We start from the raw sequence: 115,343 nt of genomic DNA on the forward strand, positions 1-115,343 counted from the left end.
ATAAATGTCTCCTGATTGCATTTTATTATTTATGTTATAACATAACAAATTATTCGCAATCAAGAATTATTCCCATCAATGTCGTGTGTTATAGTTAGGCGATTAATCAATACTATGTTTGGTATGAGTCCTCATTCATCAGGAGATTTCGATGCAATCAGACATTGAAAACAAGTTTGACGCTTATCCAGCCGATGCCCGGCAGAGGCTGTATGAGATCCGGAGGCTGATTTTTGAGATGGCAGATGAGTTAAAACTTGGTGTCATTACAGAGGAATTGAAATGGGGAGAAGCCAGTTATTGCTCTAAAATTGGCAGCCCGATTCGATTGGACTGGAAGGAAAAACACCCAAATCAAGTGTCTCTGTTTGTTCATTGCCAAACCCAATTGATGGAAACGTACAAAGAATTGTATGCCGATCGTCTAGCCTTCGTGGGTAAGAGAGAGATTCAGTTGCCATTATCTGCCCCTATGCCTTTAACCGAATTGAGAAGCTGTATTGCTATGGCTCTACAATATCATCAGTTGAAACATCTTCCTTTATTAGGTGCTTAGCTGGTTTGGCAGAATTCATTATTGATTTTCTAATATCATAAAGACAATCACCATGACCAAGAGAAACGACATACTTTGCCAGAACATGACTGGGTTCCGTTGTAGAATAGGGCGTTGTGTTCGCTTTAAGAAAGCTTGATTTGGATGGTGCAGGTCGTAAATGAATTCGGACACTTCGTCATAACGTTTTAAAGGGTCAATGTGCAAGGCTTTTTGCAGAGCATCATCAATCCAAACTGGGACCTCTGATTGATCGGTAATCAGACTGCGATAGGTTAATTTTCGTTGAGCGGCTATGCTTCTGGCTTCGGTGATTTTACGGCTGTAAGGGAAGTGATTTGACGATAGCATCTGATAGGCAATGACCCCCAGAGCATAAATATCAGAGCGTTCAGTGCCTGAGTGCCCTAGAAAGTACTCGGGTGCGGAGTAGCGCAGTGTACCGCGGAGAACATCTGTGTCTAACAGATGACTGACACCGGCGACTTGAGTGGAACCAAAGTCGATGATTTTCACTCTATCGTGATCGTCAATCATGATATTAGCAGGGCGAATGTCTTGATGGATCATTGCTTTACGATGGAAGGCTTGTAACCCATTCGCAATTTGTCCAATAATGTGGCGGACTTGCTCCAATGAGGGGGTTGGATGGTCTCTCATCCATTGTTCGAGTGATCTGCCTTCAATGTATTCCATAAGCAGATAGAGATAGCTTCTAACGCTTGTTGTTTCTTTTATTTTCGCCACGTTGGGGTTATCAATGCGTTTGGCAATCCATTCTTCCAGCATGAAGGTTTCACGAAATGTCATGTCGTCTTGTAATTCGACAGAAGGCGTTTTCATCACCACTTTTTCATGATGCTCCAGATCGTAGGCTAAAAAGACATGACTGCGACTGCTGATTTGAATGGGACGAAAAATTTCATAGCCATCAAACAACATTCTTTCTCTTAATGGGGGAGGAAAGGGACGTTCTCGGATGCTGAGTTCGTTTTCGTCTGCCTGGTGGCTGGGAATTTGATCAATGCGAACTATCTGAATACTTAGATTATCCTGACTGCCATTTTTTAACGCGTGATGAATCAATTGTTTGGCGGCACGGTCCAAGTTGTCCGCCGACGTAATGATCTGATTGAACTGATCTGCTTCGATGTGTTCATAGACACCATCCGTCGCCAAAATAAAGACATCACCTATGGCGATAGGCTGAGCTTGATAATCCAGCTCTAAAATGGGGTTTATACCCAACGCACGAGAGAGATAGCTTTCCTTGGAAGACACCACATGACGGTGATCTTTCGTTAGTTGTTGAAGGTTGGCGCCTCTTAATTGGTAAATTCGGCTATCACCTAGATGAAAGAGGTGGGCACTATTAGAACGTAAAATAATGGCACTAAAGGTACACACATAGCCTTTGTCTTTATTAAAACGGTCTGGCCCACTTTGACTTTGTGAGTATAAATTAGCATTGATGGATTTGATCACGTTTTCGGCCGACATTTTCACCGACCAAGTGTCGGATGTTCGGTAATAATCTTCTAAGAATTGAGTGATCGCCGTTTCGCTGGCGATTTGACTTACTTGGCTGCTGCTAATGCCATCGGCAATGGCCAGAGTAACCCCTTTGCTTTGGAGTCTTGGGTTTTGCGGTATCCAATGATCAAGCGCATCTTGATTAGTGGCTTTCATGCCTGCGCAAGTCGCACTTCCTATACTTACTGCTAGTGGTTTCATACCTTTCTCCTTACATCCGTTTATAAACAGGTAAAGAAACCTGATACTCCAAAGACGTTGTGTCTTTGGAGTAGGTCGATTCCAGAAAGATTAAGCCAGTTTACGTGAGGCTGATGTCCTTACATGAGTAATATACAAAGGTAATCCGACTAATAAAAGACCACCAGCCAAATTCCCTAGTACAGTGGGAATTTCATTCCAAACTAGATAATCCATGAAGGTGAACTCACCACCCATGATCATTGAAAATGGGAAGAGAAACATGTTGACGATAGAGTGCTCGAAGCCCATGTAAAAAAACAGCATCACAGGCATCCACATGGCAGCCATTTTGGCACCGGCTGAGGTTGATATCATGGCACCCACAACGCCCATAGACACCATCCAGTTACATAACATGCCACGGATGAAAATCGTAAACCAACCGGATGCGCCGTGAGACTGATAACCTAGTGTACGAGATTCCCCTATGGTACTCACTTTGGCTGCAATGGCCCCACCGTCGGTTGCATAACCATAGGTTAAAATAAACGACATCATGAAGGCGGTGGTTAAGGCCCCAGCAAAGTTACCAATGAACACCAGTCCCCAATTTCGTAATACCGCAGCAGGTGTCACTCCAGGGCGTTTATCAAACATGGCTAAGGGAACCAGAGTAAACACCCCAGTCAACAAGTCGAACTTCATCAAGTACAACATGATAAAGCCAACTGGAAATAGCAAAGCCCCAAGCAATGGGTTGCCGGTTTTGGTGGCAACGGTAATAGCAAATACCGCGGCGAGTCCTAAAATGGCCCCAGCCATAAAAGCACGAACTAAAGTATCTTTGGTCGACATGTAGGCTTTTTGTTCGCCTGCATCAACCATCTTGGTTACAAATTCACTTGGTTCTATATACGCCATGATTAGCCTCTCTTTTTTAGGAATTTCTGTTGTAATGCTTTGAATCAACCCTATGTGTTTGATCTGGTGTTACTCACCAAGACGCATAAGGTAAGAATTTTCCGTTTAATGTCAGAATCACACGATCCCCTTTCGGATTTTCTTCTTTTTCGACTTTCATCGAGAAATCAATCGCGCTCATAATGCCATCGCCAAATTTTTCCTGAATGACTTCTTTTAATGTCGGGCCATACACGCCGACAATTTCGTAAAGACGGTAAATAAGGGGGTCTTGGGGAATGGTTTCTTGCCAAGTTTTCGTCGGGTATTCCATTAATACCGATTTAGCGCCTTCAGGTAGATTCAAAAAACTCACCAACTTCTCGGCGACGTCTTCTGGGCAACTGTTCATGCCTAAACAAGCGGATGTGGTCCAGACATCGCTCATGCCGACCGCATCGGCAATGGCTTCCCAGGTTAAGCCTTGGGCGTGTTTGCTAGCGAAAATCGCTTCTGTGACATCAATTTTTTTCATCTGCTTTCCTTTTCTCTGTTTTTCAGCCTCTTACTAAAGAGGGCATGATTGAGGCTAAAGTCAGCCTGATTCGTTTATAGAATATGCCTCTGCTTGCTGTGCACAGGTCAGCTGAACTGACCGTCGCGCGACACAAAGCCGCCCCATAAAATCAGGGTTTGAAGAAGAAATTGATAAGGAAGAAGGCACGCCAACCCTTAACAGATTTCTTATAAAAAGAACCTGATTGGGTGCTACCGATCGAACAGTAGCAGGCGACGTTGCCATTAGAGGTGTTAACCGTCGTTGGTCAACAATAGAGCAGGTACAGAGTATTCTGTAACCTAGTGATACTAAATCTGCAAAAGGAGTGCCAAATAAAAATAAAGAGACAGGTTTTGAAAAATGATTTAGCCGTTCAATAATATAGACGTATGTTTAATAAAGGGTTTTAAAATTAAATAATGTCAAAACCCTTTGTCAGGAATTCAATATGTGGGAGTGTATTGCTGATGTTTTATATTGATGTTTCACAATAGATGCACCAATGCATGACATGGATTGGTGTTATCTGAGCTAAAGTGTTTAAAACGAATCCAGTCTTCCAAACATAATAATGAGAAAATGCACTTTCCCATTATTATTGATCCCATGATAGTGTCATACCTGTCGTTATATTGAATGCATCAATAGCCTTGTTCAGAATTGATTTTATTCATCAGTGGGAAATTTTGTTCAAATCGCTTTGCATTGTCTGAGGTTTGCTCGACGATGGAGGAAAGAGAGGCCTCTGAGGCCATGTGAGGCGTAATAAGTATGCCTTTTGTGTGCCAAAGTGGGTTTGATGCACTGAGAGGCTCTTCCTCAAACACATCTAATAATGCGCCTCGTAAATGACCTTGAGTGACCGCTTGGATTAACTCCGCTTCGTTGACGTGCCCACCTCGGCCACAATTAATGATGTACGCGTTGTGAGGTAAGCTATCAAATAGCTTTTTGTTCAAAATATGAGTGGTTGCAGGGCTTAAGGGCAATAGATTTACCAATATATCCGTATCTTTCAGCATGCTGGGTAACGATGCATTCCCCGCGAAACAAGTAACATTGTCTATGTCTTTTAGCGACCTTGACCAACCTGAGACGGAATACCCCATTTCAGCCAAAGACTGAGCGACGTACTTTCCCAACACCCCCAATCCTAAAATGCTCACCCGTATTGCTGGCGCGGCTTGTTGTGGGTAGCGTTGCCAATGGCACTCGGCGTGATTCATGTGGGCGCGATCAAAGTGTCGATGTGCATTGAGTACGCCCCAGAGAACGAATTCAAACATCCCTCTTTGTTGTTCTTCGTTCACAATACGGCAAATGGGTAAGCCGGATGTTAATAGGGCACTGCCTAAGTGATCCACGCCGGCAGAAACGGCTAATAGGCATTTTAAATTCGGAAATTGAGAGAGCGTGTTGTTATCTGGAAACCAACAAGCCGCCACCTCGGCGGAGGCGGCTTGTTGGTCATTGGGTAAAATCCACTCAGTATCTTGCCTATGCTGCTGGGCATAGTGGATAAGACCTTGATTGAATTCGTCATCGTTTGAAATAAGTAGAATAAGTGTTTTCACACATTAGTCCTTATAAGACGAATCGATGCGATCCAGTTTACGTAACCAAGCTTGCCAGACAGCATGACGCTCATGTTCAACCTTTTTGAATTGCTCTGACACGTAAGACGCAAGGTGATCAGGAATCGTGTCTACAGGCGATAAGCTTGCCATCTGTGCTGCGGCCAACTGAATTTCACATGCGCGGTTTAAGTAATACATCACTTGGAAGGCATCCGCGACACTGGTTCCGACACTGAGCAAACCATGGTTACGCAGTATTAACGCGATGTTTTGACCTAACGAAGCTTGAATTCGTTCGCGTTCTTCCAAGTTAAAAGCGACACCTTCGTATTCGTGGTACCCCAATCGTTGATGAAATTCCGCGCTGATTTGATTTAAATTCAACAAGCCTTTATTGCAAGCTGCCACGGCCATGCCAGCTAGAGTATGGGTGTGAATAACGCAATGAGCGTCTTCACGGGCCATGTGGACTGCGCTGTGTATCGTAAATCCCGCCGGATTATAGTCAGCATTGCCGTCGATAATATGACCGTGCATGTCCACAATAATCAGATCGCTTGCGCAGATTTCATCGAACATAAAACCAAAAGGATTAATGAGAAATTTTGGTTCACCGTCGCCGGGAAGACGCACTGAGAAATGCGTGTAAATGGTATCCTCCCACCCGAGCATTGAGGCCAAACGATAAGCTGCGGCAAGATCTTGACGTAACTGAGCCTCTGTTTTAGACATGTTTGCTTTCCTCATTTTCCATTCCCATAAAACGTTTCATACGCAATAATTCTGGGGTACTCTCATCCGCATGCTCTATATCACTTGGACTGGTATCGACTTGAATTACGCCATGTTCCATCATCACAATACGGTCAGAAACAGACAGAGCGAAGTCCATTTCATGAGTCACAATGATGAGAGTCATGCCTTCTTTAGCAAGATCTTGAATAACTTTTAACACTTCTCCAACCATTTCTGGGTCGAGGGCTGACGTAGGTTCATCAAATAAAATGATGTCTGGTGAAAGAGCCAGTGTTCTTGCAATGGCAACCCTTTGTTGTTGACCTCCAGAAAGTTGATGAGGGTACTTGTTTGCATGCGCTAATAAGCCCACACGATTTAATAAGAACAGAGCTTGTTTACGACAGACCTCTTTCTCTTTGGTTGTACCATGATAGCGAGCAGCCATCATGATATTTTCCAGCGCTGTTTTGTGTGGAAAAAGATTAAAGCTTTGAAATACCATGCCAATACGCTGCATTCCGCTACGTACCTTTTTCATATTGGGTTTTTCATGACCTTGAATAAAGTCCTCACCAAACAGAACCACTTCACCATCATTTAGCTTTTCCAGCATATTAATGGTACGAATTAAGGTGGTTTTGCCTGAACCGGATGGCCCAATAATACTGATTACTTCACCGATGGCGACCTTCATATCAATTTGTTTCAGAACGACATGGTCGCCAAATCGTTTCACCAGTTTTTTAAGCTGCAAGGCTGGTGGAAGGCCTGTTAGGCTGGTGGTTTTTCTGATTGGCATCGCCACGGCTTGTTGGCGAAGTGCATCACATTCTGCGTCAGATAAGGTAGCAGGTTTACGGGAAGGCACATCCATTTTTCGTTCAATGAATTGAAGAATCGAACCAAAGATGGTGACAATGGCGACGTAGTAAACGGCCACGGCTAACAGGGTTTCCATCACAAGAAAGTTTTGCGAGTACAGACGCTGTCCTGTTTGTAGTAACTCTGGTAATGAAATCGCGGAGACTAAAGAGCTTAATTTGATTGCAGTAACGTATTCATTGGTCAAGGCTGGCATGGAAATACGCAGTGCTTGGGGAATAACGATTAAGCGCTGAATGCCTAGAAAACTAATGTTTAAAGCATGCCCTGCTTCGTGCTGGCCTTTATTAACAGACAGCAAACCACTGCGATGAATTTCGGCAATATAAGCGGCTTCTGTGATGACCAAACTGACCAAACCGGCAATAAAAGGTACACCTAAAAAAGGACCGGTTGAGGGAAAAAGTTGTGGCATATTGTAGACAAATACCAATACGACTAAGAGCGGCACACTGCGGAAAAACCATATAAAGACACCTGCAGGAAGGTTTAACCAGCGGGAGGACGACATTTTTGCACAGGCTACGACAAAGCCTAAAACCAGACCTAAAAACCAACCAAGCGTACTCAGTATGATGACCGTGACGCAGGCACTGTAAAACGCCGACATCGTAAACAGTGAGAAAAAGTATTCCCAATCTAGACTCATGAGATCTCCAATGGATTAATTTGGCCTATAGGAGGCAGCTGTTCTGCCCCTTGCCCCATATAGGCCGTTTATGTATTACCGTTTTCAATGTGGTAATTGAGTTAAATGATTAAGGAAGGTGCGAATAAGTCTTCTGAAAGACCCGGAGGGCGTGTGCTAAGCTCTCTTTATTCTTTGTTAAGCTTGTTGCCAATATACTGATATTGGACGGCGAAACTTGCCTCGAATAAAAGAGCGTTATTCCCACGCTGACCCTAGTGAACTTGTTCGTACCTTCCTTAAATTAAGTTGTCGCAACTTCTGACTAAGAGGTCTTGATACTTATTTCACTGGAGAAAGTTCGTACTTTTCAAGTAGCTTGGCATAAGAACCGTCTGCTTTAATTTCAGCCATGGCTTTTTCAAAAGCGGCTTTTAACTTGTGGTTGCCTTTTTTGACGTAAATTCCCAAAGTACTTGGGTAAATCAAATCATCAGAGCTAATTTGAATACGACCTTTTGTGCGTTTCACAAACATATTTGCAGCACCAGCGATTTCGACTTGTGCATCAATGTTGCGAGACAGCATGGCTTGAGTTGCTTCTGGTGCTGATGGGAATTCTTGTACGAATACTGGCTTCATACCATTCGGAACACAGTATGTATCCGATAATTCTTTAAAGGCTTTTACCCAAGAGGTACCTTGTTGAAGGCCAACTTTGACGCCACATAAGTCTTTATCCGTTCTAGGTTGAATGGCGCTGCCTTTTGGCACCATGATCGCGGCACCTGTTCGTGCGTAAGGCACAGCATCGGCTTTTTTCAAACGCTCCTCTTTGACATACATGCCAGAAATAACCGCGTCGAATTTATTCGCACTTAGGCCCAAAATCAATCCAGTGAATTTATTATCACTAAAGCTTGGCGTAACATTCATTTTTTTAGACAGCAGGGCGGTTAATTCAGGGTCAAAGCCTACGACTTTGTCACCGTCATAAGATTCAAACGGTGGGTATGTAATTTCCATACCAATGACCAACTCACCTTCTGTTAGCGTGGTCGCGGCAAAGGCTGTTTGGCTCAGCACACCCGCGGTTAATAGGCAGACAGTGCTCATCAGTTTGCTTGTGATTTTTTTCATAAGTCAGTTCCTCTAGGATAGTTCGTTCACTTTTGTGTTTTCAGTCAATTTTGTAATGACACTTTTTCGATTTTTATGGTTAGTTATTGTTATTTTTGAGGTGACCAAAGGTGGCCACTCCGGTTGCTCGCTCAGGTAATGACAGCTCGCCTTTGGCAACTTTTTCGCGTAAATAGTGATAAGTCTGTAGGGCTTGGCTGTACATATGCTCGCCAATGCTCAGTTCTTTGTATTCTTGTGAACCATTATCAAACTGTGGCAAAGGACGGATTAATGTGTGGTAATCACAGGCGAAAAACAGCGGGAAAGAATAACGCTCTTGTTCCACTTTACGAACACGGTGAGACGTTGCGACAAATTGGCCTGCTGTTAGAACTTCAAGCATATCACCGATATTAATGATCAGGGCTTCTTCATCACCGTCTTTTAATGGGGGAGCGTCTATCCATACACCATCTTCATTCATGACTTCCAAACCAGGTTGATCTGAGAGCAGCATAGTAAAGCACTCATAATCTGTGTGCGCGCCGATACCTGGACGATCTTCCGCTTGAGCATCATATGGGTAATGAATAAGACGTAACTTGGCTGGTGGACAGCTGACCATGGCATCGAAATAGTTCTCTTCCAGGGACAGTGCCAGTGCAAATCCAGAAAAGAGAGTTCGACCCAGTGCAAATACCGTTTCGTAATAATCTAATGCGGGATCTTTGAAACCCTCTAACGTTGGCCAATCGTTCTCACCAATAAGAGGAGTTTTATTAACCACATAGGGGTGATCTTCAGGGGCTGGAAAGCCAATGTCAAACGCTTCTTTTTTGTCAGGTTTACCTGTGCCGTATATTTCTTCGCCTTCTGGTACAAAGCCTTTATGGGTGGCAGAAGAGCCAATGTAGTAGGCCATTTTTTCTTCTTTAGATTGAGCAAAGAATGCCTTTGCCGCTTGGCGCAGTCCCTTGATTTTCTGAGCCGGAATACCATGCCCTGTGACGTATAAAAAGCCGACTTCGCGAGCGGCTTTGCCCATTTCGTCAGCAACCGCTTGACGGTCAGCTAGAGATTCGCTGAATAACCCAGCAACATTCACTACAGGAATGCGGGTAAATGCTTGTTGTTTCGCCTTCATGGTTTTCTCTCCGCTTTCAATACCAGACCTATTTGCCCATAGGTCATTATTTGGATGTTGTAATAAACTCGTTAAAATGTTTCTGTTCTTCGATGGCAATCCAATCATTTAAAGACCACAAATCTGCAACAGGAACATTGGTAAAAGGCAAATGGTGAAGATAACCATCGGGCCCAAATTCTGTCGTCATGGTGGTCGTAGTACGACCTTCTTTCAAGTGGTGTTGCCATACGGATTGCCACATTGATTGATGGAAACGAAGTGCCGTTTGATACTCTGGCGCTTCAGGATGGGGCACTTGAGCGCCTTGGTCATACCCCACTCGGGCTTGAATGTGGAATACCCGCTTAAGAAACTCTGATAAGTCATCTTCAGGTTGATTCAACAAACGTTCGCACACGAGTACCCAATGGCTGATGTCCATGGTGAATTTCAGATCGGGTAACTGGCGAATCAAATCCAGCGTCAGCCATGGGCTGTAAAGCGAGGTTCCTCTGTGTGTTTCAAAACTACAGACTATGCCTGCTTTATCCGATAAGGCTTGCGCCTGACCAAAGAAATCCACTTTTTCCGACAAGGACCAACGATCATTTCCGGGTAATACGTTGATGAATTTGGCATCCAATTCAATGGCAAACTCGATCTGCGTTGCCATTCGAGCCAAATGTTGTTCTGGTGTTTCTGACTGATCTGGTATGACATCACCACCGGTAAACAAAATAGCGATGTAATCTAGCTCGTTCTGCGTTAGACCTTGTTTGAATTGTGTTCTTGCTTCCTGCGTCAATGGAATGCGAGCCTCGACACCTTGAAAGCCAACGTCTTTCAACTTAGGGGCGATCTGATCCAATGGTTGAGTGACACCCCAAAGAGTACGAAAAAGCGCTAATTGCATGTTATGACTCTCTTTTGATCCGTAGTATTAAGTAAAAAATTCAGCCTGAATTCAACTGCTATCGGTAGTTTACCTTAGGTAAAATACACAGCATTTCATACAGGTAATTGGCAGCTAATTGCGATGTGTTGCCACTTACATCATAAGGCGGTGACACTTCTACGAGATCACCACCAATCACATTTAAACCTCGACAGCCTCGTATAATTTCTAATCCTTGAGATGAGGTCAAACCACCGACTTCTGGTGTGCCCGTACCAGGGGCCCAAGCAGGATCAATGCCATCTATGTCAAATGATATGTAAACGGGCTTATCACCCATCTTATGACGGATTTCTGCCATAAGAGATTCCAAAGATTTGTACCAACATTGCTCTGCTGTAATCAGCTGAAAGCCTTGGTCTTCGCCCCATTTAAAGTCTTCAGAGGAATAGCCTTGAGCACGTTGGCCTATTTGCACAACACGCTCACAGTCTAACAAGCCTTCTTCGACAGCACGGCGAAAAGTTGTGCCGTGTGCGATTTTTTCGCCAAACATGTGATCATTTGTATCAGTGTGAGCATCAACATGGATCAAACCAACGGGACCATGTTTTTTTGCGATGGCACGCAAGATAGGTAAGGTTAGAGTGTGATCGCCACCCAGCGTCAGTGGAATAAGAGGGTAAGCATTCAGCTTGTCGTAATATTTCTCAATAATATCGACTGATTTTAATAGGTTGTAAGTATTAATGGGCACGTCACCAATGTCTGCCACAGATAGTGAATCAAATGGTGCAGCGCCTGTGGCCATATTATAAGGTCGAATCATCACGGATTCAGCGCGAATCTGGCGAGGGCCATAGCGTGTCCCAGCTCTTTGGGAAGTGCCTACGTCCAAAGGGATACCAACGAACGCCACATCCAATTCCTCTAGGTTTTCAACAAAAGGCAATCTCATCATAGTGGCTCGTCCACCAAAGCGTGGCATGTCGTTTCCACTCTGTGGTTGATGTAATGGTTTTTCTGTAGACATATATCCTCATTCTTTATTGCTAAGTGATTGGAGTCATTGGTAGGACTTGATCCGATACTAGAAAACAAAGCTTGACCAATAAATAGGAAATGCCAAATACTTACTTCACTGATTACTGAAGTATCATTTAACGGTTTAGGAAGGAAAAATGTTGAAATCAGATAAACGCATAAACATTCGTTTACTCGAAGTCTTTGTATCGGTCGTTAAATGCCAAGGGTATTCTGGCGCACAGCAGGCGCTCAATCTTTCCACCTCGGCCATTAGTAACTACATGAGTGAGTTGGAAAGTTATGTGGGCTTTACCTTGTGTCAAAGAGGGCGGTCTGGGTTTAAACTGACCGAAAAAGGTCAACAGTTTCTCCATCAAGCGATAAAATTATTAAGTGAAATAAATGAATTAGAGCGTCATGCAGAGACATTGAAAGGGGATTTGGGAGGCACGTTTCGTATCGCGGTATTGGATGCCACAGTGTTAGACGATACCTTGTCAATGCCAAACATCATTCGTCTATTTAATGAGCGTTTTCCTGCGGTTCATATCAATCTGCAAATTCGCAGCCCTTATGAACAAGTACAAGGCATTTTAAACAATGACCTAGACTTGGCGATTGGTAATTTTCCATCGAGTGTGAGTAATCTAGTCGAAGAGAAACTCTATCGAGAACAGCATTGGCTATATTGCAGTCACTTGAACCCGTTGTTTGAAAACAAACAGATTACCCAAGAGCAAGTGACTCAATGTGGGTTGGTGACACGAAGCTATTGGACCAATGCTGATTTGCGTCAAAAAGGGTTTGGGCACAGTACCGCGACAGTAGAAAGTATGGAAGCGCAGTTGACGCTGATTCTTTCTGGAAAATTTGTTGGTTATTTGCCCGAGCATTACGCTCAGAACTTGATGTTGTCGAATCAGTTAAGACCCCTGTTGCCGAGTGAATTTGGCTATCAAGCCCCTTTCTCTATGATTTGCAAAAGAGGGCGAAGTAAAGAGCTGTTTATTCGAACAATGAGAGAGCTCCTTATTGAACAAACAGCAGGAAAAGCCAAGTAAGTTGCGTTTCTCTTACCTTTATATCCGCTTTCTTCTTATCAATTCGTTGAGCCAGATTGTCACATGAACACGCCATCAAATTGTGTCCGATTATCTGGCTAATGGCTTATCAATAATTTAATTCCCAGTCCCATTAATAACACCCCGGCCACTCGCTCGATCCAGTCTTTTAAAAAAGTACTTTTTTGTTGGATCTTGGGGGTGGTTAGCAATGTCGACACGATTGCAAACCAGATGAAATGAATGAGAGCAATATAAACACCGTAACTCAGTTCCATGAATAAAGAAGTCTTACTGGAAATTACTTGGCTAAATAAAGAGACGATAAACAACATGGTTTTTGGGTTGAGGGCATTACAAGCAAATCCAGACCAAAAAGCAGAATGCGAATTTGATATGGCCTCTGCTTTTGAAGAATGTGATGGCAGCGAGCGATGTTTGAAAAGACGACTTTTTATGTCTGGCCACAGAGCAGACACGCCTAGCCAGATAAGGTACGCCGCGCCGAAATATCGTAATGCATTTAGCACCCAAACATTCTGAGCAAAGATAATGCCTAGTCCTAGTAAGGTGTAAGCGAGATGCACACTGATGGCAGCACTAATGCCAAATGCGCACAAAATACCGGCTTGGCGTCCTTTTAAGAGTGAAATTTTAGACACCATGGCAAAGTCCGGCCCTGGGCTAATAACGGCCAACAAGCTAATGATGGCGACAGAATACAGTTCGAAATGGTCTAAATGAGGCATGAAGTCTTTCCTTTATCTGTGAATAATGGAATTATTAAATTATTTAAACCTTAATAAAATCGATAATTTTTGGTGATTATTGTGAGTAAAATTCACAGAAATAAAAATCTTCCTCCCTTGAATGCTCTTGCCGCATTTGAAGCCGCAGCCAAACATCAGAGCTTTACCAAAGCCGCGGAAGAGTTGCACCTGACACATGGCGCGATCAGCCGAGCGGTTGCTCAGGTTGAGGAGCGAATAGGCGTGGATTTATTTCTACGCCGCCATCGTCGAGTTTACTTAACGGCCGCGGGGCAGCGGCTATTAAAAACAACCAGTCAAAGCCTGGATGCTTTGAGTCGAACCGTAGAAGAAATTCATCGGCACGACTTGAGCTCCCCGTTTCTTGTGGTGTCGTGTGAGCCGAGTTTGGCAATGCGATGGCTGATGCCGAGGTTGGGAGAATTCAAGGCATTATGCCCAGATCTGCACATTGACCTACGCATGGCGGGTGGACCAATTGATCTATTGGCGGAGGGCTGTGATGTGGCCATTCGTCGCATGGATTTTACGGTCAAATCTGATTATCAAGTGACAAGGCTATGTGCTGAATTCGCTGGGCCTGTTTGCAGTCATGGTTACTGGACGCAGTTAGAGAATCAGAATCTTAATAACGCGAATTGGCTACACAGCCGAACTCGTCCACAGGCTTGGTATGATTGGTTGTCTACTGAGAAAGACCAAACCATGTCACCGAATACAGAACAGCATTTCGACCACTTTTTCTATGCCTTACAGGCTGCACAAGACCACCTTGGTGTTGTCATTGGCTCAGTGCCGTTAGTATCAGATGACTTACAAAAGCAGCGCTTAATCGCACCGCTAGGGTTAAAGCCAACGGGGGTTGACTACGCACTTCTCACGCTCGATGGGGTTGAGCAAGACCCACGAATAGCTCAATTCTCGAATTGGTTATTAGGTGTGATCTCAGACACTTAATCATTTGCCCTGTGTAGACGAATTTGACTGCGCATTCTGCCTTTGTCGTAATTTGTCATTCCGCGGACGCTCCCGAGCATTAGACCCCATATCTTTGACTTTATTATCAGGTCGAACGCTTGATCTATGGTCAATCACACCCTTGATAGACCAATCATTTTGTACCACCCATGACAGTGTTTTGCTGTCTTTGTAAGGAGCTGATTTGATGCAGCATTATTCAGGCTTTGGGTTGTTAAAGCACAGTTTGACTCATCATGAGAACTGGCAGCGGGTATGGCGTAATCCAACCCCGAAAAAGAAATACGATGTCATCATCGTGGGTGGAGGCGGTCACGGCCTGGCAACAGCGTATTACCTAGCGAAAGAATTTGGTGTAACCAATGTGGCGGTGATTGAAAAAGGCTTCTTAGGTGGCGGTAATACGGCACGTAATACCACCATAGTACGCTCAAATTACTTATGGGATGAAGCCGCACATTTGTATGAACATGCGATGCAATTGTGGGAAGGCTTGTCGCAAGAGCTCAATTACAACGTGATGTTTTCTCAGCGTGGGTGTATGAATTTAGGTCATACCTTGCAAGACATGCGTGACATCGAGCGACGTGTCAACGCTAACCGTCTGAATGGCATTGATGGTGAAGTATTAGATGCCAAACAGGTGCAAGAAATCGTGCCTGTGCTGGATTGTTCTGACTCTGCCCGTTATCCCGTGATGGGAGCTTCTTGGCAGCCAAGAGCAGGTGTTGCTCGTCATGATGCTGTGGCTTGGGGCTATGCCCGAGGCGCCGATGCCCATGGTGTGGATTTGATCCAACAAACCGAAGTGGAAGACTTGATCATTGAAGATGGCACTGTCGTTGGTGTGCGCACCGATCGTTATGGTGAGATTCGTGCGGATCGTGTCGGTTGTGTGGTGGCTGGTAATTCTGGTGTGATGGCGAAAAAAGCGGGTTTCAAGTTGCCCCTAGAGTCTCACCCATTACAGGCCCTAGTGTCGGAACCCATTAAACCTGTGTTGGATACCGTGGTGATGTCGAACCATGTACATGGCTATGCCAGCCAATCCGATAAAGGGGATTTGGTCATTGGTGCCGGCATTGATGGATACAACGGCTATGGTCAACGAGGGTCTTACACCACCATCGAACACACCATCCAAGCGATTGTGGAAATGTTTCCTGTGTTTAGCCGTGTGCGCATGAATCGTCAGTGGGGCGGCATTGTTGATACTTGTCCCGATGCGTGTCCAATCATCAGTGAAACGCCTGTTAAGAATCTCTTTTTCAACTGTGGTTGGGGAACGGGTGGCTTTAAAGCAACACCAGGTTCCGGTCATGTGTTTGCCGCGTCTTTGGCAAAAGGGGAAATGCATGAGCTGGCGAAGCCATTTTCTATGTTTCGTTTTCATAATGGTGCGTTGGTGGATGAACACGGCGCGGCGGGTGTTGCACACTAATTGGGCTCACACCGAGTACGGAGAGAAAGATCATGTTTCATATTTATTGCCCACATTGCGGTGAATATCGTGAAGAAGAAGAGTTTCATGCAAGAGGCGAAGCGCACATTGCTCGCCCATTAGACCCAGATGCTTGTAGTGACGAAGAGTGGGGCGATTTTTTGTATTTTCGTAAAAACCCTCGCGGCATACATCATGAGCTATGGATTCATGCAGCCGGTTGTCGCAAGTTTTTTAATGTGACGAGAAACACGCAAACATACGAAATCAAAGAAGTTTACAAAATTGGTGAAATGCCATCTGTTGTGGCTGAGTAAAGGAGCCTGGTGATGTCTCAGAAAAATCGTCTTCAAGAAGGTGGCCGAATTGATCGTGGTCAGCCATTAACCTTTACTTTCAATGGTGAGTCTTATCAAGGCTACGCAGGCGACACGCTGGCTTCGGCGTTAATCGCAAATGGTGTGGATGTGATCGGTCGGAGTTTTAAATACAGCCGACCTAGAGGTCTGGTTGCTGCCGGTGCAGAAGAGCCAAATGGTGTGGTGCAACTGGGGGCCACAGAAGCCACTCAAATACCAAACGTACGTGCAACACAACAGTCTCTCTATCAAGGTTTAGTGGCCGCTTCAACCAATGGTTGGCCAAATGTGGAAACCGACTTGATGGGATTGGTAGGGAAAATCGGTGGCAAGATGATGCCTCCGGGGTTCTATTATAAAACCTTCATGTTCCCGCAATCCATGTGGCCGACTTATGAGTCTTATATCCGTAAAGCCGCCGGTCTAGGCCGAGCCTCAAAAGAAAAAGACGTCGACATTTACGACAAGATGAATCAGCACACAGATTTGTTGGTCGTGGGAGCAGGCCCCGCTGGCTTAATGGCGGCTTTAGTGGCTGCACGGGCTGGCATACGGGTCATCATTGCCGATGAGCAAAATGAGTTTGGTGGCAGTTTATTGAGTAGTAACGAACGCATTGACGGTAAACCTGCCGCTGAGTGGGTAGCGGAAGTCGTTAATGAACTGGCTCAATTTGACGATGTTTTAATGCTTGCGAATTCTCAAGTGAACGGTTATCACGATCATAACTTCTTAACCATCCAACAGCATTGTACCGATCAATTTGCTGACCGTGCTCCTAATGGTGCTGTGGCTCAGCGTTTGCATCGTGTGCGAGCCAAGTGGGTGGTATTGGCAACGGGAGCCCATGAGCGTCCATTGGTGTTTGGTAATAATGATTTGCCAGGCTCAATGCAAGCCAGTGCGGTGTCGACCTATATTAATCGCTTTGGTGTGGTGCCGGGGAAAGAGCTGGTATTGATGACTTCAAATGACAATGCTTACCGCGCCGCCATTGATTGGCACGATGCTGGTCGTCGTGTGGTGGCCATTGTGGATTCACGTACAACCCCACAAGGGGCGTGGATTGAGGCCGCTCGTGAACGTGGAATCAGCATCATTGTTGGCTCAGGTGTGATTGAAGCCCATGGCAGTAAGCGTGTGACTGGCGTGTCGATTGCGCCTTTAAATGAATCTGGTGATAAAGTCACTGGCTCTATTGTCAAAATGAAAGCAGATACCATCGCCACTTCGGGTGGTTGGAGTCCTGTAATTCACTTGTCTTGTCATACCGGTTCTCGTCCTGTTTGGAGTGATGAGGTGATTGGGTTCTTGCCCGGACCAAGTTTGCAAAAGCAACTTACTGCAGGGGCAATTAACGGCGCATTCACAACGGCTGAAGCCTTATCTCAGGGGCGTGAAGCGGCTTATGATGCGTTAGTGCATCTTGGTTTAGACAAGCCTGAAGTGAGTGTTCCAAGTACAGAAGATGTGGTAGAAGGCACACCAATGGCGCTGTTCCATATTCCACACATTAAACCGACGTCAAAAGCGCCTAAGCAATTTGTCGATTATCAAAATGACGTCACCGCAGCAGGCATTGAATTAGCCTGTCGTGAAGGGTTTGAATCCATTGAACATGTGAAGCGTTATACCGCCATGGGCTTTGGTACGGATCAAGGCAAGCTTGGCAACATCAATGGTATGGCGATTGCGGCAAAAGCCTTGCAGCAAAGCATTCCTGAAACGGGTACCACGATTTTCCGTCCTAACTACACTCCCGTCACTTTTGGTGCCATTGCTGGCCGTGATTGCGGTGAACTATTTGATCCAAAACGCTTTACTGCCATGCATGCTTGGCATGTAGAGCGCGGCGCCAAATTTGAAGATGTGGGTCAATGGAAACGTCCTTGGTACTTCCCGAAAGGCAATGAAAGTATGCAAGAAGCCCTCAATCGAGAGTGTTTGGCCACTCGTGAGTCCGTTGGTATTTTGGACGCATCGACGCTAGGTAAAATTGACATCCAAGGGAAAGATGCTCGTGAATTTTTAGGGCGAGTTTATTCAAATGCTTGGGCGAAGTTGGCCGTGGGCAAATGTCGCTATGGTCTGATGTGTGGTGAAGACGGCATGGTGTTCGACGATGGCGTGACCTCTTGCCTAGGGGAAAATCACTTCTTGATGACCACTACGACGGGGGGAGCGGCGCATGTGTTGGAATGGTTGGAACTCTACCATCAGACGGAATGGCCTGAAATGGAAGTGTACTTTACTTCGGTGACAGATCATTGGTCGACAATGACCATTTCTGGTCCCAACAGTCGCAAGTTGCTGGAAAAACTCACTGACGATGACGTGTCAAAAGACAGCTTTGCCTACATGGATTGGAAACACATCACTGTGGCTGGCGTACCTGCACGGGTGTTCCGTATCTCGTTTACTGGGGAATTGTCTTATGAGATTAATGTGCAAGCCAACTATGGAATGCAGGTTTGGAAAGCCCTGTTTGAGCATGAGGAAACCTTTAATCTGACGCCATACGGTACTGAGACCATGCACATTTTGCGTGCTGAGAAGGGCTTTATTATTGCCGGTCAAGACACCGATGGTTCGGTGCACCCATTTGACTTAGGCATGCCTTGGGCGGTTGCTATGAAGAAGCCGTTTAGCTTTATAGGGAAGCGAGGTATGCAACGAGAAGATTGTGTTCGTGCAGACCGTAAGCAGCTTGTCGGATTAAAAACCATTGATCCTAATGTGGTCTTGCCAGAAGGCGCACAAGGGGTATTTGATCCGCAAGCGCCGATTCCGATGCCAATGGTTGGTCACGTATCGTCGAGCTACTGGAGTGCGTGCTTAGGTCGATCCGTGGCCATGGGCTTTGTAAAAGGCGGCCATGACAAAATGGGAGAAAAAGTGTTTTACCCACTGGTCGATGGTCGTGTGGTGGAAGCTGAGATATGCAGTCCAATTTTCTTAGATCCTAAAGGGGAGCGCCAACATGTCTGAGTTAAATCAAGGCACCAATGAAGCAACGCCAATGAAGTTGGTGATGGATCAATTGCCTGCGGTTGATGTGCCATATGAAAGTCCATTGAATCATGCGGATTTGGATCAGATTGCAGAGCAAGGGTTACAAGGCGGTGGTGTGGTGTTTCGGGAGCTGTCGCTGGGTTTACTGACCTTGCGTTGCTCACCGAGCGAAGAGCAAAAGCAATGCCTTGAGTCGATTCTTGGACTGGCATTACCGACCTCTCCTTTAACCTCAATCACACAAGGTCAAGGTGATGAGCGTGTTTCTGTGCGCTGGATGTCACCCGATGAATGGACGATTTACCTTCCCCAAGGTCAAGCCTTTGAGTTGGAGAAGCGTATTTTCGCCGAGCTGGATGGTCATTACTCTTTGGTCAATGTGAGTGGTGGCTATACGGTATTCGAATTGTCTGGCGAGAAGGTCGTGGAAGTGTTGAAAAAATCCACGCCGATTGATTTCTATGACAGCGAATTCCCTGTTGGAAAGGTGGTCTCGACTATTTTTGCCAAAACTGGCGCGACCATTTGTCGGACCGAAGAACAGACTTACGAACTCTTGGTTAGACGCAGCTTTGCCGACTACCTCTGGCTCTGGTTACAAGATGCCAGTCAAGAGTATGGCTTGACAGTCAAAGTCTAATAACCATGTTAACCCCTCAAAACACCTAAAGGTGTTCCGGTCGGCTACTCGGACTGCCCTCTGAGTAGCCAATCGTTTTTGATATTCCCATAAAGAGATATTGGTATGAAAACAAAAGTCGCACCTTGGATTTTTACGGCCAGTTGTCCGAGCATTTTAGGGACAGTTGATGTCGTGACACGCTATATGGCTCAAGCCGGTAATTACATTGATGAAATACATTCCTTTGATGATAGGGAATCGGGTCGATTTTTTATTCGCATTGAATTTTTGCCTAAGACGGAGGACGCTTTCAGTGAACAAGCGTTTGCCGATGAATTTTCGACACGTGCAGAGGAATTTCAGATGGAATGGGCGTTAACGGCTCCCAACCATAAAACCAACGTGGCGATTATGGTCTCCAAGTATGACCACTGTTTGAATGACTTATTGTATCGATTCCGGACCGGACAACTGAACATTGATGTGAAGGTGATTATTTCCAATCACCCTGATCTAGAAGACTTGGCGAAATGGCATGGCATTCCTTATTATCATTTACCGATCAGTCATGAAACCAAATTAGAGCAAGAAGCCAAAGTACGAGAATTAGTGGAAGCATACGATACCGAGCTGGTGGTATTAGCACGTTACATGCAAGTGTTATCGCCCAGTATGTGTGAATATTTGGATGGTCGAGCGATCAACATTCACCACTCATTATTGCCGGGCTTTAAAGGCGCTCGACCTTATCATCAAGCATGGGAAAAGGGCGTGAAAATGGTCGGGGCGACCGCCCATTATGTGAATAATGACTTGGACGAAGGGCCAATCATTTCTCAAGGCATTCAAACGGTTAACCATGCGCACTATCCAGAAGATTTGATTGCCAAAGGGCAAGACATAGAAAGGGTGACGCTGTTTCATGCGGTCAAATACCACGTTGAGAAGCGGGTGTTTTTAAATGACAAGCGCACTGTTGTCTTGGGAGGCTGATGTCTCTAGTGGCGTCACTTAAAATGTGAGCAAACTAAGCAGCCAAAAAAATGGCAAGTCTCCCACTGAGACTTGTCATTTTGCTTTTATAAAGACAATTACAGCTTGGTATGCAATCCACACTCACGACCCGCTTCTGCTTTGGTTGGGTCGAAGTAATGATCTGGTGTGGGCAAGGTGTTAGCGGCTAAATATTCCAACATATCCGCCTCTTTCCAATGCAGTACGGGTGCCACCTTGATGACGCCATTGGGTCCCATTTCCACCACTTTCATGTCTTTACGGAACTCGGTTTGCTCGCTACGAACGGCGGTTAGCCAGATATCCGGCGCTTGCTCTGCCATCGCGCGACGGAATGGCTCCAGCTTGAATTGCTCAGTAAACTCAACATGAGCCTCATCATCGACACCTGGAATGCCTCCCAAAGCCGCGTCACGGCGCGCCGCACTGACTTTTGGCGTGTACACTTCTAGGTTCAAATTCAGTGCGCTGATGATGTCTTCCGCGACCTTGTAGGTATCACGAACATTGTAACCTGAGTCGATCCAGATCACCGGAAGGTCAGCTTTTACTTGGGTTGCCATGTGTAGAATCACCGCTTCATGAGGGCCAAAGTTGGTCGTCACAATAGGCTTTTTGGCGTGTTTGATGGCCCATTCGATGATGGCTTGTGGGCTTGCGCCGTCTAGTTCGGCATTGGCTTTGTCTAAATCAATCACAACTATGCTCCATAATGAATGCCAGCATACTAAAAGTTTGTTTTGGTAAATACAAACCGTAGTGGCTGGATTTGCGTGAAAACCCAAGACGGATTTCGCATAAGAAAATTCGAATAACGTTTAAGGCCGAAAATCCTCTAAAACCTTGCCCAATAGAGTGGAAACGACACAATCTAAATGTGCCCTGTCAATAAATCCCTTGCTTGATGTTTTTCACTTGGGTTGAGTCGAGTATACTAGCTCACCTCTTTCAACTCGTTGCGAAGTACTTGACATGACAGAATCGAATTTTAGTGTAGATTTGGCTACTGAATTAAAGGCCATAGTAGGAAGTCAACATACCCTAACGGATGACGATAAAAAGCAACCCTATTGTCAGGGTTTTCGTCTTGGTAGTGGCAAAGCTTACGCTGTGGTTCGACCTGCTAGTTTGGTGGAAATTTGGAAAGTACTTCAAGCCTGTGTGAAAGCCGATGTGATTGTCATCATGCAAGCGGCTAACACGGGATTAACGGGTGGTTCAACGCCCAATGGGACAGAATATGATCGTCCTATCGTGATCATTAGTACCATGCGCATTGACGATATACATCTTATTGATCAAGGTAAACAAATCATCGGCTTTGCCGGCAGTACCTTGTTTGGTTTGGAAGACACCTTAAAACCTTACGGTCGAGAACCTCATTCTGTGATTGGTTCCTCCTGTATTGGCGCGTCTATTGTGGGTGGCATTTGTAATAACTCAGGCGGTGCTTTGGTCCAGCGTGGCCCAGCCTACACCGAACTGTCGTTATTCGCTCAAGTGACTGACGAAGGTGAATTACAGCTGGTAAACAATCTAGGGATTGAGTTAGGTTCTGACCCAGAAGAGATTTTGTCGAACCTTGAGAACAAGACGTACCAAGAAACAGACGTGCAGTTCCCTGATAAACGTGCTTCGGACAATGAATACCATGAGCGTATCCGTGACGTGGACGCAGAAACCCCATCTCGTTTCAATGCCGATAAGCGTCGCTTGTATGAGTCGTCAGGGTGTGCCGGAAAATTGGCGGTGTTTGCGGTGCGTATTGATACCTTCCCGATTCCTGAAAAACACCGTGTGTTCTACATTGGTACCAATGATCCAGCCGTGATGGAACAAATGCGCCGTGACATGTTGTCGACTTTTACCAATCTGCCCGTATCAGGTGAATACCTGCACAGCAGCAGTTACGACATCAGTAAGAAATACGGCAAAGACAGCTACTTAGTGATCGACAAGCTAGGCACCAAGTACATCCCAAAAATGTTTGCGATGAAACGCACAGTGGATCGTTGGGCTGGTAAATTTAAGTTCCTACCGAACAAATTTTCTGATCGCATCATGCAATACCTGAGTCAGCTTTGGCCTAACCATTTGCCGAAGCGCATGGAAGATTTCCGTGAACAGTATGAGCATCACTGGATTGTTGAAACCGCCAATGACGGTGTTGACGAAGCTCAAGCCTACCTTTCTGAGTTCTTCAAACACAATGAAGGCGATTACTTCGAATGTACTGAACGAGAAGCGGATCAAGCGATTTTGCATCGTTTCGTGACGGGGGGCGCCTTGACTCGTTACCACGTTATGAATGGTAAAGACCTAGGTTCCATCATGACCATTGACGTGGCTTTTCCGCGTAATGAACAGGATTGGTTTGAAGTCTTACCACCAGAGATCGACGATAAAATCGCCGTGAAAATGTACTACGGCCATTTCTTCTGTCACGTCATGCACCAAAACTACATCATGAAAAAAGGCGTCGATGGCAAAGCGGTGAAGCAACAGATCTTGTCCAGCTACGATGCGCGTGGTGCGGAATACCCAGCCGAGCATAACGTGGGCCACGAATACATTGCCAAGCAATCCTTGCGCGATTTCTACAAACAGAATGACCCAACCAACAGCTTCAATCCAGGCATTGGCGGCACCAGTAAACTAAAATACTGGCAAGACGCGAGTGGCGAACACTCAGGGTGTGGCTGCAATCATAAAGACTAGTCACCCGTAATTGCCAGAAAGTGTGGCCAAAAAGAACATGTCATGACAAAGCAAACCAAGGCAGAGTAATACTGGCCTTGGTTTTTTTGTTTATGGGGTTTCTAGCGACGCTATTCAGGCCATTATGTCATTTTCTTTGGTTCTGCTTACCGCTTAAATGCTGGGCTTAAGGCTTTTTGCAAACTTGCGGATTGCTTTCGCCATTTTGAATTTCTCATTGGTGATGTGTTTTCTATTTCCGCTCTGTATTAAGATGAGTGAAAAGGTCAAACAACAGGAATTGAAAGTATTATGTCTCACTACGACAAGCTCATGGCGCATTATCAAAGCATTCATCACTTTAACCATGCACAAGCCATGTTGGGCTGGGACGCGGCGGCCAATATGCCCGTAGGTGGCAATGACGCACGATCCAATGCCATGGCGGAACTGTCGGTGCACGTACATCGTTTGTCGACTCAGCCGCAATTAGCGGACTGGTTTGAATCAGCACAACAAGAGACCTTGACGGACGCACAGAGTGCCAGTCTGAGAGAAATGAAACGCCAATGGCAAGACGCCACCTTATTACCAGAAGACTTAGTACAAGCTCAGTCCAAAGCGGGGTCCAAGTGCGAACACGCATGGCGAACCCAACGACAAGAAAACGACTGGCAAGGCTTCGCGAAAAACTGGCAAGAGGTGGTGGCTTTATCAAAAGAAGAGGCCAGTATCCGTGCATCGGCATTGGGTACCACACCTTACGACGCCATGTTGGATAAATTCGAACCCGGTACCAGCAGCGCGCAATTGGATGGGCTGTTTGACGAAGTGAAAACCTGGTTGCCTGAACTGATCGAAAAGGCCCTAGCCAAACAAGCTTCCGAGCCAATTCTTCTGCCGCAAGGAAGTTATCCGGCCGACACACAAAAAGCCCTTGGTTTGGAGGTCATGAAACTCTTGCAGTTCGACTTTGATCATGGCCGCTTGGACCAAAGCGTGCACCCTTTTTGTGGTGGTGTGCCGAGCGATGTGCGCATTACCACCCGCTACGATGAGCAGGACTTCGTGCAAGCCTTAATGGGCATAGTGCATGAAACTGGCCACGCTCGTTACGAACAAGGTTTGCCAAAAGCCTTTGCGGGCTTGCCTGTGGGGGAAGCTCGCTCCATGGGCATTCATGAATCTCAGTCTCTCTTCTTTGAAATGCAAGTAGGGCGCAGCCAAGCCTTTATCGAGCACTTGTCTCGACTGTCCCAACAGGCGTTTCAAGCACAACAGGACCCTGTTTTCGCGGAAGACAACCTCTACAAACTCTATACCCGAGTACAGAAAGGCTTTATCCGCGTGGACGCAGACGAACTGACTTACCCAGCCCACGTTATACTGCGCTACGAAATCGAGCGAGACCTGATCAACGGCGTGATCCACTACCAAGATGTGCCCGAACTGTGGGATGCCAAGATGCAAGCCTCATTAGGGTTGACCACCAAAGACAACTTCAAAGATGGCTGTATGCAAGATATTCACTGGACCGACGGGGCCTTTGGTTACTTCCCAAGTTACACACTTGGCGCCATGTACGCGGCGCAATATAAAACCAAAATGACACAGACTGTCGACATAGACGCTGCTATTCGCAGCGGTGACCTAAGCCCGATTTTTCAATGGCTCAGCGACCATATTTGGTCACAAGCGTCGCTGTATTCAACGGATGAATTGGTCACACGAGCAACGGGTGAAGTGCTGAATGCAGCGCATTTCAGGAAGCACTTGGAAGGGCGGTATTTGTAACATTTTTTAGGCTCCTCTTATTCGATACGGTAGGGGGAGCTTTATTCCGCCCTGCTAGGCGGGTAACTTTTGTCTAGCGCCACAAAAGTAACCAAAAGGTCGCTTTTGTCATATTCCCGATATTACTCTTTGTCGCGCATTCAGGAACGCGTCGAGGGTTTTCACCAGTGGCTCATTATCTCTTTTTACAGTAATACATTATTTGAATTACAAGTTGTTCTGATAAACGCAGTGTAATCAGACACGGGTTTGGTGTCTAAGTTTTACAAAACGGTAATTTGAAATACAACTTTTATTGTAAGTTGAAGTTGTATTTTTGTGTTTGTAGTAAAGCTAAGTGATTAAGGTTATTCGCCAAATTGGTTATGAGAGGGGGTGATGAGCTGGAAGCGCATTAATGTCAAAAAATGGACTGGAAGACATCACACACTCTTTGTGGATAATTGTTAACAATCTGTATAAATATACAGTTTTTTTTGCTTTCAAATTTCTGGCACGGTTTGTTTAAAAAACATTCACATTTTTGCGCGTTTGTACTGGTAGAAAAATATAAAGCCTTTTAGTATCAATGGATAAGAATATCCTCAGCAGAAATAACAGGCCGTGGAAAACTGAAATAACACGCACGCTCGTTTTTCCAGTTTTGTTTTTTTTGAATACCTTAACAAAAGCATTATTTTCAGCTATTTATAAAGATATTGGCGAAATTTTGGAATTGTCTAAACGCGCATGCGCACTATTAAAATGTTATGGATATTAGGAGAGTCTGAGTTTGGCGATAGATAGAATTGATTGGCACAGTGGGGCAGAAAACTTTCCAGCTGATCTTCCCCTTGAAGCTGGCGGGACTCATATCGGTATGTTTATCGCTTGGGTAATCAATAACAATCTTGAAGGTGTGTTACACCAAACCGACTCACCTGAATCCGTTGGTAAAGTTAAATCTCGGCAAATGACTGGTACAGAGTTTCTGATCAAGGAATGTGATGAAAAGTTCTGGGAAGATGATTTAAATCCTGAAGGCTTCGAGTTTGCCAAGCATTACTATGAGTCAAATGCATACTATGGAGATTACGAGGCAGCCTTAGTTACAACAGAGCCTACGCTTTATCATGTCCAGGATACTTGGGAAAATTACAATAAGCTCTCACCATACATTGATTTTGCATTTAAAAAGTGGCGTAAAGCTAAAAGCAAAAGGTGGTGGCAGTTTTGGTAATAAATACCCATAACAAGCACATTAAAAATCGCCCGCAAAAAGCGCGGGCTGGACTCGCTATCGCTCGCCTTTTATGTGAGCGTTATGCAATAAGGAGAAGACGGTGCTAAAGCCCGTAATACAGGAAGAACCTACAGGTTGCGGAATTGCGTCGGTGGCTAATGTTTTGGGCAAAACTTACTCGGAAATGAAGGCCGTAGCGAACGCTATGGATATCTATGCCGAAGATAAATCGCTGTGGTCCGATACCCAATATGTTAGGGGGATGCTGTCCAGCGCCGGAGTAGAGACGTCTCCTGATGAAATTCCTTTTGAATCTTGGGGCTGTCTGCCTGATTTGGCACTATTGTCCATCAAGCACCATCAGGAAGCTGGTAAAAATTTCTGGCATTGGGTTGTTTTTAAGCGCCAGGAGGGCCAAGAGTTTGTTTTGGATTCAGCGAGTTATCTGCCATCCAACATTCGGACGGACTTTGATGAAATGCAGCCCAAGTGGTTTATTGAGGTCATGAATGCATAACAAACCGCAGCAGTCGCTCCCGTTGGTCGCTGGGACCGCCAAAACGCTGCGCTTATTTGTCGGCCCCTGTGCGGGGCGTTATGTGAAAAGATGAACTTGCATATTATCTATACAGAAACGGATATGGTTCTTTCTAAAAAGGATTATGAATCGTGGCGTGAGATACAGGACGAGTACGTGACGTATAAGACCTCTTTGGGGCCTTGGGGAATGGATGAGGTCATTGAGTATCTAACCGATGAATATCCTAAGCTTTCTCCAAAAGCTAATATCCAAATTAAAGAGTTTGAAAATACCAATTCTCAAACGTGGGTTTTAAAATTTAGTGAATCACAATAATCACATAACAAGCAAAGTCAGCATCGCCCATGCAAAAAGCGCATGGGCTGGACTCGCTATCGCTCGCCGCTGCTTTGGGCGTTAGGGAACCTCGAATGAAAGACCCGTGGGAAAATCGGATTCGTCCTGAACTTAAACACATAACCTCGCTATTTGAAAACAAGGTTCTCGGTGCTTTTATGTCTGGGCATTTAGTCCTCGAGTCAATTTTAGTGCAAATGCTAGAGACTCAGCCCAAAGAGGGTGACGGTGGTCGTTACTTTAAGTGGAGCTTCAGGAGGAAGGTTGATGCATCTGAATCCAGGGGAATAATAGGTAAAGATGCAGCTGATTTTTTGCGTGGTCTCAATGATGTTAGAAATCGTTTGGCTCATAAGCTTGATACTCCGATTACCTTTGCGGAAGCCTTTTCACTGGCCGAGCTCGCAGCAGGAGGCGGTATAGATTTTTCGGATGAAACAATTTACCTGGACCCTGAAAAATCTGAACAGTGGTACGGCATTGAAGGCATTATTCAAGAAGTCTTCCAAAATGCGGCCCAGGATCTTCTGGGCTTTCTAGATGACGATAGCTACATTTTGGAGTTCGTCAGTGCAAAAAAATCCTAACAAACGCAGGTACTGGGACAAAATTTCCGCTTCGCTGCAATTTTTCCCGTGCTGCGGGCGTTATGTTTCGGGGAGAGTTTCGTGCTAAAGAAACTATTTGGGAAAAAAGAAGAACTAAAAGAAAATGAGGTACGTGTTGTCATCCCCGAAGATGAGTTTGGTATTCTCGAGTGGAAAGAAGATGACTTACCTTGTATTGGAGTTCTTAACTCTGCATTAAAGGATTTCGAACCAAAGAAGATATTTAGCTGGCACTTATCCGTTATTATTGATTACGAAGAGCTTATTGATAAAGGTATGCCCTCGCAGGAAGAGCGTGACATCGTAGACCCTTTCTGTGACCAACTAGATGAGGAGATTAAAGTTGGTGGGAATGCACTATTTCTTATCCGTGAGACTTGGAATGGCACACGCAGAATGGTGTGGCGCGTCTATGACCCCGAAATAGCAGATTCACATTTAAAATACATACTCGAGCACCATCGCTACCCTAGGCAATTTGATTATCACATGGCTCAAGACATGGAGTGGGAACAAGCTAAATGGTACTTCAATCAAATAAAAACATAACAAGAAAAGGCAGCATCGCCCTGCGGGCAGCAATCTTAGTAGGCCACCCACCCTAACAATCCCCCCGTGGGGTTTAGTAAGAGTTGGCGGTGTTACCCGCCAGCCAAGTGGTGCAGACGCATGAACGGTAGTTCACATAAAAAAAGCTAAACCACTATTTAATAAGGCTATTTATTGGTACTTGGCGATTTATGTAAAGCTAGATTGGATAATTGCATATATACAACGTTATCTTTTCACTCTTTCTTTACAAAACTAGCTGAATAAGTCTTAGCTTAATCTTTTAGGTTCAACTAATTGGACTTAATCAAATCTGATAGTCTCATGTGTGCCAATAGAAGACGAAATAGTTAGATCTTTTTAAAGGTTGAATCGCCACCATAACGGTCATTAAACTTTCTATAAAACTGTCCAAAATTTGTTAACCGTTTCAGAGGGAAGCGACCTGATGACTGGGAAGAAAGGTTAGAAAACGACGGTTAATAAACAAGGCCGTTTAGAATGGTGGGAACTCAATCAAAGCTTCCACATTCCAAACTCATTTAACATATTTTTTAGCAAACTTACTAAGATTTATTCCGCCGTTAGCAGCTTACTCCGTTATAAAAGCAAATTTTTAAATGCTTTTTCTAATGTTGTCCGTTTATTACCTTCGAGTTTTTTATCAAAGCAAACTTCCAATGCGTCAATCATATTATTCACTCGTTCGGCATTATCAGTACGGGCAATATTGATTTGACTTTTCGCTAAATGGCTACTGGAAATATTAGAACTTTTTTTAGTACAAGGGTTATCACATGTGCCCATAGGGATAAAGTAAAAGGCATAGCTTGAATTTTTTTCGTTATAACGCCCCTGATCAGCACTGATACTAAATTCTTTTCCTGATTGAACCGGTAGTATCAGGTTTCCATAGTTGGAAAAAGAACAATTAGGGCCAAGGTTGTTTCCACCGGTTGCTGTGACAGTGAGATCACCAGATGAGGCTATTAGCCAAAGCATTGAACGTACGTCACATTTATCTGGCGGTGTAATAGTTCCAATCACAAAACCATCAGTATTCGCGGTATAAGTGCCATCATCAAGCGTAGCCGTCGGGCTCCCCATCATATTAACGCCGCCTTTGCTTACCTCAATGGCGGGCCCCGAGTTATTGTTGGTCAGATATAAGGTTGACTGTGTTGATGAATTATTGGTTAAGGTTGCGGCTCTATACCCTTGTCCATCAGCCTTTTGGTTTTCTAAAACAAGTGTAGAGTGCTCACTGGAGCTATTGAATACCGTTGCTCCACGATTTGTGCCGGTATTATTGACGAATAGGCTTGAATGGCTATTTGAATTACTTTCAAAAAAAGCCGCCCATTTGACCTTATTCCCCGGATTAGCGCTACCGCTATCAACATTTTTAACATATAAAAATGCCTCTGGTTCTTGGCCATCCTTTAAACAGCCTGAGGCTTGTATTGGGCTATCTGTTGAAATAGCCAAATTTTCATCTGAATTAGAGAGAGTTAACGTCGTGTCATTACCTGAGGTACTAAAAGAAGCAGCAGCTCCGGTATTCGTAACGGTTAAACCTGGATTACTATTATCTGCATTAATGTTTACCGGTGTATCAAGGTTCACCCCGCCGACTTCCAACAACTGTTTTATTTTATCTAATTTCTTTTCCATTGTTCCCTCTCTTTTATTGGCTGAGTATTTTCTTACTTAGCTATTGATTTAGTGCTACAAGACCTTTAAAAGCTTATCTAAACCTCTTGCAGCTGTGCCTAGGTTATAGCTGTTTGTTTTCCAAGACCGAGATCCGGTTTAACAATTCTTCATTTGTTTTAATCAATGCTGCGACTTGTAACACCAGTGCTTGCATATCGATATCTTGTGATGATGAAATATTATTTTTAGCGAGTAAAGATACAGCCTGAGTGGTTAGTTGATTTGAGGTAATAGCTACTGTCCACTCGTTAGAAGCATAATTCGACATATCAGAAGGACTATTAGATGTCAGTGCATACCAACCTTCCTTTTCTGGCTTACCATCTCTTTTAGCATCGCTGTCATAAAGCTGATATCCACTGCCTGTTGTTAGATTAATCTTGAGTTGTCCGGCATGCAATGCCTGCAGTGTTTGCAATTCATCCTTTCCAATTTTAACATCCGCAATCTCTATGGTGTGTCCACTTAGAGTGCCTGTAGAGCTGATATCCCCCTCACAACGGATGCTCTCCTGAGAGCTAATACTACCCACCTCAATTGCTCCATCTGTAGCTAGAGCCGAGCCAACACCAGTATTTGAAATCGTGACTGTAGGCGAGTTACCACTGGTAGTAAAACTCGCTGCTGGACCGGTATTAGTAACAGTTAAAGCTGCGCTATCACTATCTACATTTATATCTACTGGTTCATCCGTTATATTTTCTAATAGTATATCCATTGCTATTACCCTTATTGAGTTTGTTTTTTTAATAGTTGCTTAACGGTATTTTTAAAGCTGCTATTGCCAGCGTATGCGGTGTAATGAAGCTCAATAATGACATCGCTAAGGCTTGCTAAAATCCCCGGGTTACTGTCACTTGGGATTTCTAGTTCCCAGTCTGAGACAGCACCTGTGCCCTGGAATGGCAGATAGCGTTCACTACCAAAATTAACGGTAATCATGCCGGAGTCATTAACCCCTTGAGAAACAGCAATTTGCTGGTTTGTCATCCAGTTTTCTCGCACTTGCGAGACACTCTGCTGGGATTTCCCTAACAAGTACTTGATCCCTTGAATATCATCCTTAAGTAATACTTTATTGACGGTTTGGGTTAACGTAGCGCAAAGGTTCTGATAAGGCGCAATCACCGCAGGTAACGTGACGGTGAGCGTATTGATCTGACGTCGATAGTGGCCAGGGTAGTCAAGATCTAAATCAGCTTCGGTCAGGCTAAAATTACATTTACCGCTTTTTTTCAGTTCAGCCAGAGCGGCCTCATCTAACGTATTCAATGAGATTATTTTTCGAATTTCCAGAGCACGGCTATCGCTATCCATGTAAGCCTGTTCCATACGGTGCAAATCTAGCATTAATGCATCGCCGGCACCTATCCCCTGATATTGGCTATGCCAATAATTGGTTTGAATAAATGGAGTGGTGATATCCAGGGCTTTTTCAAATTGCCAGGCCAGTTCAGCCTGCTGGGCCACCTTCATCGCAAGTTGATAAGTTTGAAAGTATAGTGTCGATAATTTAGCGCTATACCATTGATAAAGCTCTTGGTTGGTGAATTTATTTTTCAAAAATTGCGCGACTTTTTGCTCTTGCTCGATATTTTTTTCAAGCACAGTAATTTGCTGTTGCGCGACCGCTTGCTGATAACGGGCCGCTAATTGCTGGTCGGTAATTTGATTAATATCATTTTGAGCCAGCGTTTTTTGTAACTGCCAGTCTTGGGCGCGTCGCTCAAAACTGGCCTGAGTGCCCAGATCACCCGATTGCATACTTAATACTTGCGCTTTAGACTCCATCACATTGGCCGGTATCGCAGCTCCCTGGGCCAATGCCTGACCACCATCCGCCAAACCAAATACCGTTGGTATCAGGCAAGCGGCCGCTTCGCCTCCGGTCTTAAGCGGTTGTGCGTTTGATTGTAACTTGGCAGCATGTGTACCTAGGGAAACTTGCTTGCTTTCTTTCGGGCTTAAATTAGCCGCGATTAAAGCATCGTAATAATCATAACGCGCCTGTGCACTGCTTAGGCTGGCCTCTAAAGAATCACTTGTAGCGATTGCCGCATTTAATTGATTGTCATTAATCGTGCGGGTAAGCGCTAAGACATTTTGCTGATTACTGTTGTATAACAGCGATAAAGCTTCAGCGTCTTTCTTTTCCAATGCGGCAAGTAACGATTGACCAAATTGCATGGTCAGCTGGGTTAACTCTTTTGCTTTGCTCAGCGTAACCTGGAACTTGTAATAAGGTGGAATACTGGTGGTCGCCGCGATTGCTTGCTCGACAGTTTCACCGGAAGCCACTCCGGCGACTAATTGCATTGGGTCAATGGCCGGCGCGAACGCAGAGACAGTTTCAAACTGACCGTTAATATTGAGCTCATGACGGATATTAAATAACCGGTTAGCTATGGTCTGCCAATAGCTGATCAGCTGTTGATTCTCGGGTATACCAAAATAACTACTTATGATTGAGTTATTCGTTAGCGGGATAAGTAAAGATGAACCTGGAGTTCCCTTCTGCTTAACTGGATCAGTAGCCAGAGAAGGAGCAAGCTCTTGTTCGAAATCAGCTAAGGTTTGCCCGCCAGATTCTATTCGCCGGTGATAAGCCTCAGGCTGCTCGCCCAACAAGTCGTAAGCCATAGTGTAATAGAGCGTGGCCTCACTAATACTTTCGGAAGTGTATTGGCGAAATAAACTATCGGCATAATCTAAGAGATTATTAATGTAATGCATCACAATCGTTTTTTGATAGGCGATAGGACGCAGTGTTGCAATAGCATGAGGGTCAAATGGGTCGTAGTGATAGATAGCAAGTTGATTCGAGTCAGTACTATCTAATAACAGCTCTTCCTGTAAGCTCAATCCGTGCTCTGTACGTAACACTTTATTACTGGAACAACGAAGCCCTAAGAAGCGCCAATATTTATCAGCTGTATCGCCGTATATATCCCTCTCATCCGTTGACAGATGAATGCAAGGATTAAATATAAATTCAAACCATGATTTAGCCGGCTCAAACTGTTGCGCGGTCTGCAACTGGTGGGCAATCAAAAAAGGGATATGGAAGAATAGTTCGGTAAAATAATTCCCCATCGGTCCTTGATTAAAATCCAGCCTAGTAGATGGATAATTCGGGAAATAGTTAATATCAGGACTCAGACTACTAAACGGTATATCAGACGTTAACTGGCTCGCCAGTGTATAAAAGCCATCAATACCTTCAAGTGCCAGGGTGGCTTCAAGTTTTTTAACGGCAAGTGGTGCATTTAGTCTTAATGCCGTAAACACGACAGAATTGCCTGTATCTGTATCTGTATCTGTATCTGTATCTGTATCTGTATCTGTATCTGTATCTGTATCTGTATCTGTATCTGTATCTGTATCTGTATCTGTATTAATTATATTTGAAGAGCTAGGCAAGCACAGATAAGAAGATGGTGCGCTATTATTTCCCTGCTCCATTTGATAAACAGCCCAATTAGGTTGGCCATTAACGGGGATCGCCTCTACCTGCTCTGAAGAAAATAAATCACTGCTACTAACATCAAGACCTATAGCAAAATCATTGCTGATATGTTGGTTACTATTGGCGTAAATTAAGTTGCATTGTGAGGGCGAGAGCACATTACTAAAAGCCAGAACTTCTTGCAGGGCTCCGCCAAAAGTACCTGGCTCTCCGTTATCAGAGAAACCTACCTTAATACCCTTTAGTAAGCTAATTTGTGGGCTGAGTACTGGGCACCCATTTAAATAAATATTGGTATTCCAGCAGCTAATGCTAGTAGCTGAATCACCTTGTAAGATCAAGGCGGATAAGCCATCAACGCTGGCGCCAAATATCAACCCAGACTGTGCTTGCTGTGCCAAGTTGAAGGCGTGATTCCCATCCATTAATTGGGCTGTGTATTGATAATAAATATTCTCGTCATCAGCCCAGGATAGTACTAAGCCCTTAGCGTTGAAGTCATAAGCTAGTTGGATGCGCTTTGATACCTCAATATATTTAACAACTTCATTGTCCTTAACTTTTACAGCATTTTTAAGAGGGATTTTGGTTGGTACTTGCGAGTTAAGATCAGCAATGTCATTAAGTGAGTATAGATCGATACATAGTGGCTCACGATTGCTTGCTATCGCGCAATGCAGAATTTCAGTACCATCTTCATTATATGAGACAGTCAAAGACGGGCTGCCGCCATAAATTCTTGCATCGGTAAATTGTGTGTCTGTAATACTAGGTAACAAGTCACCGTTTTCGCCAGAAACACACCCCATATGAAGGCGTGATTCATATGTAGTTTTTGTTTTTGAAAACGATAACCAGGCGACTACAAGCTGGCCATTGTATGATATTAAAGCTGGGGCGCTGGCTGAGCCTGACGTCACTCTCAACCCTGAGCTGCTATCGGACGAGTCGTATTCTTTCTGCTCGATGACCTCAACTTCATCAGCTTCAATGTTTAATCGAGCAACATTTAACCAATAGTGTTTATTATCATCTGGACCTGGCCAGGTAATGTAAAGGTGTTGGTTAAACACTGCCAAGCTATAGCGGTTGAACAAAAAGTTGTTCAAGGGACTAACATTTCGTTCTACATTTCGTAAAGGTCTTGCTTTACCCAAAGTCACGCCATCGTTATCTTCAATGATTTGAGAAATATATAACTGGCTATCTGCAGACCAGGCTACCCACTGACAACCATTAAGAGTGATGATATTCGAAAGATAATTAACCTCTGTATTTGTCCCTATGTTTTTCAGGTTTTGTTGATTTAACAGCACATGGTTCCACACGCTCATATCAAGGTGTTGATGGATGGAGTCACCATTAGCCAATGAATAACCATTTTGATCAACATTAAAAATAGTGTCGCTATTACTAGCATTACAGACATCAAACTCTTGATTAGAGTCCGCTTTAAACCAAACTGACAGCGACTTGGTTGCATCATCACCGGGAGCATTTAATGACAGCGGTAGACTGGTCATCTCATAAATATTATCAACTGCACTCTCAGAGTTTGTCAGTGTTTTTGCGGCAAAACGCGCAGCATCTTGCGCCTGACTAAGAATGCTATTGCTACTTACCTGATATTGAGTTTTATTCCATGAGACATAAATGGTTTCATTGGAATGGAAATAGACTAAGTCAACAGCTGTATCTTCTGTAGCTTCTGTTGCCAATACCTGTGCCGGTAACCAGTTATTACTGGCATCTAAAAAGCTGTATTTTAGAAGGTATTGGTATGTTTGGGTGGTGGGGTTTTGACTGGTATCGGCATTGCTTTGATTTTTTTCGACCCAAAAGATAAACCATTTGCCAAAACCATAAACAGTATTCACTGTTCCTATCGGCTGCATAGATAAATCGATAGATTGCCATTGTCCCCAATAAAGAGGTGTATAACCCTGGCTTTTTGACGGGGTGAAAAGCGCGTTCAAGTAATAATATTGCGGGCAACTCTCATTGGTTTTCCCTAACAAAAATAAATTTTTACCCGCCGTGCTTGAACCTAAGGTATGGGCATAATCAAAAGCAGCGGTACTTTCTATGGTTAAATTGGCCAGGGGTGATAACCCGACCATATAATCAAGAAGTGAGCTTTCTGTTGTTTCCGTATCGCTCAAATTACCCTGCTGTAAATGGTTTTCCAGCTGCTCAAATAAATCGGATTTATTTTTTCGCAACTCTGGCTGAATATAATTTTCAGGGTAAAGAAATACTTCGCGATTATCCTGCCAAACCCTGTAGTGTTGTATCCACGGCCACCACTGATGCAATTGCTGATCAACTTCAAAGCCGGCTTCCAGGTGGTTTAAACAGCGGTAAACGAACAGCTGCACAGCATTAATGGCCTCAGATATACGTGAGGTTTCAACCACAGCATCAACATTGACATCTATGAGCAGGTATTCATATAAATCATTGCCATTGGCTATTGATGTGTTTTGGGTGTTATTTAAATGCTCAATAACTGCAGGTACTAATGCATCGCGCAGGTGATCACTGAGTGTATTTTGCATATCCGTCAGCAGCTGGCTTTGATCATGATATTGAGATTGCAGGCCGGCCCATAAAGCAGCGGCAAGCTTTTGATAACTCTCAAAATCACTGTCGGTGGCCTCACTTGTGGGTATGGCAATTAACAAGTCAAGCATGACAACATCAATATCTAGTAGCCTGAGGGCTTTGACATATCTTGACCAGTGCTCTAATTGGCTAATGTTTTTGGGGAGGTTACTCTCAACGTTTATACCGAAAATATTGATATTCCAGCCGAACAGCGCGGTTAATAAATCGCTTGCATCTGCCGTGTTGTTATTCACCGCATCAAGATAATCAAGCAGATGGTTATGGCTATCTTGACATTGAATTAATAGCTCTTTAAAAAACACTAACGACTGAATTAATTCAAAATTTAACCTCGCCGGCTCGGTCACAAAATAACTAGGGTTTCGGTAAAGGGTTAACAGCTCGGCTGTTGATAAATTAAAAGACGATATGAGATCTGCGAATCGCGCCAGCCTGTTCAATAGATTAACTTGCTGTTTGGTTGGCGTATTCAAATCTGATTCGGGCTGAAAATCTGATGGTACGATATCTAACCATCGACAGAGTATATTTAACTGCTCAGGTACTAATGCGGTGATAGAAGACAATTGCTGTTCAATCGCCTTAACTTGGGCTTGTGCGTATCGGTTGAAAACATTCCAGCATTGCGATAACAAGGTATCGCTTGGCGTAATTTTGCATATAGATAAAACACGAGTTAGCTCTGCTTCAAACTTTTTCTTTTCAGGTATCGCATTGAAAATGCCCTGACCTGACAAATAGCGTTCAGATAGATAGATCCATATTGGATTGCATTCAAGCGCGATATCGACACCAAAACTGATAATAGCCTGCAATCCATCAACCACTTTCTTGGCTAAACTGTCGTCTAGGTGTAGCTTAACCAGCTCTTGGATTATTTTGTCTTCATTTTTAGCAATATAGCCAGATATATTAGAGTCAAGACTGCTATAAAGTGCAGTGACTGCCGGGGTGTTTTCTTCAAAGATTGCTCGTGTTAAGGCATGCTTGACTAATGCGGTTCGGATTGCGTTTATATTGTTGGTAAGCTTGGCTAAACTGGGTTTAGTGTTTTGAATGCTGATGCTGTTGCTGGACCCCGTTAACCAGTAACGAGTTTTTTGTATCGGTATATTTTTAGTGTTAAACCATAATACGGTATCTGTCAGCTGACCGATAATACTAAGCAGCTTAGTACCATTAATTGACTGCTCTGGGCCAAAATTACTCGCCGCCATAATCTCTGTTAGCAGAGTGTTTTGCTGATAATCCTGTTGTGGATTAGTGCTAACTTTAAGGGCATAGGCCGACATACAATCTTCTAATGATAAGGCACATATTTGGGGTAAAAGGCTAATGCGGTAGAGGGTCGATAAGTTCTCCAGGCTCAGAGGATCATCTATATCGCCGGCGATATCCAAGATAATCTGCAAGTCCTGCTGAGATAGCTTTAAGACCGCCTGTAAAACTTGTTGCTGTTCCTTTGAAATGGACTCGTTTGCTAATGCTAACTGATGTCGTAAGGTAAAACGTTGTGACACATTGGTGTTGTTTACCAGTTGCTCTAAGTCATCCAAGAGCGCATTTTCACCGTATGTTTTTATTTGGTAAAGGTATGCACAGGCTTGGTTAATAGTGAGTATGCCAGCGCTTTCTAAAGTTTTAACCCAGGCTAATAACGGCAGCATGTTATCGGTAATATCATAGTCTTCGAGCGACCCTTGATTGGTTGCTGAATACGTTGCGCGTAACGCCCAGTCAAGATCAGTAAACGACCAATTAAGCCATTTTGCCAGGCGGATAAAGCGATGGATACGATCAAGGGCAACATTGCCATCAGAGAATATTAGTTGGTCGCTTTTGGTATAGATAGGAGTCGACTGCCCGATATTAATAAAGAAGTCTTTATTAACTTTTGCTTCTGGTTCCAGCTCTTTGGCTGTTAAATCCTGCTTCAGCAGCTCCTGCAGTTCAGCTTCGGTAATATTTGTTTGCTGCTTAAAGGTGCTGGTATTTTGTAAGCTGATTAGCTCACCGTCTAAACCATAATACTTCAGCAGTTGATCGGTGTTGGTATTGGAAGTGCTAACCAAAAGCCATTGTTCAGGGGATAGCCCCAGGGTTTCTATGGCGATACTTTTATTTTCAATTGCTGTTGGTTGGTCAATCAGACCAAGCCATAACTGCGGCAAGCTGGTGTTATGCTGTTTTAAGTAGGTTCGGATTTGATTCAGTGGCTGGTGATAGGGCAGGTTAAAAGGGTAGTCTTGTGTGACCAGATCCTGAGCAGAAAAGTCAGCTCCCAACTGTTGCATCAAAACATCGTTAACAATATCCAGCTTTGAAATCATGGTATTGGTATTGGCGCTGTTCAGAGTGATATTTTTAATATCTGGCCGGCGCTCATTGAGCAATATGCTGGCCGCATGGTCGCCGGGCTTTTTATGAATATGCTGGTCAGCCAGCCAGACCAGATCAGCTAAATAGGCCGCCGGTGATAATACCGAACGGTCTGGATCGACTTCAGTGGCGTTAACTACACCAAACTGGCCTTCATAGCTGGGATCCAGTGTGTTATCGCCCGTATTTTGTTCAGCGGGTGTCGAAAAATTAGCAAAACGAAAGTTGCGATAATAGGCACTACTGCGTTGCTGAGTGTCGACATGTTGGTGTACAAGCCTGCCCATATGCGCCTGGGCCTTTTGGTGTAATTCTGCTGCGAACTGTTGAGCCCTATCTGGCTTGATCTCGGTAAACAGCTGGGCATATTTTTCGACAAAGTTCTTTTGCGAATAACGGCTAATTTGCTGAGTTGAAGTTAAACCGGCGTTAACTAACGTTTTCGCGACTTCTTTTTCTGTAGTGACGGGTGATAATTTTTTCATTGTTGCTTCCATGCCTATTCCTTATCATAAATAATCGTTTTTCGATTTCGATCCAACTATTTTTCGTACCATTACTTATATACAAGTAATAAAGCTTTGCCCTTAGAGCTGGTTAGTACAAACAAAGCAAGATAAGAGATCTGATGTTTGTATTTAAGTTCGACTAATCAAGCCTCTTGATTAATGTACCAAAAGGCTCGGTATATCCTGCCCCCCAAATATCCAGGCACCTAATGTTTTCTAGCGCAACCTTTATCCTTCCATGTTTTAGTTAAACTTGAAAAAATGTCAGGAAACATATTCTTCACTGCCATATTTCTTGATTCATCATCTTCAGAAAATGCTACATTCATTTTTTTTGCGGAATTTAATGGTTGGATCCTAAGAGGAATATTATTATCCTCAAATGACTGATACATTGATTTAAAAATTTTTGCTGATTGGGAATCTGGATTTTTTGTAGTTTCAGATAAAGAGTATACTCTTAAAAACTTCGCCCTGAATATGTAGTTATTCTCTCCAAGGTTTTCCTTAAGATAATCATTAAATTTTCCTATTGTTATTGCACAACCTAAACAGGGAGAATAATTAATCTTGAGGCTAAAAACATGTTTATTATTTTTATTGCCATTACTATTTTTAAAATTAGTAATGTATTTTTCTAGTGTAAATCCTGATTCTTTTACATTTTGCCTGAACGATGTAAGGTTCCAATCTTCTGAATGGAAGTTATCTTTTAGTCCAAATTGATTATGAGTACCGATATCCAAAAACTCCAAATTTTTCTTAGCAGGACCATTTACTCCCATACAAGCAGTCTTTCCGTTTAACTTCAATTCAGAGAACACCGAAGCTCCCTCGGTTTTGAAATATGATTCTTTACTTTGATTATCATTTAATCCTGATTTGTAAAACGTAGCTCGGCCTCTATTACCGGCACCAGCTAAATTAGTTTGTATAGCCTTTGCAGCTGTATGTTTATCTTCAATTTTATTAATATCATTATTTTGCACTGCCTTTCTTTTTCTCCCAACTATATTATTATCTTGCACTGCCTTTTTTTCTCTCCCATCTGGATCATAAAAAGTTACCGGATTTCCCCCAACAAAGGCATACAAATTCATGCCATCGACTCGGTGAGCCGGGTCGGAGTTTAACCAGCGCCCTAAGCCGGGGGCATAGTAACGGCGACCGTAATAATAGAAGCCGGTGCTGTTATCCCGCTCTTTGCCTGAATAACGGTATTCTTTGAGGGCCACCTCGATAAGATTTTTACCGGCCCTTAACGCGGTGCCGCCATAGGGGAAATATTCTTCATAACTAATGAGTTGCGCCTGTTGATCTAACTCCAGCGCCACCGAACCCAAATGATTATCCAGCTGGTAACGTATTTTGCGAATATTAAGGTTTTGAGTTTCTTTTTGGTTTTTGTCGATATCCCAGCTGTGGATAATGGCGATACAAGTATCACCATCCATCACTCTTAGGGTTTGCCGTTGCAGGCTAATATTAAGTTGCTGATCGGCAGCTAGGGTTTTATTTCGTTTGAGCTCATAGTTACCCAGGTATATTTTGTCTTCTATATGGCTTAGGGTGCCATTTTTAACCATAAGTTCAGACACTTTGCGGGTGCGCTGTTCATGGCTGTCGTAAAGGTAATATTCGCTATCATCCGGCCCGTTTTGGCGTTGCACTATAGTGGCTTTGACTAAGTTTTCACAGCAGTTAAAACTTAAATCGAGGTTGCTGCCTGTGCTTGCCTGACGAAGGTTGCCTGAGGCGTCATATTTTAGGCCTTGCAAATGATTGCTATTAGCCTCGACTGGTGTTTCCGTTGTCCACGAGTTTGATGCTTGATGCTGCTTTTTAACCAGGTTACCTGAATCATCATAGCTATAAATTTCGCTATAACTTTCCAGGGCATTGCCATCATTGATGCTCGGTAATGCAATAAAGTCTGCCTGCTTTAAGCTGCTGGCATTAACTCCTGGGTGCTGGCGACCATTAGTGGCGGTTAATCGGTATAGGGCATCATAACTATAGTCAGATAAAGGTGAAACCTTCTGGTTGCTATGAAAAACAGTCTGATAAGTTTGATCCCGTAAACGGGTGATATTGCCAACAGGGTCATAAGTGTATTGCAAATCTTGCTGGCTATTTTTAATAGCGAGCAGGTGCAAGGTGGTGGCTTCGTATTGAAAACAGGTTTTAATGCCGTTGCCATAGTGAAGTTCGGTTCTTTGACCGTTGGCATCATAATCAATTTTTTTGATGATTTGTTGATAGGTGCCGTCACTTAAAGTTAGAGCAACGGACTTGAGTAGCCCTAATTGGTTATAACTTTTGGTGGTAACTGAATCATCAGGTGTGGTTTCAGTGATTAACTGTTTAACGGCGTTGTAGGTAAATTGACTTTTGTAGACGTCGTTTTCCAGTGCGACCTCCTGCCTCCAGTCAACGGCCTTTTTATAGTCTTCAACTATTTGGCGTGACGTTTGTAATACTTCGCCATGTAAACTGTATTGATGGTGAATAACCGTGCCGGATAAATCATTTAATTGGTGCAAGGCACCCCATAAATTGCAGTCTTGCAATTCTGTTTGGGTTTTACCTTGTGCTAGCAGGTAATCTTCATAGAAAAATTGCTCGACCAGATTAAACTCGGTGAAAGCATCAATGACCTTAACCCCGGATAACTTTTTAACTTTAAGCTCTGTTTGTCGTTGCAGGCAATCATAATTAATTAGCTGGCAATAATTGCGAGCTGACAGAGAAATCAGCTGTTTGCCATAGATATTGCTCAGGTGCCTTTCTATACCGGCATCCGTGCTGTCAATATAGATAGGGTCTTTTTGCCCCATGGGATAGCGGTATTTAAAGTTGTAATAGTCTGTTTGGTTAACGTTATTGGACTGGTACAAACGTGGATCTATAGATGTGACGGTACGCCCTTGTATATCATTCGCTTCATAGGCAACTAATTGTTCCTGCTGCGCTTTATAGCGAATATCCCGAATGACAAACCCTAGATTATCCAGTGCTTTGATTTCCGGTGTATTGTAAAAAGCGGCGGCCTTATCTAAAGCATCATTCTCATCTTGCTGTTGCTCGGTTGGCTTATCTGGGTAGTTGGCTTTGAAATTTTTGTAATAGTCGGAATCTACAAGGGTATCATTTTCATCAAAATGTTGTTCTAACCAGGGGCTGAATTCAACCTTGGAGAAAAAACCTTTCGGCGATACGGTTTTAATCACCCGGCCTAATGGGTCGTAGTAGAGCTGGGTCGGTGGTGGGCAAGGTATATCTTGTTGATCTTCATATTCAGGTGTATTGATAAAATACGGCAGATATTGTTCTACGGCTTTGCCTTTATTGTTGTATACGGTACGGCCTGAAACTTGCCAGCGACTTGTTGGAAATTGTTGGACCTGATTATTTTCGGTTTTTAATTCGCCATTCGCTTCTCTGATAAAAGCGAGCCCAGGATCGGCTTTACGTTTTGTTGCCAATATATGGCCAAAGCCATCACTGTAGCTGACTTCTATTTGGCAATAGGGCGCGTTATGTTTTTGTGATGAACAATAAAAGCTATTGCGAACCAGGTGAATAGAAGACGCCGGTTGCTTGCTTTGCACCCAGGCATGCAGGTTGTAATAGAAATAACTGCAAGCTCCCTGTAAATAATCTTTGGGACTATGTATGACCTGCTCAAACGCTGGTGCCGCTTGTTGCTGATATTCTGCTTTTGTAGCGTCATGGCTATAAAGTGTCATACCACCACTATTGACGCCTTTTTCGGTGCCGATTAAGGAGGTGACAATGACCTGCCCTAAAGGATCGAACAGTGCCTGGGAAATATTGTTATTCGGGTCAGTTAACTGGCATAGCTGGGCGCAGCGATAATCGTATACGGCCTTTGTGGTTAAACTATTTGTCGTGTCGATAAATTGCTGAGTTTCAGTGACAAACAAAGCATAATCATCATAACTAAGGGTTTCCAATGCATACAGGTTGGAACTTGCTTCGACAAAAACATTCTCTGTTTTGCTGGGCTGGTAAAATTTGTGTTGATCATAAAATTGCACTAAACCTTTATTCCACCAGTAGTTCGACTTTTGCTCAAACACATAACCGGCTTGTGATGTCAGGGTGTCTTCAGTAAGCCTATTAGCAAAGACGTCATCAATAAATTCTTGGCTGAATACGGCTTTTTCGTGATGATGTATAAGATTGATGGCGCAGGTTTCACCAAGCGGTAACGAGAGCGTTAAATCTTCATTCCAAAAGTAAGTTCGCTCCCAAGTTAATTGCCTGGCTTGTAATCTGTCGCCACTTACAGGCGCATCATATGGTGTGATGTTGTTTTGTTGCTGTAAATTTAACCCTGTGATCTTGTTTTTAAGTTCATCATAGCTGCAATAGTGATCACTTAATTCAAGGTTGAACAATTCCAGTTGTTGCTGCTCACAGGAAAGATGGTAATAGAGGTTACCTTGCACCGGGGTGACATATTTTTGTAAGCTGACGATCGCCTTGAGTGATGTTTGTTCCGGATAGAAGGTAACGTCAGGATCAGCACTATTTCTGCGCGCCAGGCTAATGTCACAACTGACTAAAGGGTTACCGAACGTGTCTGTTGCCAGGATAAAGTGCTGCTGTACTCTTGGATCTTTTGGGTTTCTCTCATAATGGTATGAAATACTTTCCCGTGGGGTGACCATAAATACCGCATATTCTTGATCATTTCGCTCCTGATATAAACTTACCTCCTGGCAATGCTCCTCTACGGTATAAGGCATTTGATAAAGTTCTGGATTGTCTAGCGGATCATCGGCATACACTTCTGCCCTGATCACCGTACCTTTTAAGGCAGCATAGGCCTGATTGAGGGTTTTGTAGTCGTCGGTTACAACATTCATTCGTGCCGCAGGAAAGTCGTAGGCGTCTTTATCGCCATTAAAAAAAGCGCCTAATTTGTTGTCTGAGTGTTTATATGCATAAATTTGTTGTGCGGCACCATTAGCATACCAAGTCTTGGTATATACCGGTGGCGTATAGTATTTTTTCTCAAGATCTTGTCTTTGTGCGGAGCTTTGTTGTTGAAATTTGTCATAGGTTTCGCTATCCCAGGTTTCAACAAAACCAAAGCCATAAAACTCTTTCTCTTCGTGGTCATAATAACCATCATGGTAGGCAAAGCGCGTCGCTGTCTTAAGGCCTGTGATTTGGTCAATGTTAGTGGTTTTAGCCACCAACTGTACCGGGAAGGGCAGCTGGGTTCGCCAAGGGGTACCTACTTTTTTATCTTCAAGGTAGAAGTGGGTAGAGCTGCAATATTCTATTATTGAAACAGCGCCCATATTGTTATCAATTTCATTGAGCAGGTAAGGCTTGATAGTCGATTTAGATTTCCCATCTACCATTGAGTCGCCGACAAAATTATAAAAATAGTGTTTGGGGGTCGGGAGTATCTTGGTATACACCAGGCAGCTGGTACCATTACCTAAAACATCCGAAAATTGTATCTGATCGATAGCACTGTATTGGCACTGCTCAGGTAAAGGGATGGTGATCGCATCTGAAAATGCATTACCGCCCTGGTTAATATACAGGCTAACTTGTGTAGGCTGTACATAAATAAGATCTGTTGTGCCTGAGCCATCAATATCCGCTAAAAATAGTCTTTTCGCGTCAAAGTCATCACCAAAATCAGGCGCTGATTCTAAACTGACTTTATCGCCATATTTCCCAAAGCCTAAAGAAGGCCAACATTCAACGCTATTTTTAGTGATTTTTACACGATGAGGAAGCCCGTCTCCGAAAAGGTTGGTAAAACCAACGTGCTCCTTGGGGTAATTTTTTTTGATGGATGGAAAGCCTTGAGCTTTGGTCACTCTGTTTTCACATCCATACCCTTGCTTACCAGATGACGGGTAAATATGGAGCGCTTCTTGGTTTACTAAAAGGAGATCGGTTTTGCCATTATTACTGAGCCCGGCCATTTCCATATCCGGGTTGGCATAATCGGTAGGGTATCGCTCAAAAGCTTGGTATTGCTGCCAAATTGGGCTTGGCGCTTTGCTTTCCAGGTGACGGCCTCTTTGATAAAAGCCGGTACGATTAGTATTTTTTACAACCAGCTCTAACTGGCCATTACCTTCAAGGTCAACGAGGGTTGTCTGGGCGTTTTGGAAGTTTTGATCAACAGGGAAATGTGTGAGGGTTGTTGGCAGAGCATAGTGTCCGTTTCCTTCGGGTTCACAATATAACAAACTTTCAGCATTGCTATATAACAATCCAGATATACCTTCTCCTTTTAAATCAACTGGTTGAAAACCAGAAGTGTTCAAATAACCAGGAATGCTGGCACTGTCAATCGCCAACTCTTTGTAAACAGGGGCGTCGGGCAGGTTAAATTCTGAAAACTTAAACTCAAGCGGGGGCATGGACTGAATGTCGTATGGTGACTCAGCGGCTGTTCCTGCTCTTTTATAGCCTGTTTCTATAACGCTTTGTAAAAGTGAAATATTACTGTTATTCGACAGGCTATAGTTAAGGTTGAGAGTTTTGACCAGGCAGTGGTCACCAAGCTCAGCCTTAAAGTGATGAAACAACAATATATTTTGACATAAACGCCTGGTGCGTATTTCAAAAGTACTTTTGTAAGAAGAAAAAGGATCTGGTCGGTAAGACCAAGTTTTCGAAGGGCTGTAAGGGTCATGGCCGCCTTGCGTTAAATTTGACAGATCATATTGGCCATAATCAAAAATGACCTCAAAAGCATATTGCTCTTTACCGCTCGCATCCAAGAAGTTGCCATACTGAATGTTTTGGATGTATTTATTGGTTAAAGCCCTGCCAACTTCGTAACCTTGGTCGCCTACTCCTGCATTGTCTTCCTGAACGTAGTGGTAGAGGATTTTATTTTCTTTCGAGTCAACAGTGCTTTCGATAAGCCATTCAAAAATGTGGGCAGGATTTTCCTTATCGAAAATTCGTGCCGCAGGGTTAAGCCCATAGACAGATGTAATATTGTTCGCGCTGGTTACTTTCCAGTATGCGCTACTTTTATCTGCTTTTAGATAATACTCAATCAGGGAAAACGCGCTTTCAACTCGTGGTAGGTATTGGCTGATCAAGTAACCGTCTTCCTGCCGCTGGCTTTCGCTTTTAGGCGTCAGTACTTCGCCATCGAGCATAAAAATATCATCGCCATTAAATTGCGGCAGCCCTTTTTCTGTACGAATAGATATTTTAGACAGGTTGATCGAACAGCCGAGGCCAAAAATGCCATTACCAGTACCTGAATTGTAAGAGAGAGATAACTGGGGCTCTAGACCGCGGGCATGTGTCAGCGGGATGGGGATGTTGAAGTTTCCAGTGCCGGTAAAAGCACTTGCTTTAAAAGTTTCACCAAGAGATTTAAGGCTGCCACCGCCATCAGGGAGGCTTATTTTTTGCGCGGTTATCGTGTTGCTTGATTGGTCCATTCCATGGCCCTTTCTAAAATTATAAAAATGTTATGTGATGAAATAACAGCCTATTGACTATTAACCGATTATCTCTTTTTATCAAGTATTAATTCATAATAAATATAATTTAATTTAATGTAACCAGAGAAGTCAAAAAGTCTGCTGCAATGTTATAAATAAACTCTCGCCTAGTTTTACACAGCCATGATGATCCCAGTCACTCTTACTGTTAGGGCTTTGTAGGTTTTTATAAGATGCTTCTAATAGTAGTGAGGTTGCGCCAAAGGTCTCAAAAACAAAGCCAGTGGCTGTTTTAGACTTACCACAGCCAGAATCACAACAAGATGTTCCACCGCTTGTCTTATATGAATCATAGTCATACTCTACTTGGAAATTAGTATCAATTTCTGCCTGCAATTGTTTAAACTTTTCACCAGCCAACTTTACGCTTTTAGACATCATAAAGTTGTGTAGAATAGCTTCGCCACCATGAATATCAAAGAAAAAATCGACTCCATATTGAAGCATTGCTGCTTGCAGCCAGTACACTTCTGGACACATATCTTGAGACGGTTCTGCCCAACAACGATTTAAATTTTTACCTAGAGCATTGGTTCTGTGGTTACCAATTAGGCTAACATCTGGGTTCATATTAGCCACAATAAAAAATGTATATTTCTCAAATAGATCAGTTGTATCACTTGAATATAGTGATTTTATAAAACCTTCTAAAATCCACTGTGCCATCGACTCTCCAGGATGCTGACGAGCGATTAACCAAATATTTTTTTATTTGGGCTGTATTCTCCAACGGTAATCAAATCAACATTATTGCCTAATAGCGACTGAGTCACTGGCTGCACTTTGACAAATACCAGTTGTTCAATGTCTTGCAGCAATAGTTTTTGGCGCTGTAAAGAGTAGGGCACAAAATAAGCGTAAAATACTGTTGTTTGCCAGCTTAACAGGCCACCCACCTTTAAAAGCCAGTCCTCATGCGGGATTGGCTTTTTTTCTCTTTTCTCCTTCAAATTAGTCACGCGGATAACAACCCGTTATCAATAATGTAGTTGATCAAGGTGGAAATTTGACGGTTTAAAAATATGCTGTATATTTGACCAGTACTGTTTATTTCTCATAGAAGAGAGGTCTGTCATGCCAAGAGCCAGAAATCAGTAAATTAGTTTAGACGATACGCCCTACTATCATTGTGTCTCAAGGTGTGTTCGTAGGGCGTTTTTGTGTGGAGAAGATCCAGTATCTGGTGCAAGCTTTGAGCACCGCCGTGGTTGGGTCGAAGGGCGTTTGCTATTTCTAGCCAGTGTCTTTGCCATTGATATTTGTGCTTATTCGGTCATGAGTAATCATCTTCATGTGGTGTTGCATATCAATGCAGAAAAAGCCGCGAAGTGGTCTACATTAGAGGTTCTGCAAAGATGGCATAAGCTACATAAAGGCACACTTTTTACTCAGCAATACGTCAGGGGCGAAGCGCAACCGGACTATGCTTTGGCCTTGGTTGAAAGATCTGTTGAAACCTTCAGAAATCGATTAATGGACATTAGTTGGTTTATGAAGGAATTAAATGAGCCTATCGCCCGACAAGCCAATTTTGAAGACCAATGTACAGGCAGGTTTTGGGAAGGGCGCTTCAAGTCTCAAGCTCTGCTTGATGAAGCTGCATTAGCAGCTTGTATGGCCTACGTTGACCTCAATCCATTAAGAGCAAAAATCAATGCAACACCTGAAACCTCAGATTTCACCAGCGTTAAAAAACGTATCGACACCGCAAAGCATCAAAAACAACCGACACCGCTTTATCCTTTTGTTGGAAAACCCAGAAAAGACATGCCAGATGGCTTGCCATTTGACTTAACAGATTACCTTGAACTGGTTGATATGACGGGGCGCATCATCCGAGAAGACAAACGAGGTACGATAGACGCTTCTTTGTTACCGATTTTGCAACGGCTTAATATTTCATCTGATAACTGGCTCTGCATCACCACAGAGTTTGGCGCGAGAACGGGCAATGTGGTTGGTAATGAGCTGTCGATTAACCATTATTGTGAGTCTAACCACAGACAGCGTAAACCACCTGAGCGAAGTCGAAAACTCCTTGCTTAAACTAAACCCAATTCCAAGGAAAAACACCTTTCTAAAGCCTATTGGTGGCTATCCTTCGTTTTAAATTCGTGAAAAACGCTTTTTCAGACGCTTTATCGGTTATTTCTCAACCTTTTTTCTGAAAACTTCCTACAAGGCAATGAATCGACAAGACTGGTGGTTTTGGGGAGCGTTTATTCCTAAGAAAACAGTAAGGTGTGTGTCCAACCAAACTTGGCTTTGGTTGGGGAGCATTTTTCCGCCCTGCTAGGCGGGTTACTTTTGCCTAGCGCCACAAAAGTAACCAAAAAGTCGCTTAAATCCTTTCGCGCATTCAGGAACGCGTCGAGAATTGTCTCAAGAAGCTCATTATCTCTTTTTACGTTTAAAAGCCCTGACAACCTTTTAATAGCAGAATTTCAACCACTGTTCTAACATGGGATACAAGAAAGGGATGTGCAAACGATTCGATAAGAAAATTTCCTTCCTAGTTTATTTACACATCCTAGTTTATAAAAGGTACATTTCGATCTTTTGCTAAGTGAAAAAATAGTGATGACAGGATAGATAAGACAGTGACTTGGAAATTCTTGGTTTAACATTGTTTCGTTGAAAACGCCAAAATGATTAGAACCAAGTCAGCGACTGTTATTTGTAGTAAAAGCATCAGGGATAGAGGTAAGTAATACCTTACAAAAAATCCGAATAGATGGCTGTAAAACTACTCTTGTTAATACTTGATTTTGCTTGCAAAAATCGGAGTGTCCATAGATGTTATGTGTATAGCAGATACCAGTATTTAATCTAAGGAATATATGAAAGGTTCATGCAATTGTGGAAACGTGAGTTTTGAAATTTCAGGTGATATACCTGATTTATACCAATGTCATTGTAAGTTATGTCAAAAACAATCTGGCTCAACTTCTAATACTGCAACTATCGTAAAAGAATCAGATTTTAAATGGGTATCAGGAACTGATTCAATTAGCCATTGGAAAAAAGATTCTGGGTTTACTTCTCATTTTTGTAAACAGTGCGGTTGTCCTGTTCCAAATAGGCTTAGGGAATATGACCTTTATTGGGTACCTATGGGGCTAGTCGAAAACTTTGACATTAAAATAACCACTCACCTGTGTTGCAGTTCAAAAGCTAACTGGGAAAATATTCCCGATGGTGGTGTCAAGCATAATGAAATGCCAACTGACCTTGATGATTTTATAAAAAGCCTTCAAAAAAATCAGGTGTAATATACTCATAACAAGAATTTAAAGCGGGACTGCTAACTGTTTGCTCGGTTTCGCTACGCTACACAATTTAGCAAATAATTATCAGCCCCTTAAATGGGCGTTAATTGTCTAAGTAGGAGGGGAATTTGTCTTTAGTTATAAGGAAAGCAAAGATTGAAGATGCTTCAGTTATTTTGCGGTTTGTGAAGGAACTTGCTAGATACGAAGAAGCTGAGCAAGAAGTTACAGCAACGGTGTCTATGATTGAGGAATCAATTTTCTCAAAAGACTCGACAACTCATGCTCTGATTTGCGAAAGGGGTAATGAGCCCATTGGTTTTGCAGTTTATTTTTTTAATTATTCCACATGGCAAGGCAAGAATGGCCTTTACCTAGAAGATTTGTATGTATCTGAGAGTGAAAGAGGGAGTGGTGCAGGTAAACGGTTACTCGGGTATTTGGCACATGAAGCAATAAAAAATGATTGTGGAAGGTTTGAATGGAATGTACTTCATTGGAACGAACCTGCAATCCAGTTTTATAAGTCACTTGGAGCTGTAGAAAAGAGTGAATGGAGAGGTTATCAGCTTACAGGTGAAAGCCTTTTAGCATTGGCTGAAACTGCCAATTAACAAAGAATTGTTGTTCAAGCCCAGAATTCTTGCTTCGCAAGCGGACTCGTTATCACTCACCGCAAAATAAAAACCTTTATATGCCTACAAGGAGTCAACAATGGTTATTAATTTAAAGGAAGTTGACGGAGTAAAAATACAATTAAAACACAAGGCTACTTGCCATTGTGGTGCAGTTGAAATTGAACTCGAATTACCCGAAGGGTTAGTTGACGTGCGTCGCTGTGATTGCTCTATGTGTCGCAGACGAGGCGCAATAGCTGCTTCTGTGCCGTTGTCTGGTATCAACATTGTCAAAGGTTCCGAGGTGCTAAAGCTCTATCAATTTAATACCAAAACTGCAAAGCACTATTTTTGTAGTCAGTGCGGTATTTATACCCATCATCAACGCAGGTCAAACCCAACTCAATATGGGTTTAATGTTGCTTGTCTTGAAGGTATAAATCCTCTAAAAATACAAGGTATCCCAACTTATGACGGTGTCAACCATCCAGCAGACCGTGGGTAATGCACATAACGAAACTAAGGAACTAAAGGAGAACTAAAGGGGTCAAAGCCTTTTATCCGATACCTAGGCATTTGTTATCGTGATACGTTAATTCTTTACATCAATTTCAAGGAGGAAATGATGCCAAGATGTCATAACTCAGGAAACAGAGAGATCATGTTTTTAAAGCCGCACTTTTTGTTTGAGGCGCTTGGAAGGAGCAAAGAAGAAAGGTCTTCTGCTTATCTGAAGTTATTTTAAGGGCATATAGAGACTCAAGATATGAATTTAATTCGTGAGGCTTAGTAGACTTATTCGTACCTTCCTTAGGTAATGATTTCTTTAAAGAACAAATAGAAAAACAACTGCAGCGCAAAGTTGGGATGCCTAGAAGAGGGCGGCCAAATAAAAAAGGGCTTTGACCCTGAGGGATCCTTAAGGGTTTTGCAGCATTTAAGTTGTGTCATAATGTTTTAATCGATCAGGCCAAAGAGACGATAAGGATGACAGAAGACCACTTACCGGCAGAACGTTGGAAACAACGCATACAAAACTACAAAAAAGCACTATGACAGCTGCAAGCTGATACCCTCTCACCTTCAGCACGAGCTAGACGACCTAAACAGCCCCTAGTTGATCGACTTAGTCGATGAAAGCAGCATCACCAGCCCAGCCTTAATCAAACATATTCAAGACATGAGCGTGATGATTTACCAAGCTTAATAAAGAGGCTGAGTTTACTCCCTTAAAACTCAGCCTCTTTAAAGCAGAACAAGCAAGCTCATGCTTTAGGCACTTGTTTCGGCTTGAATCAATTCCTGTAATTTTCGTCTCGCACGCATACCGGCCACATCACCGGGAAGGTACACAGGTTTTAGTGCGATCAAATCCGTCTCTGGCATGCGTTCATGACAGGCTTCGACCATAGGTTCATCCTCAAACTCAAACGCGTTATTGATTTGAATGCGTATACCTTCGTTTAAACCGGCATCGTCAAGTTTTTTGTTGCGGGCAACCGCGTAGAAGTAATGCGAGGTATGCTCGTTTTCTGGGGTAATTAAATGAATCCCAGGAAAACAGGCGCCGTCTTCAATGGTGCCATTTTCTGCTGAAAAGCCAGTATCCAAATACAGCACACTAGGGGGCTGCCAGCACATATGAGCACGCAGAGTACCAATCGCGGGAGCTTCGTCCCAAAGTAGCGAAAATAATGGCGAAACCGGGCAATTGTAATTCCAGTGCATAGACCACACGGTATTGCCTTCTACTTCTACTTTACGCTCCTCTTTAAAGCCTGCTGGTGGCTCTTCATCCGAGGAAAGAAAAGAATGTAAGTAGGGGACATGACTAAGATCGAGCAAGTTATCTGCCACTAATTCGTAGTGGCATTTTACATTGAGGTAACCGTGTACCGATGTCCAACCTTCGCGCTTATCGCACTCACCAATATCGATGATACTGGCAGGGTCTGCTTGGCTTGCTTCCCCCATCCAAATCCATATAACACCTTGTGCTTCAATGACAGGGTAATATTTAACACTACACCCCTTCGGGATAGCGCCGTTACCATGAGGGTTATACGTACCATTTCCTTTAGCATCGAATACCAGACCATGATACCCACAGGCAATATTATTGCCTTGTACTTTCCCTTTGCTTAGGGGGGCAAACCGATGAGGACACCGATCTTCTAAAGCGATTGCTGTGCCATCTTCACCGCGATAGATCACAACAGGTTCATTAAGTAATGTAATAGCTAATGGTTTATCCAGTAAATCCTGGCTCCAACCAGCGCAATACCACGTATTTCGGAGAAATTTCATGGCCTTATCCTTCTTATTTTTATTGGAAGTACAGAATAGGAGATATAAATTGGACAATATACACAAGATAATCCATATTATCGGTCATATAATCCAAAGATAAACTTACAGACTTCATTATGGACTTACTGAGTGACGTACTTTTATCGCTGAAATTACGTTCTACTATTATCTCAAACTGGCAGTTGAGTGAACCTTGGGGTTTTGAAACCAAGTCATTCCCTGCCGGGTATTGCTTTAATATTGTGGCAGGAGAGCTTTGGTTTTCTGCGCCTGACAGTGAGCCGGAATTATTGCTAGCCGGCGACTCCGTTCTGGTTCCCATCGGAGGAGAGTTCAATTTCTACTCGTCTGATAATGCACAGATAGCGCCATTACGAGCCCTATGGAAGGGAGACAACTTTGCTGGTTTTGATCACTACCTGCCGAGTGAGTTGCATCAGATCAATTGGGGCGGCGGCGGAGCAAAGACAACACTACTCTCCTTTGCCTTTGAATTTCAACCTAATGTGCAACTCGACCTATTAAAAGCATTACCAAGCGCGATCATTCTACGACAATACCAAGGTACAGAGTTTCCCTCCTTTCAATCTGCCATTGCTTTTCTCAGTCAGGATGCCAGTAATAAGCAACCGGGTTTTGTGGCCATTGCGGCTCAATTAGTAGAATTGATTATCATCGGCCAACTTCGCTCTTATATCTTGTCAGAAACAAAGCACCCCAAAGGTTGGCTGCCAGGTTTATTGGACAAAAAAGTTGGTAAAGCTCTAGCCGCCATTCATCGTCACCCGGAAAAACATTGGAGCGTCACTCGCCTCGCAATTCATGCGGGAATGTCTCGATCCAGTTTTGCACAACGCTTCCAACAATTAGTTGGCGTTGGCCCCATCACCTATTTAAGCCACTGGCGTATACAGTTGGCAGCGGAACTCCTGCAAACGACAAAACACTCGATAAGCGACATTACTGAAATGGTAGGTTGGACCTCTGACCGAAGTTTCAGGCGTCTTTTTAATCAAAGAATGGGCAAATCACCACTGGCATTTCGGCGGGATGTAAAACAATAAGTTTTCATCGTGGTTTCCATTCAAACACCTTGTATTCATATTTTTAATTCCGGCAAAGCGGAGCGAGTCTTTGTTCCCTCCCCCTGCTAAAGGGGAGGCTGGGAGGGGGTTAGCTCTTGCTTGTCTTTTTCCCCGTTTTTTCACCGTCTTTTTCGCGGACTTGGCAAACGCTTCACTTTCGGCACGAGCAGCGGCGATGCGTTGAAGCAGTTGGTCAACGAGTTCGTCTCCCTCATCTAAAAGAACTAAAGGGCTCAAAGCCCTTTTATCAGATACCCAAGTATTTGTTATCGAGATATGTTAATTCTTTACATCAATTTCAAATAAGAAAGGGCTCTGATCCCTTTCTTTTTCTTCTCTTTTCTTCTTGCCCGAATTATTTTCGGGCTCCTTTCAATTGCTTTGGTTGGGGAGCATTTTCGCTCTGCCCGAGGGAGCTTATGTTTCCTCTGATTGGCTTTGGTTGGGGAGCATTTTTCCGCCCTGCTAGGCGGGTAACTTTTGTCAAACGATGCAAAACTCTCTGTTTCAAGGAATGCAAAAAATCGCTTAAGTCCTTTCGCGCAATCCATTACTACATTAAAAAGTGCGTCGAGGATTTTCACCAGTGGCTTATTATCTCTTTTTACGTTTAAAAGCGGTTTGTGGGAATAACGAAGTTGGTCTGATAAACGCAGTGTAATCAGACACGGGTTTGGTGTCTAAGTTTTACAAAACGGTAATTTGAAATACAACTTTTATTGTAAGTTGAAGTTGTATTTTTGTGTTTGTAGTAAAGCTAAGTGATTAAGGTTATTCGCCAAATTGGTTATGAGAGGGGGTGATGAGCTGGAAGCGCATTAATGTCAAAAAATGGACTGGAAGACATCACACACTCTTTGTGGATAATTGTTAACAATCTGTATAAATATACAGTTTATTTTTTGCTTTCAAATTTCTGGCACGGTTTGTTTAAAAACATTCACATTTTTGCGTATTTGTACTGGTAGAAAAATATAAAGCCTTTTAGTATCAATGGATAAGAATATCCGCAGCAAAAATAACAGGCCGTGGAAAAATGAAATAACGCGCACGCTCGTTTTTCCAGTTTTGTTTTTTTTGAATACCTTAACAAAAGCATTATTTTCAGCTATTTATAAAGATATTGGCGAAATTTTGGAATTGTCTAAACGCGCATGCGCACTATTAAAATGTTAGCCTACATATATGAATGACGAAAGACTGGAACCATCGGCAGAGTTTTATGAAGCTTTTGGCCGAGCAATGCTTCGAGCGCAGGCGCTCGAGGATATTCTAATTACATTATTTGCTGCACTTCATCTGTCGGAAGAGGAATCTCACAGCACTATAAGAGCATTGATGGATGCAAAATATAAACAAACGTTAGGGCGAATCATTAGAGACTTTACCAAGAAGGCTAATATCCCTAAATCGCTCGAAGAAATAATGCTTGTGGCATTGGAGGCCAGAAACTGGCTTACTCATCGCTTCTTTCGTGAGTTCGGTATGGCTGCATTGAGTGAAGAAATGCAAGATATAGCTATTAACAAGCTAGAAGAATGTGATGAGCTATTTGATGCACTCATGTGTGAGTGCTTTTATTTAACAATGGATCTACATATTGCGAATGGAGAATCAGAAGAGGAAGTCCGGGCAGGCATGCTTGAGGCTCAAGCTCGAGATGTGCAGCAACTACTGGATAAATACAAAGGCTAACAAAGCCAGCCAGAGGGACCCAAAAACCGCCGCTTCGCTCTGGTTTTTCGGCCCCTGCTGGCGGCGTTAAGTGCTTTGGTGGAAACGAATATGGAAATCACAATCAGGCTTATTGAAACAGAAAGCATTGAGGACAAAGGTATATTCGAGACTTTGTTTAGAGAATACCTATCTGGGTTCTCAGTTGAGCTAGATCTCTCAGTAATTGCTCAGCTATTTGCGTTGCCTTATTTCCACGGATTTATCAGTTTTGTCGACAATAAGCCTTCTGGTTTTGCGGTTTGCTTTGAATCGTTCTCAACTTATCGTGCGCAAAGAGTGATGAATATCCATGATTTTATGGTGTCGGACAACTTTCGTGGTAAAGGTGTTGGCAAGGCGCAACTGAGTGGTATCGAACAGTATTGTCGTGATAATGATTACCTCAAAATCACATTAGAGGTCGGTGATGATAATGTTGCAGCTAAAAAGCTTTACAGTTCATTGGACTACGAAGATTACAGAGTAGTTTTGAAAGGGCAGCAACATTGGCAAAAGTACCTCAGTTAGCACGCACATAACAAACTGTTCAAGAGGGATTCGCAACGCGTGGCATTTTCACTATGCGTTGGTGTTAGTGTTTAAGGTGGTATGCGGCGGCTTCGGTATTGCGTTGCTCACCCCTTAACAGGGCGTTATGTGAAAAGATGAACTTGCATATTATCTATACAGAAACGGATATGGTTCTTTCTAAAAAGGAGTATGAATCGTGGCGTGAGATACAGGACGAGTACGTGACGTATAAGGCCTCTTTGGGGCCTTGGGGAATGGATGAGGTCATTGAGTATCTAACCGATGAATATCCTAAGCTTTCTCCAAAAGCTAATATCCAAATTAAAGAGTTTGAAAATACCAATTCTCAAATGTGGGTTTTAAAATTTAGTGAATCACAATAATCACATAACAAGCAAAGTCAGCATCGCCCATGCAAAAAGCGCATGGGCTGGACTCGCTATCGCTCGCCGCTGCTTTGGGCGTTATGTTTCGGGGAGAGTTTCGTGCTAAAGAAACTATTTGGGAAAAAAGAAGAACTAAAAGAAAATGAGGTACGTGTTGTCATCCCCGAAGAAGAGTTTGGTATTCTCGAGTGGAAAGAAGATGACTTACCTTGTATTGGAGTTCTTAACTCTGCATTAAAGGATTTCGAACCAAAGAAGATATTTAGCTGGCACTTATCCGTTATTATTGATTACGAAGAGCTTATTGATAAAGGTATGCCCTCGCAGGAAGAGCGTGACATCGTAGACCCTTTCTGTGACCAACTAGATGAGGAGATTAAAGCTGGTGGGAATGCACTATTTCTTATCCGTGAGACTTGGAATGGCACACGCAGAATGGTGTGGCGCGTCTATGACCCCGAAATAGCAGATTCACATTTAAAATACATACTCGAGCACCATCGCTACCCTAGGCAATTTGATTATCACATGGCTCAAGACATGGAGTGGGAACAAGCTAAATGGTACTTCAATCAAATAAAAACATAACAAGAAAAGGCAGCATCGCCCTGCGGGCTGGACGGCTTTGCCGCCGCTGCTTTTGGCGTTATGTGAAATTGTAGTCACGTTAGATAATCAAATATTTCTTTAAACGGAGAAATTTATGTATGTTGATCATATTGTAATTTGGGTAGAAGACGCAGAACGTTCCTTAGACTTTTATGTAAATACTTTAGGGTTTGATTCGGTTCGAGAAAAAGAATTTTTAGAAGGTGAGGCGCGCTTTCCTAGTGTACGACTCAACGAGAAAACTATTTTTGACATAATGGAATACGATAAATTACTGCCACTTGTACAAAAGTTTACGGGGGGGGGCGAAGGTATTGGTGGTTTACCTATAAATCATATATGCCTGTCAACAAATCACGAAGAATATAATTCTATCATTGGTCGACTAGAAGCTCGTGGAGTTAAGCTCACACCCGGAGGAGAAGATGCCTTCGGTGCTCAGGGGCAAGCAGTACGTTCGACATATTTTAATGATCTAGATGGCAATGTTCTTGAAATACGTTTCTATACTGATTGAAGATGTATGATTCCGATGAATCTTCACCTAACAAAGTACTGTCGTCGAAATCACTCGCTGCGCTCGTTCTCCGCAAAGCGCGGCGTTAGAGAGCGTGTTGATATGAAAATAATGGTTTGGATAAGCAGTTTTGTATATTGGCTCTAAAACAAAAGCACAGACATTCATCAATTGGGTGACAACCCCTACTAATTGACCAACCTACCCTTTTCACTCCACCTCAAGCAACCTAGCCTTTAATGATTTTTAAGCCTTTAGTTGGCGATATACCCAAGGCTTCGCAGTAATGCAGATACTCAACGACATCAAGGCGGCGTTCAGCCTGTTCGGTTTTGCCAATAAACGAATGTGGAACTTCTAACCTTTCTGCTAGGTCGCGCATACTAAGGCCGCGAGCTTCCCTTTCCGCTTTGAGCCACACAACTAGGCGGGCATATTCTGGACTATGTAGTGATTCCCAACCTACGTGTAGACTACAGAAGCAAAAAAGTACAGGCACTATTCAATAGACATAAGCCTAGCATTTCTTAGGCTAGACGCACGCATTAAAGGGTGCCTATCCTTGCATTGGTAATCCAAATAAAAAACTTCGTTTTTAAAGTCCCTGTCCTTGTATGGTTTCCTTGCATCCTAAACTGTGTATATGAACAGTATAAACAGCGGTTTTAACCTAACAATGCGCGTTTTTCTGGTACGATAAAAACACGCATGCGCAGAAACAAACTGTTAGCTCCGGTAAGAGAAGTAATTGCGCACTGATTGGGTAAACGTCAGTCCCAAGCTAACGATAGAAATGGCGATACCTATGGGTGCCGGTATGAAAATGGAAAGGATCAAATCAACCACAATTACTGACCGTATTCCAACCATTAATCGTTTTAGGATGGAAGCGACCATCATCGCGAATAACGCCATATATGCAAAGGCTGCGTAAAACATGGTCATCGCAGCTGAATCACCTTCCAGTTCTCCCGCAGTGAAACCAAAATATTTGAAAGCAGTAAAAAAACCGAATGTGATTAAAATTTTCAGCGCGTTCAGGATGAAAATGATGCGTAGTTTTATGGGCTTTTTAGCGCCCGTTGCTGCTGTAGTCGTCATTATGCTGTCTCTTGTAAGTTAGTAGTATCGTCGTCTTCAAATGCCGATTTGATAGAATCCATAATGCGATCCACGCTGCTGCGTACACGGATATCATCCGACTGATCAACCCAGCGGATCACACCTGCCTCGTCTATCAGCAAGGTGGTAGGAATCGCCATTGCTGCGAACTCGAACGGCGCGAAGCCAAGAGCCAGACCGCCCAAAGTAGACGTCGGGTTTTTCGTTTGCCCCAGTGTTTTATGATGTTCGACGCCATAGGATCGGATCACTTCAAGTTGAGGGTCTGACAGAAGGCTAATATCCAGCCCGTCGCGGACTTTATGAACCGCGGCTTCTTGTGGCGTATCTTTGCTCAGTGCATAGATGGAAATGTTGAACTGCTCGAACTCAGGGATCATCTTGTTAAACGCAGCCAACTCAGCAACACAATATGGGCACCATCCACCGCGGTAGAATTTAAGAAGAACTCTACGGCCTTGAAACTCATCACTACTAAAGTCGTTTCCGTTACTTGTTGTCGCTGTAAATGGCAGCAATTTGTCGCCGACTTTTACTTTAATGTCCCCCAATGGCGTTTTGCGCTGTGAGAGGAAATACAAAATAATTGAGCCAAAGAATATCGACAATCCGGCAGGAAGGTTCACAATCCAACCAGCACTGCTAACACCTGTCGCGCCTAAAATAATGCCCGTTGCTGATGCCGACACTCCAAGTACAAGTCGGGTGGCAAGCCCGGTAACTTTTTTCGGTACTTTTCCGCGTGGAATCGTCCTGAAATACAAGACAATCGTCGCAAAAGTGAAAACGAATCCAAAGAGTGAGGCAGATAATGCAATAATGTTCATTTTTAAACTCCAATACTTAGGGTATGGGTGAATGTTCACCCATAAAATGCTAATCTATCCAATTGGATAGAAATTAATTCTATCCGAGTGGATAGATTAGTCAAGAGGATTTCTATGTCGCGCAAGAGAAACACGGATCACGAGACAGCGTTGACCGCAGCCAAAAGTCTTTTTTGGCAACATGGGTACACAGGCACAAGTACCCGTGATATCGAGGAACAAACGGGTTTGACTCGCTTTACCATTCAAAAAACTTATGGCGGCAAGCGCGGCCTTTTCTTGGATACCTTAGATAACTACCTGGAAAATGCTGAAACTCACCTTTTAAGTGATATTGAAACTGGAGATCTAGAAGACTTAGCATGTTGGTTTGAGCGACTTGCGAGTAATGACCAGATACCAAGCGTTGATGAAATGGGTTGTTTGGTATTGAATTCGATAGACGAATTTGGGCGTGAAGATATTGAGGTCAACGAGCGAATAGACCGCTACTTTAAATTGGTTGAACAACGGTTTATAAACATTCTTAGCACTGCTGTAACCGCTAAGAACGCACGGCTTGGTCTCGACATACAGTCATTGGCTATTGTATTAATTGACCTTTTGCTTGGTGTGCAGATGGTGTTCAGAGCACGAACGGAAGATTCTTTTGCACGTTCACATGCCTGCGCTGCCGCCACACTGGTTCGTAGCTGGAAAATCGTTGAGTGAAGAAAGGGGGCAGAGACAAACACAATAAAGCTAGGGTACTGACCTGCTTATTTTTTAGCTAAATTTTATTAAAGGATAAATTATTGTAAAACAATAGCTTACGTATCTTGGGGGAAGGTGTGGGAAAAAAACTAGGACTCCCGGTAATATTGATATGTGGGACAACTTCTTAGATCATGGTTTATTGGTGTGGAAATACTCTTCTAAATGGTGGTATTTTGAGAGGAATTTGTATTTTGTTACGCCAATTATGTTTGCTGGCTTAGGGTATTGGCTAGGCGGTAAAATTCATGCTCTAACAAGGTTGTAAACCTGACCCAAATTACTACGCGATTTTGTGCAATACGCTGCGCGCATTTTTGCACAAAACTGCTCCATAATTTGGGCAGGTTACAGCGGCGTTAACCGTCTTATAGAATTGAGCATATGAATAAATATCTAGAAGCTACTGAATATATAGACTGGGAAGATCCAGCTATAGTTGCTCAAGCAAAAATACTATCTAAAGGCTCCAGTTCACTTGAGGAGACTACCCGGAAGTGCTTTGAATTTGTTCGAGATGAAATTAAGCACAGTTGGGACTACAAGCTAAATCCCGTAACCTATAAAGCGTCTGATGTGCTCAATCATGGCACTGGTTATTGCTATGCAAAAAGCCATTTGCTAGCAGCACTTCTTCGGGCAAACAATATTCCCGCAGGTTTGTGCTATCAACGCCTAACCATTACTGATATTCCTCCATTTTGTCTGCATGGTCTCAATGCTGTTTATCTCGAACAGTTTGGTTGGTATCGCTTAGATGCTAGAGGCAATAAGCAAGGAGTGTCAGCGGAGTTCTGTCCTCCAATTGAAACGTTGGCGTTTCCTATAGCGACGCAAGGCGAGGCAGATTTACCGGAAATATGGGCAGAACCATTGCCCGTTGTGATTCAAGCACTAAAACAATATAAAACGGTTCAAGAAGTCGCTAATAATTTGCCAGATGTTGAGCTGGTCACAGCGAACAAGTCAATGTTGTTGGACTCGCTAACGCTCGCTGCAAATTGAAGCGTTAGCTGTTGCCGCAAATCTTGAACTCATGTACAAAACAACTCTAATTATGACAGGAGTTGAGTTGCATGAGTTTAGTTGTACGTCAGGTGACTTTAGATGATGCTGAAGGCATTACAAATGTCCTCAATCCAATCATTGTTGAAGGCTTATACACTGTATTGGACACCACTTTTACGGCTGAAGAAGAAAAAGAGTTTATTGCGCATTTTCCAGAGCGTGGTGTGTTTACCGTTGCTTTGTCCGAAAGTGACTCAAAGGTCATTGGTTTTCAAAATATTGAGCCATTCGCACAATACACAAAAGCTTTTGATCACGTAGGCATCATTGGTACGTTTGTCAGTGAAAATGCTCGTGGTAAAGGTGTTTCAAAAGCGCTTTTCAACTCGACATTCGAAGTCGCGAAGCAAAAGGGCTATGAAAAGCTATTTGCGTACGTTCGCAGCGATAATGAGCGAGCTTTGGCGGCCTATCTTAGACAAGGTTTTGAAGTCGTAGGTACTGCGGAGAAGCATGCAAAAATTCGTGGGGAGTACGTAGACGAAGTCCTTATTGAGAAGTTTTTGTAGGTGCTGAGTAGCAAAAACTAACATAGCATTTAAAAACTAAAGGGGTCAAAGTCCTTTTATCCTTAAGATCATTGGCGAGTTTGGTAACTTTGAAATTATAAATGGTAAAGTTCAGTTAAAATTTTACACATAACAAGCTGTTCAAGGTGGGACTTCTAATCGTTTACTCAGTTTCGCTAGGCTACACATTTTAGCTGATGATTATCAGCCCCTTAAATGGGCGTTATGCATATGGAGTATTAAAATGATTGATGGCTATCGAATCACTTCTGATAGGAGTGAGATGAATATTGAATCGATTCATAATTTTATTTCCCATTCTTATTGGGCGAGTGGTATTCCAATTGAAACCTTAAAGAAGGCCATTAATAATTCTCTCTGTTTTGGGGTGTTTAGCAGTCAAGGTTTGCAAGTTGGTTTTGCACGAATGATTACGGATTTATCTACCTATGCCTATCTCGCTGATGTTTATGTGCTTGAGGAACATAGAGGAAAAGGCCTCAGTAAATGGCTGATGCGAGAAATAATGGATCACCCTGATATGCAAGGCCTTAGAAGAATGGGGCTCGCCACTCTAGATGCACACGGGCTCTATAAACAATATGGATTTTCAGAGTTAGCCACCCCTGAAATATTTATGGAAAACTGGAATCCAGACGTTTACAAAAATGCATAACAAGGTTAATCGGAACCAAATTACAGCACAGTTTGGTCCGCAACGGGGTTAGTTGCAGGATAGAGGGTAAATGAAATACGTTATATCAACTCAATCTGACGGAAATAGATTGGCTGAAATAAGAGCCGCTGCAATGAAGCCAAGCTTAGAGGCTTTAGGTCGATTTGATGAAGCGCGAGTGAGAAGTCGGTTTCTAGAATCCTTTGTACCAGCTGAGACCTTTAAAATGGTATCGGATGATGACATCTTAGGATTCTATGTGGTGCGGGATAAAGGTGATCATGTGTTCTTGGATCACCTTTATGTCGAGCCGCGTTTTCAGAATATGAAAATTGGTAAGGGGGTTGTTGATTTAGTGAAGAAAGAGGCAGCTCAGCGTGACTTACCTGTGCGGTTAGGGGCATTAAGAGGTAGTAAGTCGAATGACTTCTACAAACAAAATGGTTTTGTTAAAACCCATGAAGATGAGTTTGATATTTACTATGAGTACCGCAGCAGCTAACAATCCATAGTTGTTTAAAAGGCTTGCTACGCAAGTGGACTTCGCCACAAGGTGGCCGGTTATTGAGGCGTTAACATTCGATGGAAAGTAGCGTGATGTTTCATCTAATTCCAAATTTTCACAAGACAAAAAAAGACCGATATGAAAATCACATCGGTCTTTTTTTATTTCAAGCCTCTAATCATCCAACGCCATTTCTGCCATTTTTATGGTGTTTTCAAACGAAGCACAGCCTGCGATAAACAAGCCGTTATGACAGAACATGGCATCTTCTAAACCTGTGACCTCTTGTAGTTCTTTATCAGACAATCCTGCCCACGGCGCGGGGAGTTTTTTACGGTCTTCAAACGAACCGAGTTCGACGGGCACGGTTTGTATGCGCCACTGTCCTGTTTGCGACGGATAAACCATAAACAAGGCGTCTTGCGATAACCTAAGTACCGTGGTTTTCCATGGCGTGTATTGTTCTAACACTATGACTCTTGGGTCTTCGGCTTTTTCTATGGCGTTGGCAACGATGGCTTTTGCGTTTACGCCTCCGCTTGCTGCAGCAATGAATCGAGTCAAGATGCGTGATGCAAAGGCAACCGCTTCATCAAAGCAGGCATTAAAATCGCCTTCTTCTTGCCACGTAGGATTAAACATTGAGATGGTTTGGCTCAGGCTGATACCCGTTTGTACACCTTCTACGTGTCCGCAATCGATTGCGTCGATGGTGGATACTAAATTTTTATCTAATGAGTCGGCGACTTCTTGATTGGCTGCACATATTTCTAGGCCGTATTTTTGCCAAATTAATCCAAAGGATGAAAACGGGATGCCGTTTTCACGTGCACCTGCACCACCTTTTTGGTGATGATCAAAACGATCTTTTTCTGCATCGTATATTCCGCCTACGTCTAACACTATGTCTGCTTTTGCTATGATTTCTAAGTCACGTGTACGTATTAATTCTACCGCTGGAAAAATTTTTTTGAGTGCCGCTACCGCAAATACGTCGTCTGCGTGGAAATTGCCATTGTGCGTTGCGATTACTTTAACTTGTTCGGTCATTCTAGGGTCTCTTTTATTGATGTCATTTCACTTAACAGCACACAGGTACTAAAAATCGGGATTTTACGGGGTTTTAATGGCGGGTGACACAGTTCATTGTAGAAAAATGAAGATAGGCATACATAAAAGCCAATACGCATAGTGGACTTTGGATTTCCTAGTGTTTATTCGACTGCAATAGGATCAAAATACGTCGCCAACACATAGTAACATCTGATGAATCTTGCCGGTTACTTTCAGCACAAGAGCGACGGCACCTTCAGCTCCTTTCCAAGCTACTTTCTCGGTGTCATGTACGCGGCCCAGTACAAAGCCAAAATGACACACATTGCCGACAAAGACTCAGTGATTCAAAGTGGCCCATCTTTCAATGGCTCTGGGATAACATTTGGTCACAGGCGTCACTGCATTCAATGGAGGAATTGGTCAAACGCGCCACAAGCGAAGTGCTGAATGCGGCGTATTTTAGAAAGCATTTGGAAGGGCGGTATTTATAAAATTTTCCCTAAGAGTGCTTTTGTTTCCTTTGATTGGCTTTGGTTGGGGAGCATTAGTCCGCTTGTAACTCTGGGAATGGCTGATAACTTTTGCCAAACGATATAACACTAACTGAAAGGGCGCTTAGACCCTTTCGCGAAATCCTTCACTGTTTTAACATGATTTGGGGCTGGACCTCGCTACGCTTGGTCGCTGTTGGAGGCGTTATGCATAAGGGGGAAGTATGAATGATTATGAATTAGTAACAGGGTACATTCCTGGTGTAATAGGCCGTGTGACTGAATTGCACGCGAACTACTATGCGAAAAACTGGGGTTTTCACTCATATTTTGAAGCAAAGGTTGCCACTGAGCTTTCGAGTTTCATCGAAAGCTACGATGCTGAAAAAGATTGTATTCTCTCAATATTAATAGATGGGGTAATTGAAGGAAGCATTTCAATAGATGGCACTTCAGAAACGAACAACATAGCTCATCTGCGCTGGTTCATCATCTCCGATAAACTTAGAGGGCAAGGGGCTGGTAATCAATTGATGGAACAAGCAATGATACATTGCAGACAAAAAGCCTATGATAGTGTCTACCTGTGGACATTTAAAGGACTCGGTTCAGCTAGGCATCTATATGAAAAATACGGTTTTACTTTATCGGAGGAGACGACAGGCAAGCAATGGGGTTCCGTTGTGACAGAGCAGCGCTTCGATGCTTACATTTTCGGTCAAAAAGAGCTGTGACTCCTTTAATCTATTTTTTGATTAGTGTTCCAATACCAGAATAATGAACAGGAAGTGACAAGTAATGTATATCCGTTTTGAAACGACTCTTTGTTTTCAGGGAACTCAACATCATAAAGGTATTTTCGCGGCAATGGGGGATTTGAAACGGATGAAGAAGATGTCAGAAGCCGAAGAAGCATGGTATGTAGAAGCCGCTAACTGGTTTAATACAAACCTACCAAATCCATCATGTTTTGACTCATCAATTTCAGAAGAAATAAAGTTTAAAGCGAAAAGCTGGTTTGTATTAGCACCATCCGATTTTATAAAAAACGCAAGAGAAGTTGTAGCGATTTTACAAAAATACGGTATTGTCGTTAATGAGTTAAGAACAGAAGTACCGGGAATCATTCTTTATAAAGACGTATTCCAAGTCGTCGCTCTACCGAGTGATAAAAAAGTTTAGAGAATTTTGGGGGAAGATCACATTAAAGGGATCAGAGCCTTTTTAACCACTTCATCATGTCATGGAAAACACACGAGTTGTCCTTTTCTCTTACTTCAAAGGGAAGGCTAGGGTGCTTGTTTCTATCACCTCACATTGCTTGTTAGATGAAAGCAACAAAGCTTGTTTTTCGGGTGGCCAAGATGTTGCACATTTTGTCTATATTTTTTCCTAAAAGAACTTGTTTTTTTGACTAGTGCCAAATAAAAAATCATTTTATTATCAATTAGTAAGGGTTTATAGCGTGCTATTTTTTAGATATGGAAACGCTGTGCCTTGCTTAACAGAAGTTTAAATAACGCATATGCGTACTATTCGCCTCAAGGATACTAAAATGATCATTGCCATTGTAAAAGCGTCAATTCTGAACGGTAAACACAAAGAGTTAAGGGAAGTCGCAAATATTCTTCAATTTGAATATGCTCCGAAAGAAGACGGGTGTGAAGAATATGAGTCGTTCATTGATGGAGATACTTTTATAACGATCGAACGTTGGCGGGATCAGGCGTCCTTAGATTGGCATTTAAAAGCGGCTCATGTCGAAGAATACGTTCCAAAACTAAGAGAATGTGTGGTGGACGGTTGCTTTGACGTACAGTTTATTCAATCAGATGATGTGAGTTTCGCCCGAATCTGAGTGTGATTTATATTGTAAAATATACTTAATCGTTGTGGTGGTTAACCATTTCTGTGCACGGACACAGACGGCGTCACTCGTTTTGTGTCTGTCGCAGCCTGCTAATTTTACAGGAAGAGGTTCTTTGCAGTATGTGCTGGTGAGCAAGAGGTTATTTACGCAGTAAAGTTAAGTTGAAAAAATTTCAATCTGTTTTTAATAAAATTAGTGGGACTATGCTAATAGGTGCAGGTTCTATTACAGCAACGTTGCAGAAGTAAGGGCTAACAAGAACCTCAACCAGACGGCTAAAGCGGCCCAATTTTTTCCATGAGACGCAAAAAGCTGCGTCGGCACACCGCAGGTTAGATTGATGTTAGCTGTATAAATCACATGAGGTTAAAATGGACGAATATATTGAGCTTGATTTGCTTACTCTATCAAAGCTTTCAGAAGAAGCCGGTATGCCGATAGATGTAAATAAGTATCAAGCTTCATTGGCTTCGGCAAAAGAAGCAGGTTTATTATTCGAATGTCGAAAAAATGGTGATCTTCTAGGTTATTTTATACTTCGAGAGCTAGCTAAAGACGTGTGGTTTGTTCCAATGTTTGTTGTGCATCCAAACCATCGAAACAAAGTGGTATTTTGGTCGTTATTCTCTCAATTGAAGAAATTCATAACTAAGCATCATGTGGTTACCTTGATAAGCAATGTTTATCGTAATAATGAATTGTCTAATAATTTTCATAAGAGACTTGGTTTTTTTGTTACACGCGAAAATGAACATGGATTTGAGTATACGCTTGAAATAAATGATAAGTTGCGTAAAAAGTGGCAAGAAATTTAAGAAATACAGCTAACAATGCTTTTAAGCCTGATTCGTAAACAGGTGCCGATTCCGCTTCGCTTTATTTTGGCACTCGTTCACTCATAGCTTAAGGTGGCGTTAGCCGTTTTCGAGTTGGTGTCGATTAGCCGATGCTTACCTAATGAGTTCAATATTGGAAAGGAGTCTCAATTGAAAACAGTATTGGTTACAGGTGGTTCAAAAGGAATTGGATTGGAATCGGTGCTTAGGTATACGGAACTTGGTTATCGTGTAGTTACATGCTCTCGCAATGAATCAGTCTGGATTAATGTAATCGAGAAATTTCCTCAGCTTAAATCAGTTGATTACCAAGTAGTTGATATATCCAATGATACAAGTCTTGAAGAGTTTTTCTTATATATCAAAAGTCAGTATAAATACCTCGATATTGCTATAAATAATGCTTCACCCGCACTTGAGTCTAGAGGGGATTTTTGTCAAGTGGATACAGCATTGTTAGAAGCTACATTCAGGGAGGATTTTTGGGCGCATGCACATTGTATAAAGCATGAACTTAATTTGATGAAAGAGGGTTCAACAATTATAAACATAAGCTCTATAAATGGCTTGAGACCAACACCAAATGCAGCAATGTATAGTGCAGCTAAACATGCTTTAGAAGGGTTAACACGATCAGTCGCGCTAGAAAGTATTAAATCTGGTATTCGAGTTAATGCGGTGGCTCCAGGTGTGACATGGACGCCCCGTTGGGAAGAGCAGCAAGTTGAGTCACCAAATATACGCGAATATGTATCGGACGCTGTTCCGATAAAGAGGTTTGCAAAAGTAAATGAAATTGTAGATGCAATTGAATTTTTATCATCTGATAAAGCTAGCTATATTGTTGGACATACACTGGTCGTGGATGGTGGTATATCTTTGGCATAGATCGCTAACAAAGCTTTTAAGTCTGTTTTGTGAATGTATGCGGAACTCGCTACCGCTCGCTCGGCGTTTGCGGCGTTAAGCCTCCCGTAGTTCAGTAGTGGGAGTTAACTTCAACTTAAGGAGAAAACCATGAATGAATGAGAAGTCGTAAAAGAAGACTTGGAAACATTTTTTTCTGATGATGAGGCTCTTATTGCAGAAGCTCCAACAGAAGAAAAGCAAATAAATGACGAAGAAGAAAAGCTTTACTCAAATAGTGATTCTGCTCTCATGAGGTCTTGCGCAAGAATTCGATATGGCTCATCTTGTGGTTTTGCAAAATCTGGCCGCCTGTATATGTCGTAAACGCAAGAAATGATAAACGTGTCAGAGCGACTGTCAGAGTAAAGTCGCGTCAAGGAATAAATAATGGCCAATACGATAGAGTGCACGTTATACCGGCGGGAAGTGAAAAGCAGACTTATTCGCACCTTTCTTAAGTCCTATAACAAGCCCATTATCCTCTCTGTATTGGGGCGTTTATTATTTCTTACACAAAAAGGTGTTTTGCGTGGAAAAGGTTTTAGTTAGTTCATGCTTGGTTGGCAATAAAGTTCGATACAATGCCAGCTGTCTCTCAATTCCAGAGCCCGATTGGCGCTGGCTTCAATCAAACGTAGAATTAATTGTCTTTTGTCCTGAGGTGTCAGCAGGTCTGCCTACTCCTAGAGCGTCTGCTGAAATACTTTCTGGATTTGGTGTTGATGTGCTTGATGGTTCTGCGAGCGTTTTAGGTAATGATGGCGTTGATGTCACTAGTCAATTTGTACTTGGGGCTGAGAATGCGTTAGCGCTTTGCCAAAAACAACAAATAAAGTATGCGGTGCTTGCAGAGGGCAGCCCTTCTTGTGGTAGTTCAAAGATTTACGATGGTTCATTTAGCGGTATTAAAATTGAAGGCTCAGGGGTAACCGCGGCATTGTTGGAGCGTAAAGGCATCAAAGTATACAATCAGCATGCGATCGGCGAGCTCCGAAGCGCTTTGGAAACACATAACTAACGAGGCGTTTAAGACGGATTGATGAGGCTCGACTTACCCTCATGACATATTGATCGGGATGTTGCACTGGTGTGTTTATTCCATATTGCTTGTATCGCGTGGAAATGGCCTTCTTATGAAAGACGATCTGAGTCCACACCCTCGCAAGCGCATTCAAATTCACCCACAAAAAAACGTGGCATGGACTCGCCTTTATGCTGGAGGGCTATCTGAGTGAAACGGGAAGAAATACTGCTTGTTTATGATCACGAATGTCCTGCTTGTCATGCCTACTGTCAGGTGATCAGGATTCGCGATAGCGTGGGAGATTTGCGCATAGTGGATGCAAGGGAAGACAACGCTGTTATGGAAGAGATTACCTCTCAAGGTCTCGACATCGACCAAGGAATGGTGCTCAAGATGGGCGGACAACTCTATTATGGCGCAGATGCCATTCATGCCCTGGCGCTGATTGGCAGCCGATCAGGCCTATTCAATCGAATGAACTATTGGATGTTCAAATCGAAAACCGCAGCATTCATTCTCTATCCCATGCTGAGGTTTTGTCGAAGTATTTTGTTAAAACTACTGGGCAAAACAAAAATCAATAATCTCAACATCGAAGGCAATGATAAATTCTAACGGCCTCAAACCAATGCATCCTAATGTCTTTTGAGTGATGTAATGACAAATAAAATAGAGTAAGGAATGGCGACTAAATGACGCATGACGACCAAGTGAAGAAATGGATTGAAGCCGACAAAGAGCGCATGGCGGCACTCAGAATCGCAGCTTCTTTGAAATTGGACGATTGGTGTCTGTCGGCTGGATTTGTTCGCAATCTTATTTGGGATAAGCTCCATGATAAAGCGGTGAGCACTCCGCTTAATGACATTGATCTGATTTACTTTAACCCTGATGTCACGGATGAAAGCGTTGATTTGAGTTATGAGTCAAGGTTGAAGTCTTTGAGTCATCATCCTTGGTCCGTTAAAAATCAAGCAAGAATGCATCAGCGTAACCATGATTTACCCTATTTATCTTGCTCAGATGCAATGAGTTATTGGGTTGAGATAGAGACGTCCGTTGGCGTGACCTTAATCGATAATGAAATCACTATTGTGGCGCCTTTTGGTTTAACCGCGAACTTTAATAAAACCATCACGCTGAACTCTAAACGACCAAAGCCCCAAGCATTTACCGAGAGGGTGACGAGCAAAAAGTGGTGTGACTTGTGGCCACAACTCACACTGATTTCTTAACGGGATTCTGAAAACGGTAGCGTGCAAATCATCATTTTTTCATAAGGTGCCAGAGCTATTTTCCCCCATTGTCGGCTGGTGAATTGCTTTTTACATGCGACACCCAAGTAAATTTTGACGTGGTGGCGTAGCAACATAGGCTTTAACGTGCGCTGATAATGTCAGTGTGGACAGAAGGATGTAATGAATGCCATCCTTACCATTTGTATTGATTGAATGACGTCTGTTTTTCAATCTGGGCAATCTTTAAATTGGAGTGATCATGGAAAGTTTAAGTATCCCGTTTCAGACAATAGATTGGAAAGGTGTTCCTCGAACTGAGCACCAGGGCGAAACTGGGACAGCTTATTGGCAAACAATTGAATTCGAAGGTTTGAGAGTTCGACTTGTTGAGTATTCCGAAAACTATAAAGCAGACCACTGGTGTGAAAAAGGGCACATTGTTTACTGTTTAGAAGGAGAAGTGGTAAACGAGTTAAAAGATGGTACCAAATCCATGTTACAGTCTGGCATGTCATACATAGTGTCAGATGATCTTAGTTCCCATCGCTCGATCACGGCTGAGAAGGGCGTTAAGTTACTCATCATTGACGGTGTGTTTTTACAATCCAATGTCAAGCAAGTCGCTTAAATCGGAGAAATGACAGTCGGTTAGTGTTTCTCGGCTATAAAATTGCGACATTAGTGACCAGGAGTCAGTTTTGTTCAAGCTTTATTATTACCCAAACACAGCGAGCCTAGCACCTCACTTTTTGCTGCATCATGTAAACGCAGACTATGAACTCTTGTTCGTAGATAAAAAATCAAACGTTCAGAAGTCTGCAGATTACCTTAGACTCAATCCAGCAGGCCGAATTCCGACCTTGGTTGTCAATGACCAGCCTATTTTCGAAAGCCCGGCCATTTGCATGCATATATGCGAATTGCACCCTGAATCAAATTTAATGCCGCCCATAGGTCACCCTCAACGCCCGTTATTTTACCAATGGCTGGCGTTTCTGAATAACACACTTCAAGCCGAAATAATGGTTCGCTATTACCCTCATCGCCATACCAATGATGACACGACGATTCCAAATCTTGTCGCCGCACAAGATGACAGAATTGCGGATGCTCTCTCCATAATCAACGACCAGCTTGAGCACAATGAGTACTTACTTGGTGACAGTCTGACAGCCTGTGATTACTTTCTGTTTATGCTTTCCGAATGGTCTTTGATAATCGAAAGGTCTCCCCTGACTTTTGAGAACTTAGCGGCCTATTTGAAACGACTCTGTTCAAATCCGACCATCAAAGCCGTTTGCGATATGGAGGGCATTGATCTCACGCCATTTAAGTCATATTCATAGCAAAGCGTTAAAGGCGTAGCGGTGTAAGTTTTGTTGCAGAAATCAACCGCGAAATTGTTTGTGTGGTGTTGGTTGGTACGGATGGTGATCTTGTATCGTTTTTATTTAATCAGGGTGTGTGGATATGCCGCGAATAAAACATAAAGTTTTGATCTGGGTTGCTTGTCTATGTACATTGATTCTTGTCGTCCTTGTCTATTTGATACAGACAGGGGGGCGAGATCGATCTAGGGAATCTCAACCTGTAAGGTTCCTCGACATCACCAGAATAGGGGCGGCTGATAGTCAATATTTAGGCTGGGATCCGAATGGTCTCGATGAGGTATTTGGTTACTTAGCAACGCTGAGTAGCGATACCTTGGTGATCGTTACTAAGGGCCAGACTGTGGCTTCTTTTGGTGATCTAAAAACGCCTTATCGCACTCACCCTATTCGCAAAGCCTTTCTTAGCGCCTTAGTTGGACAACACATTGGCCCAAATTCTGGGCAAATACGGCTTGATGCAAGATTACAAGATTTGGGTATAGATGATACGCCGCAGTCTCTCACGCATATGCAAAAACAAGCGACCGTTAAGCACTTGTTGAAAAGTACGTCTGGCATCAATCATCCCGCTGCGGCCGGTGGCGGATTTGTTAACGACACCAACCTCCGTTTAGGCGTTGAGCAGAATAAACCCGGTACGGTATGGGCCTATAACAATTGGGATTACAATGCACTTACCACGATTTTTGAAGAACGGACTGGATGGACAATAGCGGAAGGGTTTCAGATAGGAATTGCGCGGCCTACGTTAATGAAGGACTTTACATTGAATTCCGTGTCCTACATTAGTGAACCAGAATTATCACAACATAAGGCCGCGGCATTCCGTATGTCGGCTGGTGATCTGATTAAATTTGGGCAACTTTATCTCGACAATGGACAGATGAATAATCAGCAAATCATACCCTCCTCATGGATTGATCGTATTACGACGGATTTTACCAAGACGGGACGCGATGATTTGAGATGGGGGCACGGTTATTTATGGTGGATTCCAAATCCAGAAACCGGTTTGCCGACGGGGTCATTTTGGGCGTGGGGGCTTGGAAACCAAGCCATCTTTGTTATTCCAGAATGGGAGACTGTGATCGTTCACCAATCTGATACTACTGAGTTTCTGAATCGATTCATGCCTATGATCGAAGAGGGTCAGGAGGCCGAAGCGGCGATTGAGCAATTGGTTCTATCGTGTGTAAAACGCGATAATCGAAAAAGTGAGTATTGCATCGAACATCGCTTCACAACTCGGCGTGAATTTAACACACTCATCTCACTTATTATCCATGCACGCATTTAGATTCTTGTGTGGTGATCAGTTATCGGTTTCATGTAAACCGCATCACAAATATAGCACATTCGCCCTTTGGGCCGACCTCGTTCCTACGTCGTCCGCCTGTATGAATACATTAAGAGGTTAAAGAATTGACTCCTCAGAATACGATGAAGAAATATGAACGAGCGTTAGCCAGTCAGGACTGGGGTTTAGTTGAGCCTCTCCTGCATAAGGATATTTGCGTTACCTTTTCGAATGGCACATATAAGGGCCTGCATGAGGTTAAATCTGTATTTGAAAGCAACTTTGCTTCCATTAAAAATGAGAAATATACCATTTCAAATCTACATTGGGCGCACATTTCCAATACCAGTGCTGTGTGTTTATACGAGTTTAACTGGAAAGGTATGATAAACGGGGAGTTATGTTCCGGTGGTGGTAGAGGGACCTCGGTACTAATATTTGAAGACGAGCAATGGCAAATTATGACGGAGCATTTGGGACTAAATGCTTCTTAAACATCCTCAGCCGTTGATGCGAAAAAACGCGTATAACGGCGACACACATCCGGCATTTAGGGGGCCAGCAGAATATGACATTTGATGCGACTGAAAGCGATATAGAATTCAAGAACCGAGTGGAATCGTGTGATTTTCCGGCCTCCGATTTTAGTCACCGTGCTCATTTGCGTCTTGCTTACCTCTATTTAACCGAGAACAATACGCAAGAGTCTTCAGAACGGATGCGGAACACTCTGAATCGCTTTCTTATTCATAATGGTGTTGATCCTTCAAAGTTTCATGAAACCTTAACTAAATCATGGGTTTTAGCCGTGCATCATTTTATGAAGAAGACAGGAAGTTCGGTGTCTGCTGACGACTTTATTGATAAGAACCCCGAGATGCTCGACACCAACATCATGCTGACACATTATTCTGCAGAAGTATTATTTTCCGATAAAGCACGTGCTGAATTTGTTCAACCTGACCGTGACCCAATCCCTAGGCACGAAGAATCGATGTCTAATGAGGTGACTGGGTACAATGCCCTTCAATGACAAGCTGCTTTGTCTGTTGTTTTTTCGAGGGAGCATTGCTGCTAGCGAATCTACTTGATCATTTTTCCCCTTAGTTGTTAAAGTGAAAATCGAATATTGATATGACGTAAGACACAATCAGAAGGGTGGATTGAATGAATATTGCGATTTTAGGTGCCTCGGGATTTACTGGAAAGGTGTTGCTCGAAAAGGCTTTAGAGCGAGGGCATGCAATTAAGGTGTTGGCGAGGAATCCTGAGAAGTTGGCCTCTTTTGGGGATTCGATCCAGGTGATTGAGGGAGATTATCTTAATCAGCAGGCGATCAATCAAGTGGTGGAGGGCGTCGATGTTGTGATCTCGACCATAGGAGCTCCCGCCACGAGAAAAACGTCTCTCACTGCGAATGATTTTGCCGATGCCATGACTCATCTCGTCATGGCTATGGAAAAGGGCGGCGTTAAAAGGCTCATTAATTTAGCCAGTGCCGGAACCCGATTTAAAGGGGAAAAAGTCAGTTTTATAAGAGGTGTGATAAGACTGTTTTTTTCACTTACAGCCCCTGTTGTTATTCCAGCGAAAGAAAAAGAATTGGCCATTGTGCAGCAGTCTAGCTTGGACTGGACAAGCATTCGTCCCCCCCTCATACAAGACAATGTGCCGGGATCTTTACAGGCCAGTGTCGAGTTTCTTAACGGAAATAAAGTCGACGTTGTCCAACTAGCGAATTTCATGTTGGACAATATTGATTCGCAAGATTGGATTAAAAAAGCGCCCTTTGTGATCTCAAAAGTGTGATCTCAAAAGTGTGATCTTAAAAGTGTGATCCATGATTAAGAAAATTCTAACACTTGAGTCTAAGCTGAAGGTATTGTCATTGGGTCGTTGCCAGTAGCGACCTGAAAGGTGTGCTGTGTTTCTAGGTTTTTATTGCCTAAGACTTAGTCGAGGAGGGGGTTATCTATACTGATATTTTAGAGTTTTGGTTTGAGCAAGTGGATGAATCTAAATGGTGGAGTAAAGACGACGCTTTTGACCAGTTGATTTGTCAAAAATATTCAGACCTTCATGCGGCGGCAAACGCGTGTGAGTTATATTCATGGCGGCAATCTGCACAAGGTCGACTTGCCGAAATCATTGTGTTGGATCAGTTTTCCCGAAACATGTTTCGGGAGACCCCTAAGGCTTTTGCGTCCGATTCGCTGGCGCTGGCATTGGCGCAAGAAGCGATTAGCTTAAAGCAGGATGAGATCTTGAGTGCGCGTGAAAGGAGCTTTATGTATATGCCTTTTATGCACAGTGAATCGCTTAAAATTCATCAGCGTGCGGAAGCGCTGTTCAAGCATAATGGGATTGAGGCCAGTTACCAATTTGAAATAAAACACAAGCAGATCATTGAGGCGTTTGGTCGTTATCCACATCGTAATGCTATTTTAGGTCGAGTCTCAACGGCGGCTGAAGAGGCGTTTTTGCAACAGCCAGGATCTAGTTTTTAGAGCGAAGCGAAAGTGTGGCATGACGTCTTAGTGACAGTAGCCAACACTTCATTCCGCCGTCATTGCGGACAGTTTGTCCCTAAGCTGCTCTCGAAAAGCCATGACCGCTGGGCTCACTTGTTCTCTGCTCGGGCAAATTAAATGCAGTTCAACAGGAGGGGACGAGTAATCCGTTAACAGTGGCACTAGCTGACCACTTTCTAACTCGGTATGAATGTCGATTAGCGAACGGTAGGCGATGCCTTTTCCGGCAAGTGCCCAGCGTTTGACTATGTCTGTGTCATTGCTGACTCTCTTACCTTCTACTTGTATTTGGCTGTTCGCATAATCCCACTGATTAAACAGGCGACCCGCTCGGCGGTATAACAAGCAATGATGGTTTGCTAACTCTTCTGGTGTAGCAGGTTCTCCATGGACGGATAGATAATCCGGCGAAGCGCAGGTGATTCGTTTCACTCTAGCGATCTCAAAGGACACCATGGCGGAATCTTCAGGCTTACCGTAACGCAGCGCCAGATCAACAGGCTCCAGAAAAAAGTCCGAAATGGAATCACCTACAGTCAAATCAATTGACAAGAGTGGGTGTATTTCAAGGAATTCATCTAGCCAGGGTAAAAGCGTATTACGACCTAAATCTGATGGCACAGACAGTCTCAATGTTCCTGTCATGTTACCTTGTGTTTGAAGGGCTGAGAGACGACCTTGTTCTAGGCTATGCATGGCCTGACGACAATGGAATAAAAATTGTTCGCCCTGTGGTGTGATTCTCAACTGTCGAGTGCTGCGAATAAATAATGGCACGCTCAGTTGCTTTTCTAATCGTTTAAGCGCTGAACTGACTCCGGCGGGGGTAATGTTTAATTGGTTCGCCGTTGCTGTTAGGCTGCCTGTTTCAGCGATGCGAATAAATAAATCCAAGTCTGATAGCTTCATTATTAACGTATGCTTAAAAGTCTTTAAAGTATTAGTGTGTTTTTAGTTTAATAAGAATGCTCCACAATGTCTCTAACTTGTTCATTTCCTGTTCACATTTTCAGCGTTGGAGGGACATATGACATTCTCATTAAAGCCGAAAAATTTACTGGATCAGCCATTCGTATTACCTTGTGGTGCAATCATCAAAAATCGCCTGATTAAATCCGCCATGTCCGATTCACTTGCAGATGGCGAAGGCAACCCCACTGACCGACAAATTCGCCTTTATGAACGGTGGGCTGAAGGTGGTGTTGGATTGTCCATTATCGGGGAAGTACAAATTGACCCAAAATACCCTGAAACACCGGGGAATCTTGTTTTGGATCCGCAATCAAACGGGCAAGCGTTAAGGGCATTAACCTCTCGAGCTTCAGTGAATGATGCGCACATATGGGCTCAATTAGGTCATGCGGGGGCACTTGCTTACCAACCGCTTAGTCAAGTGAAAGGCCCATCCGCTCTTAAGATAGGGGACTTCGAATGTTTGGGCATGTCAGAACAAGAAGTCTCTCAGTTACCTGAGATGTATGCTAAAGCAGCAAAAATAGCAAAAGACGCTGGATTTACTGGGGTGCAAATCCATGCAGGCCATGGCTTTTTACTCAGTCAGTTTTTGTCACCACTGTTTAATCGTCGAACCGACCTGTATGGGGGTACGGTCGAAGCGCGTAGCCGAATTATAGTCGACATCCTTCATAAGCTTCGATTCACCTTGGGTGATAGATTTCCCATTGGCATCAAGATCAATTCTTCGGATCAACTGGACGGTGGTTTAACATCGCAAGAAGCACTAGAAGTCATTCGTATTCTTGATCAGACCTCCGTTGACTTGATCGAGATCAGTGGTGGCAGTTATTTCCCCGGGGCAAAGGCGAGTTCGGACGCGGCTTCGAATGGCCCTTATTTTGTCGATTTTGCCATGAACGCAAGAAACATGACCAAGATTCCCCTGGTGGTCACTGGTGGTTTTAAAACCTGTGAACAAGTTCTCAAGGCCTTGTCTGCCAAGTGTGCTGATTTTGTTGGATTAGGGCGCGCCTTCATTCTTGAACCCGAACTTGCGCGAGATTGGACCAAAGGAATAGAGACACAAGCTGATTTTCCAACCTTCAAATCACCACCTAGTGGGGGAGTGACGGCATGGTATACCATGGCTTTAAGCGAGATAGCGAATGATAGGGAAAGAGAGGTTGAGCTCGATCTATCTATGGCGATTCAGGCATATGAAGATCGTGATAAACGCCGAGTTGATAGATGGCGAGCTAAATTCCAGTAGCGTTATTCTCGGGGACCTTGATGGCATCTGACGGGCCATATTCTGCCTGGTTATTCTGCCTGGTTATTTTGGTACTGGCGATAGCATTAAAGTGAATGGATGAGACTCTACGTTGGTTGTCAATGTCAGCCATGTTGCAAGCGCTTTGCCTGTGTTCGGTCTGATAAATAATATGCTATGGTCAGACAGACCGCCCCCATAATTTTCTATAATTTGGTTAAATAAGAACTTATTACGGCTCTGTGCTGATAGCACATTTTTCGCTGAGTAAGAGATTTTATTTAAGGAGTCAAACTTGAGTAATTGGAATCTTCCTTATACCTATCAATACCAAGGGCGAGACGTTAAGTACGGAATCAAAGGTGAGGGCGAGCCTCTGATTTTGGTCCATGGTACACCTTGGTCATCTTTCAATTTGAGGCATTTGATTCGAGACTTATCTTGCCATTATAAGGTGTATTATTTTGATCTGCTTGGCTATGGAGAATCAGATAAAAGCGACGCGGATGTTTCTCTTGGAATACAAAATAAGTTACTAGATGCGTTAGTTGATCACTGGGGGTTAGACTTGCCTTTTATTGTCGGTCATGATTTTGGTGGCACGACAGTATTGAGGAATCATATCCTAGATAAGCGCGACTATAAAAAAATGGCTGTCATAGATCCTGTTGCACTATCTCCCTGGGGGTCGCCTTTCTTCAAACATATCGAAAAACATGAAAGTGCTTTTTCGGGTGTTCCTGATTATATTCATTCCGCAATAGTCGAAGCCTATATAAAAACGGCTGCCTATCAAACACTATCACAAGAGACAATCGATGGAATATTAGCCCCTTGGGAGGGAGAACAAGGTAAAAAAGCCTTTTATCGACAGATTGCTCAAGCCGATTCCGTTTTTACGGATGACTTTCAAGATAAGTTTAACGCGGTAAACGCACCGGTTCTTATATTGTGGGGAGAAGAAGACAAATGGATTCCTTGCGAGCAAGCGTATTTACTTCAACGTAAAATAACAGGTGCCAAGCTTGTGATAGTGCCTGAAACAGGGCATCTTGTGATTGAAGAGGCCCCTGCCGTGTTATCTGCTGAGATCAAGGCGTTCTTTGAAAGCTGAGTAGATCATAAATCGTGGTCATGTAATACTCCAAAAAACTACCCACACACGTAGCACTACAGCGTAAATTTACTCGTAGTTTTTCTTCGCTTTGGTGACTTTTTCTAAGTATTTCCGTGATTCGGCTCTGGGGTGTTTGTACCTCAGAAGTTGGTACACCTGACTGGCTGAGGTCTGGTTGATTTTGTTCATTGCCGTGGTGCGGTTGCTGTCAAAGGTTTTGAGAACGTTGCCAGTGCCGCCGTTATACGCTGAGATCATAGAGTATTCTTGGCTGGTTTTATTGCTGACCTTCACAAGATAACGGGTTTGTAATATGTGCAGGTAAGCGCTGCCAATGTCGATGTTTTGTTCTGGAGAAAAGAGCACATCTTTGCTGGGCTGCCCCGATTTCTTCTTCACTAGGTTGTACACGTCTTTGCCTGCTGTGGCGGGCACCACTTGCATTAATCCGTACGCGTTAGCAGGGCTGACGGCATAAGGGTTAAAAGAACTTTCGGTTTCTATGATGCCGTAAATCAAGGCCGGTTCGAGCTTGTAACGGTTCGCGGCCGCAATCACATACTTGCTGTATTTTTCTTGGCGTAAATGCTCGTGTTTTTCAACCAGATCAAATTCCACGGCATAAATGGTTTTGCCGCTGGCCGTGTTTTTTTGCAATTTGTTGGACACCAAATAATCCGCATAGCGCCCCGCGCGCCAAGGGTATTTTACTAACACGCCTTCGTTATCCAGCACTTGCGGATACAAGAAAGGTACGCCGTCGGTATTGGGCGCAGAGCTGGAGAAGATGTCGGTTTTGGTCGGATCTGCTGTGGTTAATAGGGTCGTTTTAACGGCTTCGATCAGAGCGTTTTTTGGGGCACGGCTGTTGACGGTTTCGACTCGCACTTTACCCTTATCAAAATCAACGATGGCCCGTGCTTGGTAGTCATTAACGTATTTGACGTATTTCTTCTTGTCGGGCAATTGGCTGTTGTCTTTGCCCCACTTCTTATTCACCTTTTGATCAAGGTTTTTGTATAGGGCTTGGATCGCTTTGAGGTCTGCTCGTATGAGATCGCGACTGACTTTCGCTTGTTTGGCAATGGCTTTGACATCATCAATGTTGTCCGCGTTTTGGATTTGCTTCGTCAGCGTTTTAACGGAATCTACTGAGTCAAAATTCAGCGCTGTTTGGCAACCCGATAGGGTCATAATTAACAGACTGCCAGAAGCTAAGGTGGTCAGGCGAGTTATCTTTTCGTACATCAATAAAGGTCCATAAACGCGAGGCTGGGTTATCTTATCAAGTAAGCTGCTGTTTGCCCATTTCTGTCTTAGTCGAATGTAATCGGTGGCTGATTCGTTCGGTATTGCTAAGACAATATTGACCAATATGTTGTTTCTTGCTGGAGGCTAGCTGAGCGACTTTCTATGTCTTGCAAAGGGGAGATGGATGCGACTAATTACCTAATGTGGCGTTCAGATCTTCGCTGTGAACCACCACTGGGTCTGCGCCTAGGCTGTGAATGGTCTTGTTGCAATAGGCTTATCTCTTTTGCCATGTCGGGCAAAGTCGCTTTTGGTGTGTCTCTAGTCGTTTCCAGCCAGCTTCCCAAGCTTTTGAAAAATTACACTGAGTTCATTGTTTAGATTCTTAAGGAAACCACGATGAATGCAGCAGAGTTACACGACAAAGCCATTGTGATTGATGGTTTGATTTGTGCCAAATGGAACCGTGAATTGTTCGAAGACATGGCGAAAGGGAAGCTGACTGCCGCCAATTGTACTGTGTCGTTTTGGGAAAATTTCGAGGGCACGGTGCGCAATGTGGTGGAGATGAATCAGTTAATCGAAGCCAACAGTGATTTGTTAACCAAGGTGTACACCACGGCAGACATTCATCGTGCCAAAGCCGAGGGCAAAACAGGCGTTATGATGGGCTTTCAAAATGCTCATGCGTTTGAGGACCAAATCGGTTATGTGCAGATCTTTAAGGATCTGGGCGTGGGCATTGTGCAGATGTGTTACAACACGCAGAACTTAGTCGGTACGGGCTGTTATGAGCGTGATGGTGGCTTGTCTGGCTTTGGTCGTGAAATTGTCGCGGAGATGAATCGTGTTGGTATGTTGTGCGATTTGTCTCATGTTGGTCCGAATACGGCGAAAGAAGTCATCATCGAGTCGAATAAGCCAGTGGCGTATTCTCACTGTTTACCATCTGGTTTAAAAGAACATCCGCGTAATCGCAGTGACGAAGAGCTTAAATTTATTGCGGACAATGGCGGGTTTGTCGGTGTCACCATGTTTACCCCTTTTCTGAAAGCCGGTGTAAACGCCACCGTTGATGATTATGTCGAAGCCATTCAATACATCTACAACATAGTCGGGGAAGATGCCATTGGCATTGGGACCGATTTTACTCAAGGTCATGGTCATGACTTTTTCGAATATTTAACCCATGACAAAGGCTACGCACGTCGTTTAACGCGTTTTGGCGAAATCATTAACCCTAAAGGTATTCGTACTGTCGGTGAGTTTCCTAATTTGACTGAAGCTTTGCTGAAACATGGTTTTAGTGAGCGTCAGGTGTGCAAGATTATGGGTGAGAATTGGGTGAACTTACTAAAAGAAGTTTGGGGTTCATGATACTGCGACTGCACTCAGTAATTTATTAATTGTTAGCGATTTTTGAGGAATAAACTATGTCTTTTCACGCACCAGAAATGCCAATTCAAGTAGACGATGATACCGGTGTTTGGACAACCGACGCCTTGCCTATGTTGTACGTGCCACGTCACTTTTTTGTGAATAATCATATGGGCATTGAGGACGAAATTGGTGCCGAGCGTTATGCCGACATCCTTTACAAAGCGGGTTATAAATCGGCTTATTTTTGGTGTGAGCAAGAGTCAGAATGTCATGGTATTTATGGTGAGGACATTTGGCATCATTATTTAAAACGCTTATGTCAGCGCGGCTGGGGTTTTTTCATTACGGAAGAATTGGACATTGAAAAAGGTACCGCGAAGGTGCGTTTGGAACATTCTGCCTTTGTCTATCACTACGAAAAAATTCACGGCAAGAAGGTAAATCGCAAAGTCGATTATATGTTTACGGGTTGGTTTGCCGGGGCCTTGGATCAAGTATTAGAGAGCAAAGGCTCTTCAATACGTACCAAAGCCATTCAGACCCAAAGTGGCGCTGAAGAAGGTCATGAAGTCGGTTATTTCCACGTTAGCCCTATGTAGTTTTGACAATAGCGCGGTGCGGGCAGGCATGGCGTTTTTTTCTATTATTTTCACGTTTTACCAGTTAAGCGGGAGTCTTTTTCATGTCCCAATATGATGTGCTGTTTGAGCCACTCAATATCAATAAATTAACCATTCGTAATCGTATTGTGAGTACCGCTCATGCTGAGGTTTATGCGACAGACGGCGGGATGACAACCGATCGTTATGTGAAGTATTACGAAGAAAAGGCCAAAGGCGGTTGTGGTCTTTGTATCTGTGGTGGTTCCAGTGTGGTGTCGATTGATAGCCCACAAAGCTGGTGGAGCTCAGTGAATTTGTCGACCGATCGTATTATTCCGCATTTTCAAAATCTTGCCGATGCGGTGCATAAGCACGGTGGCAAGATCATGATTCAAATTACCCATATGGGACGTCGTTCTCGTTGGGATGGTGAGAACTGGCCAAACTTGATGTCGCCTTCTGGTATCCGTGAACCGGTTCACCGTGCGACCTGTAAAACCATTGAAGTGGAAGAAATTTGGCGAGTGATTGGTGACTTTGTTCAAGCCGCACGTCGTGCCAAAGAAGGCGGTTTGGACGGAGTAGAATTATCGGCGGTTCACCAGCACATGATTGACCAATTTTGGTCCCCTCGTGTTAACAAACGCACCGATGAATGGGGTGGCACGTTTGAAGGTCGCATGAAATTCGGCATGGAAGTGCTAAAAGCCGTGCGTGAGGAAGTTGGCGCGGATTTTGTCGTGGGCATGCGCATCACTGGAGACGAATTCCATCCCGATGGTTTGAATCACGATGATATGAAGCAAATCGCACAATATTACGATGCCACTGGTCTGGTCGATTACTTCGGTGTCGTTGGGTCTGGTTGTGATACTCATAACACCTTAGCAAATGTGATTCCGAATATGAGCTATCCGCCTGAGCCGTTTTTGCATTTAGCCGCGGGCATAAAAGACGTGGTGAATGTGCCGGTGATTCATGCGCAAAACATTAAAGATCCGAATCAAGCCAAACGTATTTTGGAAGCCGGTTATGTGGACTTTGTCGGCATGACTCGAGCGCACATCGCAGACCCACATTTTATTGCCAAGATTAAAATGGATCAGGTGGATCAGATCCGTCAATGTGTGGGCGCGAACTATTGTATTGACCGTCAGTATCAAGGTTTGGACGTATTGTGTGTGCAGAACACCGCGACCTCGCGTGAGTACATGGGCATGCCGCATATCATCGAGAAAACCACTGGCCCGATCCGTAATGTGGTGGTGGTCGGCGGTGGACCGGGTGGTCTGGAAGCGGCTAGGGTTGCTGCTGAGCGTGGCCATAAGGTGACATTGATCGAAAAAGCCCCAGAGCTTGGTGGACAAATTACGCTGGCTGCAAGAGCGCCTCAACGTGATCAAATCGCGGGGATTTCCCGTTGGTTGATTATGGAGGTGGAGCGTTTAGGCGTCGACATTCGCTTGAATACGTCTGCTGATGTTGAACTGGTTCAATCGTTGAATCCAGATGTATGTATTTTGTGTACAGGTGGTCGTCCTTTCCTAGATCAGAACCCAGAATGGGGTGCAGCAGAAGGCTTGGTCGTGTCAACGTGGGACATTCTCAGTGGCAAGGTTGAGCCAGGTAAAAATGTACTCATCTATGACACCATTTGTGAATTCTCTGGTATGTCGGCCGCCGATTATCTGGCGTCGAAAGGCTCGCTGGTGGAATTAGTCACCGATGATATTAAGCCGGGTGTTGGTATCGGGGGGACGACCTTCCCAACCTATTATCGTTCCTTGTATGAGAAAGAAGTCATTATGACGTCGGACATGCTGTTGGAAAAAGTCTATCGGGAAGACGACAAGCTGGTAGCAGTATTGGAAAACGAATACACAGGTCAGCAAGAAGAGCGTGTGATTGATCAGGTTGTGGTGGAAAACGGTACTCGTCCGAATGAAGCATTGTATTACGACTTAAAAGCCGATTCGGTGAATAAGGGACAAATAGACAATGAAGCTTTGTTTGATATTAAGCCTCAACCTGAGCTGTTAGCAAACGACCTTGATGGCATGATTTTGTGGCGGTTAGGGGATTGTGTGTCACAGCGCAATATTCATGCGGCGATGTACGATGCTTTACGTCTTTGTAAGGACCTATAAGAGACGATGGGGAAGCTTGAAAGGCAGTGTTGAAATGGGCCCTTGATGCTCATGAAGGCCTTTGCTTTGCCCACTTTATCGCTAATAAATCGTACGGTTTTAATACTGTGTACTGTTTTCAATACGCCTAATATTGAGAGTAAAAGATGATTCTGGATTGGTTGCTTCCTACATTAATCGCGACGTTAATATTGCTCGCGGGCATAGGCGCGATTCGACGTGCCAATCTTTGGCGTGCCGGGCAAGCCGAAAAAGTCGATATTTTGGCCGGTTTAATGGCCATGCCAAAACGCTACTTGCATGACCTTCATCATGTCGTAGAACGTGATAAATACATGTCTCGCACTCACGTCGCTACTGGTGGGGGATTTGTACTGGCGATGGTGTTGGTGGTTCTGGTTCACCTATTGGAGATTAACAGTCAAATTTTGGCGTGGCTGTTATTGGCGGCGTTGGTGATGATGTTCTGCGGCGCCGTATTTGTGTTTAAACGTCGTTTGAATCCACCCTCTCGTTTGTCAAAAGGGCCTTGGATGCGATTGCCAAAAAGCCTGCTAACATTCTCACTGACCTTCTTTATTCTGACTCTACCGGCGGCGGGTATTTTGCCGGACAGTTTTGGCTTGGGGGAGATGGGGCAAATTTTATTGGGTTTGGTGTTCGGCGTGTTGGTTCTATTAAGTCTTGGTGAAATGCTCTTTGGCATGACTTGGGGCGGTCCTATGAAGCATGCTTTTGCCGGAGCGCTTCATTTGGCTTTTCATCGTCGTCCAGAGCGCTTTGGTGGTGGACGTTCTACTGGATTAAAACCCGCTGATTTGGGTGGCGATTCTCATGGTGTGGCGAAACCTGAAGACTTTAAATGGAACCAATTATTGGGTTTTGATGCCTGTGTTCAATGTGGCCGTTGTGAGGCTATGTGCCCAGCTTTCGCAGCAGGGCAGCCGCTGAACCCGAAGAAGCTGATTCAGGACATGGTGGTGGGGTTAGCAGGTGGAACGGATGAAAAATACGCCGGCAGTGCTTATCCAAATGTCGAGGTTGGAAAGGCCGTGGGCTCGCCAACCCAGGTGATCACTGAAGGCTTGGTGAGCGCAGACACGCTTTGGTCTTGCACCACTTGTCGCGCTTGTGTGGAAGAGTGCCCAATGATGATTGAGCATGTGGATGCCATCGTCGACATGCGTCGTTTTTTAACCTTAGAAAAAGGCGACACACCAAACAAAGGGGCTGAGATACTTGAAAATATCATTGCCACGGATAATCCAAATGGTTACGCACCGGGTAGCCGCACACACTGGGCGGCTGATCAGAACCTCAGTGTCATGAAGGACGTGAAGAAGGTTGATGTTTTATTTTGGGTCTCCGACGGCGCGTTTGATATGCGTAGCCAGCGAATTCTCCGAGCCTTTGTCAAGCTGTTAAAAGCGGCCAAAGTGGATGTGGCGATATTGGGAGACGAAGAAAGAGACAGTGGCGATGTTGCGCGCCGACTTGGTGATGATGCGACCTTTCAGAGTTTGGCGAAACGTAATCTAGCAACCTTATCTCAATATGAATTCAATACCATAGTCACGACTGACCCTCATGCATTTCATTGTTTGCGCAATGAATATCAGGATTTTGATGAACAAGGCGCACTGCAAGAGGTTGAGGTGTTGCATCATACGACCTTTTTAAATCGCCTTATGGAGCAAGGCAAATTGTCTGTGGCGGAATTTATGGGCGGTAAAGTTACCTATCATGACCCTTGTTATTTAGGTCGGTATAACGGTGAGTATGAATCGCCTCGTGCTTTGCTGTCGGGGTTAGGGATTGAGGTTGCGGAAATGGAGCGCTCAGGTTATCGCTCACGCTGTTGCGGTGGCGGTGGCGGAGCGCCCATTACGGATATTCCAGGTGAGCGTCGTATTGCGGATATGCGCATGGAAGAGGTTGTTGCCACGGGGGCTGAGTTGGTGGCGGTGGGTTGTCAACAATGCACGGCCATGTTGGAAGGGGTGGTCGAGCCTCGTCCTCAGGTGCGTGATATTGCTGAAATCATGGCGGATCAGTTAGTGGAGGGCGCGGCATGAGTCAGTATCACGAGATTCTTCGACGCGACCCAAGAGCGGAAAGAATTGCTCGAAATCGTTTGCATCCATTACATCAAGCTGTGTTACAAGCGTCCGCGGTTGAGCAACGTGGCCCTACTGGTTTATTACGTAAAAACCCACATGGTCAAGGGTTTATTGGACCGAATGGGATTAAGCGTATCGATCGCTTAGCTGGCAACCCAAATACTGGCGTTCAGGCGAAGCGAGCGACAGCAAGCGCTAAAGACGTCTTGTTGCCGCTTCATCAAGTGGTGGACGAAAATGCCTACATCATGGTGGTGCCTGACATGGTTGGTGGGCGTTTAACCTCCCATGATAAAGACATTTTAGGCTTGGCTCATGATCTAGCGGCTGAACGTAAAGCGATGGACGCTGATGAACGATTGGCCGTGGTGGTGGTTTGTTTTGGTGAGAGCAAAGAATCGCAGTTTGATCTGGCTGGGGTTGATCGTTTAGTGCATTTAGACGCGCAACAGTACGAGGGATTTGCGCCCGAAGCCAAGTTGTCGGCTTTGCTTCAATTGGAGAAGCAATATCACCCTAAACATTGGTTATTTCCAGACAGTGTCAATGGCGGCATGGATCTGGCGTCACGTTTGGCGGTCACCTTGGGGGAAAGGCCAGCGACTCAAGCTTGGCAAGTCAGTCATCAACAAACGGTTTGTCGAGCGGCATCGGCCAGCCAAGACATTCATCGTTCGACACCCCGTATTTTAATGTTATTAGAGGAATGTGGTGCGCCAATTGACGAAACACGTCACGAAGTATTGCCCTTGTCAGTAGACGGCATTTCAGCGTCCGAATGTCATGTGTCTGATCAAGGCTTGATGACAGTTGACCCTAATGCCGTGCCTTTGGCCGAAGCCGAGTTCATTTTATCGGCAGGTAACGGCATTCATAACTGGCAACAGTTCCATGATTGCGCTGCCATGTTAGGGGCCACGGAAGGGGCCAGTCGTGTGGCGGTGGATGATGGTTTTATGCCGAGAGCGCGACAAGTCGGTGCGTCTGGGACTTGGGTGACGGCGCGAGTGTATCTGGCGGTCGGAATATCAGGTGCCATCCAGCACATGCAGGGTATTGGCCAGTGCGACAAAATCGTAGCCATTAATACGGATGCGGGTTGTGACATGATAAAACGAGCTGATTTGGCGGTCATTGGTGACAGCGAGGAATTATTGGCAGAGCTGATTCGTTTGGCTCAAGTTCGCACAGGTAAGGTGTTGACGACTGAAATACCTTCCCCAAATGAGGAGACAAGTCATGTTGCTTAAACCATCATCTATGCCATCTGATGAGGCAAAATACAAAGCATTGGTTTGTGTGTCGATTGGTCAGCACCCACAGTCTGGTCGTGAGCGTCGTGCTGATCAGGACGGTCGAGCGGTGGAAATGGGACTGAATTTACAAGGTCGTCAGTTAGTGGATTTGTCTGTTGTCCATGCAGGTCAAGCCACGTCACCGGTATTACGACAATACGCTGGTATGGGACTGTCCTGTATGACGGTGTTATCACAGCATCAAGGGGATGATGCTTTATCGGCTATGCTCGATTATGTAAAAGATCAGCAAGCCGACTTTTTGCTGATGGGGACCCGTTCTGAAACTGGCGAATCTTCAGGCCTATTGCCCTATTTGTTAGCGGAAAAGCTAGGTTGGCCTTTGGTGCCAAGGATTGCGGAAATCCAATCTATTGAAAAGGGTGTGGCACAAATTTTGCTCGCGTTACCGAGAGGGCAAAGGCGCTCTGTGGCGGTTTCTTTGCCTTTTGTTGCGACGGTTGATAATGCGGCAACAGCCGCAAGACAGACGGCATTTGGTCCTGGTATGAGAGCCAACATTGAGGTTGTCGAAAGCCTGTCTGCTATCGATCAAGAAGCCAGTGAATGGCAATTCCAACCCGCAAAAGCCAGATCTAAGCGGATGAAGGTGGTAAAAGCGAAGAGCGCTGCAGATCGTTTTAAGGCGGCGACGGCCAAAGCCGCGGGTGGCGGTGGCAAAGTGATGAAAAACGAAAGTGTGGAAGAGAAGGCAAACGCCATATTCGATTTTTTATTGGAAGAAAAGGTTATTCGTTAGGTTAACCTAAGAACTGGATGAAGAGAGGTGACTCGGAATGATGATAGTGGACTTGATTGATGAAGTGGATTTCAAAGAAAGGTTGAAAGCGTTAGAGGTGCCTGTTCATGAGTCTCAATCTATGGCAGAAGTAAAGCAAGTGTTATTAAAATGGTTAGTCGAATTTCCTGAGCAGAGGCCAAATATTCTGGTGTTATTTAAGGAAATGCAAGAGGAGAAAATTACCGTATTACCAGAGGTGTTGGAGGTAATTAGCTCGATTGAGCAATAAGATAAGAGAAATTATCGGAATTTATGTGTTTATAATGTTTTCCGCCTATCCTAGAATGAATATAGGATTAAATCGGGTTCCATGGAGGCAATTCTGCCTTAGATTAATGGACTTGTGCTAGGAAAATGCTAATGAAAATTAAAACAAAGTTGTTGATCACACTTTCTCTTGCGACTCTTTTGCCTATTCTAATTATTAGTTCTATTACTGGTTACCTCGCTTCTAACCAAGCCCTCGAAAGCTTTTCGAAGAACAGCGGACAAACTTTGGGCGCGGTGGAAAAGACCTTTGACCAATTCATTAAAGACATCAAATACACGGTGGGCTTCTTATCCGACAGTGATGCGGTGAAAGACCCAAATGCCAAGCCATTAACCACTTATTTTGAAACAGAAGGAAAAGCACCAAAAGACGTGGCGAGTCAAAATGGTGGACGTGAAGCTGATCTATTTAACTTATTCGAAGCAGTTGGTAACAATAACCCTAATTTTGTGTATGTTTACTTGGGAGATCAACGGGGCGGTTATTCTGAATGGCCTGGGACCTATGGTTATGCCGAGTGGCATCCAGAGAAGCGTCCATGGTATACGGTTGGTATGGAAAATAATGGGCAAACCGTATTACGTGATGCTTATTACTGGGAGCCAGATGACGCAGTATACGTTTCCGCAGTTCGTTCCTATCAACGAGGCAATCAAATGGATGGTGTGGTTGCGGTTGATGTGTCGATCAAGACATTAACCGACATGGCAACCAAAACCAAGCTGGGTGAGTCTGGCAGTATTATGGTGGTTGAAAATACCGGCACCATTTTGGTTGATGCGTTACACCCAGATAACAATTTCAAGAAAATTACCGACCTCGAAGGTGAAGCTTACCAAAACATAGCCCAGACCTCGTCAGGTATTACCTTCTTTTCTTTAGATGGCCAAGACTATTATGCCAATGTGTATACCTCCCCAAATTTGCAGTGGAAGTTTGTGGGCTTGATGCCAACCGCGGAGATTTATTCCAGTACCAATGAGCTGATCACAACCACCATTATTGTGTGTGTGTTGCTGTTATTGCTGTGTATTCTCGTTGCTTTTGTTATTTCAAAAGGCTTAGTGACACCCATTGAGTCTGTTTCAAATCATTTGAAAATTTTGGCAGAAGGGGAAGGGGATTTAACGTCGAGAATTGAGACTCAGTCCAAAGATGAAACCGGGGTCTTGTCGAATTGGTTTAATCTATTCATTGATTCTACTCGTCAGTTAATTGTCGGCATTAAACAGTCTAGTCAAAAGATGGATAAAGTGTCTGCGGAAACGTCTGAAAAGGCCAGTGAAGTAGCAAAATCGACCTCAGATCAATTGCGCTCGATTGAGCTGATTGTTGAGGCTGGCCAGCAAATGGTCATTGCATCGAGTGACGCGGCGGAAAGTTGTACGCATTCAGCGGAATTTTCTGAGAAAGGTTTGGAAACCACAGTGGCCGGTAAAAATCTGTTAAAAAGCAGTGCGGATGGGGTGAATCGACTTGGTCAACGTCTAAAAGACTCGAATGAGATCATTACCGAACTGGCAAAAGAAACCACCAATATTAATCAGATTCTTTCGACCATTCAGGACATTGCTGAACAGACTAATTTATTGGCTTTGAATGCAGCGATAGAAGCTGCGCGTGCAGGTGAACAAGGTCGTGGCTTTGCGGTCGTGGCGGATGAAGTAAGAACCTTGGCCGGACGAACTCAAGAGTCTACCGAGCAGATAGGCAATATTTTGAACTTGCTAGCCAGTCGGACTAAACAAGCATCGGATTCAATGATGACGAGTTTGACCGAATCTGAAACGGCCATTGGTTTATCGGATCAGGCGTTAGAGTCCTTTGAGCAGATCGAGCAAGTGGTGAAGAGAATGCGTGATATGACCATGCAAACAGCCGCCTCTGCAGAACAGCAAAGAGCCGTTACAGAGGACATTAACAAAAACATTACGGATATTAGTCATTCGGCTCAGCAAGTGTCTTCTATCTCTGGCGATGTGGCTAAGTTATGCGCAAGTCAGGATGTGCTGGGTAAAGAATTGCATGAGATGGTGGCTAAGTTCCGAACTGAGTAGCAGGCGCATTGCTTGATTTCATTGTCGATTGAGTAACGTTAATAAACAAAGGCTGTCCTATTTGGATGGCCTTTTTTGTGATGGGCTTATTGCTAACGGTGGCGCAATGGCGCTGTCTATTGATGAAATTAGTTAAAAATAAACTGAGTAATTCAGGGACGGCTATTTTTAATTTAAGTAATAACGATTATCATATTCAAATCAAAATTCAGTTGTAAAAGGTTTTTATATGATTAAATCGTTCATAGCACTTGTGTTCTCCATCTTGGTGAGTTTTGCATGGGCTGATCAGGTGACGGTAAAAGATGTACTTGACCGCGATGTGACTTTTAACAGTCCTGCACAAAGGGTCATCGTTGGTTTTTACCCTGAAGATTACATGGCCATTGGTACTGAAGCCGCCTATGACAAGGTGGTTGGTATGTCTAAGTACATTTGGCAGGCGCGTCCTGCTAATTGGGATATGTATGTTAAACATCGCCCGTCTTTAGCGGACATTCCTGGCATTGGTCGTGTTGACACGAAAACCTTTTCAGTTGAAAAGGTGATTGGTCTTCGTCCTGATCTATTGCTGCTGGCGGATTGGCAGTTTAAAGGTTTGGGAACGGATGTAGAGCGAATTCAAGATGCTGGTATTCCAGTATTAGTGGTGGATTACAATGCGCAAACGCTTCAACGTCATTTGAAAAGTACCGAGCTTATTGGTGTGGTAACGGGTCAAGAAGCACGTGCCGCGAAGATTGCCAAAGAATATCAAGATCGAGTTGAGGGTATTAGTCAGCGTCTTACGGAAGCGAACTTGCCAAAGCCTAAAGTGTACACAGAGTTTGGGTCTATGGGACCAAGTGAATTGAGCTACACTTTTGGGAAAAATATGTGGGGGGCGATTTCTACGATTGCCGGAGGCGATAATATTTCAGCGCCTTTCGTTGAGTGGTGGGGGAAATTGAACCCAGAGCAAGTGATTGCTTCAAACCCTGATGTTATTGTTATGACGGGTTATGAAACCGCGAATTCACCGGACGCTATGATTATGGGACAAGGGGTTGATAAAGCCGACGCCTTGAAACGCCTTGAGGGCTTTAAGCAACGTACGGGTTGGGCAAGTCTGTCTGCGGTGAAAAATAACCGTATGTTTGGCGCTTATCATGGAGCCTGTCGTACCATCATGGACAGCGCGATGATTGCTTTTTATGCAAAGGCTATGTACCCAGAATTGTTTGCTGATCTAAATCCTGAGCAAGCCTACTTTGATTTTTACGAGAAATATTTGCCCGTTACACCAGAAGGGACCTTTACCCTAAGTCTGCAATAATCAGGTTAGTTTACGGACACTAAAAAGGGGCCAATGTTTGGCCCCTTTTTATTTTGTCATGTTTTTTGCCGACTTTAGCTAAATAGGTAGCGTGTAGTCTGTTCGTAGGTGTCACCTTCCGTTAGTAGGATAGGGGGAAAGTGGGAATGATGAACGGCATCTGGCCAATGTTGAGCTTCAAGTGCCAAACCAGCATAGGGCGCTAATTCAACCTGGTTAATGCTGTTGCTCTTAGGTAAGGCGATATGACGGCCATCGTAAACCTGTAAACCCGGTTCGGTGGTTTGAAGTTCGAGTTCTATGCCCGTCAAGGGGGCTTTCAGTGTTGCCACTTTTTGGATGGACCTTGGGGCTAAAGACAAGCAGAAATTGGTGTCCAATTCCGTATAATCGTCACGACCTATGGTACGTAAGTGGGTGAAATCGAATTGGCTACCTGCAGTGGGGCTTACTTCACCAGTTGGAATTAAATCTTTATCGGCTGGTAAATAATGCTCAGCATGGACGCAGAGTTTGTGGTCTAGAATGGAGCCATGGCCATCTAAGTTGAAGTAGCTGTGGCCTGCCAGATTGCATAGGGTGAGCCGATCACTTGAGGCTTGAATCTTCATTTCCAAACCTTGTTCCAGCAATTGGTAAATTACGTTAATGATAAGCTTGCCAGGAAAGCCCATCTCACCATCTTGTAGCATGACTTGAAGTGTGACGGCGTCATGGGACTGTTTAATAATTTTCCAGTTTTTGCAGTCTGTACCATTTGGGCCACCGTGTAACTGGTGTGGGCTGGGTGAGGAGGGGGTGAGTTGATAAAGCTGCTCCCCAATTTGCGCCTGACTGTTGGCAATTCGGTTTGCGACTCTTCCTACTATGGCACCAAAATATCGACATGGGCCTAAGTAATCCGCCAGCTGGTTAGAGCCGAGCACCATAGAGTGTTGGTAATCTTTTAAATAGATGGCTTGGAGACTGGCACCAAGAGTCAATACATCGACTGTGATCTGGCCGTTATTGAGACGAACTGTTTTCACTTGTGATAAGTCAGTGAGTGGCATTTTTCCATCCTTTGTTTGGCAGAAAGGTGTTTTCTGCTGGTCGAACATTTATTGTTATTGTGTTCTTTTTGAGTGGATGCTTTGTGAGCAACTTCCTTCAAAAAACATGAGGCAACCATTATTTACTAATCGGGTGATGGAAGGCAAATTTGTGACCGAATTGATAGGATGAGGGCTTGGATAAAAAAAGCCCACTCACAGTAGTCACCATGAGCGGGAAAACAAACCAGCAAGCATACTGGGGGAGGTTATAGGGTTGAGCTAGGCCAGTGGGCCTCCAGCGATGGTATTACGCAAACCTTCAATAATGTTGTCACCAGTTTCGTGACGTAATTCATTGTACCAAGCTTGGGTTTCTTGCATGTCTTTGCCGTGAGTGACATCGCAACGCTTGCGTGCTTTTAGAACCAAATCTTTAACTCGGAATCGACGTTTTTCTTCGTAGTTTTTAAGTGCGTTGGTAATGTCTTGGGTCTCTGCGAAGCACTGTCCTAAGACCACCGCATCCTCTAGAGCGGAACAGCCACCTTGACCAATGTCTGGTGTGGTGCTGTGAGCAGAATCGCCTAATAGGGCTATTTTGTCTTTCACTAATGTATCAAAGGGCTCTATGTCGTGTATTTCAATTCGATTGGTTGTTTCTGGATCAATGGCTGCGATGAGGGTTTGTACTGGTTGTGCCCAGCCTTTAAAGTAGTCGCTTAGATCCTTGATGACTGTACTTCTATCTTCGGCGAGACCTTTTGGCAGAGGCACATCGAAGAAAAAGTAAAAACGGCCTTCGGCAATGGGCATGATGGAAACGCGTTTGCCTTCAGCAACAAAGGTGGTCCATTGATTGCCTGGGGCAATGTCTTCATCAATATTCACCAAGCCATTCCAATTGACATAACCAGCATAGCGGCGTTCTGTTTCATAGCCTAAAACGTGTGTGCGCACTTTGGAATGGGTGCCATCAGCGGCAATCATAAAATCCCCAGTGGCATGAGTTCCATCGGTAAAGTAAGCTGTAACCCCAGCGTCATCTTGCGCTACTTTTTCGATGCGTTTGCCGAATTGAATGGTATCTCTTCCCCACCAATCGATCATTTGGCTCTGAAGATCTGCTCGTGATACTGGGCAAGGGCGTTCACCGACAGCCTCGACTAATGGCGTTAAGCTAAATTGCGTCATGACTGTGCCTGTTAGACCATCTTGGTAGGCTAAATAATGCATGGGTCCACCGAGCTGATCCATGATGTGGCCCATACCAAGATGATTCATGCATTTGACGCCGTTCGACCAAATAGACAGTGCGGCGCCGACCGGCTTGATTTCTTTTACGGCTTCAAAGATGTCACATTCAATACCTTGTTGTTTAAGAGCCGCTGCAGCGGACATACCACCGATACCAGCGCCAATGATCAATGCTTTCATCTGGTTATTACCTCATTGCTAAATACAGACGTTGATTGTTTGCCTAATTAGAATCACTAATTTCAATCTTCAGTCGCAATAAATGTGCCACGAAACAAATGATCCTAAAAAATAATTTATGAAACCTTTGTTTTATTAGGCTTAAGAGGAAGCATTTGTTGAACAGTTGGACAAAAAAATGACTCGCAAGAGCGAGCCATTTTATGTGGAAGGGGACATAACGTGATTTAACTTAGTGCGTTTGCTTTTTTTTGGTGCACCATAAGGTCTGACAAATGGCATTAGCTACCACGATAGGTACTGTATGAATAAGGCGAAACCAGCAATGGAATATGGTAGTGCGAAGACTCATCACTAATGCCAAAACGAATATTAACGACATTTAAAAAACTGGGGCTAGGCAATGGAACACCTTGCTGTAAGAAATACTCTTCTATGGCAAATTCCAGTTCATAAACACCGGACACAAAGTCTTGCTTGTCTAGAAGTGGTGTATCACAGCGACCATCGTCGTTAGAGGTCGTAGAATGAATGAGATTCTTTTGGCCACTACTGTCATGTCGAAACAGTTGTATTTTAACGCCTGCTGCCGCAATGCCTTTTGTGGTGTCTAGAATGTGTGTTGTGAGATAGCCCATTTCATATCCTTAATAAATTTCAATAGCTAAAGTTAGCCCATTTTTTGCAGTTCAAGCGTTCGTTAGTTGAAATGATGATGAAAGCATTGTTTCATAGTAGTCAATAACTGTGCCATATGTTTTATGGTTTTTTAAGGTCGCGCCTATCGTGTTTTTTTAACATACGGGGTTGTTGGAGAAATGACATGTCTAAGCAAGAAGTGGTATTAACCACTACAGATGAAGCAGAATTCGTAACACTACTTGGTAGTGTTTATGAGCATTCACCTTGGGTTGCAGAGCAGCTTTGGCGACTTAAATTGCGGCACCCAGCGAGTTCTTATGATGACATATTGAAAGTTCAGCAGGCAATGCGAGACATTGTGGATGCCAGTACAGAGGAAGAGAAACTTATTTTGCTCAGAGCGCATCCTGATTTAGCCGGTAAAGCGGCTCTTTCTGGAGAGCTGACAGACGCGTCTAAATCTGAACAAGCCGGAGCAGGATTAGACCAATGTAGTGAAGATGAGTTAGCCCACTTTTTACAATTGAATGATGAATACCACAGCAAATTTGGCTTTCCCTTTATTATGGCGGTAAAAGGAGCGACGAAAGCACAAATTTTGGCTGGATTTATCGAAAGAAACCCAAATGATTGGCAAACCGAGTTTGATCGAGCCATGCGGGAAGTGCATAAAATAGCAGAGTTTCGGTTGGCGGAGTTTTAAGCTGCGATGAGAGCAAGATTGAAAAATGGCCACTTTCTTATGTTTCAGTAAGTGGCCATTTTGAATGGAAGGGATGAATAGCGCGGTTTTTATTGAGCCGTCGCTTCTTCTTTCATGTCCGAATTTTCAGCTAGATCACAAGACCAACCCCAAGCGGTTTGTTTACCAACAAATTCAGCGGCTTTGTTTTCACAGTAGCCTGCTTTGTTTTTCGCGCTCCAAAGTGTTTTTGTGCCTTCGGATTTTGTATATTGGACTTCACAAGGAAGACGATTACCTTCTGGGTAAACGACTTCAATGACCCGTGTTTGGTGATCATGCACACAGATGGTTTTTCTATTTTCTACTGCGTTAGCAGATGTCGCCAACCCAGCTAAAGCAAAGGTCAGTGCGAAGGCAAAAGACTTATGTAATTTAGTCACGACGAGTTCCTTTCAATATTTCAGATTAGTTTACAGGTAGCTTGGTAAGCCATTTTCGGTAAGGTAAATGGTTTGTAAAATAATGTAACTGATTGTTGTGGCAGGATCAATGCAAAACCTTTATACAAGAAACAATTCCCAGTGAGCCGAATTGTTTCTTGTATGTCATCTGCGGCAACTTGGCGAATTTCTTTAAACTTGTTGGATGCCTGAGCCACTTACAGATGTTAACCGCATACTCAGCTTGAACAATATCTCAAATGATGACGCTTTTTAGTCACGGATTTCCCCATAAATTTCTTTTAAGTGACTCATTAAAAACGCTTTTTGATCGACAAAATGGTGACGGGATACTGGTCAACTTGATGATGATCTATGATCAGAATGTTTGCAGGGGGTTAGGATTTTTAGGCTTATTTTGACGGTTTAGGCCATAGACTTAGCGTTGAAGACACACCCTCATCTTGTCATTCTTGTTTCGCTTGTTCTGCCTCGAACTCGCTTGGATAACGACCAATCAGGATAAAGAACCATTCCTTTTGATTTATCTGTCGCTGCTTCAAGGTCACGAGATATAAGCCCACTCGCAGAGTGTATTTAGCGCTTTTTCTTGAGCAGAGAAGCCGCATACTGCTCAGTAAACAATTCTACTTTGAGGATGTGTGTACCCTGCCAAGTTAATAAGGATAAAAACTCTATAAACTGTTTTTTTAAATAGCTTATAGAGTTTTTAGGGAGCATGGGTGAACAGTAGAGTGTGCCGATAGACGCTAAGGGTCTGTTGGTATCCTTAATGCTTCGTCATAATGTGTCGCACCACTGTGTAGTCTTCCAGTCCATACATAGACATGTCTTTTCCGTAACCTGAGAGTTTCATTCCACCATGGGGCATTTCGGTGGCGAGTAACATATGGGTGTTGATCCAAGTACAGCCGTATTGTAAGCGAGCGGCCAAACGAGCAGAACGGCCTGTGTCCTGAGTCCACACGGAAGAAGCCAGACCGTATTTTGAGTCATTGGCGAACTGGAGGGCTTGCTCTTCTGTGTCGAATGCGGTGATGGAAATGACAGGCCCAAACACTTCTTCTTGGACGATTTCATCATCCTGTTTGGCATGGGCTATGACGGTTGGTGCGTAAAAATAGCCGTCTCCCGGTATCGGGTGTCCGCCAGTGGTGATCTCTATGTGGTCAAGTGCTCTTGCGCGATCCACCATGTCGCATACTTTCTGAAAATGTTGTTGGCTGATGAGTGGTCCCATTTCGCTGTCTTCTTGATAGGGGGTGCCGACCTTGATGGAGGAGACCGCTTGAGTAATGCGGCTAACCAGTTCGTCGTAGCGGTTTTTTTGCACATAAATCCGACAAGCCGCGGTGCAATCTTGTCCGGCATTGTAGAAGCCAAAGGCGCGTATGCCGTCAATCACTTCGTCCATATCGGCGTCTTCAAACACCAATACAGGGGCTTTTCCGCCCAGTTCCATGTGTAAGCGCTTCATGTTGTCGGTACTGGATTGGGCAATTTTTTGTCCCGTGGCGATGGAGCCTGTTAAGGAAATCATTCTGACTTTGTCGCTGTTGCTTAGGGTTGCGCCGACCGATTGGCCAAGTCCGAAGACGATGTTGACGACGCCAGCAGGGAAGATTTTGTTCAGGATATGAGTGAGTTTTAGGGTGGTTAAGGGAGTAATTTCAGAGGGCTTCAGTACTGCGGTATTGCCAGCGGCCAAAGCGGGCGCCAGTTTCCAGGCGAGCATCATTAGGGGGTAGTTCCAAGGTGTAATGGAGGCGGTTACGCCAATCGGGTCACGGCGTATCATTGAGGTATAACCCGCCATATATTCTGCGGACGCGGAACCGGTTAAGCAGCGACAGGCGCCGGCAAAGTAGCGAAACGTATCGGCAATGGCGGGGATTTCGTCGTCTAACATGGCGAGATATGGCTTGCCTGTGTTGTCGCATTCGAGTCGGGCGAGGGCTTCACCTTCGTCTTCTATGGCATCGGCCAGTTTTAATAGGTATTGCGCGCGGTCTTTCGGGGTGGTTAGCGACCATGTCCGGAAAGCGTTTTCAGCGGCCTCAATGGCTTCGTTAACCTGATCTGGTGTGGCTTCGGCAATGCTGGTCAGCACTTGCCCAGTGGTTGGGTTGTGGATGTCGATAGGTTGTCCTTTTCCTAAAACGAGCTGACCATTTATTAATAGTGTATTTTGCATGTTAGTTTCCTTGGTTGGCGTAGTTCAAGAGTGTTGTTTAGAGCCACTGTGCTTTGACTATGTGCTTTGGATATGTGGTTTGGCTTGTTTGGTCGACAAGGTCGTTTGAACATGTCGTAGTGCTCATTTCTGACTCCCTTCTACGGCTTCCCCTTGTTTTGTCATTCTATAGGCAAGCAAGACAGGAATCATAGTCATCAGCATGACGAACAGGGCGACCACATTGGTAATGGGCACGTCGCGAGGACGGGTCAATTGGTTGAGCAGCCACAGGGGCAGAGTGTTGTCATGACCGGCGGTAAAGGTGGTCACAATGAGTTCATCAAAGGACAGGGCAAAAGCCAGCATTCCTCCCGCGAGTAGAGCAGAACTCAGGTTGGGCAGTACTATGTAGCGAAAGGTCTGCCAGCCGTCGGCGCCTAAATCCATCGAGGCTTCAATTTGGCTATAGGAAGTTCTTCGTAAACGGGCTACCACATTGTTGTACACCAATACCACACAAAACGTGGCGTGACCGATAACGATGGTGAGCAGCCCTGGTTCAATATCGAGGGTTTTAAAGGTGCTGAGCAAAGCAATGCCGGTAACGATTCCTGGCAAGGCGATCGGAATAATAAAGATTAAGGTTAAGGTGCTTTTGCCAAGGAACTGGCGGCGATACATAGCCGCTGCCGCCAAGGTGCCCAACACCAGAGAAATGAGTGTTGCGAGGGCGGCGACTTGCAGAGATAAGCCTAGCGCCTGAAAAATATCGGCGCGCTGCGCGGCGGCAGCAAACCAATGCAGGGTAAAGCCTTGCGGGGGAAAACTAAACGCCGATTGTTCGGTATTAAAGGCGTACACCACAATAATAAGTATCGGAAAATGCAGTAAGAACAGCCCACAATAGGCGGTTGCGCTTAACCATTTTGGGGCAGTGTGATTAAAGTGCATCGAAGGCTCCTAAGCGTTTTGCGAGACGAAGGTAAATGGCAATCAATAGGATGGGCACCAGAGTAAAGGTTGCCGCCATCGGCATATTGCCAATAGAGCCTTGCTGAATGTACACCATGTTACCAATGTATAGCCCCGGCGGTCCGACCAGTTGTGGAATGATGTAATCGCCAAGGGTAAGGCAAAAGGTAAAAATGGAGCCCGCCGCGATGCCTGGTACGGTCAGTGGCAGTATCACATGCCAGAAGGTTTTCAATGGCGTTGCGCCTAGGTCGGCTGAGGCATTTAGCAGTGAGCTTGGTAAGCGCTCTAATGAGGCTTGAATGGGCAAGATCATAAAGGGTAGCCAAATATAGGAAAACACCATAAAGCGCCCAAGGTAAGAGGTGGATAGGGTGTTGCCGCCGATGATGGATAGGCTGAGTAAATAGTCCAATACCTCACTTAAATGCAGCAAATGGATGAGCCATTGCAACACCCCATCGTTGCTCAATATGAGCGTCCACGCATAAGCCTTTACTATGTAACTGGTCCACATTGGCAACATTACGGCAAGGTAGAAAAAAGCTTTGGTTCTGCCTTTGGCATAGCGAGCCATATAATAGGCGATGGGGAAGGCGAAGATGGCGCTAAACACGGAGACGCAGATGGCCATGCTGACGGTACGGACTATGATGTCGTAGTTGGCGGGCTCAAAAAGTTGCCAGAAATTATCTAGGGTCAGATCCGGCACCACTGTCATGGTGAAGTCATCGAAGGTATACAGGCTTTGCCAAAGCAGGTTAAGCAATGGCGCAATGTATATGATGCTAAACCACAAGACGGGCGCGATGAGCAGGCAGCCTAAAAAGAGGTTTGGATGAAGATGCAAGGTGTCTGCGGTCGACCTTAACATTCGCTGTAACTGGTTACGCAGGCGTGTGGGATGCGTGCTCGACAAGATCATGACTTGGCTCCATCAAGTTGTACCATGGCAGAAGGGAGCCAGCTTAATGACACCCTTGTACCTAGGTTTAATGGACGGTCTGACAGGGTATTGGTGTGCTGAGCGCTTAGCTGTTCTCCAGTGTCCAGTGTGACGTTAAAGCGAGTGCTGGCACCATGGTAAAGAATCTCGCTAATGGTGCCTTGGACACTGAGCTTATCTGGATGACTGGTCGTGCTTGGATTGATCTGGACCGGATCAAGCTGGATATGCTCTGGACGGATGGAAAAAGTGCGCGCACTCTCCGTTAAACGCAGGGCAAGTTGCTCAGCAATAATGTTGGTGGAGCCAACAAACTCGGCGACAAAACGGGTTTTGGGCGCATTGTACAGCGCTTTTGCGGTGTCCACTTGTTCGATTTTTCCCCGATTGAATACCGCGACTCGGTCAGACATCGACAAGGCTTCGTTTTGGTCGTGGGTGACGAAAATAAAGGTAATGCCGAGTTGCCGTTGCAGGCTTTTCAATTCGGTTTGCATTTGTTCTCGTAATTGTTGGTCAAGGGCCCCCAGTGGTTCATCAAGCAACAGCACTCGTGGGCGATTGACTAAGGCTCTGGCCAGAGCGACACGTTGCCGTTGTCCGCCTGATAGTTGGGCGGGCGTGCGCTTTCCGTAGGATGATAGGGACACCATGTCGAGGGCTTCTTGCGTTCGGGCTTTGCGTTCTGGTTTCGGTACGCCTTTGACCATTAAGCCGTAGGCGACATTCTCTTCAATGGTCATGTGGGGGAACAAGGCGTAATCCTGAAAGACGGTATTAACATCGCGTTGATAAGGCGGCAGATGCGCGGCTTCTTGTCCGTGAATCAGGATGCGACCTTGATTGGCTTGCTCAAATCCTGCAATGAGCCGCAGGCAGGTGGTTTTTCCCGAGCCGGAAGGGCCCAACATGGAAAAGAATTCACCTTCTTGAATGTGGATCGAAACGTCATTGACGGCAATCACTTCACCGAATTGGCGGGTTACGTTCGAAAGTTCGACCGACGTACTCATAAAATTCCTATTATTGTTTAGTCATTATTGTTAGGTAGTTGTTGCTAAGTATTTGTAACTAGCTATTTGTTACTAGCTATTTGTAACTAGCTATTTGTAACTAGCTATTTGTTGCTAGCTATTTGTTGCTAGCTATTTGTTGCTAGCTATTTGTTGCTAGCTATTTGTTGCTAGCTATTTGTTGCTAAGTAATGATGGCTTGCGTCTCTCGCGTCTAAGAAGCTCAGGTTTGAGAGCTTCAGGTAAGCGAGGTGAATGGTCTTTTTGTCACACAATAGACCATTCACCTTCTGAGCTAGCGCCCGCCCATGATGGCAATGTAATCTTTAGTCCAACGACTGTAAGAAACACATGTGCCTTCGGCATCGCATTTGGATCTTGGGGTTTTCCAGAAGGCGACTTTATTGAAGTCGTTGTAGCCGTTTGTCTGGCAACCTTTGGCACCCAGTAATGGGTTGTTGTCACAGGCTTGTGGAACCGCCGGAACGGAGCCAAACCAAGCAGCCAAATCGCCTTGTAATTTTGGTGTGATCGACCAGTTTAGCCATTGGTAGGCACATATTGGGTGTTTGGTGTCGGTGGCCAGCATGGTGGTGTCGGCCCAGCCAGTGACGCCTTCTTTCGGTACTGTGGTGGCAATGGGTTCGCCTGAGGCAATTAATGCATTGGCTTGGAATGGCCAAGCGCTGGAAGCTGCAACGCCTTCGTTTTTGAAGTCACTCATTTGTACGTTGTAGTCATGCCAATAGCGGTGGATCAAGCTGTGTTGTTGACGCAGTAGATCAAGCACGGCGGCGTATTGGGTTTCGTTCAGTTCATAAGGGTCTTTGATGTTCAGTTCTGGGCGCGTGGCTTTTAAGTATAGCGCGGCATCGGCGATGTAAATCGGACCGTCGTAAGCTTGAACTCGTCCTTGATTGGACTTGCCATCTGGTAGAGTCATGGGTTCAAAGACCACCTTCCAACTGGTGGGAGCGGATTTGAAAACCTGAGTGTTGTACATAAGAAGGTTGGGACCCCATTGGAAGGGAACACCGTAATGTTGACCATTGACGGTAAACCAAGAGGCATTTTTTAAGCGCGGGTCTAAGGTGTCCCAAGCGTTGATTTTGTTGATGTCGATCGGTTGAACGCGTTTGCCATAGATGAGCCTGAGTGATGAGTCCCCTGATGCGGTCACTAGGTCGTAACCGCCTTTGGCCATGAGGCTGACCATTTCATCTGAGGTTGAGGCGGTTTTCACATTGACGGAACACCCTGTGTTTTGTTCAAACTGGGTGACCCAATCGTAGGCGGGGTCTGTCTGGCCGCGTTCAATATATCCTGGCCAGGCAATAATGTTGACTTCGCCTTCGCCGGAGGCAGCGAAGACGTTAGCTGATAAGCCTATCCCACATGAGAGGAGACTGAGCAGGGCGGTTTTAGCGTTAAAGCGTGAAGCAATCATGGGCAGTCCTTCATAGTTCGTTTTTGTCAGCGTTCGTTTAAATCAAGCACTAGTGAGTGTTGCTTTTGGAGCTTGATTCGTCGTCAAAGTGAATTCAAAGGTTTAAATGCATGCTCAGAGGCATGGTCAAGTAAATGAATAAAGTGTGCGAATTTTGCTCACTTTGTGCTTATCAGAATATCCATCCTTAAAAAGTCATAGCAAATACAAAATAAAGAACTTAGCTATCGATAAAAGCGATAACTGATCGAACTCTTTTGTGATATATCTGTTAATAGTGTGACGTTAAAAAGGAAAAAACGTGTGTTTTCAAATTTTTATAACCTCATTTACAGCCATAGACTGATTAGAAGGTAAGGGGAATATCAGCATGATGTCGCTTAGGCAAATTCGTTATTTTATTGCGATTGCGGAAACCGGGTCGGTCTCGGCGGCGGCCAGTGCGGTGTATATTTCTCAGTCCACGCTCACGACGGCCATTAAGCAATTGGAAGAAGAGCTCGGGGTGGGGTTATTTGAGCGCCACGCCAAAGGCATGGAACTGACTCATTTGGGGCATCAGTTTTTGCGGCAGGCGTATCTGATTATGGGCTCGGTTGAGAATGCCAAGCGGAGCTTGCAACAAAGTACTGATGATATCGCTGGCGTACTGAACGTGGGCGTCACCAGCATGGTAGCTGGCTATTATCTGGCGGATTTAGTGGCGCGTTTTAAACGTGTTTATCACAATATTTCAGTGCGTGTGGTGGAAGACGAACGCGAATACATCGAGCACCTTATTATTGGCGGTGAGCTGGATGTGGCGGTGCTGATGTTGTCTGATCTGGACAACCATTTCGCTTTTAATACAGAGGTGTTGACCTATTCTCGTTACCATATCTGGCTGCCACCAGAGCATGCGTTGCTGAAAGAAGAATCGTTGAACATGAAAAGTGTGCTTGAAGAGCCGCAGATATTGTTGTCAACGGATGAAATGGAGCGGCGCATTCGTACGATCTGGGAGGCGCAAAATGGCCTGCCCAATATTGCTATGAAAAGCAGCTCAGTGGAAGCCGTGCGGAGCTTTGTGTCGGCTGGCATGGGAGTGGCCGTGATGCCGGAGATGGCTTATCGTCCTTGGTCTGTTGAGGGCGATCGGGTGGAAGCGAAACAAATACTTGATGTCTCGAATACCTTGGATATTGGGCTCTTATGGCGCCGAGGCGGTGTTAGAAATGAGCTTATCAACCATTTTATTGAGGTGGCGAGAGAGTCTATTTCTCAGCCCACATTTTCTGCTTAACCTGCTTGGTGAATACTATGACAGATGCATCTAGCTCGCCTAAATCGACTTCTTCCGCAGCCTTACATTTGACCACTCAGATGCTTATTAATGGTGAGTTGGTGGCAGGAGAAGGGCACTTAGAAACTGTGATCAACCCAGCCAATGCTGAGCATATTGTGCGCATTGCAGAAGCCTCGAACAAACAAATAGACGACAGTGTGAAGGCGGCTGAGATGGCCGCTAAGCATTGGTCGAAGACGACGCCGGCGGAGCGGTCTGGGTATTTGTTACGACTCGCCGATACGATCGCAAAAAATGCCGGTTATTTGGCGGATTTAGAAGCCTTGAATTGTGGTAAGCCACGGCATCTGGTTGAGCGAGATGAAATTTCTGCGGCGGTTGATGTGTTTCGTTATTTTGCGGGGGCGGTACGCTGTCGTCCCAGTACCGCTGCGGGGGAGTATTTTCCCGGTAATACCAGTATGACTCGGATGGACCCTGTTGGCGTTGTGGCGGCGATCGCCCCGTGGAATTACCCCTTAATGATGTTGGCGTGGAAACTTGCACCTGCCTTGGCAGCGGGTAACACCCTAGTGTTTAAACCATCTGAGCAAGCACCTTTGACGACCTTGGCATTTGCTCAGTGGGTAAGTGATATTTTGCCTCCCGGTGTGGTAAACATTGTTTTTGGACGGGGCGAAAGTGTTGGTAACGGTTTGATTAAGCATCCGGGGATTAGGATGGTGAGTTTGACGGGGGACATTTCAACAGGGCAAAAAGTGTTGCAAGCGGCTTATCGAACGGTCAAAAGGACGCATTTGGAGTTGGGGGGCAAGGCGCCAGTGATTGTATTGGACGACGCGGATTTAGCGAAGGTCGTGCAAGGGGTAACCGAGTATGGTTATTACAATGCTGGACAAGACTGCACCGCGGCCTGTCATGTTTATGCTGAAAAGGGCATCTATGAAAAGTTGGTGGCAGAGCTACAGGCAAGTGTGTCCCGCTTGACGTTTAATGACCCAGACGATGCGAAAAACGATTTAGGCCCTTTGATTACCGAACGACAACGCAACAGTGTGGCCAGTTTTGTCGAGCGGGCCGACGAATTGCCTCATGCTAAAATTGTCACGGGGGGCGCGATCCCTGATGTGGCAGGCTATTTTTATCAACCCACCTTGATTGCTGGCGTTAAGGTAAGTGATGAAATTGTACAACGGGAAGTATTTGGCCCCGTGGTGTCGGTGACCTGCTGTGATAATGAAGAGCAGGCACTGGCGTGGGCGAATCAATCGGAATATGGCTTGGCCTCATCGGTTTGGTCGGGCAATATCAAACGCGCTATGCGTCTTGCGTCACAGTTAGAATACGGCTGTACTTGGATTAATAATCATTTTTTATTACCCAGTGAAATGCCCCACGGCGGCCTTAAACGCTCTGGGTATGGCAATGACTTGTCGATGTCGTCGTTGGAGAACTACTCAGTCTTGCGGCATATTATGATAAGTCATGATTAGAAAAAGATTGCGTTAGTCATTAGTCATTATTTAGAGAATAAATCAGGAGCGTTTTCATGAGTTTACAACCATTCCATCTAGCGATTCCCGTATACGATGTGCCGTTGGCGAGAGCATTTTACCGTGATGTTTTTGGCTTGGAAGAGGGGCGTTCCGCAGAACATTGGGTGGACTTTAATTTCTTTGGACATCAATTGGTGATTCATCATCACCCCAAAACGCCATCGCAAGAAAATGCAACGACGAATCCGGTGGATGGGCATGATGTGCCTGTGCCGCATTTTGGTGTGGTACTGACGTGGGATCAGTGGGAAACATTAGCTGAACGACTAAATTCAATTGGTACTCATTTTGTGATTGAGCCTTATGTAAGGTTCAAAGGCCAAGTGGGCGAGCAAGCGACGATGTTTTTGCTTGATCCTTGTGGTAACGCTCTGGAGTTCAAAGCCTTCAAAGACATAGACCAACTGTTTGCTAAATAATCTCATACTAAGCGTTACAATAGCGGTGGCGTGTATGTCTCTTTTTCGTTGCGCTGGCTTACCTTTATTGAAACGCCGCAACCGCATTTTCAATGACATGTTGCAGTTGCTGAGGGGTGGCTTTGTTTCGCGCCAGTACGGCTATGCCAAATTGTGTGGCCATTAGGTAATCCGCTAAGGCTTCCGGTGATGACGTTGAGGTGATATTTCCTTTACGTTTTTCCTTTTCAAAAAAGTCGATAAAGGCGTTTTTAGAGTCGCTATTGATTTTTTCCACCGCTTGTTTGGTTTCGGCTGTCAAGCAATCGCTACCCGATTCACAGGTGCTGTTTACAACGAAACATCCACCCGGTAGTGCTGAGTTCAGTACCGCTTTGCTGATGGATTCTAAATACGCGCCTATTTTATTCGGTACGCTCTCATTGGGTGATATCAGATTGTCAAAATGTGATGCGCCCACTGTCTCCACATAATACTCCAAAGTGCTTATAAACAAGCTTTCTTTGTTACCAAATGCCGCGTAAAGACTGGGTTTATTAATGCCCATTGCTTCCACAAGATCACTTAATGAGGCGCCAGCAAATCCCTTTAGCCAAAACACTTTCATGGCGTGACTAAGGGCTTGCTCTTTATTGAATGTGCGTTGACGACCTGAAGCCATAATTCATTCTCAATCTTCATATTGAATACTTGACACTATATACCAATCGGTACAGAATTAAAACTGTACCGATCGGTACAGTTAATTCTTAAGACAGTAAATTATGAGTAGGGTTACTCTATATCGGAGGTGTAATGTGATCAGTTTAGAAGGTAAGACGGCTTTAATTACGGGTGGTAACAGTGGTATCGGTTTTGCCACCGCGCAAAAATTTCAGGCGTTAGGGGCGCAAGTTGTAATAACAGGACGCGATGCAGAAGCCTTGGATAAAGCTTCCTCAGAGTTGGGCGTGCAGTCGATTCTAGCGGATCAGGCGAAAATGGACGACTTGAATCGGCTGGCTGTTCAGGCAGAAGTCCTGTTGGGTAAACTTGATATTTTATTTATAAACGCAGGCATTACGGTGTTTGCGCCTGTAGAGCAAACAGAAGAAGCTATTTTTGATAAGATGATGAATATTAATTTCAAGGGGGCGTTTTTTACCTTACAGAAGTTACTTCCTTTGTTAAATGACGGGGCTTCCGTCATACAGCTATCGTCCATTAATGCGTACACAGGTATGCCCAATACGGCAGTGTATGCGGCCAGTAAAGCAGCCATGAATGCGGTTACCCGTACAGCGGCAACTGAATTGGCTCCTCGCAGAATACGCATCAATTCGGTGAATCCGGGGCCAGTGAATACTCCCATATTCGGCAAATTAGGCATGTCTAATGAGGTGTTAAATGAATTGTCTACAAGGATGCAAAACCGAATCCCATTAAAACGTTTCGGCGAGGCCGAGGACATCGCCAATCTGGTGGCGTTTCTTGCTTCGGATGAAGCCAGTTTTATTACTGGCTCAGAATACAATATTGATGGCGGTACAAACATTAATCCTCTATTGCCATAGGGGGATGACTCTCTCATGGTGTTTGGATTTGTTTATGAGCGCTTTAGCCTAAGGTAAGAGTGCTTCAGTCCATATTATTGAGTGCTTCAGGCAATGATGACCCCTAACCAAAGTCGTTCAATAGTGACGACGAGTGGCTTTGGTCAGGGAGCATTATGTTGCGTCGCTCCGCAGGTTGTTGTCATGGCTATTTGTCACTTGGGTATGTTTTTTTAATTGCTGGTTTTGCTGATCCTTCTCCGGGACATACCAAAGGCTTAGGTTGTGCCGTTTTGGTGAATGGGCAAGAAGTCTGTTTTGCTTGTGCAGAAGATGGAGCCATAGATTTTTCGGTAGTGCCTAAAACACATCAGCATAGAATGTAAAGAGACTGATGCGCTGTCATAAGTGTGGGCAGCGCGCATTAGACTCTTAACCATTGTTTGCTGTGGCGGGCCACACACTGACAGTTGAAGACACACCCTCATCTTGTAATTCTTGTTTCGCTTGTTCTGCCTCGAACTCGCTTGAATAACGACCAACCAGTATAAAGAACCATTCTTTTTGATTGTCTTTGGCTTTAATTATGTGAATAGGGGCGTCGGATTGGAAGGTTTCTACTTTATCTGTTGCTTGTCCAAGCTTACGAAATAAGCCCACTCGTAGAGTGTATTCCGCCTCTTTATTCGAGGAGGGTAGTTGCATATCGCTTAGTAAATAAGGTGTGATCAAAGACTCACTGTCTACGGTATACGCAGCATGATCTGTGTGTTTGCTGGCGATCTGACGGGGTAAGAATAAGGCTAAAATAATACCCACTAACAGAATAAAGAAATAGATAATGATGGTTTTGTTCATATTATCTCAACTTGAAAATAGGTTTATAAATACAGCCTCCTGCGACATTGATTATAGATAAATTCCCAAGACTTGTTAGTGTTTATATCCGAAATATCGGTTTAAAAGTCAAACCGCTTTCCTACCAATATAGGCAGCGCTTCCTAGGTTGAAGTCCAGACAATCCATTCGTTCTTTTCTGTTTTAGCATTCAAAAATCGTCCACCTCAACGCGTTTTCAGAATGTTTTAATAACATTTTAAACCCGCTTTTCTAGGTTGAATTTTGCCCTAAAGGGTTAATTTTCCTAACTTATCAAAAAATATTATTTTCAAGCAGATGATGTCGCTCAACTGATAAAAAATATTTGAATGATCATCCAGATAGTGGAGCTAAAAAGCCAAACCATCATGACAAATGGTTTGGCTTTAGTGCTTTATTTGTTGTCTACAAAGTTTGCTTGAATGCGTTGATTCAAAAAATCGTCAGCCCGAATGGCATGGTAGCGCTTATTCGGGCCTTGGATTATTTGTGATTTATTCGCCTGACAAAAGAAAGCAATAGAGTGTCGGCTGCCACAGTATTCATCGATTCTTGGTTGGCGTACGCGGTGTAGGTTGGATTTGAGTTGGTCATCACTCCAGCGCATTAGCATGTCGCCAATGTTACAGGTGATGACATCGCCGCGAGGCGGAATGTTGGTCCAGCGTTGGCTTTCTGCCTCTTCTCCTGGGCAGACTTGCAAGCCACCGTGACCTTCGTGCTGGAAGAGTAAGGTTAAGCAGTCAAAGTCTGTGTGCGCACCGGCTCGCCAAATATTGCCTTGTTCGGTGACGCCTTTGGTCGGGTAGTAATGCAATAAGCGCAAGGTGCTTTGATAATCTGTCTGGTGTGGGTCATGAGCTTGACGAAAGAAGTCTGTATCAAAACCGAGTTTTTCGGCAAAGCAAGATAAAACCTTCATGCCTAAATCCCAGCACTGTTTTTCAAAGGCTAGGGTATTGGCTTGAAAATCGGGTAATTCTTCTTCAGTCGGCCATAGATTGTCCATGTGGTATTGGGTGATTTGATAAGACTCTTTTTGGTCTTTGGTGCCAGTTGATGGACGAATTTGACTGCGGCTTTCCCAGCCAGCATTGATGCCTTTAGGTCGAGGGTATTGGCCCTTTATGCTATCGGGTAAATTGAAAAAACGCTCTGATTCTGAAAAAGCGGCCTCAATGTCGGTTTGGCTGATGCCGTGTTGGCTTAACTGGAAAAAACCTGTTTCTGTGGCTGCTTGCCAGAGTTGTTCACGTATTTCTTCGCGACGGCTTTCAAAATGGCTCATATCAATGATACGAATTTCTCTGTCGTCGACTTCTTGGCCTGCAGCGCCAAAGGTGGTTTCTCGGTTGAGTTCTTCTAGTGTGTATGAAGCGGTCATAACATCTCCTAATAGTGCTTTTGGGAAATGGAGCAATGACCTGGCGAGATTCGGGTGAATCGCCTGACAGCTTCTACTCCTAATTTTACAGTGTGTTGGTGTTACCAAAAATCCTCATGCAATTTTGCGGCCTCTTTTTCCAAACAGGGACCGATGACTTCGACTTTGCGTTGGCCTGAGTCAAACACGGCTCGACAAGGTAAGTCGAGGGTAGGGTTTTCAGGGTGGTTCCCCGTAATGGCTTTTAGACTGGCTTCACTGAGTCCATAGACTAAACGCCCTAATCCTGCCCAATATGAAGCGCCAGCACACATGGCACAAGGTTCTGCGGACACGTACATGGTGCATTTGGCCAGAAAGTCTGGTCGATATGCCTTGCTGGCGCGTGTCATCAGTTTGCGCTCGGCGTGCCCCGTCATGTCAAAGTCAGGCAAATAGCCATTTACCTGTGACATCAAAACCTTGCCTTGGTCATCAACTAATAATGCCGCGAAAGGGTGAATGCCTTGTTGTTTCGCCTCTTCTGCTAGCGCAAAACTTTGACGCAGCCATTGAGTGTCTTGTGTATTCAAAGTCATATTGGGTGTTTCTCTTTATTTCTTTTTAGGAAGGCTCCATGGGAAAAGCCAAGCTTGTACCCATTGCACAGACTTAAACAACAGCAAGCTGATGATGGATAAGAAAATTAACCCAGCGAAAGCCTGAGGAATCTTAAAAAAGGAGGTGGAAAACTGAATGAAATAGCCTAAACCTTCTTCTGCAGCGACAAATTCCGCGACCACAGCGCCAATGATGGCCAAGGTTATAGAGACACGTAAGCCGCTGAAAATATGGGGGATCGCATAAGGAATACGAATCTGCCAAGTTTCGCGATAGCGCGGTGCTCGCAAGGATTGACTGAGTTCAATCATCTCAGGCGGCGTCTCTAACATGCCAGTGGTAGTGGAAACCACCAATGGGAAGAAGGTGATCAAACAGGTAATCAAGACACGGGATGGGTCGTCAGTGCCTAACAATACAATAATCAATGGCGCAACGGCTACGACAGGCGTAGATTGAATCACGATTAAAGCTGGGTAGAGAATACGATTCATTAATTGTGATCGCATCATGCCAATGGACAAAGGGATGGCGATTAGAATCGATAGCGCAAACCCCATGAGTGCAACTCTTAAGGTTGCCCACAAGTGCACCATCCAACGAGAAAAGTCGACCTTGAAAAAGGCGGTCAGTATGGCCGAAGGCGAAGGCAATATGTAGTTTGGTACATTACCAACACGACAGATGAGTTCCCACAAGAGTACCAAGCCAATAAAGAACAGGGCTGGGGCAAAACGGTTTGCCTGTTGAGCAAGCCAACGCTTAGGCTGGGACGTCTGGTTCATAAATATAGCCTCGGATTAAATCGGTTAGCTCTGCAAAGCGTGGGGAGTTGATGGTTTTAGAGGAGCGCGGGCGGGGCAAGTCCACTTCAATCAGATCCAAAACCGTGCCAGGACGTTTGCTCATTACTAGGATTCGGTCTGATAAGAGCACTGCTTCACTGATGGAGTGAGTAATAAAGAGCACGGTTTTGGGGTGCTCACGCCATATTTTTAGTAAGTCAAAGCCGATTTGCTCACGGGTTAAGGCGTCCAGAGCGGAAAAGGGCTCATCCATTAGTAAAATGTCAGGGTTTAATAATAGGGCTCGAATAATCCCCACTCTTTGCTGCATGCCGCCAGACAGTTCGTCGGGCATTTTGTCCGCGAATTGCGTTAGTCCGGCCATTTCGAGTAACTCGTTGGCGCGTTTTTCATCGGCTGCTGAGTAACGGCCATACTTGTGTTTTAAAGGAAACAAAACATTTTTACGAACGTTTAGCCAAGGTAAAAGGTTGGCTTTTTGGAAGACGATGCCGACATCGTCTCGTGGTTCAGTGACTGGTCGGTTAAAAACCGAGACGTCTCCCTGAGAAGGGATTAATAACCCAGATACCATGCGTAATAAGGTTGATTTGCCACAACCGGATGGGCCAACCACCGCCACGAATTCGTGACGGTGGATATCGAGATCAATGTTTTGTACGACCAGTGGTGCTTCGGGGTCATATTGATGGCCGACGTCTTTCAATTTCACGTAGGCCGATTGGTTGGGTTGATCCATGAAAATGTCCTTGTTTCTGATACAGCAGATTATTGAATGAAGTGACGGTTAACCGCTGTTTCAGGATCAAGGGCATCTTTGCTTAGGCCATTGGCTTCGGCTGCATAGTCCCACGTTTGTTGAATTCGTTGAGTGGTGAAGTGGCCAAAGCCGTCCTTATCGGTGACATCATTAAACACCAGACCTGTGATGCTTTTGATTTGTGCTGACGCGATACTAGCATCCACTTCTGGCACCATTTTGTGTAAGTCTTCACCGGCTTTGTCTGGGTAGTCATAGGTGAATTTAACGGCTTTGGAAAAGGCACTGATAAAACGTTTAGCCACCTCTGGACGTTCTTCCAAGAAACGTTCAGATGCTAATAGGGAAGAGCTGTAAAGTGATAATCCGGAGTCAGACCAAGGCATTTCAACAATTTCTTTGCCAGCCTCTTTTGCTTGTGCCGTAAATAGCGCTGTGTTGGTGACCCAGGCAATAATGGCATCCGTGTTACCTGTAATCATCATTGGCGCTAATGCACCTGGATCTGATTTCACGAGTTTGATGTCAGGCTCAGTAAGATTGTTTTCTTTCAGCACCAAGGGTAAGAAAGCATTAGACGAGGTAAAAGGAGACGTGGCGACTTTTTTACCTTTTAAGTCTTTAATAGAGCGGATGCCGCTGCTTTTCAGTGTGAAGAAAGCATGAGGGGCTTGAGTAAAATAGGGCATAACAGCGACAACAGGCACATTATCTTGTGCTTTGGCTGCCATTAAGGCACTAATGTCAGAGCTGCCAATATCAGATTGACCTGTGGCCATTTTGGTTAACGCGTCGGTAGAGCCACGACCGCTGGCAATGTTCACGTCCAAACCTTCCTCAGCAAAGAAGCCCTGTTGAATGCCAACGTATACTGGTGCTTTGTCGCCTCCTGGTAGCCAGTCGAGTTGAAAGGTCACTTTGTCGGCGGCCATGACAGAAGAACTGGCAATCAGGCTGGCTAATAAAGAAACTCGTAATGCTTTTTTCATGGACTCTCTCCGTTGCTTCAGGGAACTTTTTATAAAGACATACAGGCTGAAACCAGACTCAAAGTTTCATGATTGTATTGTTTGCAACAAATGTTCCAGTTTGCTTTTCTATGTCGTATGTTCTTTCTAGTTGGTTGAAATTTAAGTTAAAAAATTATTTTAAATGCAATTTAGAATGTTCTTTTCTGAATTAGATTGAGTGATTTTAATGTCTTGATGACATAAAAAGGTGCAGAACGTTTCATTTTAGATAAGTGACCTTTAGCCGGATTTACATTGTGAAAATGGCCTAAATGGTTTTTAATTAAAGTTTGTACGATTGGTCAGGTTTTTGCATGATTCGTCGCAAAGACAGACGAGGAGAGAGCTTTGAAATTCATACTGAACGACAAGATAGTCGAGGAAACATCCCTCCCCAGTGATTTTACCGCTTTACGCTATTTACGAGAAAAGCGTGGTTTAACGGGGACGAAAGAAGGGTGTGCATCGGGTGATTGTGGTGCGTGTACGCTCCTAGTTGGTGCGCTAGAAGAGGGCGAGCTGACTTATACGACCTTGAATGCTTGTATTACCCCTTTACAGTCCTTGGCAGGTAAGCATCTGGTGTCGGTCGAGCATTTAGCCTCTCTGGATGAAGGTTTACATCCAGCGCAGCAAGCCATGGTGGATGCCCATGGCTCTCAGTGTGGCTTTTGTACACCGGGTTTTGTTCTATCATTAGCAAGCTTATATGAAAATGCCGCGAATACTGGTGCTGAAGTGGATCGCGAATCTGTCTGTGATGCCATTTCAGGCAACCTATGCCGATGTACGGGTTACCGACCAATCATTGAGGCCGGATTGGCCATGGCTGATCGCACAAGCCATCTATTAAGCCAAAAGACTTGGATTAAGTCTCAGCTGGCTGAAATAGAAAACTCAATGGCAGGCGCGCAGTACGTGCGCCCAGAAACACTGGCTCAACTTCATCAGGCAAAACAGCGTCATCCGGATGCGGAGTTTATTGCCGGAGGAACGGATCTGATGTTGGAAAACACTCAGCGTTATCGAGATTTTGATGTGTTGATTGATCTCACCCGTGTTGCAGAAATGAAACAGATCATTGAGCAAGAAGGAGACTTAGTCATCGGGGCTGGGGTAACGTACAGCGAGCTAGAAGACTACAGTCAAACGGCGTATCCACATCTGTATCAATTGTTAAGTCGCATTGCGTCGCGTCAAATTCGTAACCGAGGCACGCTTGGTGGTAATGTGGCAAACGGCTCCCCGATTGCGGACATGCCGCCCATTCTGTTGGCGTTTGATGCCGACATTCGTCTCGATAAAATCGATGGTTCCAGTCGTGAGATCAATATTCAAGATTTTTACCTAGGCTATAAGCAAACGGCTTTAGCGGCAGACGAATGCATCGTCTCTTTCCGTATCCGTTTAGCGAAGCTGGCGTCTTTTCATCGCTTTTATAAAGTCTCAAAACGCATGGAAGATGACATTTCCAGCGTTTTACTGGCGTCGCGATTTGATGTTAAAGACGGTCAGATTGGGGCCGTGCGTCTTGCCTTTGGTGGGATGGCAGCGACACCGATTCGAGCGTTAGCAACAGAAGCATGTCTAACGCAAATGGCCATCTCAGATGAACAGGC

The 115,343-nt window shown here is 44.2% G+C and carries 106 protein-coding genes (2 of these 106 running past the window's edge); 64 read left to right on the forward strand and 42 right to left on the reverse strand.

The genetic code is table 11. The features are described from left to right. Positions 1–2: a 2-nt sliver of a type B 50S ribosomal protein L31 gene (locus tag MAR181_RS06500; RefSeq protein ID WP_013795807.1), read on the reverse strand. 262 nt of this gene lie to the left of the window's left edge; just 2 of its 264 coding nucleotides fall inside the window; its start codon straddles the left edge of the window (only 2 of its three bases are visible, at positions 1–2); the stop codon falls past the left edge of the window. A 149-nt stretch (positions 3–151) separates the two neighbouring features. Here MAR181_RS06500 and MAR181_RS06505 point away from each other — a divergent pair, with 149 nt between their 5' ends. Next, positions 152–556, forward strand: coding sequence for a DUF1801 domain-containing protein (locus MAR181_RS06505; RefSeq protein ID WP_013795808.1), 405 nt, complete (start codon positions 152–154; stop codon positions 554–556). Positions 557–574: 18 nt separating this feature from the next. On the opposite strand, the gene MAR181_RS06510 is transcribed toward MAR181_RS06505, so the two are convergent. The 10 genes from MAR181_RS06510 to speB all read right to left on the reverse strand — a co-directional run bounded on the left by MAR181_RS06510 (position 575) and on the right by speB (position 11,732). Next, the gene (locus MAR181_RS06510; protein WP_013795809.1) at positions 575–2,290 is read right to left on the reverse strand and encodes a bifunctional protein-serine/threonine kinase/phosphatase; all 1,716 of its coding nucleotides are present in this window, start codon (positions 2,288–2,290) and stop codon (positions 575–577) included. 90 nt (positions 2,291–2,380) lie between these two features. Then, entirely contained in the window at positions 2,381–3,193 is an 813-nt protein-coding gene (locus MAR181_RS06515) for a formate/nitrite transporter family protein (protein ID WP_013795810.1), read from the reverse strand. A gap of 73 nt (positions 3,194–3,266) precedes the next feature. After that, entirely contained in the window at positions 3,267–3,707 is a 441-nt protein-coding gene (gene cynS, locus MAR181_RS06520) for a cyanase (protein WP_013795811.1), read from the reverse strand. Between the two features lie 665 nt (positions 3,708–4,372). Beyond that, positions 4,373–5,305 (reverse strand): 2-hydroxyacid dehydrogenase, encoded by a 933-nt coding sequence (locus MAR181_RS06525; RefSeq protein WP_013795812.1) that lies wholly within the window; start codon positions 5,303–5,305, stop codon positions 4,373–4,375. Positions 5,306–5,308: 3 nt separating this feature from the next. Beyond that, positions 5,309–6,040, reverse strand: a complete 732-nt coding sequence (locus MAR181_RS06530; RefSeq protein WP_013795813.1) for a class II aldolase/adducin family protein — start codon at positions 6,038–6,040, stop codon at positions 5,309–5,311. Further along, positions 6,033–7,577, reverse strand: coding sequence for an amino acid ABC transporter permease/ATP-binding protein (locus MAR181_RS06535; protein WP_013795814.1), 1,545 nt, complete (start codon positions 7,575–7,577; stop codon positions 6,033–6,035). The genes MAR181_RS06530 and MAR181_RS06535 overlap by 8 nt, the downstream gene beginning before the upstream one ends. 321 nt (positions 7,578–7,898) lie before the next feature. Then, positions 7,899–8,696 carry an ABC transporter substrate-binding protein gene (locus MAR181_RS06540; RefSeq protein WP_013795815.1) on the reverse strand — a complete coding sequence of 266 codons (798 nt, stop codon included), beginning with the start codon at positions 8,694–8,696 and terminating at the stop codon, positions 7,899–7,901. Positions 8,697–8,775: 79 nt separating this feature from the next. Next, the gene (locus MAR181_RS06545) at positions 8,776–9,822 is read right to left on the reverse strand and encodes an isopenicillin N synthase family dioxygenase (RefSeq protein WP_013795816.1); all 1,047 of its coding nucleotides are present in this window, start codon (positions 9,820–9,822) and stop codon (positions 8,776–8,778) included. Positions 9,823–9,868: 46 nt separating this feature from the next. Then, positions 9,869–10,717 carry a sugar phosphate isomerase/epimerase family protein gene (locus MAR181_RS06550; protein WP_013795817.1) on the reverse strand — a complete coding sequence of 283 codons (849 nt, stop codon included), beginning with the start codon at positions 10,715–10,717 and terminating at the stop codon, positions 9,869–9,871. Positions 10,718–10,775: 58 nt separating this feature from the next. Continuing rightward, positions 10,776–11,732 (reverse strand): agmatinase, encoded by a 957-nt coding sequence (gene speB / locus MAR181_RS06555; protein WP_013795818.1) that lies wholly within the window; start codon positions 11,730–11,732, stop codon positions 10,776–10,778. A gap of 148 nt (positions 11,733–11,880) precedes the next feature. On the opposite strand from speB, the gene MAR181_RS06560 reads away from it, so the two are divergent. After that, on the forward strand, positions 11,881–12,786 hold the full coding sequence (locus MAR181_RS06560) for a LysR family transcriptional regulator (RefSeq protein WP_013795819.1): 906 nt from the start codon (positions 11,881–11,883) through the stop codon (positions 12,784–12,786). A 98-nt stretch (positions 12,787–12,884) separates the two neighbouring features. On the opposite strand, the gene MAR181_RS06565 is transcribed toward MAR181_RS06560, so the two are convergent. Further along, the gene (locus MAR181_RS06565) at positions 12,885–13,535 is read right to left on the reverse strand and encodes a LysE family translocator (protein WP_013795820.1); all 651 of its coding nucleotides are present in this window, start codon (positions 13,533–13,535) and stop codon (positions 12,885–12,887) included. Positions 13,536–13,616: 81 nt separating this feature from the next. On the opposite strand from MAR181_RS06565, the gene MAR181_RS06570 reads away from it, so the two are divergent. The 6 genes from MAR181_RS06570 (at position 13,617) to purU (ending at position 20,961) form a co-directional block, all read left to right on the forward strand. After that, complete coding sequence (locus tag MAR181_RS06570) at positions 13,617–14,513, forward strand: LysR substrate-binding domain-containing protein (protein ID WP_041651214.1); 897 nt, start codon at positions 13,617–13,619, stop codon at positions 14,511–14,513. A gap of 208 nt (positions 14,514–14,721) precedes the next feature. Further along, complete coding sequence (locus MAR181_RS06575) at positions 14,722–15,975, forward strand: sarcosine oxidase subunit beta family protein (RefSeq protein WP_013795822.1); 1,254 nt, start codon at positions 14,722–14,724, stop codon at positions 15,973–15,975. Between the two features lie 32 nt (positions 15,976–16,007). Then, positions 16,008–16,292, forward strand: coding sequence for a sarcosine oxidase subunit delta (locus tag MAR181_RS06580; protein ID WP_013795823.1), 285 nt, complete (start codon positions 16,008–16,010; stop codon positions 16,290–16,292). Positions 16,293–16,304: 12 nt separating this feature from the next. Then, the gene (locus MAR181_RS06585) at positions 16,305–19,322 is read left to right on the forward strand and encodes a sarcosine oxidase subunit alpha (RefSeq protein ID WP_013795824.1); all 3,018 of its coding nucleotides are present in this window, start codon (positions 16,305–16,307) and stop codon (positions 19,320–19,322) included. Beyond that, the gene (locus MAR181_RS06590) at positions 19,315–19,986 is read left to right on the forward strand and encodes a sarcosine oxidase subunit gamma (protein ID WP_013795825.1); all 672 of its coding nucleotides are present in this window, start codon (positions 19,315–19,317) and stop codon (positions 19,984–19,986) included. The genes MAR181_RS06585 and MAR181_RS06590 overlap by 8 nt, the downstream gene beginning before the upstream one ends. A gap of 105 nt (positions 19,987–20,091) precedes the next feature. Continuing rightward, positions 20,092–20,961: a formyltetrahydrofolate deformylase gene (purU, locus tag MAR181_RS06595; RefSeq protein WP_013795826.1), complete on the forward strand. Its 870-nt coding sequence runs from the start codon at positions 20,092–20,094 to the stop codon at positions 20,959–20,961. Positions 20,962–21,059: 98 nt separating this feature from the next. Here the strand turns inward: purU and MAR181_RS06600 are convergent, their stop codons facing one another. Beyond that, a complete protein-coding gene (locus MAR181_RS06600) occupies positions 21,060–21,680 on the reverse strand; it encodes a phosphoadenosine phosphosulfate reductase domain-containing protein (RefSeq protein WP_013795827.1) in 621 nt (206 codons plus the stop codon). 274 nt (positions 21,681–21,954) lie between these two features. Between MAR181_RS06600 and dld the strand changes: the two genes are divergently transcribed. From dld to MAR181_RS06635, 7 genes are all read left to right on the forward strand, one after another. After that, a complete protein-coding gene (gene dld / locus MAR181_RS06605; protein WP_013795828.1) occupies positions 21,955–23,700 on the forward strand; it encodes a D-lactate dehydrogenase in 1,746 nt (581 codons plus the stop codon). 291 nt (positions 23,701–23,991) lie between these two features. Then, positions 23,992–25,473 carry a carboxypeptidase M32 gene (locus MAR181_RS06610; protein WP_013795829.1) on the forward strand — a complete coding sequence of 494 codons (1,482 nt, stop codon included), beginning with the start codon at positions 23,992–23,994 and terminating at the stop codon, positions 25,471–25,473. A 772-nt stretch (positions 25,474–26,245) separates the two neighbouring features. Beyond that, the gene (locus MAR181_RS06615; protein WP_013795830.1) at positions 26,246–26,692 is read left to right on the forward strand and encodes a DUF7832 domain-containing protein; all 447 of its coding nucleotides are present in this window, start codon (positions 26,246–26,248) and stop codon (positions 26,690–26,692) included. Between the two features lie 103 nt (positions 26,693–26,795). Continuing rightward, positions 26,796–27,212: a hypothetical protein gene (locus MAR181_RS06620; RefSeq protein ID WP_013795613.1), complete on the forward strand. Its 417-nt coding sequence runs from the start codon at positions 26,796–26,798 to the stop codon at positions 27,210–27,212. Between the two features lie 90 nt (positions 27,213–27,302). Beyond that, on the forward strand, positions 27,303–27,551 hold the full coding sequence (locus MAR181_RS06625; RefSeq protein ID WP_013795831.1) for a hypothetical protein: 249 nt from the start codon (positions 27,303–27,305) through the stop codon (positions 27,549–27,551). A gap of 95 nt (positions 27,552–27,646) precedes the next feature. Beyond that, the gene (locus tag MAR181_RS06630) at positions 27,647–28,159 is read left to right on the forward strand and encodes a DUF4145 domain-containing protein (protein WP_144011222.1); all 513 of its coding nucleotides are present in this window, start codon (positions 27,647–27,649) and stop codon (positions 28,157–28,159) included. Positions 28,160–28,240: 81 nt separating this feature from the next. Continuing rightward, positions 28,241–28,729: a DUF695 domain-containing protein gene (locus MAR181_RS06635; RefSeq protein WP_013795833.1), complete on the forward strand. Its 489-nt coding sequence runs from the start codon at positions 28,241–28,243 to the stop codon at positions 28,727–28,729. Between the two features lie 600 nt (positions 28,730–29,329). Here the strand turns inward: MAR181_RS06635 and MAR181_RS06640 are convergent. The 6 genes from MAR181_RS06640 to MAR181_RS18065 all read right to left on the reverse strand — a co-directional run bounded on the left by MAR181_RS06640 (position 29,330) and on the right by MAR181_RS18065 (position 47,915). Further along, positions 29,330–30,403, reverse strand: coding sequence for a hypothetical protein (locus MAR181_RS06640; RefSeq protein ID WP_013795834.1), 1,074 nt, complete (start codon positions 30,401–30,403; stop codon positions 29,330–29,332). A gap of 103 nt (positions 30,404–30,506) precedes the next feature. Further along, positions 30,507–31,163, reverse strand: a complete 657-nt coding sequence (locus MAR181_RS06645; RefSeq protein WP_013795835.1) for a hypothetical protein — start codon at positions 31,161–31,163, stop codon at positions 30,507–30,509. Positions 31,164–31,174: 11 nt separating this feature from the next. Beyond that, a complete protein-coding gene (locus tag MAR181_RS06650) occupies positions 31,175–39,415 on the reverse strand; it encodes a Tc toxin subunit A-related protein (protein ID WP_013795836.1) in 8,241 nt (2,746 codons plus the stop codon). A 218-nt stretch (positions 39,416–39,633) separates the two neighbouring features. Further along, positions 39,634–46,893, reverse strand: coding sequence for a SpvB/TcaC N-terminal domain-containing protein (locus MAR181_RS06655; RefSeq protein WP_013795837.1), 7,260 nt, complete (start codon positions 46,891–46,893; stop codon positions 39,634–39,636). Positions 46,894–47,025: 132 nt separating this feature from the next. Then, on the reverse strand, positions 47,026–47,622 hold the full coding sequence (locus MAR181_RS18060; protein ID WP_049782709.1) for a M14 family metallopeptidase: 597 nt from the start codon (positions 47,620–47,622) through the stop codon (positions 47,026–47,028). 26 nt (positions 47,623–47,648) lie between these two features. Next, entirely contained in the window at positions 47,649–47,915 is a 267-nt protein-coding gene (locus MAR181_RS18065) for a hypothetical protein (RefSeq protein WP_049782710.1), read from the reverse strand. A gap of 139 nt (positions 47,916–48,054) precedes the next feature. On the opposite strand from MAR181_RS18065, the gene MAR181_RS06665 reads away from it, so the two are divergent. The 4 genes from MAR181_RS06665 (at position 48,055) to MAR181_RS06680 (ending at position 51,347) form a co-directional block, all read left to right on the forward strand. Further along, positions 48,055–49,002 (forward strand): transposase, encoded by a 948-nt coding sequence (locus tag MAR181_RS06665; protein ID WP_245546237.1) that lies wholly within the window; start codon positions 48,055–48,057, stop codon positions 49,000–49,002. Between the two features lie 794 nt (positions 49,003–49,796). Continuing rightward, complete coding sequence (locus tag MAR181_RS06670) at positions 49,797–50,228, forward strand: GFA family protein (RefSeq protein ID WP_013795838.1); 432 nt, start codon at positions 49,797–49,799, stop codon at positions 50,226–50,228. A gap of 125 nt (positions 50,229–50,353) precedes the next feature. Next, positions 50,354–50,839, forward strand: coding sequence for a GNAT family N-acetyltransferase (locus MAR181_RS06675; RefSeq protein WP_013795839.1), 486 nt, complete (start codon positions 50,354–50,356; stop codon positions 50,837–50,839). A 100-nt stretch (positions 50,840–50,939) separates the two neighbouring features. Next, the gene (locus MAR181_RS06680; protein WP_013795840.1) at positions 50,940–51,347 is read left to right on the forward strand and encodes a GFA family protein; all 408 of its coding nucleotides are present in this window, start codon (positions 50,940–50,942) and stop codon (positions 51,345–51,347) included. A 767-nt stretch (positions 51,348–52,114) separates the two neighbouring features. On the opposite strand, the gene MAR181_RS06685 is transcribed toward MAR181_RS06680, so the two are convergent. Next, positions 52,115–53,149, reverse strand: a complete 1,035-nt coding sequence (locus MAR181_RS06685; protein ID WP_013795841.1) for an aromatic ring-hydroxylating oxygenase subunit alpha — start codon at positions 53,147–53,149, stop codon at positions 52,115–52,117. A 119-nt stretch (positions 53,150–53,268) separates the two neighbouring features. On the opposite strand from MAR181_RS06685, the gene MAR181_RS06690 reads away from it, so the two are divergent. The 6 genes from MAR181_RS06690 (at position 53,269) to MAR181_RS06720 (ending at position 57,996) form a co-directional block, all read left to right on the forward strand. Next, positions 53,269–54,216 (forward strand): AraC family transcriptional regulator, encoded by a 948-nt coding sequence (locus MAR181_RS06690; RefSeq protein ID WP_013795842.1) that lies wholly within the window; start codon positions 53,269–53,271, stop codon positions 54,214–54,216. A gap of 1,206 nt (positions 54,217–55,422) precedes the next feature. Next, positions 55,423–55,932 (forward strand): hypothetical protein, encoded by a 510-nt coding sequence (locus MAR181_RS06700; RefSeq protein WP_013795844.1) that lies wholly within the window; start codon positions 55,423–55,425, stop codon positions 55,930–55,932. A 90-nt stretch (positions 55,933–56,022) separates the two neighbouring features. After that, the gene (locus MAR181_RS06705) at positions 56,023–56,481 is read left to right on the forward strand and encodes a GNAT family N-acetyltransferase (protein ID WP_013795845.1); all 459 of its coding nucleotides are present in this window, start codon (positions 56,023–56,025) and stop codon (positions 56,479–56,481) included. Positions 56,482–56,618: 137 nt separating this feature from the next. Beyond that, positions 56,619–56,867, forward strand: a complete 249-nt coding sequence (locus tag MAR181_RS06710) for a hypothetical protein (RefSeq protein ID WP_013795847.1) — start codon at positions 56,619–56,621, stop codon at positions 56,865–56,867. A gap of 102 nt (positions 56,868–56,969) precedes the next feature. Beyond that, entirely contained in the window at positions 56,970–57,458 is a 489-nt protein-coding gene (locus MAR181_RS06715) for a DUF695 domain-containing protein (protein ID WP_013795848.1), read from the forward strand. A 115-nt stretch (positions 57,459–57,573) separates the two neighbouring features. Then, positions 57,574–57,996 (forward strand): VOC family protein, encoded by a 423-nt coding sequence (locus tag MAR181_RS06720; RefSeq protein ID WP_013795849.1) that lies wholly within the window; start codon positions 57,574–57,576, stop codon positions 57,994–57,996. 229 nt (positions 57,997–58,225) lie between these two features. Here MAR181_RS06720 and MAR181_RS18535 read toward each other — a convergent pair whose 3' ends face one another. From MAR181_RS18535 to MAR181_RS06735, 3 genes are all read right to left on the reverse strand, one after another. After that, positions 58,226–58,495: a helix-turn-helix domain-containing protein gene (locus MAR181_RS18535; RefSeq protein ID WP_013795850.1), complete on the reverse strand. Its 270-nt coding sequence runs from the start codon at positions 58,493–58,495 to the stop codon at positions 58,226–58,228. A 227-nt stretch (positions 58,496–58,722) separates the two neighbouring features. Continuing rightward, positions 58,723–59,097 carry a hypothetical protein gene (locus MAR181_RS06730; RefSeq protein ID WP_013795851.1) on the reverse strand — a complete coding sequence of 125 codons (375 nt, stop codon included), beginning with the start codon at positions 59,095–59,097 and terminating at the stop codon, positions 58,723–58,725. Continuing rightward, entirely contained in the window at positions 59,097–59,945 is an 849-nt protein-coding gene (locus MAR181_RS06735) for a peroxiredoxin family protein (RefSeq protein WP_013795852.1), read from the reverse strand. The genes MAR181_RS06730 and MAR181_RS06735 overlap by 1 nt, the downstream gene beginning before the upstream one ends. A 114-nt stretch (positions 59,946–60,059) precedes the next feature. On the opposite strand from MAR181_RS06735, the gene MAR181_RS18070 reads away from it, so the two are divergent. From MAR181_RS18070 to MAR181_RS06760, 5 genes are all read left to right on the forward strand, one after another. Next, positions 60,060–60,656 (forward strand): TetR/AcrR family transcriptional regulator, encoded by a 597-nt coding sequence (locus MAR181_RS18070; RefSeq protein WP_013795853.1) that lies wholly within the window; start codon positions 60,060–60,062, stop codon positions 60,654–60,656. Positions 60,657–61,082: 426 nt separating this feature from the next. Beyond that, complete coding sequence (locus tag MAR181_RS06745; RefSeq protein WP_013795854.1) at positions 61,083–61,703, forward strand: transglutaminase-like domain-containing protein; 621 nt, start codon at positions 61,083–61,085, stop codon at positions 61,701–61,703. A 71-nt stretch (positions 61,704–61,774) separates the two neighbouring features. Next, positions 61,775–62,275: a GNAT family N-acetyltransferase gene (locus MAR181_RS06750; protein WP_013795855.1), complete on the forward strand. Its 501-nt coding sequence runs from the start codon at positions 61,775–61,777 to the stop codon at positions 62,273–62,275. A gap of 244 nt (positions 62,276–62,519) precedes the next feature. Continuing rightward, positions 62,520–62,951 carry a GNAT family N-acetyltransferase gene (locus tag MAR181_RS06755; protein ID WP_013795856.1) on the forward strand — a complete coding sequence of 144 codons (432 nt, stop codon included), beginning with the start codon at positions 62,520–62,522 and terminating at the stop codon, positions 62,949–62,951. Positions 62,952–63,021: 70 nt separating this feature from the next. Continuing rightward, positions 63,022–63,453: a GNAT family N-acetyltransferase gene (locus tag MAR181_RS06760; protein ID WP_013795857.1), complete on the forward strand. Its 432-nt coding sequence runs from the start codon at positions 63,022–63,024 to the stop codon at positions 63,451–63,453. Between the two features lie 177 nt (positions 63,454–63,630). Here the strand turns inward: MAR181_RS06760 and MAR181_RS06765 are convergent, their stop codons facing one another. Then, positions 63,631–64,506, reverse strand: a complete 876-nt coding sequence (locus MAR181_RS06765) for an MYG1 family protein (protein WP_013795858.1) — start codon at positions 64,504–64,506, stop codon at positions 63,631–63,633. Between the two features lie 404 nt (positions 64,507–64,910). Here MAR181_RS06765 and MAR181_RS18590 point away from each other — a divergent pair, with 404 nt between their 5' ends. The 16 genes from MAR181_RS18590 (at position 64,911) to MAR181_RS06845 (ending at position 76,075) form a co-directional block, all read left to right on the forward strand. After that, positions 64,911–65,003 (forward strand): hypothetical protein, encoded by a 93-nt coding sequence (locus tag MAR181_RS18590; protein ID WP_245546238.1) that lies wholly within the window; start codon positions 64,911–64,913, stop codon positions 65,001–65,003. A gap of 224 nt (positions 65,004–65,227) precedes the next feature. After that, positions 65,228–65,737 (forward strand): GNAT family N-acetyltransferase, encoded by a 510-nt coding sequence (locus MAR181_RS06775; protein WP_013795859.1) that lies wholly within the window; start codon positions 65,228–65,230, stop codon positions 65,735–65,737. A 64-nt stretch (positions 65,738–65,801) separates the two neighbouring features. Then, entirely contained in the window at positions 65,802–66,185 is a 384-nt protein-coding gene (locus tag MAR181_RS06780; RefSeq protein WP_013795860.1) for a hypothetical protein, read from the forward strand. A gap of 373 nt (positions 66,186–66,558) precedes the next feature. After that, positions 66,559–66,861 (forward strand): putative quinol monooxygenase, encoded by a 303-nt coding sequence (locus MAR181_RS06785; RefSeq protein ID WP_013795861.1) that lies wholly within the window; start codon positions 66,559–66,561, stop codon positions 66,859–66,861. A gap of 383 nt (positions 66,862–67,244) precedes the next feature. Next, the gene (locus MAR181_RS06790) at positions 67,245–67,688 is read left to right on the forward strand and encodes a GNAT family N-acetyltransferase (protein WP_013795862.1); all 444 of its coding nucleotides are present in this window, start codon (positions 67,245–67,247) and stop codon (positions 67,686–67,688) included. A gap of 171 nt (positions 67,689–67,859) precedes the next feature. Beyond that, positions 67,860–68,597, forward strand: a complete 738-nt coding sequence (locus MAR181_RS06795; protein ID WP_013795863.1) for an SDR family NAD(P)-dependent oxidoreductase — start codon at positions 67,860–67,862, stop codon at positions 68,595–68,597. 550 nt (positions 68,598–69,147) lie between these two features. Further along, complete coding sequence (locus MAR181_RS06800) at positions 69,148–69,636, forward strand: 2-thiouracil desulfurase family protein (protein ID WP_013795864.1); 489 nt, start codon at positions 69,148–69,150, stop codon at positions 69,634–69,636. Positions 69,637–69,849: 213 nt separating this feature from the next. Then, positions 69,850–70,257, forward strand: coding sequence for a DCC1-like thiol-disulfide oxidoreductase family protein (locus MAR181_RS06805; protein ID WP_013795866.1), 408 nt, complete (start codon positions 69,850–69,852; stop codon positions 70,255–70,257). 77 nt (positions 70,258–70,334) lie between these two features. After that, positions 70,335–70,877: a nucleotidyltransferase family protein gene (locus MAR181_RS06810; RefSeq protein WP_013795867.1), complete on the forward strand. Its 543-nt coding sequence runs from the start codon at positions 70,335–70,337 to the stop codon at positions 70,875–70,877. A 262-nt stretch (positions 70,878–71,139) separates the two neighbouring features. Further along, the gene (locus MAR181_RS06815) at positions 71,140–71,508 is read left to right on the forward strand and encodes a DHCW motif cupin fold protein (RefSeq protein ID WP_013795868.1); all 369 of its coding nucleotides are present in this window, start codon (positions 71,140–71,142) and stop codon (positions 71,506–71,508) included. A 70-nt stretch (positions 71,509–71,578) separates the two neighbouring features. Further along, positions 71,579–72,226: a glutathione S-transferase family protein gene (locus MAR181_RS06820; RefSeq protein WP_013795869.1), complete on the forward strand. Its 648-nt coding sequence runs from the start codon at positions 71,579–71,581 to the stop codon at positions 72,224–72,226. Between the two features lie 124 nt (positions 72,227–72,350). Then, positions 72,351–73,568, forward strand: coding sequence for a serine hydrolase domain-containing protein (locus MAR181_RS06825; RefSeq protein WP_013795870.1), 1,218 nt, complete (start codon positions 72,351–72,353; stop codon positions 73,566–73,568). A 125-nt stretch (positions 73,569–73,693) separates the two neighbouring features. Then, on the forward strand, positions 73,694–74,062 hold the full coding sequence (locus MAR181_RS06830) for a nuclear transport factor 2 family protein (RefSeq protein WP_013795871.1): 369 nt from the start codon (positions 73,694–73,696) through the stop codon (positions 74,060–74,062). Between the two features lie 74 nt (positions 74,063–74,136). Further along, positions 74,137–74,601: a hypothetical protein gene (locus MAR181_RS06835; protein ID WP_013795872.1), complete on the forward strand. Its 465-nt coding sequence runs from the start codon at positions 74,137–74,139 to the stop codon at positions 74,599–74,601. A gap of 134 nt (positions 74,602–74,735) precedes the next feature. After that, positions 74,736–75,377: an NAD(P)-dependent oxidoreductase gene (locus tag MAR181_RS06840; protein ID WP_013795873.1), complete on the forward strand. Its 642-nt coding sequence runs from the start codon at positions 74,736–74,738 to the stop codon at positions 75,375–75,377. Between the two features lie 161 nt (positions 75,378–75,538). Continuing rightward, complete coding sequence (locus tag MAR181_RS06845) at positions 75,539–76,075, forward strand: DUF924 family protein (protein WP_041651224.1); 537 nt, start codon at positions 75,539–75,541, stop codon at positions 76,073–76,075. 48 nt (positions 76,076–76,123) lie between these two features. Here MAR181_RS06845 and MAR181_RS06850 read toward each other — a convergent pair whose 3' ends face one another. Continuing rightward, the gene (locus tag MAR181_RS06850) at positions 76,124–77,008 is read right to left on the reverse strand and encodes a LysR family transcriptional regulator (protein ID WP_013795875.1); all 885 of its coding nucleotides are present in this window, start codon (positions 77,006–77,008) and stop codon (positions 76,124–76,126) included. A 118-nt stretch (positions 77,009–77,126) separates the two neighbouring features. Between MAR181_RS06850 and MAR181_RS06855 the strand changes: the two genes are divergently transcribed. Both MAR181_RS06855 and MAR181_RS06860 read left to right on the forward strand, forming a co-directional pair. After that, positions 77,127–78,326: an oxidoreductase gene (locus tag MAR181_RS06855; RefSeq protein WP_013795876.1), complete on the forward strand. Its 1,200-nt coding sequence runs from the start codon at positions 77,127–77,129 to the stop codon at positions 78,324–78,326. A 295-nt stretch (positions 78,327–78,621) separates the two neighbouring features. Continuing rightward, on the forward strand, positions 78,622–79,440 hold the full coding sequence (locus MAR181_RS06860; RefSeq protein WP_013795877.1) for an alpha/beta fold hydrolase: 819 nt from the start codon (positions 78,622–78,624) through the stop codon (positions 79,438–79,440). Between the two features lie 69 nt (positions 79,441–79,509). Here the strand turns inward: MAR181_RS06860 and MAR181_RS06865 are convergent, their stop codons facing one another. Then, positions 79,510–80,817 carry a murein transglycosylase domain-containing protein gene (locus MAR181_RS06865; RefSeq protein WP_245546221.1) on the reverse strand — a complete coding sequence of 436 codons (1,308 nt, stop codon included), beginning with the start codon at positions 80,815–80,817 and terminating at the stop codon, positions 79,510–79,512. A gap of 276 nt (positions 80,818–81,093) precedes the next feature. Here MAR181_RS06865 and MAR181_RS06875 point away from each other — a divergent pair, with 276 nt between their 5' ends. The 9 genes from MAR181_RS06875 to MAR181_RS06915 all read left to right on the forward strand — a co-directional run bounded on the left by MAR181_RS06875 (position 81,094) and on the right by MAR181_RS06915 (position 92,683). After that, positions 81,094–82,071 (forward strand): dipeptidase, encoded by a 978-nt coding sequence (locus MAR181_RS06875; protein ID WP_013795880.1) that lies wholly within the window; start codon positions 81,094–81,096, stop codon positions 82,069–82,071. A 56-nt stretch (positions 82,072–82,127) separates the two neighbouring features. Then, the gene (locus MAR181_RS06880) at positions 82,128–82,673 is read left to right on the forward strand and encodes a DUF5943 domain-containing protein (RefSeq protein WP_013795881.1); all 546 of its coding nucleotides are present in this window, start codon (positions 82,128–82,130) and stop codon (positions 82,671–82,673) included. 83 nt (positions 82,674–82,756) lie between these two features. Next, positions 82,757–84,823 carry a dimethylglycine demethylation protein DgcA gene (gene dgcA / locus MAR181_RS06885; RefSeq protein WP_013795882.1) on the forward strand — a complete coding sequence of 689 codons (2,067 nt, stop codon included), beginning with the start codon at positions 82,757–82,759 and terminating at the stop codon, positions 84,821–84,823. Between the two features lie 146 nt (positions 84,824–84,969). Then, on the forward strand, positions 84,970–86,898 hold the full coding sequence (locus tag MAR181_RS06890; protein ID WP_013795883.1) for a (Fe-S)-binding protein: 1,929 nt from the start codon (positions 84,970–84,972) through the stop codon (positions 86,896–86,898). Continuing rightward, on the forward strand, positions 86,895–88,193 hold the full coding sequence (etfA, locus tag MAR181_RS06895; protein ID WP_013795884.1) for an electron transfer flavoprotein subunit alpha: 1,299 nt from the start codon (positions 86,895–86,897) through the stop codon (positions 88,191–88,193). Before MAR181_RS06890 ends, etfA begins: the two co-directional genes overlap by 4 nt. Next, positions 88,183–88,998: an electron transfer flavoprotein subunit beta gene (gene etfB, locus MAR181_RS06900; protein WP_013795885.1), complete on the forward strand. Its 816-nt coding sequence runs from the start codon at positions 88,183–88,185 to the stop codon at positions 88,996–88,998. The genes etfA and etfB overlap by 11 nt, the downstream gene beginning before the upstream one ends. 37 nt (positions 88,999–89,035) lie before the next feature. Beyond that, the gene (locus MAR181_RS06905; RefSeq protein WP_013795886.1) at positions 89,036–89,269 is read left to right on the forward strand and encodes a hypothetical protein; all 234 of its coding nucleotides are present in this window, start codon (positions 89,036–89,038) and stop codon (positions 89,267–89,269) included. A 131-nt stretch (positions 89,270–89,400) separates the two neighbouring features. Then, positions 89,401–91,368, forward strand: coding sequence for a methyl-accepting chemotaxis protein (locus MAR181_RS06910; protein ID WP_013795887.1), 1,968 nt, complete (start codon positions 89,401–89,403; stop codon positions 91,366–91,368). A 229-nt stretch (positions 91,369–91,597) separates the two neighbouring features. After that, positions 91,598–92,683, forward strand: coding sequence for an ABC transporter substrate-binding protein (locus MAR181_RS06915; protein WP_013795889.1), 1,086 nt, complete (start codon positions 91,598–91,600; stop codon positions 92,681–92,683). A gap of 74 nt (positions 92,684–92,757) precedes the next feature. Here MAR181_RS06915 and MAR181_RS06920 read toward each other — a convergent pair whose 3' ends face one another. The 3 genes from MAR181_RS06920 to uraH form a co-directional block, all read right to left on the reverse strand. Further along, positions 92,758–93,735 (reverse strand): aldose epimerase family protein, encoded by a 978-nt coding sequence (locus tag MAR181_RS06920; protein WP_013795890.1) that lies wholly within the window; start codon positions 93,733–93,735, stop codon positions 92,758–92,760. A gap of 261 nt (positions 93,736–93,996) precedes the next feature. Next, entirely contained in the window at positions 93,997–95,151 is a 1,155-nt protein-coding gene (gene hpxO, locus MAR181_RS06925; RefSeq protein WP_013795891.1) for an FAD-dependent urate hydroxylase HpxO, read from the reverse strand. 281 nt (positions 95,152–95,432) lie between these two features. After that, positions 95,433–95,789 carry a hydroxyisourate hydrolase gene (gene uraH, locus MAR181_RS06930; RefSeq protein ID WP_013795892.1) on the reverse strand — a complete coding sequence of 119 codons (357 nt, stop codon included), beginning with the start codon at positions 95,787–95,789 and terminating at the stop codon, positions 95,433–95,435. Between the two features lie 185 nt (positions 95,790–95,974). On the opposite strand from uraH, the gene uraD reads away from it, so the two are divergent. Continuing rightward, positions 95,975–96,496, forward strand: a complete 522-nt coding sequence (gene uraD, locus MAR181_RS06935) for a 2-oxo-4-hydroxy-4-carboxy-5-ureidoimidazoline decarboxylase (RefSeq protein ID WP_013795893.1) — start codon at positions 95,975–95,977, stop codon at positions 96,494–96,496. An 89-nt stretch (positions 96,497–96,585) separates the two neighbouring features. Here the strand turns inward: uraD and MAR181_RS06940 are convergent, their stop codons facing one another. The 6 genes from MAR181_RS06940 to MAR181_RS06970 form a co-directional block, all read right to left on the reverse strand. After that, on the reverse strand, positions 96,586–96,918 hold the full coding sequence (locus MAR181_RS06940; RefSeq protein WP_013795894.1) for a hypothetical protein: 333 nt from the start codon (positions 96,916–96,918) through the stop codon (positions 96,586–96,588). Between the two features lie 790 nt (positions 96,919–97,708). Continuing rightward, positions 97,709–99,133: a gamma-aminobutyraldehyde dehydrogenase gene (locus tag MAR181_RS06950; RefSeq protein WP_013795895.1), complete on the reverse strand. Its 1,425-nt coding sequence runs from the start codon at positions 99,131–99,133 to the stop codon at positions 97,709–97,711. 123 nt (positions 99,134–99,256) lie between these two features. Beyond that, on the reverse strand, positions 99,257–100,066 hold the full coding sequence (locus tag MAR181_RS06955; protein ID WP_013795896.1) for an ABC transporter permease: 810 nt from the start codon (positions 100,064–100,066) through the stop codon (positions 99,257–99,259). Beyond that, a complete protein-coding gene (locus MAR181_RS06960; RefSeq protein ID WP_013795897.1) occupies positions 100,056–101,012 on the reverse strand; it encodes an ABC transporter permease in 957 nt (318 codons plus the stop codon). The genes MAR181_RS06955 and MAR181_RS06960 overlap by 11 nt, the downstream gene beginning before the upstream one ends. Continuing rightward, the gene (locus tag MAR181_RS06965) at positions 101,009–102,046 is read right to left on the reverse strand and encodes an ABC transporter ATP-binding protein (RefSeq protein WP_013795898.1); all 1,038 of its coding nucleotides are present in this window, start codon (positions 102,044–102,046) and stop codon (positions 101,009–101,011) included. The genes MAR181_RS06960 and MAR181_RS06965 overlap by 4 nt, the downstream gene beginning before the upstream one ends. A 295-nt stretch (positions 102,047–102,341) precedes the next feature. Then, the gene (locus tag MAR181_RS06970; protein WP_013795899.1) at positions 102,342–103,493 is read right to left on the reverse strand and encodes an ABC transporter substrate-binding protein; all 1,152 of its coding nucleotides are present in this window, start codon (positions 103,491–103,493) and stop codon (positions 102,342–102,344) included. A gap of 370 nt (positions 103,494–103,863) precedes the next feature. On the opposite strand from MAR181_RS06970, the gene MAR181_RS06975 reads away from it, so the two are divergent. The 3 genes from MAR181_RS06975 to MAR181_RS06985 are packed head-to-tail and all read left to right on the forward strand — an operon-like array spanning position 103,864 to position 106,753. Beyond that, the gene (locus MAR181_RS06975) at positions 103,864–104,775 is read left to right on the forward strand and encodes a LysR family transcriptional regulator (RefSeq protein ID WP_013795900.1); all 912 of its coding nucleotides are present in this window, start codon (positions 103,864–103,866) and stop codon (positions 104,773–104,775) included. 17 nt (positions 104,776–104,792) lie between these two features. Then, complete coding sequence (locus MAR181_RS06980; protein ID WP_013795901.1) at positions 104,793–106,271, forward strand: gamma-aminobutyraldehyde dehydrogenase; 1,479 nt, start codon at positions 104,793–104,795, stop codon at positions 106,269–106,271. Between the two features lie 56 nt (positions 106,272–106,327). Continuing rightward, positions 106,328–106,753, forward strand: coding sequence for a VOC family protein (locus MAR181_RS06985; RefSeq protein WP_013795902.1), 426 nt, complete (start codon positions 106,328–106,330; stop codon positions 106,751–106,753). Between the two features lie 64 nt (positions 106,754–106,817). Here the strand turns inward: MAR181_RS06985 and MAR181_RS06990 are convergent, their stop codons facing one another. After that, the gene (locus tag MAR181_RS06990) at positions 106,818–107,414 is read right to left on the reverse strand and encodes a TetR/AcrR family transcriptional regulator (protein ID WP_013795903.1); all 597 of its coding nucleotides are present in this window, start codon (positions 107,412–107,414) and stop codon (positions 106,818–106,820) included. A gap of 136 nt (positions 107,415–107,550) precedes the next feature. Here MAR181_RS06990 and MAR181_RS06995 point away from each other — a divergent pair, with 136 nt between their 5' ends. Together MAR181_RS06995 and MAR181_RS07000 are read left to right on the forward strand one after the other, a co-directional pair. Further along, a complete protein-coding gene (locus tag MAR181_RS06995) occupies positions 107,551–108,306 on the forward strand; it encodes a glucose 1-dehydrogenase (RefSeq protein ID WP_013795904.1) in 756 nt (251 codons plus the stop codon). 155 nt (positions 108,307–108,461) lie between these two features. Beyond that, complete coding sequence (locus tag MAR181_RS07000; protein ID WP_013795905.1) at positions 108,462–108,671, forward strand: hypothetical protein; 210 nt, start codon at positions 108,462–108,464, stop codon at positions 108,669–108,671. Between the two features lie 46 nt (positions 108,672–108,717). Here MAR181_RS07000 and MAR181_RS07005 read toward each other — a convergent pair whose 3' ends face one another. The 6 genes from MAR181_RS07005 to MAR181_RS07030 all read right to left on the reverse strand — a co-directional run bounded on the left by MAR181_RS07005 (position 108,718) and on the right by MAR181_RS07030 (position 113,703). Further along, the gene (locus MAR181_RS07005) at positions 108,718–109,143 is read right to left on the reverse strand and encodes an SPOR domain-containing protein (protein ID WP_013795906.1); all 426 of its coding nucleotides are present in this window, start codon (positions 109,141–109,143) and stop codon (positions 108,718–108,720) included. A gap of 415 nt (positions 109,144–109,558) precedes the next feature. Continuing rightward, positions 109,559–110,548, reverse strand: a complete 990-nt coding sequence (locus MAR181_RS07010) for an isopenicillin N synthase family dioxygenase (RefSeq protein WP_013795907.1) — start codon at positions 110,546–110,548, stop codon at positions 109,559–109,561. 101 nt (positions 110,549–110,649) lie between these two features. Continuing rightward, positions 110,650–111,126, reverse strand: a complete 477-nt coding sequence (locus MAR181_RS07015; RefSeq protein ID WP_013795908.1) for a nucleoside deaminase — start codon at positions 111,124–111,126, stop codon at positions 110,650–110,652. A gap of 15 nt (positions 111,127–111,141) precedes the next feature. Continuing rightward, positions 111,142–111,933, reverse strand: a complete 792-nt coding sequence (locus MAR181_RS07020) for an ABC transporter permease (protein ID WP_013795909.1) — start codon at positions 111,931–111,933, stop codon at positions 111,142–111,144. Next, positions 111,911–112,693, reverse strand: a complete 783-nt coding sequence (locus tag MAR181_RS07025) for an ABC transporter ATP-binding protein (protein ID WP_013795910.1) — start codon at positions 112,691–112,693, stop codon at positions 111,911–111,913. Before MAR181_RS07025 ends, MAR181_RS07020 begins: the two co-directional genes overlap by 23 nt. 29 nt (positions 112,694–112,722) lie before the next feature. Next, on the reverse strand, positions 112,723–113,703 hold the full coding sequence (locus tag MAR181_RS07030) for an ABC transporter substrate-binding protein (protein ID WP_013795911.1): 981 nt from the start codon (positions 113,701–113,703) through the stop codon (positions 112,723–112,725). A 369-nt stretch (positions 113,704–114,072) separates the two neighbouring features. Here MAR181_RS07030 and xdhA point away from each other — a divergent pair, with 369 nt between their 5' ends. After that, positions 114,073–115,343: the 5' portion of a xanthine dehydrogenase small subunit gene (gene xdhA / locus MAR181_RS07035; RefSeq protein ID WP_013795912.1), read on the forward strand. It continues 223 nt past the right edge of the window; only the first 1,271 of its 1,494 coding nucleotides appear in the window; the start codon lies at positions 114,073–114,075; its stop codon lies beyond the right edge, outside the window.

The organism is Marinomonas posidonica IVIA-Po-181 (assembly GCF_000214215.1).
Classification (GTDB): Bacteria; Pseudomonadota; Gammaproteobacteria; order Pseudomonadales; family Marinomonadaceae; genus Marinomonas; species Marinomonas posidonica.

Coding starts and splice junctions, on each gene's coding strand:
- MAR181_RS06505 (WP_013795808.1), top strand. CDS start 152: ATGCAATCAGACATTGAAAACAAGTTTGACGCTTATCCAGCCGATGCC.
- MAR181_RS06510 (WP_013795809.1), bottom strand. CDS start 2,290: ATGAAACCACTAGCAGTAAGTATAGGAAGTGCGACTTGCGCAGGCATG.
- MAR181_RS06515 (WP_013795810.1), bottom strand. CDS start 3,193: ATGGCGTATATAGAACCAAGTGAATTTGTAACCAAGATGGTTGATGCA.
- cynS (WP_013795811.1), bottom strand. CDS start 3,707: ATGAAAAAAATTGATGTCACAGAAGCGATTTTCGCTAGCAAACACGCC.
- MAR181_RS06530 (WP_013795813.1), bottom strand. CDS start 6,040: ATGTCTAAAACAGAGGCTCAGTTACGTCAAGATCTTGCCGCAGCTTAT.
- MAR181_RS06535 (WP_013795814.1), bottom strand. CDS start 7,577: ATGAGTCTAGATTGGGAATACTTTTTCTCACTGTTTACGATGTCGGCG.
- MAR181_RS06540 (WP_013795815.1), bottom strand. CDS start 8,696: ATGAAAAAAATCACAAGCAAACTGATGAGCACTGTCTGCCTATTAACC.
- MAR181_RS06545 (WP_013795816.1), bottom strand. CDS start 9,822: ATGAAGGCGAAACAACAAGCATTTACCCGCATTCCTGTAGTGAATGTT.
- MAR181_RS06550 (WP_013795817.1), bottom strand. CDS start 10,717: ATGCAATTAGCGCTTTTTCGTACTCTTTGGGGTGTCACTCAACCATTG.
- speB (WP_013795818.1), bottom strand. CDS start 11,732: ATGTCTACAGAAAAACCATTACATCAACCACAGAGTGGAAACGACATG.
- MAR181_RS06560 (WP_013795819.1), top strand. CDS start 11,881: ATGTTGAAATCAGATAAACGCATAAACATTCGTTTACTCGAAGTCTTT.
- MAR181_RS06565 (WP_013795820.1), bottom strand. CDS start 13,535: ATGCCTCATTTAGACCATTTCGAACTGTATTCTGTCGCCATCATTAGC.
- MAR181_RS06575 (WP_013795822.1), top strand. CDS start 14,722: ATGCAGCATTATTCAGGCTTTGGGTTGTTAAAGCACAGTTTGACTCAT.
- MAR181_RS06580 (WP_013795823.1), top strand. CDS start 16,008: ATGTTTCATATTTATTGCCCACATTGCGGTGAATATCGTGAAGAAGAA.
- MAR181_RS06585 (WP_013795824.1), top strand. CDS start 16,305: ATGTCTCAGAAAAATCGTCTTCAAGAAGGTGGCCGAATTGATCGTGGT.
- MAR181_RS06590 (WP_013795825.1), top strand. CDS start 19,315: ATGTCTGAGTTAAATCAAGGCACCAATGAAGCAACGCCAATGAAGTTG.
- purU (WP_013795826.1), top strand. CDS start 20,092: ATGAAAACAAAAGTCGCACCTTGGATTTTTACGGCCAGTTGTCCGAGC.
- dld (WP_013795828.1), top strand. CDS start 21,955: ATGACAGAATCGAATTTTAGTGTAGATTTGGCTACTGAATTAAAGGCC.
- MAR181_RS06610 (WP_013795829.1), top strand. CDS start 23,992: ATGTCTCACTACGACAAGCTCATGGCGCATTATCAAAGCATTCATCAC.
- MAR181_RS06625 (WP_013795831.1), top strand. CDS start 27,303: ATGAACTTGCATATTATCTATACAGAAACGGATATGGTTCTTTCTAAA.
- MAR181_RS06630 (WP_144011222.1), top strand. CDS start 27,647: ATGAAAGACCCGTGGGAAAATCGGATTCGTCCTGAACTTAAACACATA.
- MAR181_RS06640 (WP_013795834.1), bottom strand. CDS start 30,403: ATGGAAAAGAAATTAGATAAAATAAAACAGTTGTTGGAAGTCGGCGGG.
- MAR181_RS06645 (WP_013795835.1), bottom strand. CDS start 31,163: ATGGATATACTATTAGAAAATATAACGGATGAACCAGTAGATATAAAT.
- MAR181_RS06650 (WP_013795836.1), bottom strand. CDS start 39,415: ATGGAAGCAACAATGAAAAAATTATCACCCGTCACTACAGAAAAAGAA.
- MAR181_RS06655 (WP_013795837.1), bottom strand. CDS start 46,893: ATGGACCAATCAAGCAACACGATAACCGCGCAAAAAATAAGCCTCCCT.
- MAR181_RS18060 (WP_049782709.1), bottom strand. CDS start 47,622: ATGGCACAGTGGATTTTAGAAGGTTTTATAAAATCACTATATTCAAGT.
- MAR181_RS06670 (WP_013795838.1), top strand. CDS start 49,797: ATGAAAGGTTCATGCAATTGTGGAAACGTGAGTTTTGAAATTTCAGGT.
- MAR181_RS06680 (WP_013795840.1), top strand. CDS start 50,940: ATGGTTATTAATTTAAAGGAAGTTGACGGAGTAAAAATACAATTAAAA.
- MAR181_RS06685 (WP_013795841.1), bottom strand. CDS start 53,149: ATGAAATTTCTCCGAAATACGTGGTATTGCGCTGGTTGGAGCCAGGAT.
- MAR181_RS06690 (WP_013795842.1), top strand. CDS start 53,269: ATGGACTTACTGAGTGACGTACTTTTATCGCTGAAATTACGTTCTACT.
- MAR181_RS06700 (WP_013795844.1), top strand. CDS start 55,423: ATGAATGACGAAAGACTGGAACCATCGGCAGAGTTTTATGAAGCTTTT.
- MAR181_RS06705 (WP_013795845.1), top strand. CDS start 56,023: ATGGAAATCACAATCAGGCTTATTGAAACAGAAAGCATTGAGGACAAA.
- MAR181_RS06710 (WP_013795847.1), top strand. CDS start 56,619: ATGAACTTGCATATTATCTATACAGAAACGGATATGGTTCTTTCTAAA.
- MAR181_RS06720 (WP_013795849.1), top strand. CDS start 57,574: ATGTATGTTGATCATATTGTAATTTGGGTAGAAGACGCAGAACGTTCC.
- MAR181_RS06730 (WP_013795851.1), bottom strand. CDS start 59,097: ATGACGACTACAGCAGCAACGGGCGCTAAAAAGCCCATAAAACTACGC.
- MAR181_RS06735 (WP_013795852.1), bottom strand. CDS start 59,945: ATGAACATTATTGCATTATCTGCCTCACTCTTTGGATTCGTTTTCACT.
- MAR181_RS18070 (WP_013795853.1), top strand. CDS start 60,060: ATGTCGCGCAAGAGAAACACGGATCACGAGACAGCGTTGACCGCAGCC.
- MAR181_RS06745 (WP_013795854.1), top strand. CDS start 61,083: ATGAATAAATATCTAGAAGCTACTGAATATATAGACTGGGAAGATCCA.
- MAR181_RS06750 (WP_013795855.1), top strand. CDS start 61,775: ATGAGTTTAGTTGTACGTCAGGTGACTTTAGATGATGCTGAAGGCATT.
- MAR181_RS06755 (WP_013795856.1), top strand. CDS start 62,520: ATGATTGATGGCTATCGAATCACTTCTGATAGGAGTGAGATGAATATT.
- MAR181_RS06760 (WP_013795857.1), top strand. CDS start 63,022: ATGAAATACGTTATATCAACTCAATCTGACGGAAATAGATTGGCTGAA.
- MAR181_RS06765 (WP_013795858.1), bottom strand. CDS start 64,506: ATGACCGAACAAGTTAAAGTAATCGCAACGCACAATGGCAATTTCCAC.
- MAR181_RS06775 (WP_013795859.1), top strand. CDS start 65,228: ATGAATGATTATGAATTAGTAACAGGGTACATTCCTGGTGTAATAGGC.
- MAR181_RS06780 (WP_013795860.1), top strand. CDS start 65,802: ATGTATATCCGTTTTGAAACGACTCTTTGTTTTCAGGGAACTCAACAT.
- MAR181_RS06785 (WP_013795861.1), top strand. CDS start 66,559: ATGATCATTGCCATTGTAAAAGCGTCAATTCTGAACGGTAAACACAAA.
- MAR181_RS06790 (WP_013795862.1), top strand. CDS start 67,245: ATGGACGAATATATTGAGCTTGATTTGCTTACTCTATCAAAGCTTTCA.
- MAR181_RS06810 (WP_013795867.1), top strand. CDS start 70,335: ATGACGCATGACGACCAAGTGAAGAAATGGATTGAAGCCGACAAAGAG.
- MAR181_RS06815 (WP_013795868.1), top strand. CDS start 71,140: ATGGAAAGTTTAAGTATCCCGTTTCAGACAATAGATTGGAAAGGTGTT.
- MAR181_RS06825 (WP_013795870.1), top strand. CDS start 72,351: ATGCCGCGAATAAAACATAAAGTTTTGATCTGGGTTGCTTGTCTATGT.
- MAR181_RS06835 (WP_013795872.1), top strand. CDS start 74,137: ATGACATTTGATGCGACTGAAAGCGATATAGAATTCAAGAACCGAGTG.
- MAR181_RS06840 (WP_013795873.1), top strand. CDS start 74,736: ATGAATATTGCGATTTTAGGTGCCTCGGGATTTACTGGAAAGGTGTTG.
- MAR181_RS06850 (WP_013795875.1), bottom strand. CDS start 77,008: ATGAAGCTATCAGACTTGGATTTATTTATTCGCATCGCTGAAACAGGC.
- MAR181_RS06855 (WP_013795876.1), top strand. CDS start 77,127: ATGACATTCTCATTAAAGCCGAAAAATTTACTGGATCAGCCATTCGTA.
- MAR181_RS06875 (WP_013795880.1), top strand. CDS start 81,094: ATGAATGCAGCAGAGTTACACGACAAAGCCATTGTGATTGATGGTTTG.
- MAR181_RS06880 (WP_013795881.1), top strand. CDS start 82,128: ATGTCTTTTCACGCACCAGAAATGCCAATTCAAGTAGACGATGATACC.
- dgcA (WP_013795882.1), top strand. CDS start 82,757: ATGTCCCAATATGATGTGCTGTTTGAGCCACTCAATATCAATAAATTA.
- MAR181_RS06890 (WP_013795883.1), top strand. CDS start 84,970: ATGATTCTGGATTGGTTGCTTCCTACATTAATCGCGACGTTAATATTG.
- etfA (WP_013795884.1), top strand. CDS start 86,895: ATGAGTCAGTATCACGAGATTCTTCGACGCGACCCAAGAGCGGAAAGA.
- etfB (WP_013795885.1), top strand. CDS start 88,183: ATGTTGCTTAAACCATCATCTATGCCATCTGATGAGGCAAAATACAAA.
- MAR181_RS06905 (WP_013795886.1), top strand. CDS start 89,036: ATGATGATAGTGGACTTGATTGATGAAGTGGATTTCAAAGAAAGGTTG.
- MAR181_RS06910 (WP_013795887.1), top strand. CDS start 89,401: ATGAAAATTAAAACAAAGTTGTTGATCACACTTTCTCTTGCGACTCTT.
- MAR181_RS06915 (WP_013795889.1), top strand. CDS start 91,598: ATGATTAAATCGTTCATAGCACTTGTGTTCTCCATCTTGGTGAGTTTT.
- MAR181_RS06920 (WP_013795890.1), bottom strand. CDS start 93,735: ATGCCACTCACTGACTTATCACAAGTGAAAACAGTTCGTCTCAATAAC.
- hpxO (WP_013795891.1), bottom strand. CDS start 95,151: ATGAAAGCATTGATCATTGGCGCTGGTATCGGTGGTATGTCCGCTGCA.
- uraH (WP_013795892.1), bottom strand. CDS start 95,789: ATGGGCTATCTCACAACACACATTCTAGACACCACAAAAGGCATTGCG.
- uraD (WP_013795893.1), top strand. CDS start 95,975: ATGTCTAAGCAAGAAGTGGTATTAACCACTACAGATGAAGCAGAATTC.
- MAR181_RS06950 (WP_013795895.1), bottom strand. CDS start 99,133: ATGCAAAATACACTATTAATAAATGGTCAGCTCGTTTTAGGAAAAGGA.
- MAR181_RS06955 (WP_013795896.1), bottom strand. CDS start 100,066: ATGCACTTTAATCACACTGCCCCAAAATGGTTAAGCGCAACCGCCTAT.
- MAR181_RS06960 (WP_013795897.1), bottom strand. CDS start 101,012: ATGATCTTGTCGAGCACGCATCCCACACGCCTGCGTAACCAGTTACAG.
- MAR181_RS06965 (WP_013795898.1), bottom strand. CDS start 102,046: ATGAGTACGTCGGTCGAACTTTCGAACGTAACCCGCCAATTCGGTGAA.
- MAR181_RS06970 (WP_013795899.1), bottom strand. CDS start 103,493: ATGATTGCTTCACGCTTTAACGCTAAAACCGCCCTGCTCAGTCTCCTC.
- MAR181_RS06975 (WP_013795900.1), top strand. CDS start 103,864: ATGATGTCGCTTAGGCAAATTCGTTATTTTATTGCGATTGCGGAAACC.
- MAR181_RS06980 (WP_013795901.1), top strand. CDS start 104,793: ATGACAGATGCATCTAGCTCGCCTAAATCGACTTCTTCCGCAGCCTTA.
- MAR181_RS06985 (WP_013795902.1), top strand. CDS start 106,328: ATGAGTTTACAACCATTCCATCTAGCGATTCCCGTATACGATGTGCCG.
- MAR181_RS06990 (WP_013795903.1), bottom strand. CDS start 107,414: ATGGCTTCAGGTCGTCAACGCACATTCAATAAAGAGCAAGCCCTTAGT.
- MAR181_RS07000 (WP_013795905.1), top strand. CDS start 108,462: ATGTTGCGTCGCTCCGCAGGTTGTTGTCATGGCTATTTGTCACTTGGG.
- MAR181_RS07005 (WP_013795906.1), bottom strand. CDS start 109,143: ATGAACAAAACCATCATTATCTATTTCTTTATTCTGTTAGTGGGTATT.
- MAR181_RS07010 (WP_013795907.1), bottom strand. CDS start 110,548: ATGACCGCTTCATACACACTAGAAGAACTCAACCGAGAAACCACCTTT.
- MAR181_RS07015 (WP_013795908.1), bottom strand. CDS start 111,126: ATGACTTTGAATACACAAGACACTCAATGGCTGCGTCAAAGTTTTGCG.
- MAR181_RS07020 (WP_013795909.1), bottom strand. CDS start 111,933: ATGAACCAGACGTCCCAGCCTAAGCGTTGGCTTGCTCAACAGGCAAAC.
- MAR181_RS07025 (WP_013795910.1), bottom strand. CDS start 112,693: ATGGATCAACCCAACCAATCGGCCTACGTGAAATTGAAAGACGTCGGC.
- MAR181_RS07030 (WP_013795911.1), bottom strand. CDS start 113,703: ATGAAAAAAGCATTACGAGTTTCTTTATTAGCCAGCCTGATTGCCAGT.